This is a genomic window from Micromonospora sp. RP3T (genome assembly GCF_003027925.1).
Taxonomy (GTDB): domain Bacteria; phylum Actinomycetota; class Actinomycetes; order Mycobacteriales; family Micromonosporaceae; genus Micromonospora.
The window spans coordinates 1-87,350 of record NZ_PYPS01000034.1 but is presented as its reverse complement, the minus strand read 5'-3'; the positions used below and the strand labels follow the sequence as shown (position 1 = coordinate 87,350).

Annotated in this window: 88 protein-coding genes and 2 pseudogenes; 45 read left to right on the top strand and 45 right to left on the bottom strand. The window is 74.3% G+C overall.

The features are described from left to right. Positions 1 to 126: pseudogene (locus tag C8054_RS32870) on the top strand (phosphoglycerate dehydrogenase); the annotation flags it as partial. A 517-nt stretch (positions 127 to 643) separates the two neighbouring features. On the opposite strand, the gene C8054_RS24735 reads toward C8054_RS32870, so the two are convergent. Further along, positions 644 to 1,573, bottom strand: a complete 930-nt coding sequence (locus tag C8054_RS24735; RefSeq protein WP_107160750.1) for an ADP-ribosylglycohydrolase family protein — start codon at positions 1,571 to 1,573, stop codon at positions 644 to 646. A gap of 73 nt (positions 1,574 to 1,646) precedes the next feature. Here C8054_RS24735 and C8054_RS24730 point away from each other — a divergent pair, with 73 nt between their 5' ends. After that, positions 1,647 to 2,336, top strand: a complete 690-nt coding sequence (locus tag C8054_RS24730; protein ID WP_107160748.1) for a response regulator transcription factor — start codon at positions 1,647 to 1,649, stop codon at positions 2,334 to 2,336. 29 nt (positions 2,337 to 2,365) lie between these two features. Beyond that, positions 2,366 to 3,754 (top strand): HAMP domain-containing sensor histidine kinase, encoded by a 1,389-nt coding sequence (locus C8054_RS24725; protein WP_199199906.1) that lies wholly within the window; start codon positions 2,366 to 2,368, stop codon positions 3,752 to 3,754. 211 nt (positions 3,755 to 3,965) lie between these two features. Here C8054_RS24725 and C8054_RS24720 read toward each other — a convergent pair whose 3' ends face one another. Beyond that, the gene (locus tag C8054_RS24720) at positions 3,966 to 4,991 is read right to left on the bottom strand and encodes an adenosine deaminase (protein ID WP_107160746.1); all 1,026 of its coding nucleotides are present in this window, start codon (positions 4,989 to 4,991) and stop codon (positions 3,966 to 3,968) included. Continuing rightward, a complete protein-coding gene (locus C8054_RS24715; protein WP_107160744.1) occupies positions 4,988 to 5,779 on the bottom strand; it encodes a trans-aconitate 2-methyltransferase in 792 nt (263 codons plus the stop codon). Before C8054_RS24715 ends, C8054_RS24720 begins: the two co-directional genes overlap by 4 nt. Positions 5,780 to 5,866: 87 nt before the next feature. Between C8054_RS24715 and C8054_RS24710 the strand changes: the two genes are divergently transcribed. Together C8054_RS24710 and C8054_RS24705 are read left to right on the top strand one after the other, a co-directional pair. Continuing rightward, positions 5,867 to 6,850, top strand: coding sequence for an aldo/keto reductase (locus tag C8054_RS24710; protein ID WP_107160742.1), 984 nt, complete (start codon positions 5,867 to 5,869; stop codon positions 6,848 to 6,850). A 91-nt stretch (positions 6,851 to 6,941) separates the two neighbouring features. Then, entirely contained in the window at positions 6,942 to 7,133 is a 192-nt protein-coding gene (locus C8054_RS24705; RefSeq protein ID WP_107160740.1) for a hypothetical protein, read from the top strand. Positions 7,134 to 7,235: 102 nt separating this feature from the next. Here the strand turns inward: C8054_RS24705 and C8054_RS24700 are convergent, their stop codons facing one another. The 7 genes from C8054_RS24700 to C8054_RS24670 form a co-directional block, all read right to left on the bottom strand. Continuing rightward, positions 7,236 to 7,439 (bottom strand): cold-shock protein, encoded by a 204-nt coding sequence (locus C8054_RS24700; RefSeq protein WP_088962828.1) that lies wholly within the window; start codon positions 7,437 to 7,439, stop codon positions 7,236 to 7,238. 289 nt (positions 7,440 to 7,728) lie between these two features. Further along, complete coding sequence (locus tag C8054_RS24695) at positions 7,729 to 8,001, bottom strand: DUF4235 domain-containing protein (protein ID WP_107160738.1); 273 nt, start codon at positions 7,999 to 8,001, stop codon at positions 7,729 to 7,731. Next, positions 7,998 to 8,363, bottom strand: coding sequence for a DUF3618 domain-containing protein (locus C8054_RS24690; RefSeq protein WP_107160735.1), 366 nt, complete (start codon positions 8,361 to 8,363; stop codon positions 7,998 to 8,000). The genes C8054_RS24695 and C8054_RS24690 overlap by 4 nt, the downstream gene beginning before the upstream one ends. Continuing rightward, entirely contained in the window at positions 8,360 to 8,794 is a 435-nt protein-coding gene (locus tag C8054_RS24685) for a phage holin family protein (RefSeq protein ID WP_107160733.1), read from the bottom strand. The genes C8054_RS24690 and C8054_RS24685 overlap by 4 nt, the downstream gene beginning before the upstream one ends. A gap of 277 nt (positions 8,795 to 9,071) precedes the next feature. Beyond that, a complete protein-coding gene (locus tag C8054_RS24680) occupies positions 9,072 to 10,268 on the bottom strand; it encodes a mechanosensitive ion channel family protein (RefSeq protein ID WP_107160731.1) in 1,197 nt (398 codons plus the stop codon). Positions 10,269 to 10,344: 76 nt separating this feature from the next. Continuing rightward, positions 10,345 to 11,166 carry a DUF1206 domain-containing protein gene (locus C8054_RS24675; protein WP_107160728.1) on the bottom strand — a complete coding sequence of 274 codons (822 nt, stop codon included), beginning with the start codon at positions 11,164 to 11,166 and terminating at the stop codon, positions 10,345 to 10,347. A gap of 77 nt (positions 11,167 to 11,243) precedes the next feature. Continuing rightward, entirely contained in the window at positions 11,244 to 11,609 is a 366-nt protein-coding gene (locus C8054_RS24670) for a hypothetical protein (protein ID WP_107160726.1), read from the bottom strand. Between the two features lie 59 nt (positions 11,610 to 11,668). Here C8054_RS24670 and C8054_RS24665 point away from each other — a divergent pair, with 59 nt between their 5' ends. Both C8054_RS24665 and C8054_RS24660 read left to right on the top strand, forming a co-directional pair. Beyond that, the gene (locus tag C8054_RS24665; protein ID WP_107160724.1) at positions 11,669 to 12,895 is read left to right on the top strand and encodes a cysteine desulfurase-like protein; all 1,227 of its coding nucleotides are present in this window, start codon (positions 11,669 to 11,671) and stop codon (positions 12,893 to 12,895) included. After that, positions 12,892 to 13,179, top strand: a complete 288-nt coding sequence (locus tag C8054_RS24660) for a GNAT family N-acetyltransferase (protein WP_107160722.1) — start codon at positions 12,892 to 12,894, stop codon at positions 13,177 to 13,179. The genes C8054_RS24665 and C8054_RS24660 overlap by 4 nt, the downstream gene beginning before the upstream one ends. 46 nt (positions 13,180 to 13,225) lie before the next feature. On the opposite strand, the gene C8054_RS24655 is transcribed toward C8054_RS24660, so the two are convergent. Then, positions 13,226 to 14,725, bottom strand: a complete 1,500-nt coding sequence (locus C8054_RS24655) for a glycoside hydrolase family 3 protein (RefSeq protein ID WP_107160719.1) — start codon at positions 14,723 to 14,725, stop codon at positions 13,226 to 13,228. Between the two features lie 197 nt (positions 14,726 to 14,922). Between C8054_RS24655 and C8054_RS33135 the strand changes: the two genes are divergently transcribed. The 5 genes from C8054_RS33135 (at position 14,923) to C8054_RS24635 (ending at position 19,480) form a co-directional block, all read left to right on the top strand. After that, the gene (locus C8054_RS33135) at positions 14,923 to 15,045 is read left to right on the top strand and encodes a hypothetical protein (RefSeq protein WP_255563043.1); all 123 of its coding nucleotides are present in this window, start codon (positions 14,923 to 14,925) and stop codon (positions 15,043 to 15,045) included. A gap of 67 nt (positions 15,046 to 15,112) precedes the next feature. Beyond that, positions 15,113 to 16,063: a TIGR03557 family F420-dependent LLM class oxidoreductase gene (locus C8054_RS24650; protein WP_107160717.1), complete on the top strand. Its 951-nt coding sequence runs from the start codon at positions 15,113 to 15,115 to the stop codon at positions 16,061 to 16,063. A gap of 50 nt (positions 16,064 to 16,113) precedes the next feature. Next, on the top strand, positions 16,114 to 17,745 hold the full coding sequence (locus C8054_RS24645) for an ATP-dependent DNA helicase RecQ (protein ID WP_107160715.1): 1,632 nt from the start codon (positions 16,114 to 16,116) through the stop codon (positions 17,743 to 17,745). Between the two features lie 63 nt (positions 17,746 to 17,808). Next, a complete protein-coding gene (locus tag C8054_RS24640) occupies positions 17,809 to 18,312 on the top strand; it encodes a hypothetical protein (protein ID WP_107160769.1) in 504 nt (167 codons plus the stop codon). A gap of 136 nt (positions 18,313 to 18,448) precedes the next feature. Then, a complete protein-coding gene (locus C8054_RS24635) occupies positions 18,449 to 19,480 on the top strand; it encodes a helix-turn-helix domain-containing protein (RefSeq protein ID WP_233220166.1) in 1,032 nt (343 codons plus the stop codon). A 175-nt stretch (positions 19,481 to 19,655) separates the two neighbouring features. On the opposite strand, the gene C8054_RS24630 is transcribed toward C8054_RS24635, so the two are convergent. Genes C8054_RS24630 through C8054_RS24595 form a run of 8 tightly spaced genes read right to left on the bottom strand, consistent with a single transcriptional unit; the run spans position 19,656 to position 28,191 of the window. Then, positions 19,656 to 20,648, bottom strand: a complete 993-nt coding sequence (locus C8054_RS24630) for a DNA topoisomerase IB (protein ID WP_107160710.1) — start codon at positions 20,646 to 20,648, stop codon at positions 19,656 to 19,658. Continuing rightward, the gene (locus tag C8054_RS24625) at positions 20,632 to 21,591 is read right to left on the bottom strand and encodes a glycosyltransferase family 9 protein (RefSeq protein WP_107160708.1); all 960 of its coding nucleotides are present in this window, start codon (positions 21,589 to 21,591) and stop codon (positions 20,632 to 20,634) included. The genes C8054_RS24630 and C8054_RS24625 overlap by 17 nt, the downstream gene beginning before the upstream one ends. Then, entirely contained in the window at positions 21,588 to 22,295 is a 708-nt protein-coding gene (locus C8054_RS24620; RefSeq protein ID WP_107160706.1) for an SDR family oxidoreductase, read from the bottom strand. The genes C8054_RS24625 and C8054_RS24620 overlap by 4 nt, the downstream gene beginning before the upstream one ends. Then, positions 22,292 to 23,794, bottom strand: coding sequence for a PfkB family carbohydrate kinase (locus C8054_RS24615; protein WP_107160704.1), 1,503 nt, complete (start codon positions 23,792 to 23,794; stop codon positions 22,292 to 22,294). Before C8054_RS24615 ends, C8054_RS24620 begins: the two co-directional genes overlap by 4 nt. Further along, positions 23,791 to 24,465: an SIS domain-containing protein gene (locus tag C8054_RS24610; protein WP_107160702.1), complete on the bottom strand. Its 675-nt coding sequence runs from the start codon at positions 24,463 to 24,465 to the stop codon at positions 23,791 to 23,793. The genes C8054_RS24615 and C8054_RS24610 overlap by 4 nt, the downstream gene beginning before the upstream one ends. Beyond that, positions 24,465 to 25,682, bottom strand: a complete 1,218-nt coding sequence (locus C8054_RS24605) for a glycosyltransferase (protein ID WP_107160700.1) — start codon at positions 25,680 to 25,682, stop codon at positions 24,465 to 24,467. Before C8054_RS24605 ends, C8054_RS24610 begins: the two co-directional genes overlap by 1 nt. Continuing rightward, on the bottom strand, positions 25,667 to 26,641 hold the full coding sequence (locus C8054_RS24600; RefSeq protein WP_107160698.1) for a glycosyltransferase: 975 nt from the start codon (positions 26,639 to 26,641) through the stop codon (positions 25,667 to 25,669). Before C8054_RS24600 ends, C8054_RS24605 begins: the two co-directional genes overlap by 16 nt. Then, on the bottom strand, positions 26,638 to 28,191 hold the full coding sequence (locus C8054_RS24595) for an HAD-IIIA family hydrolase (protein WP_306766825.1): 1,554 nt from the start codon (positions 28,189 to 28,191) through the stop codon (positions 26,638 to 26,640). The genes C8054_RS24600 and C8054_RS24595 overlap by 4 nt, the downstream gene beginning before the upstream one ends. Before the next feature lie 201 nt (positions 28,192 to 28,392). Between C8054_RS24595 and C8054_RS24590 the strand changes: the two genes are divergently transcribed. Both C8054_RS24590 and C8054_RS24585 read left to right on the top strand, forming a co-directional pair. After that, positions 28,393 to 28,839, top strand: a complete 447-nt coding sequence (locus tag C8054_RS24590) for an SRPBCC family protein (protein ID WP_107160694.1) — start codon at positions 28,393 to 28,395, stop codon at positions 28,837 to 28,839. A 90-nt stretch (positions 28,840 to 28,929) separates the two neighbouring features. Next, positions 28,930 to 29,697 (top strand): polyprenol monophosphomannose synthase, encoded by a 768-nt coding sequence (locus C8054_RS24585; RefSeq protein ID WP_107160691.1) that lies wholly within the window; start codon positions 28,930 to 28,932, stop codon positions 29,695 to 29,697. Between the two features lie 376 nt (positions 29,698 to 30,073). On the opposite strand, the gene C8054_RS24580 is transcribed toward C8054_RS24585, so the two are convergent. After that, complete coding sequence (locus C8054_RS24580) at positions 30,074 to 31,666, bottom strand: NAD(P)/FAD-dependent oxidoreductase (protein ID WP_107160688.1); 1,593 nt, start codon at positions 31,664 to 31,666, stop codon at positions 30,074 to 30,076. Between the two features lie 70 nt (positions 31,667 to 31,736). On the opposite strand from C8054_RS24580, the gene C8054_RS24575 reads away from it, so the two are divergent. Continuing rightward, positions 31,737 to 33,170 carry an aldehyde dehydrogenase gene (locus C8054_RS24575; RefSeq protein ID WP_107160686.1) on the top strand — a complete coding sequence of 478 codons (1,434 nt, stop codon included), beginning with the start codon at positions 31,737 to 31,739 and terminating at the stop codon, positions 33,168 to 33,170. Between the two features lie 63 nt (positions 33,171 to 33,233). Here the strand turns inward: C8054_RS24575 and C8054_RS24570 are convergent, their stop codons facing one another. After that, complete coding sequence (locus C8054_RS24570; protein WP_107160767.1) at positions 33,234 to 33,638, bottom strand: ChaB family protein; 405 nt, start codon at positions 33,636 to 33,638, stop codon at positions 33,234 to 33,236. 142 nt (positions 33,639 to 33,780) lie between these two features. On the opposite strand from C8054_RS24570, the gene C8054_RS24565 reads away from it, so the two are divergent. From C8054_RS24565 to C8054_RS24545, 5 genes are all read left to right on the top strand, one after another. Next, positions 33,781 to 34,758, top strand: a complete 978-nt coding sequence (locus C8054_RS24565) for a YihY/virulence factor BrkB family protein (protein WP_107160764.1) — start codon at positions 33,781 to 33,783, stop codon at positions 34,756 to 34,758. Between the two features lie 86 nt (positions 34,759 to 34,844). After that, a complete protein-coding gene (locus C8054_RS24560; RefSeq protein WP_107160684.1) occupies positions 34,845 to 35,261 on the top strand; it encodes a DUF2795 domain-containing protein in 417 nt (138 codons plus the stop codon). A 55-nt stretch (positions 35,262 to 35,316) separates the two neighbouring features. After that, complete coding sequence (locus C8054_RS24555) at positions 35,317 to 35,778, top strand: SRPBCC family protein (protein ID WP_107160682.1); 462 nt, start codon at positions 35,317 to 35,319, stop codon at positions 35,776 to 35,778. Positions 35,779 to 35,878: 100 nt separating this feature from the next. Then, complete coding sequence (locus C8054_RS24550) at positions 35,879 to 36,139, top strand: hypothetical protein (protein ID WP_107160680.1); 261 nt, start codon at positions 35,879 to 35,881, stop codon at positions 36,137 to 36,139. Between the two features lie 159 nt (positions 36,140 to 36,298). After that, positions 36,299 to 36,514, top strand: a complete 216-nt coding sequence (locus C8054_RS24545; RefSeq protein ID WP_107160678.1) for a hypothetical protein — start codon at positions 36,299 to 36,301, stop codon at positions 36,512 to 36,514. Here C8054_RS24545 and C8054_RS24540 read toward each other — a convergent pair whose 3' ends face one another. Beyond that, the gene (locus C8054_RS24540; protein WP_107160676.1) at positions 36,515 to 36,961 is read right to left on the bottom strand and encodes a hypothetical protein; all 447 of its coding nucleotides are present in this window, start codon (positions 36,959 to 36,961) and stop codon (positions 36,515 to 36,517) included. Positions 36,962 to 37,126: 165 nt separating this feature from the next. On the opposite strand from C8054_RS24540, the gene C8054_RS24535 reads away from it, so the two are divergent. After that, complete coding sequence (locus C8054_RS24535) at positions 37,127 to 37,489, top strand: DUF6401 family natural product biosynthesis protein (RefSeq protein ID WP_107160674.1); 363 nt, start codon at positions 37,127 to 37,129, stop codon at positions 37,487 to 37,489. 57 nt (positions 37,490 to 37,546) lie between these two features. Here the strand turns inward: C8054_RS24535 and C8054_RS24530 are convergent, their stop codons facing one another. Continuing rightward, entirely contained in the window at positions 37,547 to 38,407 is an 861-nt protein-coding gene (locus C8054_RS24530; protein ID WP_107160672.1) for a hypothetical protein, read from the bottom strand. A 201-nt stretch (positions 38,408 to 38,608) separates the two neighbouring features. On the opposite strand from C8054_RS24530, the gene C8054_RS24525 reads away from it, so the two are divergent. The 3 genes from C8054_RS24525 (at position 38,609) to C8054_RS24515 (ending at position 42,813) form a co-directional block, all read left to right on the top strand. Next, on the top strand, positions 38,609 to 40,705 hold the full coding sequence (locus tag C8054_RS24525) for a SpoIIE family protein phosphatase (protein ID WP_107160670.1): 2,097 nt from the start codon (positions 38,609 to 38,611) through the stop codon (positions 40,703 to 40,705). Between the two features lie 41 nt (positions 40,706 to 40,746). Beyond that, complete coding sequence (locus tag C8054_RS24520; RefSeq protein WP_107160667.1) at positions 40,747 to 41,424, top strand: HAD family hydrolase; 678 nt, start codon at positions 40,747 to 40,749, stop codon at positions 41,422 to 41,424. Between the two features lie 102 nt (positions 41,425 to 41,526). Next, on the top strand, positions 41,527 to 42,813 hold the full coding sequence (locus C8054_RS24515; RefSeq protein ID WP_107160665.1) for a sodium:proton antiporter: 1,287 nt from the start codon (positions 41,527 to 41,529) through the stop codon (positions 42,811 to 42,813). Positions 42,814 to 42,841: 28 nt separating this feature from the next. On the opposite strand, the gene C8054_RS24510 is transcribed toward C8054_RS24515, so the two are convergent. Continuing rightward, positions 42,842 to 43,807, bottom strand: a complete 966-nt coding sequence (locus C8054_RS24510) for an NAD(P)/FAD-dependent oxidoreductase (protein WP_199199905.1) — start codon at positions 43,805 to 43,807, stop codon at positions 42,842 to 42,844. A gap of 80 nt (positions 43,808 to 43,887) precedes the next feature. Between C8054_RS24510 and C8054_RS24505 the strand changes: the two genes are divergently transcribed. Beyond that, entirely contained in the window at positions 43,888 to 44,115 is a 228-nt protein-coding gene (locus C8054_RS24505) for a DUF3072 domain-containing protein (protein ID WP_107160762.1), read from the top strand. 9 nt (positions 44,116 to 44,124) lie between these two features. On the opposite strand, the gene C8054_RS24500 is transcribed toward C8054_RS24505, so the two are convergent. The 3 genes from C8054_RS24500 to C8054_RS24490 are packed head-to-tail and all read right to left on the bottom strand — an operon-like array spanning position 44,125 to position 47,273. Continuing rightward, positions 44,125 to 44,625, bottom strand: coding sequence for a metallophosphoesterase (locus tag C8054_RS24500; protein ID WP_107160661.1), 501 nt, complete (start codon positions 44,623 to 44,625; stop codon positions 44,125 to 44,127). A gap of 36 nt (positions 44,626 to 44,661) precedes the next feature. Continuing rightward, complete coding sequence (locus C8054_RS24495) at positions 44,662 to 45,441, bottom strand: SDR family oxidoreductase (RefSeq protein WP_107160659.1); 780 nt, start codon at positions 45,439 to 45,441, stop codon at positions 44,662 to 44,664. Further along, the gene (locus C8054_RS24490) at positions 45,438 to 47,273 is read right to left on the bottom strand and encodes a glycoside hydrolase family 15 protein (protein WP_107160657.1); all 1,836 of its coding nucleotides are present in this window, start codon (positions 47,271 to 47,273) and stop codon (positions 45,438 to 45,440) included. The genes C8054_RS24495 and C8054_RS24490 overlap by 4 nt, the downstream gene beginning before the upstream one ends. Positions 47,274 to 47,385: 112 nt before the next feature. Here C8054_RS24490 and C8054_RS24485 point away from each other — a divergent pair, with 112 nt between their 5' ends. Next, a complete protein-coding gene (locus C8054_RS24485; RefSeq protein ID WP_107160760.1) occupies positions 47,386 to 47,973 on the top strand; it encodes a general stress protein in 588 nt (195 codons plus the stop codon). A 54-nt stretch (positions 47,974 to 48,027) separates the two neighbouring features. On the opposite strand, the gene C8054_RS24480 is transcribed toward C8054_RS24485, so the two are convergent. After that, positions 48,028 to 48,615 (bottom strand): DUF1684 domain-containing protein, encoded by a 588-nt coding sequence (locus C8054_RS24480; protein WP_107160655.1) that lies wholly within the window; start codon positions 48,613 to 48,615, stop codon positions 48,028 to 48,030. Between the two features lie 122 nt (positions 48,616 to 48,737). Between C8054_RS24480 and C8054_RS24475 the strand changes: the two genes are divergently transcribed. Together C8054_RS24475 and C8054_RS24470 are read left to right on the top strand one after the other, a co-directional pair. Beyond that, entirely contained in the window at positions 48,738 to 49,220 is a 483-nt protein-coding gene (locus C8054_RS24475) for a MarR family winged helix-turn-helix transcriptional regulator (protein WP_107160653.1), read from the top strand. Positions 49,221 to 49,231: 11 nt separating this feature from the next. Beyond that, positions 49,232 to 50,218 (top strand): pirin family protein, encoded by a 987-nt coding sequence (locus C8054_RS24470; RefSeq protein ID WP_107160650.1) that lies wholly within the window; start codon positions 49,232 to 49,234, stop codon positions 50,216 to 50,218. A 79-nt stretch (positions 50,219 to 50,297) separates the two neighbouring features. Here C8054_RS24470 and C8054_RS33130 read toward each other — a convergent pair whose 3' ends face one another. After that, positions 50,298 to 50,426 (bottom strand): hypothetical protein, encoded by a 129-nt coding sequence (locus C8054_RS33130; RefSeq protein WP_255563042.1) that lies wholly within the window; start codon positions 50,424 to 50,426, stop codon positions 50,298 to 50,300. A gap of 142 nt (positions 50,427 to 50,568) precedes the next feature. On the opposite strand from C8054_RS33130, the gene C8054_RS24465 reads away from it, so the two are divergent. Then, the gene (locus C8054_RS24465; RefSeq protein ID WP_107160648.1) at positions 50,569 to 52,158 is read left to right on the top strand and encodes a phospholipase D-like domain-containing protein; all 1,590 of its coding nucleotides are present in this window, start codon (positions 50,569 to 50,571) and stop codon (positions 52,156 to 52,158) included. Here C8054_RS24465 and C8054_RS24460 read toward each other — a convergent pair. Further along, complete coding sequence (locus tag C8054_RS24460; protein WP_107160646.1) at positions 52,107 to 52,850, bottom strand: hypothetical protein; 744 nt, start codon at positions 52,848 to 52,850, stop codon at positions 52,107 to 52,109. The two genes, C8054_RS24465 and C8054_RS24460, sit on opposite strands and share 52 nt — an antisense overlap. A gap of 266 nt (positions 52,851 to 53,116) precedes the next feature. Here C8054_RS24460 and C8054_RS24455 point away from each other — a divergent pair, with 266 nt between their 5' ends. Further along, positions 53,117 to 53,917 (top strand): SigB/SigF/SigG family RNA polymerase sigma factor, encoded by an 801-nt coding sequence (locus C8054_RS24455; RefSeq protein ID WP_107160644.1) that lies wholly within the window; start codon positions 53,117 to 53,119, stop codon positions 53,915 to 53,917. 230 nt (positions 53,918 to 54,147) lie between these two features. Continuing rightward, positions 54,148 to 56,787 (top strand): ATP-dependent RNA helicase, encoded by a 2,640-nt coding sequence (locus tag C8054_RS24450; RefSeq protein WP_107160642.1) that lies wholly within the window; start codon positions 54,148 to 54,150, stop codon positions 56,785 to 56,787. Between the two features lie 5 nt (positions 56,788 to 56,792). Here the strand turns inward: C8054_RS24450 and C8054_RS24445 are convergent, their stop codons facing one another. Further along, positions 56,793 to 57,518 carry a PP2C family serine/threonine-protein phosphatase gene (locus C8054_RS24445; RefSeq protein WP_107160640.1) on the bottom strand — a complete coding sequence of 242 codons (726 nt, stop codon included), beginning with the start codon at positions 57,516 to 57,518 and terminating at the stop codon, positions 56,793 to 56,795. A gap of 219 nt (positions 57,519 to 57,737) precedes the next feature. Here C8054_RS24445 and C8054_RS24440 point away from each other — a divergent pair, with 219 nt between their 5' ends. Both C8054_RS24440 and C8054_RS24435 read left to right on the top strand, forming a co-directional pair. Then, the gene (locus tag C8054_RS24440) at positions 57,738 to 60,347 is read left to right on the top strand and encodes a glycoside hydrolase family 9 protein (protein ID WP_107160638.1); all 2,610 of its coding nucleotides are present in this window, start codon (positions 57,738 to 57,740) and stop codon (positions 60,345 to 60,347) included. A gap of 89 nt (positions 60,348 to 60,436) precedes the next feature. Further along, positions 60,437 to 60,757: a multidrug efflux SMR transporter gene (locus tag C8054_RS24435; protein WP_091067592.1), complete on the top strand. Its 321-nt coding sequence runs from the start codon at positions 60,437 to 60,439 to the stop codon at positions 60,755 to 60,757. A gap of 11 nt (positions 60,758 to 60,768) precedes the next feature. On the opposite strand, the gene C8054_RS24430 is transcribed toward C8054_RS24435, so the two are convergent. Together C8054_RS24430 and C8054_RS24425 are read right to left on the bottom strand one after the other, a co-directional pair. Continuing rightward, positions 60,769 to 61,299, bottom strand: a complete 531-nt coding sequence (locus C8054_RS24430; protein ID WP_107160636.1) for a DinB family protein — start codon at positions 61,297 to 61,299, stop codon at positions 60,769 to 60,771. 56 nt (positions 61,300 to 61,355) lie between these two features. Further along, entirely contained in the window at positions 61,356 to 61,868 is a 513-nt protein-coding gene (locus tag C8054_RS24425; RefSeq protein WP_233220165.1) for a GNAT family N-acetyltransferase, read from the bottom strand. Positions 61,869 to 61,929: 61 nt separating this feature from the next. Between C8054_RS24425 and C8054_RS24420 the strand changes: the two genes are divergently transcribed. The 3 genes from C8054_RS24420 to C8054_RS24410 all read left to right on the top strand — a co-directional run bounded on the left by C8054_RS24420 (position 61,930) and on the right by C8054_RS24410 (position 64,640). Beyond that, the gene (locus C8054_RS24420; protein ID WP_107160634.1) at positions 61,930 to 62,532 is read left to right on the top strand and encodes an HAD family phosphatase; all 603 of its coding nucleotides are present in this window, start codon (positions 61,930 to 61,932) and stop codon (positions 62,530 to 62,532) included. Positions 62,533 to 62,831: 299 nt separating this feature from the next. Further along, complete coding sequence (locus tag C8054_RS24415; RefSeq protein ID WP_107160632.1) at positions 62,832 to 64,094, top strand: MFS transporter; 1,263 nt, start codon at positions 62,832 to 62,834, stop codon at positions 64,092 to 64,094. A 12-nt stretch (positions 64,095 to 64,106) separates the two neighbouring features. Further along, positions 64,107 to 64,640 carry a GNAT family N-acetyltransferase gene (locus C8054_RS24410; RefSeq protein WP_107160630.1) on the top strand — a complete coding sequence of 178 codons (534 nt, stop codon included), beginning with the start codon at positions 64,107 to 64,109 and terminating at the stop codon, positions 64,638 to 64,640. A gap of 12 nt (positions 64,641 to 64,652) precedes the next feature. Here C8054_RS24410 and C8054_RS24405 read toward each other — a convergent pair whose 3' ends face one another. Genes C8054_RS24405 through C8054_RS24385 form a run of 5 tightly spaced genes read right to left on the bottom strand, consistent with a single transcriptional unit; the run spans position 64,653 to position 69,220 of the window. Then, complete coding sequence (locus C8054_RS24405; protein WP_107160628.1) at positions 64,653 to 64,910, bottom strand: UBP-type zinc finger domain-containing protein; 258 nt, start codon at positions 64,908 to 64,910, stop codon at positions 64,653 to 64,655. Next, the gene (locus tag C8054_RS24400; RefSeq protein ID WP_107160626.1) at positions 64,907 to 66,487 is read right to left on the bottom strand and encodes a Na+/H+ antiporter; all 1,581 of its coding nucleotides are present in this window, start codon (positions 66,485 to 66,487) and stop codon (positions 64,907 to 64,909) included. Before C8054_RS24400 ends, C8054_RS24405 begins: the two co-directional genes overlap by 4 nt. Positions 66,488 to 66,524: 37 nt before the next feature. After that, positions 66,525 to 67,490, bottom strand: coding sequence for a TIGR03885 family FMN-dependent LLM class oxidoreductase (locus tag C8054_RS24395; protein ID WP_107160756.1), 966 nt, complete (start codon positions 67,488 to 67,490; stop codon positions 66,525 to 66,527). A gap of 42 nt (positions 67,491 to 67,532) precedes the next feature. After that, entirely contained in the window at positions 67,533 to 68,945 is a 1,413-nt protein-coding gene (locus C8054_RS24390) for an NADP-dependent succinic semialdehyde dehydrogenase (protein WP_107160624.1), read from the bottom strand. A gap of 11 nt (positions 68,946 to 68,956) precedes the next feature. Then, positions 68,957 to 69,220: a DUF6343 family protein gene (locus C8054_RS24385; RefSeq protein ID WP_107160622.1), complete on the bottom strand. Its 264-nt coding sequence runs from the start codon at positions 69,218 to 69,220 to the stop codon at positions 68,957 to 68,959. A gap of 161 nt (positions 69,221 to 69,381) precedes the next feature. Here C8054_RS24385 and C8054_RS24380 point away from each other — a divergent pair, with 161 nt between their 5' ends. Next, entirely contained in the window at positions 69,382 to 69,981 is a 600-nt protein-coding gene (locus C8054_RS24380; protein WP_107160620.1) for an antibiotic biosynthesis monooxygenase, read from the top strand. A gap of 116 nt (positions 69,982 to 70,097) precedes the next feature. Next, positions 70,098 to 70,943, top strand: coding sequence for a GDSL-type esterase/lipase family protein (locus tag C8054_RS24375; RefSeq protein WP_107160618.1), 846 nt, complete (start codon positions 70,098 to 70,100; stop codon positions 70,941 to 70,943). 15 nt (positions 70,944 to 70,958) lie between these two features. On the opposite strand, the gene C8054_RS24370 is transcribed toward C8054_RS24375, so the two are convergent. The 3 genes from C8054_RS24370 to C8054_RS24365 form a co-directional block, all read right to left on the bottom strand. Then, positions 70,959 to 71,702, bottom strand: coding sequence for an EcsC family protein (locus C8054_RS24370; protein WP_107160615.1), 744 nt, complete (start codon positions 71,700 to 71,702; stop codon positions 70,959 to 70,961). A gap of 39 nt (positions 71,703 to 71,741) precedes the next feature. Next, positions 71,742 to 71,891 carry a hypothetical protein gene (locus C8054_RS32360; RefSeq protein WP_199199904.1) on the bottom strand — a complete coding sequence of 50 codons (150 nt, stop codon included), beginning with the start codon at positions 71,889 to 71,891 and terminating at the stop codon, positions 71,742 to 71,744. Between the two features lie 92 nt (positions 71,892 to 71,983). After that, positions 71,984 to 72,847: a peptidase M23 gene (locus tag C8054_RS24365; RefSeq protein WP_107160613.1), complete on the bottom strand. Its 864-nt coding sequence runs from the start codon at positions 72,845 to 72,847 to the stop codon at positions 71,984 to 71,986. A 390-nt stretch (positions 72,848 to 73,237) separates the two neighbouring features. Between C8054_RS24365 and C8054_RS24360 the strand changes: the two genes are divergently transcribed. The 4 genes from C8054_RS24360 to C8054_RS24345 all read left to right on the top strand — a co-directional run bounded on the left by C8054_RS24360 (position 73,238) and on the right by C8054_RS24345 (position 75,970). Continuing rightward, positions 73,238 to 74,161, top strand: coding sequence for a proteasome assembly chaperone family protein (locus tag C8054_RS24360; RefSeq protein WP_107160611.1), 924 nt, complete (start codon positions 73,238 to 73,240; stop codon positions 74,159 to 74,161). 37 nt (positions 74,162 to 74,198) lie between these two features. After that, positions 74,199 to 74,996 (top strand): exodeoxyribonuclease III, encoded by a 798-nt coding sequence (locus C8054_RS24355; protein ID WP_107160609.1) that lies wholly within the window; start codon positions 74,199 to 74,201, stop codon positions 74,994 to 74,996. 20 nt (positions 74,997 to 75,016) lie between these two features. Beyond that, complete coding sequence (locus C8054_RS24350) at positions 75,017 to 75,337, top strand: antibiotic biosynthesis monooxygenase (RefSeq protein WP_107160607.1); 321 nt, start codon at positions 75,017 to 75,019, stop codon at positions 75,335 to 75,337. Positions 75,338 to 75,745: 408 nt separating this feature from the next. Beyond that, positions 75,746 to 75,970: a GntR family transcriptional regulator gene (locus C8054_RS24345; protein ID WP_107160605.1), complete on the top strand. Its 225-nt coding sequence runs from the start codon at positions 75,746 to 75,748 to the stop codon at positions 75,968 to 75,970. Between the two features lie 135 nt (positions 75,971 to 76,105). Here C8054_RS24345 and C8054_RS24340 read toward each other — a convergent pair. Both C8054_RS24340 and C8054_RS24335 read right to left on the bottom strand, forming a co-directional pair. After that, positions 76,106 to 76,720: pseudogene (locus C8054_RS24340) on the bottom strand (class F sortase); the annotation flags it as partial. A gap of 308 nt (positions 76,721 to 77,028) precedes the next feature. Continuing rightward, on the bottom strand, positions 77,029 to 77,622 hold the full coding sequence (locus C8054_RS24335; RefSeq protein WP_107160600.1) for a hypothetical protein: 594 nt from the start codon (positions 77,620 to 77,622) through the stop codon (positions 77,029 to 77,031). Between the two features lie 151 nt (positions 77,623 to 77,773). On the opposite strand from C8054_RS24335, the gene trmB reads away from it, so the two are divergent. Both trmB and C8054_RS24325 read left to right on the top strand, forming a co-directional pair. After that, positions 77,774 to 78,400 (top strand): tRNA (guanosine(46)-N7)-methyltransferase TrmB, encoded by a 627-nt coding sequence (gene trmB / locus C8054_RS24330; protein ID WP_233220167.1) that lies wholly within the window; start codon positions 77,774 to 77,776, stop codon positions 78,398 to 78,400. 87 nt (positions 78,401 to 78,487) lie between these two features. Next, positions 78,488 to 80,992 carry an RNA helicase gene (locus C8054_RS24325; protein ID WP_107160596.1) on the top strand — a complete coding sequence of 835 codons (2,505 nt, stop codon included), beginning with the start codon at positions 78,488 to 78,490 and terminating at the stop codon, positions 80,990 to 80,992. A 112-nt stretch (positions 80,993 to 81,104) separates the two neighbouring features. Here C8054_RS24325 and C8054_RS24320 read toward each other — a convergent pair whose 3' ends face one another. Together C8054_RS24320 and C8054_RS24315 are read right to left on the bottom strand one after the other, a co-directional pair. Beyond that, positions 81,105 to 86,018 (bottom strand): VCBS repeat-containing protein, encoded by a 4,914-nt coding sequence (locus tag C8054_RS24320; RefSeq protein WP_107160594.1) that lies wholly within the window; start codon positions 86,016 to 86,018, stop codon positions 81,105 to 81,107. Positions 86,019 to 86,025: 7 nt separating this feature from the next. Continuing rightward, entirely contained in the window at positions 86,026 to 86,268 is a 243-nt protein-coding gene (locus C8054_RS24315) for an ABC transporter permease (protein ID WP_107160754.1), read from the bottom strand. Between the two features lie 311 nt (positions 86,269 to 86,579). Here C8054_RS24315 and C8054_RS24310 point away from each other — a divergent pair, with 311 nt between their 5' ends. Continuing rightward, positions 86,580 to 87,227 carry a hypothetical protein gene (locus C8054_RS24310; protein WP_107160752.1) on the top strand — a complete coding sequence of 216 codons (648 nt, stop codon included), beginning with the start codon at positions 86,580 to 86,582 and terminating at the stop codon, positions 87,225 to 87,227. The last annotated feature ends 123 nt before the right edge of the window (positions 87,228 to 87,350 follow it).

The window sequence follows — 87,350 nt, the reverse complement described above, 5'->3', positions numbered from 1 at the left end:
GGCGTGACGCTCTGCGACGCCCGCGGCGTGCACGACTCGGCCACCGCCGAGTGGGTGGTCGCCGCGATCCTGTCCGCGCTGCGCGGGTTCGCGCCGCTGGCCCGCGCCCAGGCCCGCCGGGAATGGGGGGCCTGCTCGCCGGCCTGGCCGGTGGCGGGGCGATCGGCTGGCTGCTCAGCCGCCGCCGACGCGGCACCCTGGCCCTCTCGTCCGGGCCCGACTCCCCCACCGCCGACGGCCCCCCGGTCGACCCCGCGCACCGGAGCGCGACGGGCGACGGCGACGGCGACGGCGTGACCAGGGTCGAGCCCGTCCCGGTCGGCGGCGCACGCCCGCGCGCGTGAGCGCGTGGACGTGTCGGGACGGCAATTCGCCGGCGTGTCGCGCCGCGGGGATGGTGAGTCCGCAAAGCGATATACCTCAGCGTCATAATTATGACGCTGAGGTATATCGCTTTGCCGCACCATGCCACCCCGGCCCGTTACTGACGGTCATGGTGGGGCTGGCGGCAGCCGCCGCGGGCGGCACCACGCGCGGGCGGCACAGCGGGCGTTACGGGCGCGGGCGGCACAGCGGGTCCGAGGAGCGTGCCGGGCGCGGCGGGGCGCCGGTCGAGCCTCGCCGGAGCGCCGACCGGGCGGGGTCAGGCCGGGGCGGTGAGCCAGCCGGGCAGCGGCTCGCGCGCCGTCAGCCAACCCTCCGGGACGCCGCCGGGCGTGCCGACCCCGGCGTACGCGGCGACGACGCCGCCGACGATGGCGGCCGTGGTGTCCACGTCGCCGCCCGCCTCCACGCAGGCGCGGATCGCGGCCGGGTAGTCGGACAGCATCGTGGCGGCGACCCAGAGCGTGAACGGGACGGTGTCCTGCGCCGTGACCCGCGAGCCGTTGCCCACCGCGTCGACCACCTCGACGGCCGGGCGACCGAGCAGCGCGGCGGCCCGGCGGACGCCCCGGTGCACCTCGCCGGCCGGGTCGAGCGCGCCGGCCACGGCGGTGAGCAGGCGGGCCGGTTCGGGCCGGTCGCCGTCGAGGCGGGCCCGGGCGGCCAGCGAGGCGGCCACCGCCACCGCCACCGCGCCGGCGATCCCCTCCGGGTGCGCGTGGGTCACCTCGGCGCAGGCCCGGGCCTGGTCCGCGGCGCGCCGGGTGGAGTCGGCGTGCCAGGCGCCGAGCGGGGCCACCCGCATGGCCGCGCCGTTGCCGCAGGAGCCCTGCCCGTCGAACGCCGACGCGGCGGCCACCGGCCACGGCGTGCCGGTGCGGATCAGCCGCAGGACGGTCACCGCGCCCGGGCCGTAACCCCGGTAGGGCTCGCAGCGCTCGGCGAACGCCAGCGCCAGCCGGTCCCGGTCGATCCGCCCGGCGGAGGCCAGCTCGGCCACCACGGAACAGGCCATCTCGGTGTCGTCGGTCCACTCCCACGGCGGCGCGGGCAGCCGGCCCTCGGCGAGGTCGGCCGGGCGCCGGCCGGGCACGAAGAACTGGGAGCCGAGCGCGTCGCCCACCGACAGGCCGGCCAGCGCGTCGCGGGCGAGCGTGAGGCGGGTGTCGGGGAAGAGGGTGAACGTCATCGCCGTTCCAGCTTGCCCGGTTCCCCGGCCTGCCGCAACGCGACCGACTTGCCACGCCGAGTACGGTGCTGACGTGGCAACCGTCCTGCTGGTCGAAGACGACCACGTCGTCCGCGGCGCGATGCTGCGGTCGCTGACCGACCGGGGCCACGCGGTGCACGCGGTCGGCACGGCGCTGGACGCGTTGCGCCGGGTCGCCGCGGAGACGCCCGACCTGGTGGTGCTCGACCTGGGCCTGCCGGACCTGGACGGCTCGGACGCGCTGCGGATGCTGCGCGGCATCACGGACGTGCCGATCATCATCGCCACCGCCCGCGACGACGAGCAGTCGGTGGTCCGGTTGCTGCGGGCCGGCGCGGACGACTACATGGTCAAGCCGTTCACCGGCGCGCACCTGGACGCCCGGATCACCACCGTGCTGCGCCGGGCCGGCCGGGCCAGCCGTACCGTGCAACCGGCCGTGCACACGGTCGGCGGCCTGCGGGTGGACGTGGGCGAGCGCAGCGCGGTGCTGGACGGGGAGGCACTGGCGCTGACCCGCAAGGAATTCGACCTGCTGGCGTATCTCGCCGCGCGTCCCGGCCGGGTAGTGTCCCGGCGGGAACTCTTGGAGGAGGTATGGCGGCAGCCATCGGTCGGCGAGGACCAGACCATCGACGTTCACCTGTACTGGCTCCGCCGCAAAATGGGCGAGTCCGCGGCGAAGCCGCGCTACCTGCGCACCGTGCGGGGGGTCGGCTTCCGGCTGGTGGCACCGGACTGAGGACGGCGCTGGCCTGGCTCACCGCCGGCATGTGCAGCCTGGTCGCGCTCGCCTTCCTCGTCCCGCTCGGGATCACCCTGTCGGACCAGTCCCGCGAGGAGAAGCTGGCCGACGCCGCCCGACGCGGCGCGCTGGTCACCGGCGCGCTGGCGGTCAGCACCGACCCGGAGGTGGTCCGACGGGCGGTGGCGGCCAGCGGCGACGACCCGGCGCTGCGGCCGGTCGTGCACGGCGTCGGCGCCGACGAGTCCGCCGGCCGTGCCGACTCCGCCGCGCTGGCCGACGCCGCCGCGCAGCGGCGCTCGGTGGTGACCGAGGTGGACGGTGGCGTGCTGCGGCTGGACCCGGTGGTGCTCGGTGACCGGGTGGCAGTGGTGGAGGTCTTCGTCCCCGACGAGGTGCTCGACGCGGGCAGCGGTGGGCGGTGGCTGCTGCTGCTCGCGGTGGCGTTGGCGCTGGTCGGCGCTGCGGTGATCGTGGTCGACCGGGTGGCGGCCCGGGCCGTGGACGCCACCGGCGACCTGGTCAAGGCGGCGCTCGCGGTGGGCGACGGCGAGCTGGGCGTACGGGTCGAGCCGGCCGGTCCCCGGGAGCTGGCCGAGGCGGGGCACGCGTTCAACCGGATGGCGGAACGGCTGGTGGCGCTCCGCGCCGACGAGCACGAACTCGTCGCCGACCTGTCGCACCGGCTGCGAACCCCGCTGACCGCGCTGCGGCTGGACGCGGAGGCCCTGGAGTCCGACGACACCAGCATCGGCACGTTCAGCGAGGCGGAGCTGGACCGGCGACGCGGCATCCGGCGGATCCGGCAGGCCATCGTCACGCTGGAGGGCGAGGTCGACCAGCTCATCAAGACGACCCGCAAGGCGGTGAGCCAGGAGACCGCCCCGGCGTCCTGCGACGTCAGCGAGGTGGTGCGGGACCGGATGGTCTTCTGGTCGGCGCTGGCCGGCGACCAGAACCGGCCGCACCGGGTGGTCGGGGCGCAACTGCGCATCCCCGCGCCGGTGCCCCGGGCCGAGCTGGCCGCCGCACTCGACGCGGTGATCGGCAACGTGTTCCGCTACACGCCGCAGGGCACCGCGTTCGAGGTGGCGGTGAGCCGCCGGGACGGCTGGGTGGCGATCCGGATCGACGACGCCGGGCCGGGCATCGCCAACCCGGACCGGGCACTGCGCCGGGGCGAGAGCGACAAGGGCTCCACCGGGCTCGGGCTGGACATCGCCAAGCGGGTCGCGTTGCAGGCCAACGGCTCGGTGAGCATCGACCGGGCCCGGCTCGGCGGGGCCAGCGTGGTGATGTTGCTGGCCGATCCGGACGCGGCGCCCCGGCAGGTCAACCGGTTCGGGCTGGTGGGTCGGATGACCCGGGAGGCCCGGGAGCCGCGCGCCGGACGGCGCTGGCCGCGCCCGCGCTGACACTGTTTGTGGGCCGGCGCAAGTTCTCCTTAGGAGTGGTTTAACGACCGCCCCGACACCGCCGCGAAATGCCAGGATCTCTGACAGAACCCATCAGTTCCGTCGGCCGGGACGCCCCGTAACACCTTCCGGCCGGCGGATCCGTGCGCGCGGCGGGAGTCCGGTCCCCCCACACCTCGCTCCCGTCGCGCGCCGCTCTCCGTCCGGTCGGTCAGCGCGCCGCGCCCGCCGCGTACGCGTCGATCTCGGCGTTGATCCGGGTCGCCTCGGCCGGCGCCAGGAACGCGGCGTCCACCGCGGCGCGGGCCAGCGCGGCCACCCCGTGCGGGTCGAGTTTCAGCAGCCGGGCGGCGACCGCGTACTCCTCGTCGAGCGTGGTGCCGAACATCGGCGGGTCGTCGGAGTTGATGCTGACCGGCACGCCGGCCTCGACGAGCTGCGGCAGCGGGTGCTCGTCCAGGCTGGCCACCGCTCGGGTGCGGACGTTCGAGGTGGGGCAGACCTCCAGCGGGATCCGGCGCTCCGCCAGGTGGGCCAGTAGCGCCGGGTCGAGCACGGCGGAGATGCCGTGGCCGATCCGCTCGGCGCCCAGCTCGCGCAGCGCGTCCCAGATGGTCTCCGGCCCGGTGGTCTCACCGGCGTGCGGCACCGACCGGAGCCCGGCCGCGCGGGCCTGGTCGAACCAGGGCTTGAACTGGGGCCGGGGCACGCCGATCTCGGGGCCGCCGAGACCGAAGCTGATCAGCCCGTCCGGCCGCTCGTCCAGCGCGATGCGCAGCGTCTGCTCGGCGGCCGGCAGCCCGGCCTCGCCGGGGATGTCGAAGCACCAGCGCAGCGCGATGCCGAAGTCGGCCTCGGCGCGCTTGCGGGCGTCCTCGATCGCCTCGCAGAACGCCGACGCGGGGATGCCCCGGTGCACGTGCGAGTACGGGGTGACGGTCAGTTCGGCGTAGCGGACCTGCTGGCGGGCCAGTTCGCGGGCCACCTCGTGGGTGAGCAGCCAGACGTCGTCGGCGTCCCGGATCAGGTCCACCACGCTCAGGTAGATGTCGATGAAGTGGGCGAAGTCGCGGAACGCGAAGTAGTCGGCGAGCGCCTCCGGGTCGGCCGGGACGGGGCTGCGCCCCTCGTGCCGGGCGGCCAGTTCGGCGACGATCCGGGGCGAGGCGGAGCCGACGTGGTGCACGTGCAGCTCCACCTTGGGCAGGCCGGCGATGAAGGTGGACAGGTCGGTCACGAGTTCTCCTCTGCGCGGGCGCCGGTGCGGGCCACCACGAAGATCCGGCGGAACGGGAAGCACACCTGACCCTGCCGCACCGGGTACGCCTCGGCGAGGCGGGCCCCCAGCTCGGCCCGGAAGTCGGCCCAGCCGGCGGCGTCCAACGCGGCCCGGACGGGGCGCAGCGCGGTGCCCTCCATCCAGGTCAGCACCGGGTGGTCCGGGCCGGCGGCCGGTAGCAGGTGCACGTAGGTAGTCTCCCAGGCGTCCACGGCGCAGCCCGCCCCGGTCAGCAGCGTGGCGTAGTCGACGGGTTCACCGACCGGGGCCTCGCGCAGCAGCCCGGCGAGCGGCTGGCGCCACCGGTCCCGGCCGGCGACCTCGCGCAGCGCGCGGTGCGACGGCGCGGCGAAGTTGCCGGGGACCTGGACTGCCAGCCAGGCGTCCGGCGGCAGCTCGACGGCCCAGCGGGTGAGCAGCTCGCGGTGGCCGGGCACCCACTGGAGCACCGCGTTGGCGACCAGCACGTCGACGTCCGGCGCCGGCCGCCAGTCACGCACGTCGCCGACGGCGAACGTGACCGGGGCGGCCAGGGCGGCGGCCCGGGTGATCATCTCGGGCGAGGAGTCGAGGCCGGTGGTCCGGCTGCCGGGCCAGCGCTCGGCGAGCCCGGCGGTGAGCGTGCCGGGCCCGCAGCCGAGGTCGACCACCGCGCGCGGGCGCTCGGCGCCGACGCGGGCCAGCAGGTCGTGGAAGGGCCGGGAGCGTTCGTCGGAGTAGCGCAGGTAGGTGCTCGGATCCCACATGACCAGCCTCCAAACCGTACGTACGTCTTGCTAACGACCGTACGGCCCGACGAGCGCCGCGGCAAGTCGCTCACTAGGCTCGACCGGATGGAACAGCGCAACTTCGACCGGCTCGGCCGGCACGTCGGCATCATCGGCCTGGGCGCCTGGCAGCTCGGCGCGGACTGGGGCGAGGTCAGCGAGGACGCGGCGCTCGACGTGCTGACCGCCGCCGTCGACGCCGGCGTCACCTTCCTGGACACCGCCGACGTGTACGGCGACGGCCGCAGCGAACAGCTCATCGGGCGGTTCCTGCGGGCCCACCCGGGCCACGGGCTGACCGTGGCCACCAAGATGGGCCGGCGGGTGCCGCAGACGCCGGAGGCGTACACGCTCGACAACTTCCGGGCCTGGACCGACCGGTCCCGGGCCAACCTCGGCGTCGACACGCTCGACCTGGTGCAGCTGCACTGCCCGCCCACCGCGGTCTTCGCCGACGACCGCGTCTTCGACGCCCTGGACACGCTGGTCGCCGAGAAGCGCATCGCCGGATACGGCGTCAGCGTGGAGACCTGCGACCAGGCGCTCACCGCCATCGCCCGGCCCGGTGTGGCCAGCGTCCAGATCATCCTCAACGCGGTCCGGCACAAGCCGCTGGAGCGGGTGCTGCCGGCCGCCGCCGCGGCCGGAGTGGGCGTCATCGCCCGGGTCCCGCTCGCCAGCGGCCTGCTCTCCGGCCGCTACGACGAGCACACCACGTTCCCGGCGGACGACCACCGCACCTTCAACCGGCACGGCGAGTCGTTCGACGTCGGCGAGACGTTCTCGGGTGTCGACTACGACCTCGGCCTGGCCGCGGTACGCCGACTCGCGCCACTGGTCGGCGACGACCGCACCATGGCGCAGTTCGCGCTGCGCTGGATCCTCGACCAGCCCGGCGTGACCGTGGTGATCCCCGGCGCCCGCTCCGCCGAGCAGGCCCGGCGCAACGCCGAGGCGGCCGGCCAGCCACCGCTGACCGAGGTGGAGCTGGCCTCCGTGCGGGCCACCTACGACGAGCTGATCCGGCCGCAGGTGCACGACCGGTGGTGACCGCACCGATTCGGCCCGTCGGCGCGGCGTCGTCCACGACCGGCGTCGGCGGGCATGCTGGGGTGGGGCGCACGTCGTCGGAGGGGGCGCGATGAGGGGTTGGTTCCGGCTCACCATGGGCCTGCTGGCGGTGGTGATCGGCACGCTCTGGACCGTGCTGGGGCTCGGCTACGTCGAGGGCAGCGTGCTGACCGACCGGCGGATCTGGGCACTGGTCGGCCCGGTGGTCGTCGTGGTCGGGTTCGTGGCGCTCTGGCTCGGCATGCGGGCCCGGCGCCGCTGAGGCGCACCGGCGCGCCGGCCGGGCGGGGCACGGAGAAGCCCCGCCTCCCGTGCGGGATGCGGGGCTTCGCGCACCGGCCGGCGGGGCCGGCACGGTGTCAGCTCAGATGGGGCGGACCTGCTCGGCCTGCGGACCCTTCTGACCCTGGGCGATCTCGAACTCCACCCGCTGGTTCTCCTCCAGCGAGCGGTAGCCGCTGGACTGGATGGCCGAGAAGTGGACGAACACGTCAGCACCCCCGCCGTCGACGGTGATGAAGCCGAAGCCCTTGTCAGCGTTGAACCACTTCACGGTTCCCTGCGCCATGTGCAACTCCTTCTAAAACTGGCGGCCGAGCACGCCGTGCGGCCGATTGGCCGTTTTCGAGCAGCGGCGCCTGAGGCGGCCCCCGTGCAGGGGAACGTCCCTCAACCCACGCGTCTCGCAACAGCGTGAGACAGCAAACCACGTACGCAAAAACTTCGCACAGCCTACCGGACGAAGTTCTCCGACATGTGACCTGAAAGTTGTCCGGAGATCGACGGATCGCCGGGGTCCGGAAACGCGAAGGGCCCCTCTCCCACGTCATGGGAAAGGGGCCTTCGATCGAGCTGGTTCAGTCCGGCCAGTGCCCGGTCAGCCGGCGTACGCCGACCGCGCCGCCCCGGTCCACGGCGGCGCGCACCGCCGAGAAGATCGCGCCCTGGAGCGCCGCGGCGGCCAGGACCTCGCCCCACCCGCGGTCCTCGTCGGTGGCGCTCGGCGCGTCGCCGTCGCCCGCCGTCAGCTTCCAGACCTGCCGGAAGATCATCCCGGCGACCGTGCCGGCGGCCAGGCCGAGCAGCACCCCCACCGGCTTGTAGGCCGCCTTGCCGATCCTGCCGCTCACCTGCGCCTCCCTCGGACCACCAACAGCACCACCACTGTCACCACCGCGCCGGCCGCGATGGCCGCCCACGGCAACGGGTTGCGCCCGACCGCCTCACCCGACTCGTACGCCTGCGCCCGGACCTGCCGGGCCCGCTCGGTGGCCCGCGTGCGCACCCGGGCGACGGTCAGCGACGCCTCCTGGCGCACCTTCGCCTTGGCCTGCTCGGCGGAGTGCCGCACCAGCGCCTTCGGGTCGGCCCGGGCCGCCAACAGCTCCACCGTCTCACCGAGTTCCACCCGGGTCCGGCGGATCTCCTCCCGGAGCGCCGCCACGTCCGGGGTCCCGTTCCCGTTCTGTTTCTCGTTCCCGTTGCCGGTCACGCCCGCCTCCCGTCCTTCACCGCGGCGGTGACCGTGTCGACGTCCGCCCGCACACTGCGGACCGTCGCCTCCGGCACCGGCGGGACGGCACGGCTGACCTGCTTCTTGCCCACCAGCGCCAGGATCCCGGCGAGCAGGAACAACACCACCGCCACGATCAGGGCGGCCAGCCACGCCGGCATGACCAGTGCCAGCAGCAGGATCACGGTGGCGACCAGCGCGCCGGCGCCGTAGAGGGCCATCACCCCGCCGCCGCCGAACAGACCGATCCCGATCCCGGCGTGCTTGCCCTTCTGGGTCAGCTCCGCCCGGGCCAGCGTCAACTCGTCCCGTACCAGACGGGTGACCTGTTCGGTGGCCCGCTGCACCAGTTCCGCGGTGGACGGCTCGTGCCCGGTCCGGGACGTACTGTGACTCGCGACGTCAGCCATGCTGTCCTCCTTTCTTCATCACCGCGCTGTATGCCCGGAGTCGCCGCCCGTCAATCCTGCGCGGGGCGGCCGGTCGGCCCGGCCGCGCGCCACCGGCGCCCGGCGTCGATCAGCCGGAATCCGGGGCGTGCGCAGCAGGTCCCCGGAACTTGGCCGGGCAAACCCGTCCGGCCCGGCCCGCTACGAACCCCGGACGTCCGACCCCCGGGCTCGGCACGCACGGAGAGCCCCCGGCGCCGCGCGGGCGGCCGGGGGCTCCGATCAGGGGTACGAGCGCTCAGCGGCGGGCCTCGGTGTGGTCCTCGCGGCCCACGAACACCTCGCTGCGGGCGTCCCCGTCGTCGCTGCCGCCGAAGACCCGGGCGTCGTCGTGCGCCTCGGTGTCGGCCGGCCGGCGGACCGCCCGGCGCGGCTGCACCACCTGCCAGGGCAGCGGGCCGGTCGCGTCGCCCACCTCGGCACGCAGCCGGGGCAGGGCGGTCGGGCGGTGGTCGCGTACCCAGGTCACCAGGTGCTCGCGGACCAGGCAGCGCAGGTCCCAGAGGCTGCCGGCGTCGGCGGCGCTGACCAGCGCCCGGACCTTGACCATCCCACCGGTCGCGTCGGTCACCTGGAGCACGCAGACCCGGCCGTCCCACAGCTCGGTGCCCTCGCAGAGCCGACGCAGCTCCTCCCGCATGGCCTGCACCGGGATGGCCCAGTCGAGGTCGAACTCGGCGGTGCCGAGCACCGCCGCCTCGGTGCGGGTCCAGTTCTGGAACGGCTTGCTGGTGAAGTACGAGGTGGGCAGGATCAACCGGCGGTCGTCCCAGATCTGCACCACCACGTAGCTGAGCGTCAGCTCCTCGATCCGGCCCCACTCCCCCTCGACCACCACCACGTCGTCGAGGCGTACCGCGTCGCTGAATGCGAGCTGGAGGCCGGCGAAGACGTTGCCGAGCAGGCTCTGCGCGGCGAGCGCGGCGACGACACCGACCACACCGGCGGAGGTGAGCACGCCGGCGCCGATGCCGCGTACGGCCGGGAACGTCATCAGCATCACGCCGACGGCGAGGATCACGATCACCGCGATGGTCAGCCGGCGCAGCAGCACCACCTGGGTCCGTACCCGGCGGGCGTGCCGGTTGTTCGGCACGTCCACCCGGAACCGGGCCAGCGCGGTGTCCTCCGCCACCACCAGCAGCGAGGCCACCAGCCAGGCGACCGCGGCGATCATGGCCAGTCCGAGCGTGTGCAGCACGAACTGGCGCCACGGGCTGCCCACCGCGTAGAGCGTGGTGAACCGGATCGCGAGCTGCACGCCGACCACTGTCGCGGCGACCTGGAACGCGCGGTGCGCGTGCTCGGTCAGCTCGGTCATCAGCAGCGAGCGGCGACCGAGCCGGCGGGTGACCCGGTGCACCACCTCGACCAGCACCAACGCGACCGCCGCCGCGGCGAGCGCGGCGGCGACCGTCACCAGATAGCTCTGCACGACATTCTCTCCCTCCGGCCCGGGCGGAATCGGGCAAAGGCCCAATGGTGCCCGGCGGTCCGGATATCGACCAGGATCAGACCTTGCGGTATCGGGACTGGAAGAAGCAGTAGACGCCGAACGCGGCGATGCCGAGCGCCATCAGCGCCAGCAGCCACGGCCCGTACGCCTGGTCGCGCAGCGTCCGCAGGGCGGCGTCCAGACCGCGCGCCTTCTCCGGGTCGTACTTGACGGCGGCGACCACGATCAGCAGGCCGGCGATGGCGAAGACGGTGCCCCGGGCGGCGTACCCGGCCATGCCGAGCCGGCGGGTGAGCTGGCGGGTCTTCGGGTTCATCTCACCGGTCTTCAGGTTGCGCTCGAACTTCTTCTTCAGGCCGTAGATCACCATGCCGATGCCGACCGCGGCGAGCACCAGACCGGCGAGGCCGACCAGCCACCGGCCGCCGTCGGAGGCCATCAGCTTCTCGGTGAGCTGCTGCTGCTGGTCCGAGGAGTTGGAGCTGGCGTCCTGGACGACCTTGATCGCCGTCCAGCCCAGCCAGACGAAGATGATCACCCGGACGACCGAGGCGATCCGCTCGAAGGTGCGCTCCTTGCCGGTCTTGGACTGGTGACCGACAAGCGCCTCGCTGGCCTGCCAGATGGCCATGGCGAAGAGGCCGACGGCGATCACCACCAGCACGAACTTGCCGAGCGGCTGCTCGCCGAGCGTGCGCAGCGCGCCGTTCTGGTTGCCCTCCTCCCCGGAATTGCCGAAGGCGATCTGCAGCGCCAGCCAGGCGAAGAGGAGGTGGACGATTCCGTAGCCGATGAAACCGGCGCGAGTCAGCAGTTCGAGCCACCGGCTGTTCTTGGCCTGGGCGGCGGTGGCTCCGGCGTTCCGGGTGAGAGACATGGGCCCTCAATCTCCCGACGTGCAGTTTTCCAAACGTCACCGCCCGCCGCCGCCGACCGCCGCCCGGCCGAATCCGATCAGTTGTTGGGGTTGCGGGCCACCCGCAGCGTGACGTTCTGGTCGGTGACGCTGTCCAGGCTGACCTGGAAGCCGCCGACCTCGGTGGCCTGCTGGCCGGTGGTGAGTGAGAGCTGCTCCCCGGCCACCTCGACGGTGACCTGGTCGTCCTGGGCGCCGATGAGCTTGGCCTCGACGCCGAGGATGGTGGCGCTGGCGTCCACGCCACGGTCGAAGGTGATGGTGCAGGCGTCCAGGCCGCAGTCGGTGTCGGCGCCGTTGGAGCTGCACCCGGCGAGCAACGCGGCGCCGAGGGCGAGACCGGCGAGCAGCCCGGCGGCACGACGGGTGGGGGTCGGGGGGAAGGTGGCGCGTCGGTTCGTCACCTCCCCAACGGTACGTGCTCCCCACCACCGCTCCCGAGGCCGCGAGCTAGGGTGCGGGAATGGCTTTTGACGTTGCCCGGGTGCGGGGGTCGTATCCCGCGCTGGGCGAGGGCTTCGCCCACTTCGACGGCGCCGGTGGCACCCAGACCCCGACCGGGGTGATCGAGGCGGTGACCGACGCCATGCGCGTCGCCATGGGCAACCGCAGCACCGCCTTCCGGCCCGGCCGACGCGCCCTGGAGCTGGTCGCCGACGCCCGGGCCGCGGTCGCCGACCTGCTCGGCGCGGACCCGTCGGGCGTGGTGCTCGGGCCCAGCGCCACCGCGCTGACCTACACGCTGGCCCGGACGCTGGGCGCCGGCTGGCGACCGGGCGACGAGGTGGTGGTCTCCCGGCTGGACCACGACGCCAACGTCCGGCCCTGGGTGCAGGCCGCCGAGGCGGCCGGCGCGACGGTGCGCTGGGCCGAGTTCGACCGGGCCACCGGTGAGCTGCCCGCCGGCCAGTACGCCGACCTGGTCGGCGAGCGCACCCGGTTGGTCGCGGTGACCGCCGGCAGCAACGCGATCGGCACCGCGCCGGACGTGTCGGCGATCGCCAAGACCGCGCACGCGGTCGGCGCGCTGGTCTGCGTGGACGGGGTGCACTCGGTGCCGCACAGCCCCACCGACCTGGCCGCACTGGGCGCGGACGTGCTGGTCACCAGCGCGTACAAGTGGTCCGGCCCGCACCTGGCGGCGATGGTCGCCGACCCGGCGCGGTGGGCGGAGCTGCGCCCGGCGAAGCTGCTGCCCTCCGCCGACACGGTCCCGGACCGCTTCGAGTACGGCACGCCCAGTTTCCCGCTGCTGGCCGGCGTGACCGCCGCGGTGGACCACCTGGCGTCGCTCGACCCGGCCGCGACCGGCGACCGCCGGGCCCGGGTCCACGCCGGCCTGGCCGCCGCCCAGGCGCACGAGGAGGCGGTCTTCGACCGGCTGCTCGCCGGGCTGGCGGCCCGACCCTTCGTCACGGTGTACGGCGCGCCCGCCCGGCGCTGCCCCACGGTGTCGTTCCGGGTGGCCGGGCGGACCCCGGCGGAGACCGCCGCGGCGCTCGGCGAGGCGGATCTCTGCCTCTCCTCCGGCGACTACTACGCCTACGAGTACTTCCAGGCCATGGGCCTGCACGACGGCGGCGGCGCGGTGCGGGCCAGCGTCTACCACTACAACACCGTCGACGAGGTGGACCGGCTGCTGGCCGAACTCGACCGGCTGGCCGACGACGAGGGGACAATGGTCCGGTGAGCTTCCTGGTCGAGGAGAACCCCGCCAAGCACCGCTTCGAGATCCTGGTCGACGACGCGCTGGCCGGCTTCACCGCGTACCTGCCGCGCGGTGAGGTGCTGGTCTTCACGCACACCGAGGTCGAGGACCGCTACCAGGGGCAGGGCGTGGGCGCCGCGCTGATCCGGGGCACGCTGGACCGGGTGCGCGCCAACGGTGGCCGGGTGGTGCCCCGCTGCCCGTTCATGGCCGCGTTCATCGAACGGCACCCGGACTACGCCGACCTGGTGGTCGACGCGCCCTGAGGCCCGGCCCGACCGGGGGACCTCCCCACCCGGCCGGGCCGGGAGTTCAGCGGACGCCGGCCAGCAGCTCGGCGGCGGCCCGGGCCGCCGCCGCGGTGGCGCCGTGGGTGGCCAGGTGCACCCGACCGGCGGCCAGCTCGGGCACGCCCAGCTCGACCACCACCGCGTCCGGGCGGGCCGCCAGCGCCCGGGTCACCGCGTCCCGCATCCAGCCGTGCCGGTGCAGGTCGCGGACCACGAGCACCAGCGGCCGGTCGGCCGGGCCGATGGCCGGGTCGGCCGGGACGGCGTCGGCGGCGTACCGGGCGGTGGTGGTGCCGGGCGTCAGGTGGGCCAGCGGCGCGGCGATCCCCCACGGGGTCTCCTCACCGATGGCGATGTTGCGGGGCGGCGCGAACTCCACCACGTGCGCCGGCCCTGCCAGCGGCAGCAGCCCGGCGTCACCGGTGACCCGGACGGCCCGGCGGGCGGCGGCCAGCCCGATCGGCGACCCGTCGGCGGCCGGCCGGCCACCGCTGCGGTGGGCGCGGGCGGCGACGCTCCACGCGGCGAGCTGACCGACCCGCTTCGCCGCCTCGGCCAGCCGCTCCTCCGGCAGTTCGCCGCGCACCACCGCGGCCACGATCGCGTCGCGCAGTTCCCGGGCGTCGGCCTCGGTGGCCCGTTCCCCGCCCACGCAGATCGCGTCCGCGCCGGCGGCGAGCGCCCGCACCGCCGCCCCGGCGAAGCCGTACCGGTCGGACACCGCGCGCATCTCCACCGCGTCGGTCACCACCACGCCGTTGAAGCCCAGCTCCTCGCGGAGCAGCCCGCCCAGGATGCGCGCGCTGAGCGTGGCCGGCAGTTCCTCGTCGAGCGCCGGCACCAGCAGGTGGCCGGTCATCACCGCCTGGACCCCGGCCGCCACCGCGGCGCGGAACGGGGCCAGCTCGACCGCGTCCAGCCGGGCCCGGTCGCCGCCGATGCGGGGCAGGTCGAGGTGGGAGTCGACCCGGGTGTCGCCGTGCCCGGGGAAGTGCTTGGCGCAGGCGGCGACGCCGCCGGCCTGGAGACCGCGGACCCAGGCGGCGGTGTGCCGGGCGACCAGCTCGGGGTCGGCGCCGAACGAGCGCACCCCGATGACCGGGTTGGCCGGGTTGGAGTTGACGTCGGCGTCCGGGGCGTAGTCGAGCGTGATGCCGACCGCGGCCAACTCGGCGCCCAGGTCGCGGGCGACGTCCTCGGTCAGCGCCGCGTCGTCCACCGCGCCGAGCGCGAAGTTGCCGGGCCGCGAGCTGCCCCGGGCCGACTCGATCCGGGTGACGTCGCCGGCCTCCTCGTCGATCGCCACGATCACGTCCGGCCGCTCCGCCCGCAGGTTCGCCGTCAGCGTCGCGACCTGCTCGTGGTCGACGACGTTGCGGGCGAACAGGACCACCCCGCCGAGCCCCTCGCCGAGCCAGCGGCAGACCCAGGGCGGCGGGGTGGTGCCGACGAACCCGGGTTGCAGGACGGCGGCGGCGAGCGCCGCCAGGTCTGCGCTGGCGCCCACGATCCGTTCCCTCATCGGGCCACCCTCATTCGCGACTGCGGGGCTCGCAAACCCGGCTCACTCCTCGCGCTCACGCTGTGCTACCCCCGTATCCCCACGGAACCCGCCGGGGATCGACGGGTGCTGACATGGTCACACCGCGCAGCTAAATAGTCAACAATCCTTACTGTTAGCTGCTGGCGTCCCGCCGCGCCCCGTGGGAGAGTTCGTCCATGCCCGCCCTGCCGCTCGCGGACGCCACCGGCGCCGCCGACATCCCCGGCGTACGCCTGCTCGGCCTGGTGGTCGGCGCGCTCTTCCTGCTGATCGCGATCCGGGCCATGTTCCGCCGCTGACGCCCGGTTCGACAGGGACCGCCGGGGTAGGGGTGTCGGTGTCCCGACACGGCGGAGGGTGAGGCGCATGAAGATCGGTTACTTCCTGTCCAGCGAGGAGTACACGCCGGCGGAGCTGCTCGCCCAGGCGCGCGGTGCCGAGCAGGCCGGCTTCGAGGCACTGTGGATCTCCGACCACTACCACCCGTGGGTCGACGCGCAGGGCCAGAGCCCGTTCGTCTGGTCGACCATCGGCGCGCTCAGCCAGGTCTGCCGGCTGCCGGTGACCACTGCCGTCACCTGCCCCACCATGCGCATCCACCCGGCGGTCGTCGCGCAGGCGGCGGCCACCAGCGCGGTGCTGCACGAGGGGCGCTTCGTGCTCGGGGTGGGCACCGGCGAGGCGCTGAACGAGCACATCCTCGGCGACGCCTGGCCGCAGACCGACGTGCGGCTGGAGATGCTGGCGGAGGCGGTCGAGGTGATCCGCGAGCTGTGGCGCGGCGACTTCGTCAACCACCACGGCAAGCACTACACCGTGGAGCACGCCCGGATCTACACCCGCCCGGAGACGCCGCCGTCGATCTACGTCTCCGGCTTCGGCCCGAAGGCGATCGAGCTGGCCGCCCGGATCGGCGACGGGTACGTCAGCATGATGCCCGACGCCGAGATGGTGCGCCGGTTCCGCGACGCCGGCGGCGGCGACAAGCCGTGCCAGGGCGGCTTCAAGGCCGCGTACGCCGACACCGCCGACGAGGGCGCCCGGATCGCGTACGAGCGCTGGCCCAACGCGGGCGTGCCCGGCGAGCTGTCCCAGGTGCTCCCCTCGCCGCGTCACTTCGAGCAGGCCGCCGAGCTGGTCCGCCCGGAGCAGGTGCGGGAGGCGTTCGTCTGCGGCCCGGACGCCGACGCCCACCTGGAGATGATCGACAAATACGCCAAGGCCGGGTTCGACGAGGTCTACGTGGCCAACACCGGCCCGCACTGGCAGGGCCTGTTCGACCTCTACCAGCGCGACGTGCTGCCCCGACTGCGGTGATCAGGACAGCCGGTTTCGGGGTCGAACTCCGAGGGTAGCTGAGGCGCTTGATGAAACTGACCAGGCACGCCACCACTCTGCGCCGCGCGGCGAAGAACCTGTTCGGCTGGACCGCGTTGCGGCCCAACCAGCTGGCCGCCATGCGCGCCGTCATGCAGCGCCACGACGCCCTGGTGGTGCTCCCCACCGGCGCCGGCAAGTCGGCGATCTACCAGATCCCGGCCAGCCTGATCCCCGGCCCGACCGTGGTCATCTCCCCGCTGCTCGCGCTCCAGCAGGACCAGATCGCCGCGCTCAACGAGCGGCAGCGGCCCGAGCTGCGCGCGGTCCGGATCAGCTCGGACGAGAGCGCCGCACAGCAGGCCGAGGCGATCGAGGACATCCGGGCCGGCCGGGCCGAGTTCCTGTTCATCACGCCCGAGGCGCTGAGCAACCCGGACCGGCTGGCCGAGGTCCGCTCGCTGTCGCCGGCGCTGGTGGCGATCGACGAGGCGCACTGCATCTCGTCCTGGGGTCACGACTTCCGGCCGGACTACCTCGCGCTCGGTCACCTGATCGACGGGCTCGGCCGGCCGCCGGTGGTGGCGCTGACCGCCACCGCCTCGCCCCCGGTACGCGACGACATCATCGCCCGGCTGCGGCTGCGCGAGCCCGAGGTGGTGGTCTCCGGGCTGGACCGGCCGAACCTGTTCCTCGAGGTGGCCCACTGCCCGACCGAGGACTACCGGTGGCGGCGGCTGGTCGCGCTGCTGCGCGACGACGAGCGGCCCGGCATCATCTACGTGCCGACCCGGCGCGCGGCCGAGGAACTGGCCGAGCGACTCACCAAGGCGGGCTTCCCGTCCGAGTTCTACCACGGCGGCATGCCCACCGCGGCGCGGCACGAGCTGCACGAGGCGTTCCTCGCCGACCGGGTGCCCATCATGGTGGCCACCTCGGCGTTCGGCATGGGCATCGACAAGCCGAACATCGCCTGGGTGGTGCACATGGCGCTGCCCGACTCGCCGGACAGCTACTTCCAGGAGATCGGCCGCGCCGGCCGGGACGGCTCCCCGTCCCGGGTGCTGCTGCTGTGGCGCTCCGAGGACGTCGGCCTCCAGCGCTACTTCAGCGGCGGACTGCCGGACGAGAAGGAACTGTCCGACCTGGCCGCGGTGCTGCGGAGCAAGGCTCGCACCCGCAAGGAGCTGCGTGAGCTGACCGGGCTGGGCCCGCGCAAGCTCGGCCAGTACCTCTCCCTGCTGGAGCAGATCGGCGCCGCCGAACCGCGGGCGAAGCAGCGCATCGGGGTGCCCCGCTACGCGCCGGGCGCCGCCGAGGCCGGCTCGGCCGCGCGCGCCGAGGCCGAACGGCAGCAGACCGTGACCCGGTCGCGGACCGACATGATGCGCGCGTTCGCCGAGACCACCGGCTGCCGCGGGCAGGCGCTGCTGGCCTACTTCGGTGAGCAGATGAGCGAGGTCTGCGGCCACTGCGACAACTGTCACGCCGGCACCAGCGTGGCAAACGACGGCGCGGTCGGGCCGTTCCCGGTGCACAGTCAGGTCCGCCATGCCGAGTGGGGGTCGGGCCTGGTGCTCAGCTACGAGGAGGGCCGGATGACGGTGCTCTTCGACGAGGTGGGCTACAAGACGCTGTCCGTGCGCGTGGTGTCCGAACAGGGCCTGCTGGAGCTGGACTAGCCTGATCCGGGCACCGCGACGGTGCCCGTCGACAACGACGACCGCGGCGAAAGGAACCTGATCGTGATCGAGCAGCCGGCGTACACCCGGTTCGGCGTCTCGGACGAGGAGTGGGGGCTGCTGGTGGGGCTGCCGCAGTCGGTGCTCACCGCGGCGGCGGCCGCCGAGTCCGACGGCACCCGGCGCACCATGGCCGAGAACGCCGCCGGGCTGGAGACCATCGCCGCCGGCCGGGAGTCGGCCAGCCCGCTGGTGGCCGCCGTGGCCGGCGAGATCGTCTCCCGGGTCGGCGACCCGGAGACCGGCGCGGAGCTGCCGGTCATCACGCCGGACGACCCGACCGCGATGATCGAGGACGTGCTCACCCGGGCCGGCCAGGCCTCCGCCCTACTCACCGGCAGGGTGGACGAGGGGCAGGCCGGAGCGTACCGGCACTGGCTGGTGGAGATCGCCGAGCAGGTGGTGGGCGCCGCCTCCACCGGCGGCATCCTGGGCATCGGCGGGGACGTGGTGAGCGACTCCGAGCGCCGGTTCCGGGACCGGCTGTCCCAGGTGCTCAACGACTGAACGCAGAGTTAACAGAGGCTTCCACGTTCGTCAATGACGGACGTCACGCCCCACGGGTGCCGCGTTTCGGCCCCGTGGGGCGTCGTGTTTGTGGAGGGATGTCGACAGACCACGGGGGTCGTTCATGGACACACCGATGCAACCGCAGATCTTCGACACGGCGCGGATACCCGCCGCCGACCGCTTCGGGCTCTGGCTGGAGATGCTCGCCCGGACGCCCATGCTGACGCGGATCCGCACCGAGCACGCCGACAACTTCGAGGCGCGGGCCGAATTCCTCGAACTGGGGCCGATCCAGCTCATCCGGCACCGCTACCCGCCGCTGCAGGGGAGCCGGACCCGCAAGCTGATCAGCCGCTCCGACGCCGACTGCTACCTGCTGGCGCTGACGCTCAACGGCACCGGCATCGCCGACCAGGACGGGCAGCGGGGCATCTGCCCGCCGGGCGACCTCACCTTCTACGACTGCGCCCGGCCCCAGGAACTCACCCACCACGTCGACGACGCCGACGACCGGTCCGCCGCGTCGATCGTGGCGCTCATCCCGTACGACGCGCTGCCGCTGCCGCACCGCCGGCTCACCCCGCTGTTCGCCAGCCGGATGTCCGGCGCCGAGGGGATCGGCGCCCTGCTGGCCGACTACCTCATCCGGATCACCAGCCATCCGGACCAGTACCACGCGGTCGACGCGGACCGGTTGGGCGGCGTCGCGCTCGACCTGGTCGCCACGCTGCTCGGTCGCCACCTGGTCTCCGAGGAGGCGGTACCGACCGAGGTCCGGCGCCGCGCGCTGCTCGCCCAGGTGCACGCGTACGTCCGGCAGCACCTCGGCGACGTGACGCTGGGCCCCGGCGCGATCGCCGAAGCCCACCACCTGTCGGTGCGGTCCCTGCACCGGCTCTTCGAGGACGAGGAGACCACCGTCGCCGCGTACATCCGGGACGAGCGGCTGGCCCGGTGCCGGCGCGACCTCGCCGACCCGGCGCTGGCCGACCGGTCGATCCAGGCCGTCGCCGGCCGCTGGGGGTTCCGGGACAAGGCCCACTTCAGTCGCGCCTTCCGGGCCACCCAGGCGGAGACGCCGCAGGCGTTCCGGGCGCGTCACCTGGAACAGGCACGGATCGTCAACAGCACGGCATCCGAAGTCAACTCGACCCGGACACAATGAACCCGGGCCGGCACCGGCGACGGTGACGACCCGCTGGTAACGGGGGGCCGTGGCGTGGCGCCCGCGGCGGTCCAGCCGCGGGCGGCCGCCCGGTCGCCCCCTCGCGCCGCATCGGACGGCACCCGGGTTCCGGCCCCGTCGTTTTCCCCCCAGGACCGACGGGGCCGGTCGGGGGTCAGTCGGCAGCCTCCTCCTCCAGCAGCGCCAGCACCGACTTCTCCACCGCCTCGCGCGGCATCTCCGGCTGCACCGGCGCCAGCACCCCGTCGTGGTACAGGTCGACCACGCGCGGGTCCACATAGGACGTGCGGGCCACCGTCGGCGTGTTGCCGAGCAGCTCGGCGACCGAGCGCATCACCGCCGCCACCGCCCGGCGGCGCGCGGTGACGGACCGCTGCGGGCCCACCGAGGCCAGCTCGGCGGCGGCCAGCACGGTGGCGTGCCAGGTGCGGAAGTCCTTCGCGGTCATCTCTCCACCGCTGGCGTCGCGCAGGTAGTCGTTCACCTCGTCGCTGCGCACGTCGCGCCACGCGCGACCGTCCCAGTAGCCGAACAGCCGTTCCTGGGCGCGACGTCGCCGGCGCAGGTTGAGCAGCACCTGGCACAGCTCCGCGTCCTCGACGCGGCGAACCTGGTCGATGCCGCCCTTGGCCGGGAACTCGAACACCACGCACCCGCCGCGGGAGCGGGCGTGCTCCGGTCGCAGCGTCGCCACGCCGAACGTGGGGTCGTCGCCGGTCGCGTACTGGTCGCTGCCCACCCGGAACGCGCCCATGTCGAGCAGCCGGGCCACGGTGGCCAGCACCCGCTCCCGCCGCAGCCCGCGCAGCGCCAGGTCGTGCGCGACCCGGTCCCGCAGCGCCGGCAGCCGGTGGGCCACCTCCAGCACGTGGTCGAACTTCGCCTCGTCCCGCTTGCGCCGCCACTGCGGGTGGTAGAGGTACTGCTTGCGGCCGGCCGCGTCGATGCCGGTGGCCTGGATGTGCCCGTTCGGGTGCGGCGAGAGCCACACGTCCCGCCAGGCGGGCGGGACCACCAGCTCGCGCAGGCGGGCCAGCTCGTCGGCGTCGCGCACCGGTTCGCCGGTCGCGTCCAGGAAGAGCCAGCCCGTGCCGCGCCGCCGCCGGGCGTACCCCGGCCGGCCCGGGTCGCTACGCCGCAACCGCACCGGAGACCCGTTCCACCTCGGCCACCGCCGCCACCACCTCGTCGATCCCGATGGCATCCAATGTCGGATGCGTTCCTACCCCGCCGGAACCGGTCGAATCCGGGTCGGATCCGGCGGCCTCGACGCGACCGAGCACCAGGTGCCGGCGCCGGTCCGGCGGTGGACCCCAGCGGGCCGCCGGCACCGGGCCGAACAGCACCACCGAGGCGGTCCGGTACCCGGTGGCGAGGTGCGCCACGCCGGTGTCGCCGCTCACCACCACGCGGGCGTCGGCCACCAGCGCGGCCAGCTCGGTCAGGCCGGTCCGCCCGGCCAGCACCGCCGTCGGCGGCAGGCCGGCGTCCCGGGCCACCCGGGCGGCCAGCACCCGCTCGTCGGCCGAACCGGTCACCACCACCCGGTGGCCGTGTGCGGTGAGCGCCCGCGCCAGCCCCGCGAAGCGGTCCGCCGGCCAGCGCTTCGCCGGCACCTTGCTGCCCGGATGCAGCACCGTCACCCCGGCCGGTACGCCGACCGTGGCCGGCCGCCGCAGCGCCAGGTCCCCGGCGTCCGCCGGCAGGCCGTACGCGTGCAGCAGCCGGCACCAGCGACGCACCTCGTGCTCGTCGGCGTCCCAGGCCGGACCGTCGAGGTGGCCGGCCGACGGATTCCGGAAGGCGAGCAGCCGGCCCGGCCGGACGGCGGCCAACGCCCGGTGCGACTCCGGTCCCCGGCCGTGCAGGTTCACCGCCACCTCCGGCGGCGGCCCGGTCCACCGGATCCGGTCCGGTCCCGTGGTGGGCAGCACCCGGTCGACCGCCCCGGTCAGCGCCGCCAGCGGCGCCAGCCAGGCCGGGGCCGCCAGCACCAACTCCCGGTCGGGCAGCCCGGCGCGCAGGCCACGCAGCGCCGGGACCGCGGTGGCCAGGTCACCGACCCCGAGCGCGCGCAGCACCAGGATCACGGGTACGACGACTCCCGCTCGGCGCAGACCACCAGCTCGCGGACCGCGCAGCCGGCGGGCTGGGAGAGTGCGAACAGCACCGCGGCGGCGGTGTCGGCCGGCTCGTTGAGCACGGCGTCCGGCCCGGGCCGGTACTGCTCGTCGCGCTCGTCGAAGAACGCGGTGCGCATGCCGCCGGGGATCAGCAGCGTCACCCCGACCGCGCCGGCCAGTTCGGCGGCGAGCGCCCGGGTGAACCCGACCACCCCGAACTTCGCCGCGCAGTACGCGGTCGCGTCGCCGACCGCCTTGACGCCGAGCGTGGAGGCGACCGTGACGATGGTGCCCCGGGACTCCTCCAGGAAGGGCAGCGCGGCGCGGATCACCGCCGCGGTGGCGAGCAGATCCACCGTGACGATCCGTTCCCAGGTCTCCGCCGGCACGTCGGCCAGTTTTCCGGGCACGTCCAGGCCGGCGGCGGTGACCACCGCGTCCAGGCCGCCGGCACGCTCCGCGAGGTCCCGGGTGGCGACCTCGGCGGCCCGGGTGTCGGCCAGGTCGCACTCGGCCCACGGCACCCCGTCGGCGGGGCGCTGCCGGTCCAGCACGAGCGGCCGGCCGCCGGCGCCGGCCACGGCCGCGACCACCGCCGCGCCGAGGCCGCTGGACCCGCCGGTGACCAGCACGGTCGGCCCGGCGCCGGGCCCGTTGCGTGGCGCGTTCATCGTGCTCCCTTCGCCGTGGACCGGACGACCGGCTCGGGACCGGTCTCCGCGACCGGGTCGGCCGGCCAGCCGGCGCTGCCGCGGCCGGCGCGGGCCGCGGCGATCATGTCGGTGGTGGACCGCCCGGCCAGGTACGGCACCACCACCGTGTGGCCGCCCCAGCGGGCCAGGATCGCCGACTCCGGCAGCGTCTCCGCGCCGCCGCCGCTGGCGTAGTCACCGCCCTTGACCCAGATGTCCGGGCGCACCCAGGACAGCGCCGCGTGCGGGGTCGGCTCGTCGAAGATCAGCACCGCGTCGACGCAGCCGAGCGCCGCGAGCAGCCGGCTGCGGTCGCCCTGCGGCACCACCGGACGCTCCGGCCCCTTGAGCCCGGCCACGCTCGCGTCGGAGTTGAGGCAGACCACCAGGCAGTCGCCGAGCTGCCGGGCCGCCTGGAGCGTCGCCACGTGCCCGGCGTGCAGCAGGTCGAAGCAGCCGCCGGTGGCCACCACGGTGCCGCCGGCGGCGCGTACCCGGGCCAGCACCTCACCGGCGGCGACCGCGCCGATCCGGTCCCCGCCGGCGGCGACCACCGTCGGGGCGACCGCCCGGACCGGCGCCGGCAACGCCGTGGTCACGCCCCCGCCGGCCACGTACGCGGACGCCTCGGCGACCGCCTCCTGCACCGCCTCGGACACCAGCGCGCCCCGGGCCAGCGCCAGCGTGGCCGCGGCGGCGAACCGGTCCCCCGCGCCGCAGGTGTCCCCCTCGGCGGGCGGCGCCGGGACCACCAGCGGGGTGGAGCCGGCGTGGCAGAGCAACGCGCCGTCGCCGCCCAACGTGACCGCTACCGCGCCGGCCTGCCAGCGCCGGCGCAACGCCTGCGCGCTCCGGGACGCGTTCGCCAGGCGGGATCCGCCCGGCGGCGTCTTGGCCAGGTCCCGGGCCTCCGGCTCGTTCGGGGTGGCCAGGTGCACCCCGGGCACGGCCGCCGGGCCGCGCGGGTGCGGGTCCCACACCACCGGCGCCCGGGTGGCGGCCAGCGCGGCCCGCAACGCGGGCTGCCCGGCGACGCCCCGACCGTAGTCGCTGACCAGCACCGCGGACGCGCCGGCGAGCAGCCGCCGCACGGCCTCGCCCGGCTCCCCCGGCACCCCGGTCGGCCCGCCCCGGTCGTGGCGCAGCAGCACCCGCCCGCGCGCCCGCAGCCGGACCTTCTCCGGCGTGGCCCCGGCCAGCCCGAGCGCGTAGAGCTGCACTCCGGCGGCGGCGAGCAGGGTGCCGAGCCGGGCCCCGCCGGCGTCGTCGGCGACGGCGGTGACCAGCGCGACCTCGGCGCCCAGCGCGGCCGCGAAAACGGCGGCCAGGCCGGCCCCGCCGGGGCGGTCGACGGACGCGGTCTCGTCGAGCACCGGCACCGGGGAGTCCGGGCAGAGCCGGTTCACCGCTCCCTCGACGTCCCGGTCCAGCAGCGTGTCACCGAGCACCACCACAGGTCCCATGCTCGACCTCCTCATCGGGCCTGCACCTCCGGAGCCGGGTCGCCGAGCACCACCTCGACGCCGGTGCGCACCGGACCGGCCGGGGTCCGGGCGGCCAGCGCCGCCGGCAACGCCCGGTCGACGTACTCGCAGAGCACGTGCACGGCCACCAGGTGCAGCTCCTGCACCACCTGGGCGTCCGGTGAGTCGACCGCCAGCCGCTCGTGGCAGAGGTCGGCGAGGGGGTTGGGGGCGGGTCCGGTGAAGGCCCAGCAGCGCAGGCCGGTGTCGTGGGCGGCGCGGGCGGCGGTCAGGAGGTTGGTGCTGGTGCCGCTGGTGGAGAGCAGGAGGAGGTGGTCGTCGGGTCGGCCGTGGGCGCGGACCTGGCGGGCGAAGGCCTCGTCGTAGCCGTAGTCGTTGGCGATGGCGGTGAGGGCGCTGGTCTCGGCGTGCAGGGCGATCGCGGACAGGGGTTGGCGGTCGTGGCGGAGTTTGCCGACGAGTTCGGCGGTGAGGTGCTGAGCCTCGGCGGCACTGCCGCCGTTGCCGGCCACCAGCAACCGGCCGCCCGCGGCGAGGCGGTGCGCCAGCTCCCCGCCCCAGCGGGCGAGCAGCTGTTCCGCCTCGCGCAGCGGCGGCAACGCGCCGGCCAGCCGGGTCAGGTGGTCCGCCAGCACCGTCCCGCCGGCCGTCGGGGCGGCCGTCATCAGGCGACCACCCGGGTGGGTCGACGCACGCCGGCCACCTCGCCGTACAGCGCGCCGAGGCGCTCGGCCGCGGTGGCCCACGAGTAGCGGGTCCGGGCCCGTTCCAGCGCCGCCGTGGCGTAGGCGAAGCGGCGGATCCGGTCGGCCAGCAGGCCCCGGATCGCCGCGCCGAGCGCCGCCGGGTCGCGGGCCGGCACCAGGTCGCCGGTGCGGCCGGGCACCACCGTGTCGATCAGCCCGCCGACCGCGGTGCCGATCACCGGTATGCCGCAGGCCATCGCCTCCAGCGGGGTGAGCCCGAACGGCTCGTACCAGGGGGCGGCCACCAGCACGTCGGCGGAGCGGTACCAGCGGCCCATCTCCTCGCGCGGCACGGCGCCGACCAGGCGTACCCGGTCGGCGATGCCGAGCGACCGGGCCAGCGCCCGCAACCGCATCGCGTACGGGTCGGTCTCCAGCAGCCCGGCGGGCGGCCCGCCGACCACCACGCACTCGGCGTCCGGCACCAGCGCGGTGGCCCGGATGACGTCCTGGAAGCCCTTGCGCTCGACCAGCCGTCCGACGGTGAGGATGCGGGCCCGGCCGCCGTCGGCGTCGGCGACCGGGCCCAGCGGGTCGAAGGTGGACAGGTTCACCCCCGACGGCACGACGGTCACCCGGGACCGCGGCACCCCGAGCCGGACCAGTTCGGCGACCTCGTCCTGGCACTGGGCGACCACCCGGTCCACCGCGCGGCCCAACTCCCGTTCGTGGTCCACGCGGCCCGGCGGGCTGGTGTCCTGGGCGCCCTGGTGGCGGCGTTTGACGGTGCCGAGCGCGTGGTACGTCTGCACGATCGGCACGCCGGTGCGCCGGGCCGCCGCGAGCCCGGCCAGCCCGCTCATCCAGAAGTGCGCGTGCACCACCTCGGGCTGCCAGTCCTCGGTGCGCCACCGGTCCGTCAGCCAGTCGGAGAACGCCGGCATGTACGGCAGCAGGTCGTCCTTGGCCACCGGCTCGGCCGGGCCGGCGGGCACGTGCACCACCTCGTACCCGTCCGGGGCGCGTACGGTCACCGGCAGGTCCACCGCGTCGCGGCGGGTGTGGACGCGGACGTCGTGTCCGGCGGCGGCGAGCGCGGCGGAGAGTTCGGCGACGTGCGTGTTCTGGCCGCCGGCGTCCTCCCCGCCGAGGACGGCGAGCGGGCTGGCGTGTTCGGAGATCATCGCGATGCGCATACTTCCTCCTCCAGCAGCCGGTCCCAGTCGGCGAGGAAACGCTCCAGGCCGTAGCGGCCGCGGGCGGCGGCCCGGGCCGCGGCGCCCGCCCGGACGGCGGCCGCCGGATCGTCCAGCAGGCCCCGGGCGGCGTCGAGCAGCACGTCGACCCGGGTGGAGAGCACTCCGGCCTCGGGCGGTACCGCCTCGACGGCCTCGGTGGTGGCCAGCGCGACCACCGGCATGCCGATGGTCATGGCCTCGATCAGGCTGAGGCCGAGCGAGGTCCAGCGGCACAGGTGCAGGTAGGCGCGACGCTTGGCCAGCTCGGTGTGCATGGCGTGCTGCGGCACGTCGTCGTGGCTGGTCAGGCGGTCCTCGGGCAGCCCGAGGTGGGCGGCGAGCCCGGCCACCTTCATGCCGTAGACGTCCAGCGGAGCGACCGCGGCGAACCGGGCGAGCAGGTCGGTCCCGGTGACCCGCCAGCGGCGTACCGGTTCGTTGATCACCACGGCGAGGCGGTCCAGTTCGCCGGTCCATTCGACGGCGGGCGCGACGACGCCGTGCTCCACCACCGCGGTGCGGGTGGCGCCGTTGTCCCAGAACAGTTCGTTGAATCCGGTGACGTGGGTGAGCAGCAGGTCGTCGCGGTCGGCCATCGGGTGGCGGGTGTTCGGGACGTCGCCCTTGGGGGTGTTGTGTTCGACGTAGACGGCCGGGAGGTCGCGGCCGGGGCGGCGGCCGAGCCAACTGGCGGCCAGGTCGAGTTCCTCGGGGCGTTGCAGGACGACCACGTCGACGTCGGTGGTGCGGAGCTGCTCCGGGGTGACCTCGACGGCGTTGTCGGGCCAGGGGTAGGTGCGCGCCCGGCCGAGTCCGTAGGCGTCGCGTGCCGGGTTGACCGGGATGAGGTAGCGGTGCTTGCCGTGCACGAACGAGGTGGTCCAGGACCCGTGCACGTGCCAGAGCAGGATGTTCATCCGGCCACCCCGAGCAGCCGCAGCGCCTCCAGCACCCGGCCCGGCTCGACCGCGGAGAGGCAGGGGTGGCCGGGGACCGGGCAGGTGGTGGCGCGGGTGTCCCGGCAGGCCGCGCCCGCGTCGCCGAGGCGGACGGTCGGCACCCGGTACGGTCCCCACTGGCCGAACGGGACGGTGGGGGCGAACAGGCTGACCACCGGCACGCCCAGCGCGGCGGCCAGGTGCGCCGGACCGGTGTTGCCGACCACCAGCGCGCCGGCCCGGGCGATCACGGCGGCCAGCTCGGCCAACCCGGTCCGGCCACCCAGGTCGACGCCGCCCGCGGCGGCCACCCGCGCGGTCAGCTCCCGCTCGTCCGGCCCGCCGGTGACCACCACCCGGTGGCCGGCGGCGCCGAGCACCCGGGCCACCCGGGTGGCCAGCTCGACCGGGCAGGCCCGGGTCTCCACCGAGGAGCCCGGGTGCAGCACCACGTAGCCGGGCGCTCCGGCCGCCGCCGGGACCGGCGGCAACCGGTCGGTGCGCAGGCGCAGCGCGGGTTCGTCGTCCGCGGGCAGCGGGTAGCCGGCGGCGGCGGCGAGGGAGAGCGCGCGTTCCGGTTCGGGCACGCCGACCGGGACCCGGTGGCGCACGTCGAGCAGGGCGCCGGGGTAGTCGTCGCTGACGGCGCTGATCCGGGGCACACCGGCCAGGCGCAGCAGCAGGGCCAGGGGCAGCGGGGACTGGTGGAAGCTGGTGAAGACGACCGCCTCGTCGGCGTGCACGGCGGCGAGCCGGTCGGTGAGCGCGCTGATGGCGGTGGGGTCGACCGGCGGGGCGGGGGCGTCGATCCAGGGCAACGGCCATTCGACGATCTCGTCGACGCCGGGCAGGAGTTCGGCGGCGGCCCGGCCGCGAGGGCCGCAGAGCAGCACCACCCGGCGTGCACCGGCGGCGACCGCCCGGATGCCGGGACCGGTGACCAGCACGTCCCCGGCCGCGTCGCTACGGACCACCAGCACGGTGCCGGCGCGACGCCGACGGTCGGGCGTTGGCGCGGCCACCAGCCGCATCCGGGTCAGCACGATGTCCACCGCGTCCGGCAGGTCGGCGGCGACGGTCGGGGCGGCGGCCACCTCGGCGGCCCGGGTGGCGGGCGTCGGGACCAGGACGCCGGCGGCGCCGGCGGCCGCGGCGGCGGCCATGTCGGCGCCGATGTCCCCGATCAGCACGCACCGGCTCGCCGTGGTGCCGAGCGCACGCGCGGCGGCGTGCACCAGCCCCGGCGCCGGCTTGCGGCAGCCGCACCGGTCCGGCTCCGCGTGTGGGCAGATCTGCCAGCTGTCGAACGGGCCGAGCAGCTCCTCGACCCGGGCGTTGACCCGGTGCAGGTCGTGCGCCGTGAAACAGCCCCGGGCCAGACCGGACTGGTTGGTGACCACGGCCAGCCGCAACCCGGCCGCGCGCAGCCGGTCCAGCGCCTCCCGGGCGCCCGGCACCGGCCGGACCTTCTCCGGGTCACCGTTGTACGGCACGTCCTCCACCAGCGTGCCGTCGCGGTCCAGCAGCACCGCCTCGTACAGGCCGGACGGGAGCCGGTCAGCACCCGGGTAAACCCGGGCTGACCTGCACTGATCCCGCTCGTGGTCCCGTCGCACGGGCGGCGGGTTCCCGACCCCCCGAGGAGTAAACGTCAGCGCCGGTTACCCGCCGCCTCCGAGAAGCTAACCCGGCCGCCGTTAGCGACGGCCGCCCCGGGGTACCGGACACTCGTGGCGGTTGTGGAAAAAGTGATCGATGCGTCCCCGGACCGGGTCTTCGAGGTGCTGGCCGACGGCTGGACGTACAGCGACTGGGTGGTGGGCACCGCCCACGTGCGGGACGTGGACGACACCTGGCCCCGGGTGGGCAGCCGGCTGCACCACCGGGCCGGCCCGTGGCCGTTCTCGCTCCAGGACAAGTCCACCGTGCTGGAGTGTCAGGCGCCGCATCGGCTGGTGCTGCGCGCCGGGCTCTGGCCGGCCGGCGAGGCGGTCGTGGCGTTCGTCCTGGAGCCGTTGGACGACGGCCGGACCCGGGTCGCCCTCGGCGAGGACTTCGCGGCCGGACCACTGCGGTGGGTCCGGACCAAGCTGAACGACCTCGTGCTGCATCTACGGAACCGGGAGACGCTGGCCCGGCTCTCCGACATCGCGACGCGACAGAAGCCGGAGCGGTGAGCGGTCGATCGCGGGGCGTCTGTGCGGACGCCGGAAAGCGGACTGGCTACCCTCTGGGGTGAACCTGTCGGCCGACCGAGGAAGTCCGTGATGATCGAACCCGTGCAGTTGCCCTCCCCGTGGGCGGACGCGCGCCTGACCGTCGTCGTTCCGACCTACAACGAGGCGGGCAACCTCCCGGTGCTGGTCGAGCGCCTCCTCGCGCTGCCGCTGCCCGGGTTGAAGGTGCTCGTCGCGGACGACAACTCCCCCGACGGCACCGGCGAGGTCGCCGACAAGCTGGCCATCGAGCACCCGGACCGGGTGCTGGTGGTGCACCGCCCCGGCAAGGAGGGCCTCGGCCGGGCGTACGTGGACGGCATCGGCCGGGCGATCGACGACGGCGCGGAGTACGTCGCCCAGATGGACGCGGACATGTCGCACCCGCCGGAGGCGCTGCCCGGCATGCTCGGCGCGCTGCTCTCCACCCAGGCGTCAGTGGTCATCGGCTCCCGCTACGTGCCCGGCGGCGAGCTGGACGAGAACTGGCCGCTCTACCGCCGCGCGCTCAGCGGCTGGGCCAACCTCTACGTGCACACGCTGCTGCGGGTGCGGATCCGCGACCTGACCGCCGGCTTCAAGATCTGGCGGGCCGACGCGTTGCGCGCCATCGGGCTGGACCGGGTGCAGTCCAACGGATACAGCTTCCAGGTGGAGATGCACTACCTCGCCACGAAGCTGGGCCACACCATCCTGGAGGTGCCGATCCGCTTCGAGGAGCGCCGCGAGGGCGACTCGAAGATGACCACGGCCACCAAGATCGAGAGCGCGCTGATGCCGTTCAAGCTGCGCACCCGCCACCGCAACATCGACTCCTGACCGACCCGCCGCGCGCCAAGCCATCACGCTGCGTCAAAATGACGCAGCGTGATTTCTTTGCCGTCGGTGCGGTGACACGCTCGCTGCCTTTGCTCTGCAGCCTTCGGCGCAGCACCGCGCTGACCTGCGACCGGGCGTTTCCGCTCGGCCGGCGCGCGACCCGCCGTCGAAACCGTGCGTCACCGATGCGTCCATGGCTGCAGAGCAAAGGCGGCGGTCGGACACGCACCGGCCCCCGACAACGATTACCTTCCGTGACGGCGTCATCCCGCCAGGGAGACGCCCGGTCGGGCATCGGGCGCGCCGGGCACCGGGCCTGGACCGCAGGCAGGGCAGAGGCAGCACGGGCAGCACGGGCAGCAGGGGCAACGCGGCGTCAGGGGTAGACGGTGCGGTGGGCGGCGGCGATCGCGCGGGCGTACACCTGGCCGGTGAACGCGCGGTCACGGGCCAGCGCGGCGCGGGCGGCGTTCGCGCCAGGCGCGCCGTGCACCCCACCGCCCGGGTGGGCCGAGGCGCTGGCCAGGTAGAGCCGGTCCACCGGGGTGTCCGCCCGGCCGAGTCCCGGGATCGGCCGCAGGAAGAGCTGCTGGTACGCGGCCGCGGTGCCGCCGCCCAACGCGCCGCCCACCAGGCTCGGCTCGGCCGCCTCCAGATCCGCCGGACCGGCCACGTGCCGCCCGACGATTGACGCGCGGAAGCCCGGCGCGGCGGTCTCCAGCACCTCCTCCATCCGCGCCACGTGCCCGGCCATCTCCTCGGCCCGCCAGTTCCGGCGGAACGGGAGGTGGGTGTAGGACCACAGCGACTCGGTGCCCGGCGGCGAGTGGCTCGGGTCGGCCACCGTCATCTGGCCGACCAGCAGGAACGGATCCTTCGGGACCTCGCCCCGGGCCAGTTCCGCGGCGTACGTGGTGAGGCCGTTCAGGTCGGCGCCGAGGTGCACGGTGCCGGCGCCGGCGACGTCCCGGTTCCGCCACGGCACCGGCGCCGACAGCGCCCAGTCGACCTTGAGCGTGGAGCCGTCCCACTTGAAGTGCGCCAGATCCTCGACCAGCCGGGGCGGCAGCGCCGCCGCGCCGACCAGGTCGAGATAGAGCGCCGGGGCGGGGACGTCGGCGAGCACGGCGCGACGCGCCCGCCAGTCCGCCCCGTCCGCGGTCCGTACCCCCATGGCGCGGCCCCGGGCGGTGAGCACCCGCTCGACCCGGGCGTCGTACTCGATCCGGCCGCCGCGCTCGACCAGCCGGGCCACCAACGCGTCGGTGATCCGCTGCGCGCCGCCCACCGGCACCGGCCAGCCGACCTGCTGGCCGAGCATGGCGAGCAGCCAGCCGTACACGCCGGAGCCGGCCTCCTCGGGGGACAGGTCGGTGTGCAGCGCACACCCGGCCAGCAGCGCCGGCCCGCCCTCGCCCTCGAAGAGTTCCGCGCCGAGCTTGCGCACCGGCAGCACGAGCCGGCGGGCCAGCCGCAGCGCGCCGGCGACCCGCAGCCGGCGCAGCAGGCCCACCCCGCCGCGGACCGGCGGGAACGGGCTGGTGATGGCGTCCAGCATCGGCTCCGCCACCTGGAGCCAGTCGGCGTACGCGTGCCGCCAGCGCTCCCCGTCGCCGGGGGCGAACGCCTCCAGCGACGCGGCGGTGGTGTCCAGGTCGCGGTTGACCACCGCGGCCCGCCCGTCGGGGAGCAGGTGCGCCAGCACGTCGGGGGCGTTGGTCCAGGACAGGCCGTGGCGGTCCAGGTTCAGCCCGCGCAGCACCGGGGAGGCGAAGCCGAGCGGGTAGAAGGAGCTGTAGAGGTCGCTGAGGTAGCCCGGCGCGGTCACGTGCGCGGAACGCACCGCGCCGCCGGGCGCCTCGGTGGCCTCCAGGACCAGCACGTCCCAGCCCGCGTCGGCCAGCAGGTTCGCCGCCACCAACCCGTTGTGCCCGGCCCCGATGACGACGGCGTCGGCGGTGGAAGTCATCCGGTCCGCCTACCCGGCCGTTGACCGGGCGAAACGCGTTTGCCGGGCCCGGACCGGGGCAAGCACGGGCATGTACACGGTTGCGCAGCTCATAGGCGGGGTGTGGGGCGCCGGGGGCGAGGGCGGCGAGCTGGTCGTCCACGACCCGGCCGACGGGACGCCGGTGACCCGGGCGCCGGTGGCCGGCGCGGACGAGGTGGCCAAGGCGGTGGAGGCGGCCCGGGGCGCGGCGGCGGAGTGGGCGGCGACCGCCCCGGCCGAGCGGGCCGCCGCGCTGCACCGGGCTGCGGACGCGGTCGAGGCGGCGGCCGACGAGCTGGCCGAGGCGACCACCGCGGAGATGGGCAAACCGCTCGACGACGCCCGCGGCGGCGTGGCGGCGGGCGTCGGCACGCTCCGGCAGTACGCCGAGCTGGCCCCGCTGCGGGGCGGCCGGACGCTGCACGGCGGCCCCGCCGCGGTGGACTTCATGGCCCCGGAGCCGCGGGGCGTGGTCGCCGCGATCACGCCGTGGAACGATCCGGTGGCGGTCTCCTGCGGCCTGCTCGGCGCGGCGCTGGTGACCGGCAACGTGGTGGTGTTCAAGCCGAGCGAACGCACCCCGGGCACCGGCTGGCTGCTGGCCCGGGCGCTGGACTCGGCGCTGCCGGCCGGCGTGCTGTCGTTGCTGACCGGCGGCGGCGAGGTGGGCGCGACGCTGGCCGGGCAGGAGCTGGACGTGGTCGCGCACGTGGGCTCGACCGCCACCGGCCGGGCGATCGCCGCCGCGGGCGCGCGGACCGGCGCGAAGGTGCTGCTGGAGAACGGTGGCAGCGACCCGCTGCTGGTGGACGCCGACGTCGACCCGGTCTGGGCGGCCGAGCAGGCGGCGCTGGGCTGCTTCGCCAACGCCGGGCAGATCTGCGTCGCGGTGGAACGCGTCTACGTGCACCGCGACGTCGCCGAGGAGTTCGTCGACGCGTTGGTGGCCCGCGCCGAGGCGCTCGTCGTGGGCCCCGGCCGCGACCCGGGGACCCGACTCGGCCCGCTCGTCGACCGGCGGCACCGGGACCACGTGCACGGGCAGGTCACCGCCGCGGTGGCGCAGGGCGCCCGGATCCGCACCGGGGGCGCGGCGCCGGACGGGCCGGGCGCGTTCTACCCGGCCACCGTGGTCGACGGCTGCCGGCACGAGATGGCGCTGGTGCGCGAGGAGACGTTCGGCCCGGTCGCGCCGGTGGTGACGGTCGACTCGTTCGACGAGGGGCTGCGGTGCGCCGCCGACTCGCCGTACGGGCTGGCCGCCACCGTGCTGACCGGCTCGATGAGCCACGCGCAGCGGGCCTGGCGCGAGCTGCCGGTGGGCACCGTCAAGGTCAACGCCGTGTTCGGTGGCGCGCCGGGCGGGGCCGCCCAGCCGCGCCGGGGCAGCGGCCAGGGCTTCGGGTACGGCCCGGAACTGCTCGACGAGTTCAGCACCGTGAAGGTGGTCCACCTGGAGGCGCCGGGCGGCGGCCACTGGTGAGCACCCGCACGGCGGGGCCCGGGACCACACGGTCCCGGGCTCCCTCGTCGTACCCCTGGCGGGTCAGCGACCGCCGCGGGCCTTGCGGGTGGCGTTGTTGTTCGCCTTCTCGATCGCCTTCACCAGCTCCGGCTTGGTCATCCGGGAGCGGCCCCGCACGTCGAGCTTCTTCGCCACCGACATGAGGTGGTCCTTGGTGGCGTTGGCGTCCACGCCGCCGGCCGTGGGCGCGCGCCGGGTCGGGCCGCCGCCGGCGGCCTGTCGGTCGCTCGGCCCCTTGCGGCCCTTGGCCTCCCAGTGGTCGCCCACCTTCTCGTACTCGTGTTTGACGGCGGCGAAGGCGACGCGGTGCGCGCGTTCCCCCTCGCCGTACGTCTCGACCGCCGAGTCGTGCGTCTTCTCCCAGGTCCGCTGCGCCTTGGCCGGAGAGCGTTTCAACGTGCTGGGCAACACCTCGCGCCCGGGCATCTCGTCCACCTCCGTCTCGATCGGGTATCAGCTGTCGTTCCCCCCGGTCCGGGGGACAAACCGGCGCACGGTTTGTCGATTTCCACCGGGGGGTACCGCCCGGCCACCCCCGGTGGCGCACCGGCGCGTGGAGGAGGCGGTCATGACGGCGACGACACCACCCACTGTCGACGGCGCGGCCCGCGCCCGCTTCCCCCGCCGGATGCGCCAGCTCGACTGGCGCACCTGGCGGGGCGTGCTGCTGCGCAGCGGCCAGGGCTTCGTCAAGGACAACTGCGCCGACTGGGCCGCCGCGCTCACCTACTACGGGGTGCTGGCGCTCTTTCCGTCCACGATCGTGGTGGTGGCCCTGGTCGGGCTGGTCTCCGACGGTCCGCGCACGGTGGACACCGTGATCGACCTGGCCCGGGAGATCGGCGCCGGCTCGGTCGTCGGCAACGACGCGTTCGTCGGGGTGGTGCGCACCGTGGTCGAGCAGCAGGGCCCGGCGAAGGCGCTGCTGAGCTTCGGTCTGCTCGGCGCGCTCTGGTCCGCGTCCGGGTTCATCGGCGCGTTCACCCGGGCCTCCAACGCGATCTACGGGGTCCAGGAGGGCCGGCCGTTCTACCGGCTCCGCCCGCTCCAGATCGGCATGGCGGCGGTGACCATGCTCCTGCTGGCGGTGGTGGCCACCGGGCTGATCGTCAGCGGCCCGGTCACCGACGCGGTGGGCGACCGGCTGCACGCCGGCGGCCTGGCCCGGACCACCTGGTCGGTGACGAAGTGGCCGCTGCTCGCGCTGGTCGCGATGACGTTGCTGTCGCTGCTGTTCTGGATCGCGCCGAACGTGCGGCAGCCGCGCTTCCGCTGGCTCACCCCGGGCGGCGGGCTGGCGCTGCTGGCCTGGGTGCTGGCGTCCTTCGGTTTCGGCCTCTACGTGGCGAACTTCGGCTCGTACGACGTCACCTACGGCAGTCTCGGCGCGGTGATCGCGTTCCTGGTCTGGCTCTACCTGTCGAACTGCGCGCTGATGCTCGGCGTGCAGGTCAACGCGGAGTTGCAGCGGGGCCGGGCGATACAGGCCGGCGTCGAGGACCCGGCGGAGCCGGTGCTGCCGCCCCGCGCGCCGGCCGACTCCTGACCCCGCCCGCCCGGTTGCGGGCCGGATGACCGGCTCGCCGGACCGGCTCCGGTTTACCCGCGGTCCCCCGGGGCATCACTGAGGGCATGGAACGTGGCAGCAGCAAGCACTCGCCCAGGGTCGACGACCAGATGAGCAGCGAGGTCAGCGGTCTGGTCCAGGGTCCGGGCACGGGTGGTGCCCGGGTCGACGAGTTCCGTCAGGCCGAGCCGTCCGGCGAGGACCAGCCGGAGGCCACCACGGCGCCGGCCGGCGACCTGCGCACCGGCTCCCCGCAGGGGATGAGTTCGACGGACGTGGAGGCGCGCAGCCGGCTCGGTCGGTTCATCGGCATGGCGGCGCTGCCCGGCGACCGCGACGCGCTGGTGGCCAACGCCCGGGAGAACGAGGCGCCGGCGGACATCGTCGCCGCCCTCGAGGGCCTGCCGGGCGACACGCGTTACCAGACGGTTTCCGAGGTGTGGGCAGCACTCGGGCACAGGAACGAGACGACGCGCTGGTGAGCGGATCGGCCCACGGTTCGCGACAGCACACCGGCGGAACAGGAGGAACCCCGACATGAGCGGCGTAATGGAACACGTGGATGTGGACGTCCCGATCCGGACCGCGTACGACCAGTGGACCCAGTTCGAGGAGTTCCCGCACTTCATGGAGGGCGTGCAGGAGGTCCGGCAGCTCTCCGACACGATGACCCACTGGACCGTGGAGATCGCCGGCGTGAAGCGTGAGTTCGACGCCGAGATCACCGAGCAACTCCCGGACGAGCGGGTGGCCTGGAAGTCCACCGGCGGCACCCAGCAGGCCGGCGTGGTGACCTTCCACCGCCTCGACGAGGGGCACACCCGGGTCACGTTGCAGATGGACTTCGAGCCGCACGGTGTGGTCGAGCAGGCCGCCGACAAGCTGGGCGTGGTGGACCGCCGCGCCAAGGGCGACCTGGAGCGGTTCAAGCAGTTCATCGAGCGGCGCGGTCAGGAGACCGGCGCCTGGCGCGGCGCGGTCGACCGGCCGACCCCCTGAGCGTCTCCCCCGCACGAACCCCGATGGCCGCCGGTCCGCCGGCGGCCATCGCCGTGTCCGTGGTCCGTTTGCGATCATCCGGCCCGGGTACCGCAGGGGAATGACCGACAACGACCGCCAGTGGCGCGACGAGGACCGCACTCCCCTGCACGAGCTGGACCAGGCGATCGCCCGGTCGACGCTGGACGGGCAGGCCGACGACGCCACCGGGAACGACGCCGGTGAGGAGGCCGCGTTCGGGCACGGTCCGGAGGCGGTGGACCGGGGCGCCGGCGCGGAGGCCGAGCGTCGGGAGATGACCGACGCGGATCGGGCGTACCGGCCGTCCACCACCGGCCGGACCGGCCCGGACAGCATCTGAGCACCCCGGTTCCGGGCACCGCCGAGTGCCCGGAACCGGGAACGCACATCGACCGAAACGACAAAATCTGCCGTACGGACGGTCGGGGAAACGGACAGCCCATCCAGAATCGGCCGAACGGCTGGCAGTTCCCCGGGTCCGGCGCGTAAGAATTTCGGAATGGATCAGGGCTCCGCTTTCCTCTCCACTCGTCAGCGCCGCCTCGCCTGGTTGGGCTTCCTGCTCGCCGCCGTCCAGGCTCCCGTTGCGGCGAAGTTCAGCGACGACAGCTCCTGGCTGTTCAGCGTGGTGGTCGCGTTGATGGTCGCGACCGTGATCATCGCCGACGACGGCGCCCGGCGCCGTCGCCCGGCGCAGGCCCGCTCCTCCGACTGATCACCGTTCGGCCGGGCGCGCCTCGTGCCCCGGCCGTCCCCGGCTGCGGCGCCGCTCCTTCAGCTCCGCCTCGTAGAGGTGCCGCCGGCCCCCGACCAGTTCGTCCCGGGCTTGCCGGTCCACCTCCCGGAAGAGCGCGTGGTAGCCGTCGTCGAAGTCCTCGACGATCTGGAACGTCCACCGACCGGCGATCACGTTGCGGCCGAGCAGGTCCCGGTCGATCCGTTCGGCGATGCTCGGGTGGCCGGCGGAGCGGAACCGCGCCACCGCCTCGTCCAGCATCAGGTCGGCGTGACCGATGAGCTGGTGCAGCTCGTAGAGGTGGCCACGGGCCCGCTCGACGCACTCCAGCGCCTCGCCGAGCTTGCCCAGCGCCTCGACCGTGGCGTCGCTCACCCCGTCCGGCCGGCGGTGCGCCCGGTCCGGTCCGTCGACCTGCTGTCCCATCGTGTGCCTCCGCCGACTCGGCTGCGTCGTCTGCGTGGTTCCCTTCTGCCCCGCGGCGGGCGGCTCAATCCCCGGGGGCGAGGCGGGCCGGGTCGCCCGGACGAGCCGGGCATCGGCCGGTCGGCCGAGGCCGCCCCGGTCCGCGCGGGGCTAGCCTCGGTCCCCATGCGCGTGCCGAACAACCGGGTCGCGACCCCGTCCGCGACGGTGGCCGCACGGTCGACCCTCACCACGCTCACCGTCGCCGTCGGCACCGCCGGCCTGGCCGCGGCCCGCCTGAACCCCGGGCTGCTCGCCGAGGTCGACCAGCACGCCGCCGGGGTACGCGACAGCCTGCACGGTGACCGCCGGCCGCTGACCGTGGCTGCGCTCGCCGGCTACGCCGAGGGGCTGCGGGAGGCGGCGTCCGAGCACGGCTGGACGCCACCGGTCGGGCCGGTCGACTGGTCCGCGCCGGGCTGGCTGCTCACCCGGCTGCTCGCGGTCTGCCTGCTGGCCCGCGCGCTGGACCCGCGCCACCTGGCCTGAGACACGGCGCGGGGCGCCCGCGATCGCCCCGCGGACCCCCCGTCACCCGTGCTGCCGTCAGCCGCCCGGCCGACGGAACTGCTGCGTCTCGTCGCCCCGCTCGCCGGAGCGGTACGTGCCCGCGCCCGACATGGACGACTGCGGTCCGGTCGGGGCCGGCTGTCCGCCCCGGTCGGCCATCCGCCGTTCGTAGTCGCCGCGACCGACCTGCTGCGCCTGCCGCTGCTGCTGGAACGCCCGGGACTCCTCCGCGACCCGGTCCAGCCAGCCGTCCCAGCGGGTCTGCATCGGCTTGATCAGACCACCGCCGACACCGACGACCAGGATTCCCGCCACCGTGGCGAGGAACGCGATGAGCACCGGCGTGGTCACCGTGGTGGCGATGCCCACCTGGTTCAGCGCCGCGATGACACCGAGCGCCAGGATGAAGAAGGCCGTCACGTCGGCCAGCACCCGCCCGTACGAGAGCCCGCCGAGCGCGCCGGACACCAACTGCCGGACGGCGTTGGCGATGGCGGCCGCGATCACCACGATGACGATCGCCACGAAGGCCCGTGGCAGCCAGGACACCACCCCGCGGATCAGGTCGCTGATCGCGTTGGGTCCCCACACCCCGAAGGCGAACTGCAGGGTGAACAGCAGGACCGCGTAGTAGGCCAGTCTGGCCAGGATGTCGCTGGCGTCGTACTTGGTGCGTTCCAGGGCGCGCTTGATCCCGCCGCGTTCCACGGCGCGGTCGAACCCGACCCGTTCCAGTGCCGCGTCCACGATTTTGAGGACGGCTCGGGCGATGAGCCAACCCACCACGAGGATCGCGATGAACGCGATGGCCCTCGGTACGAAGAGCAGCACCGACCTCCAGAAGTCGGTCCAGGCCGCACTGATGTCGACCTGGCCGACCGCGAGGGTTTTCGGCATGATGTCCCTCCTGTCGCGTGAACTGCGCCGCCCGCATACCCGTCGCTCTGGGCAGCACGCCGGGCCGGACCGGGGCAATTTCCCGACATGACCCGCCGAAGCGGCCCTGACCTGCTCTTAACGTTCACGCCGCCGGTGACCGACGGCGACGGTGGCCGCATGATCGGAACCCGTCGGCCACCCGCCGGTTAGGCTGCGGTCATGCCAGGCACCGTCGGTCGGATTCCCACGCCGTCCGCCCCCACTCCGGGAGCGGCCGCCCACCCGTGGGCCGGTACGCCGTTGGGCGCCCCGGAGCGCTGGGACTCGGCGGTCCGCGCGGTGGCGGACGTGGTGCTGTCCTCCCCCGTACCGATGGCCCTGCTCCTCGGTGACGACCTGGTCCTGCTCTACAACGACGGCTACGCCGAGTTGATCGGCGACCGGCACCCGGAGGCGCTGGGCCGGCCGGCGGCGGAGGTGTTCGCCGAGGTGTGGCGGGAGGCCGGCGCCGGCGAGGCGCTGGCGCGGGTCTACCGGCAGGGCGAGCCGTTCCTGGAGCGGGAGGCGGTGCTGCCGGCCGACCGGCAGGGCGGCGGCCCGGCCGAGCCGGCGGTGTTCACCCGCGGCCACTCCCCGGTCCGGGACTCCACCGGCCGTATCGTCGGCGTGCTCACCGTCTCGGCGCAGACCACCCAGCTCACCCGGCAGTTGCAGAGCCTCAGCGACTTCGCGGCGGCGCTCTCCGGCACGCTCACGCTCGACGACGTGGCCCGGGTGACGTTGCGCTACTGCCTGCACTCGTTCGACGCCGACCGGGTCTCCTTCGTGGTCGACGAGGGCGCCACCTGGCGGCTGGTCCGCCGGATCCGGGGCGAACTGCTCGACGAGGCCGACGAGCGGCTGCCGCCGTTGTGGCGCCGGACGGGCGCCGACGCGACGCTGCCGGCGGTGGTCACCGCGCGCAGCGGCGTGCCCTCGTTCACCGCCGACGGGCAGCCGTTGCGCGACGTCGCGGCGGACCGGCACGACGAGAAGATCCGGGCGCTCGCCGCGCTGCCGCTGCGCTCGACCGTGGTCCGGGGCGCGCTCACCGTGGGCTACCAGGCGCCACGCCCCTGGTCGCCGGCGGAACGGGCGCTGCTCGCCGCGTCCGCGGAGCTGATCGGCCAGGCCGCCGAGCGGGCCCGCCGCTTCGAGACCCAGCACGGCACCGCCCAGTTGCTGCAACGCAGCATGCTGCCGGAGCAACTGCCCGACCTGCCCCGGTTGCGCATCGCGGCCCGCTACGAGCCGGGCGTCGACGGCAACGCCGCCGGCGGCGACTTCTACGACGCGTTCCTGCTGCCCACCGGCGCGCTCGGCGTGGTGCTGGGCGACGTGGCCGGGCACGACGTGCAGGCCGCCGCCCGGATGGGTCAGGTCCGCGCCGCGCTGCGCGCGCTCGCCCTGTCCGATCCCCGGCCGGACGCGGTGCTCGGCGGTCTGGACCGGCTGGTGGCGAGCCTGGGCGTCGAGGGCGGCACGCACGAGCTGTTCGTCACCGTCGTGTTCGGTGTGGTCGACGCCGACCGGGAGCTGGTCACGCTGGCCAGCGCCGGCCATCCCGCGCCGCTGATCCGGCGGGGCCGGACGGACGCCGGCCCGGCCGCGGAGTTCGTCGAGGTGCCGCCCGGCCCACCGCTGGGCCTCGGTGGCGTCCCGCGCCCGGTCACCGTGCCGTTCCGCCCCGGCGACACGCTGCTGCTCTACAGCGACGGCGTGGTGGAGCGACGCTGGCAGGACCTGGCTTCCGGGCTGGCCGGGCTGGGCGCGGCGGTGAGCGCCGCGAGCGGCAGCGACCCCCGGGCGCTGTGCGCGGTCGCGACCGCCGCCGTGCCGGGCGCCACCGAGGACGACGTGGCCGTGCTGGCGGTGGAGCACGCGGTCCGGCCCAGCCGGTCGGCCGGCATGGAGGTGCCGGCCGAGCCGACCGCGCCGAGCCGGGTCCGGCACTGGCTGACCGCCCAGCTCACCGAGTGGCAGGTGCCCGAGGCAGTGGTCGGCGCGGCGGTGCTCTGCACCAGCGAGCTGACCACCAACGCGCTGCTGCACGCCGGCACCGCCGCCCGGGTCGAGATCGACCTGAGCGCGGAGCGGCTGCTGGTGTCGGTCGCCGACTCGGGCACCCGGGGGCAGGTCACCCGCGCCCAGACCGACACGCTGAGCAGCCGTGGCCGCGGGCTCGGTCTGATCGAGGAGCTGAGCGACGCGTGGGGCACCGACCCGACCGTCCGCGGCTCGACGGTCTGGTTCGAGATCCTCATTCCGGCCGGGTGAGCCGCGCGTCGCCCGCGTCCGTCCCGGGTAGGAGGCACGCCATGACCGACGACACGCGCCACGGCGTCCTCTTCGACGTCGACGGGACCCTGATCGACTCCACCTACCTGCACGCGGTGAGCTGGTGGGAGGCGCTGCGCCAGGCCGACCACCGGGTGCCGATGGCGCGGATCCACCGGTCCATCGGCATGGGCTCGGACAAGCTCCTCGACCACCTGCTCGGCGCGGAACGGGACACCGACTCCGACGGGCGCCTGCGCGACGCGCACGACGCGCTCTACGCGGAATACTGGGAGCGGCTCGCGCCGCTGCCCCGGGCCCGGGAGCTGCTGCACGCCTGCGCGGACCGGGGCCTGCGGGTGGTGCTCGCCACTTCGGCAGCCGAGCACGAGGTGGCCGTGCTGCGCGCCGCGCTGGACGCCGACGACGTGATCGACACGGTCACCTCCTCGGCCGACGCGAAGGAGAGCAAGCCCGCCCCCGACATCCTGGCCGCCGCGCTGGAACAGTCGGGGTTGGCCGCCGAGCGGGTGGTGTTCGTCGGCGACTCGGTCTGGGACGTCGCCGCCGCCGGCAAGCTGGACATCCCCTGCATCGGCCTGACCTGCGGCGGCACCGGCCGGGCGGAGCTGGCGGGCGCCGGCGCGGTGGCGGTGTACGAGGACCCGGCCGAGCTGCTCGACGGGCTGCCGGACAGCGCGATCGGTTCCCTCGGCTGAGCCACCGGTCACCACGGCTGCGTCGAAAGGCTTAGCCGGCACCGGTTCGGGGCACCTGCTGACCACCTCCGCCCGGCCGCCGGGCGGCCGAAGGGTGGGGTCGTGGAACCGGTCGATGTCGCGTTCGCTCTGTTGGGCGTCGGTGCGCTGCTGGCGGGCATCCTGCCCCGGGTGCTGGAGAAGCGGCCACTGTCGATGCCGATCGCGTTCCTCGGGCTCGGCATGCTGGTCTTCGCGCTGCCGACCGGGTTGCCGACACCGGATCCGCTGCGCTCGCCGGAGCTGACCACCCACCTCACCGAGGTGGGGGTGATCGTCGCCCTGATGGGCGCCGGCCTGAAGATCGACCGGCCGCTGAGCTGGGCCCGCTGGTCGTCCACCTGGCGGCTGCTGGCCATCGCCATGCCGCTGTGCATCGCCGCGGTGGCGCTGCTCGGCTGGTGGTGGGCCGGCCTGGTGCCGGCGGCGGCGCTGCTGCTCGGGGCGGCGCTCGCGCCGACCGACCCGGTGCTCGCCTCCGACGTGCAGGTGGGTGAGCCGACCGACGTGGAGGACTCGGAGGACGAGGTGCGCTTCGCGCTCACCTCGGAGGCCGGCCTGAACGACGGTCTGGCCTTCCCGTTCGTCTACGCCGCCATCGCTATCGCCAGCGTCGGCCTCGCCCCGTCGGCCTGGTTGGCCGAGTGGGTGGCCGTGGACGTGGTCTACAAGCTCGCCGCCGGCGTGGGCGGGGGCCTGCTGGTCGGTTGGCTGCTCGGCAAGCTGTTCTTCCGCGCGCCGAGCACGCTGCGGCTGGCCAAGCACTCCGAGGGGTTCCTCGCACTGGCCGCCACGTTCCTCGCGTACGGGCTGGTCGAGGTGATCGGCGGGTACGGCTTCCTGGCGGTCTTCGTGGCCGCCCGGGCGATCCGGGCCGCCGAGCGCACCAGCGAGTTCCACTCCGTGCTGCACGACTTCGCGGAGCAGGTGGAGCGGCTGCTCACCGTGTTGTTGCTGCTGCTGTTCGGGGGCGCGGTGATCGGTGGGCTGCTGGCCCCGCTCACCTGGCCGGCGGCGCTGGTCGGGCTGGGCCTGGTGCTGGTGATCCGGCCGCTGGTCGGCTGGTTGTCGCTGCGCGGCGCGCCGGGCCGGCCGGCCGAGCACTGGGTGATCTCGGCGTTCGGCATCCGCGGCGTCGGCTCGTTCTACTACCTGGCGTACGCCACCAGCAAGACGGACTTCCCGCAGGCGGAGCTGCTCTGGGCGACCGTCGGCCTGGTGGTGGTGGTCTCGGTGGTGGCCCACGGGGTCGCCGCGACGCCGGTCATGCAGCTGTTGGACCGGGCGGGCGACCGCACCCGGGAGAGCACCGAGACCGGTGCGGGCAAGGAGCCGGTGCCGGCCGGCTGAGCGGTCCCCGGCGGCCGGCGGGGGTGGGTCAGTCCCCGCGCAGCCGGGCGGCCAACGCCCGACCGAGGTCGTGGCCGGACCGCCAGGCGCTCTGCACCCGGGGCCGGCCGAACGCGTCGCCGGCCAGGCCGATCCCGTCGTCGTCCAGGTGGAACGTGCCGTCCGCGCCGGTCGCCACCGGCCGGGCGTACGTCCAGCGGTGCACGTGGGTCGACAGGGCCGGCTCGGGCAGCCCGAGCAGGTCCCGGACGGCCTGTTCGATCTCCGGCCGGGCGGCTGTCGGTTGCAGCAGGTGCCCGGCGGCGAACGCCGGCGTGGTGTGCGCGACCAGTACCGGGGCGCCGTCGCCACGCCGGTCGCCGTCGTCGCAGACCAGGCTCAGCACCGGGTGGTCGTTGACGAACGCGCCCCGGAAGTCGGACCAGCGGCGGGACGGGAAGTGCAGCACCGCGGAGAGCGTGGACGACCAGCGTTGGGTCGCCACCGCGCGGGTGGCCGTCTCCAGCGCCGGGTCGAGCAGCAGGGCGGCCTGCGGGCCCGGCATGGCGAGCACCACCGCCTCGGCGGCCCGGCCGTCCACCCGGGGTCCCGGCTCGACCGTCATGATCAGCCGGTCGTGCGTGACCGGCAGCTCGGCGGCCAGGTGTTCGACGAGCGAGCGCAGCCCACGCGGGGCGGCCCAGCGCATCGGGCCGGTCACCTGCTCCCGCCCGCGCGGCCCGTACGCGACGAGCGTGTCGGTCCACTCCCGGACCAGGCCGGCGGCCTGCCAGCCGGCGACCACTGCGGCGAAGTCCGGGTCGTCGACGGTGAAGTAGGCGGCGCCCAGGTCGGCGGGACGCCCGTCGAAGCGCTTGCTGGCCATTCGCCCACCGGTCACCCGGGCGCGTTCGCGCACCTCGACCGGGATGCCGGCCCGAGCCATCTCGGTCGCGCACGCCACCCCGGCGATGCCCGCGCCGACCACCACCACACCCGCCCGGTCCGCTGTCATCGGTTGATCGTAGGTGCCGGCCGGCATGAACCTGCCGGCACGGGGGTAATGGCACATCCGTTCGAGAAAGGGTGATCATCATGGCCGACCGCGCCAACGACCGCACCACCGTGAACGCGAACCCGGACGCCGCCGTCAAGGATCCGGACGACTGGGTGACCGGCGACGAGCCGCCCACCGCGGCCCAGGAGTCCTACCTGCACACCCTGGCCCAGGAGGCGGGCGAGACGGTGCCGGAGGGGCTGACCAAGGCGGAGGCGTCCCGACGGATCGACGAGCTCCAGGCGGAGACCGGCCGGGGGCGCTGAGCCCGGCGATCAGCGCGGGGGGAGGCGGTGCAGCTCGACGTGGTCGAGCCGCCCCGCCGCCACCCGGGCGGTCAGGTACGTCGCGTCCGGCTGGGCCCGCCGGTCGGTGGGCGAGCCGGGGTTGAGCAGCCGCAGCCCGCCCGGCGCGACGGTGTCCCACGGGATGTGCGAGTGGCCGAAGACCAGCAGGTCACAGTCGCGGTACGCGGCGGCGCACCGCTCCTCCCGCCGGGTCTTCGGCCCGGTCTCGTGCACCACCGCGACCGTGAGCCCGGCCAGCTCGACGCGGGCCACCTCGGGCAGCCGGGCCCGCAACGCCGGCCCGTCGTTGTTGCCGTACACGCCGACCAGCCGGCGCGACCGGGCCTCGAGCGCGTCCAGCAGTGACTCGTCCACCCAGTCCCCCGCGTGCAGCACCACGTCGGCGGCGTCCACCGCCGCCCAGAGTGGTGCCGGCAGGTCCCGCGCCCGCTTCGGCACGTGCGTGTCCGCCATGATGACCAGCTTCACCGCGCCATCCTCCCGCACCCGGCGCGGCGGCGCTGCTCAGGCGCCCTGGCCCTGGTTCTGCATCAGGCCGCCATCCATGAAGTACGTCGACCCGGTCACGTAGTCGGCGTCGGCGCTGGCCAGGAACACCGCCAGCTTCGCGATCTCGGCCGGCTCGGCGGCCCGTTTCCACGGAATGCTCTGCACCTGCTCGTGCAGGTACTTCGGGTCGTCGATGGCCTCCTGGTTGAACGGGGTGAGCACCATCCCGGGCCCGATGTTGTTGACGTTCATGCGCATCGGGGCGACCTCCAGCGCCAGGCTCTTGGCCAGCTCCAGCATGCCGCCCTTGCTGGCGTCGTAGTCCGCGCCGCCGGCCCGGGCCACCTCCTGGTGGATCGAGGTGATGTTGATGATCTTTCCGCCGCCACCGGCGTCCCGACGGTGCCGCACGAACCGCCGGCAGCAGAAGAACATGCCGTAGAGGTTGGTACGGATGCACCGGTCCCAGGTCTCGGTGTCCAGGTCGGCCACCGGAATGCCGGAGGCGTCCACTCCGGCGTCGTTCATCAGCACGTCCAGCCGGTCGAACTCGGCCAGCGCCTCGTCGAACATCGCGTCGACCTGGTGCTCGACGCTGATGTCGCCCTGGACCACCACGGCCCGCCGACCCGCCTTCTCGATCTCGGCCCGGGTGTGGTTCGCCCCGGCGTGGTCGTGCAGGTAGTGCACCACCACGTCGGCGCCCTCCCGGCCGAACTCGATGGCGGTGGCCTGGCCGATGCCCGAGTCCGAGCCGGTGATCAGGGCGGTCCTGCCCGCCAGCCGTCCGGTCATCCGCGTGCTCCCTCCGTGCGGGCCGCGCCGGTCGGCACGGCCGGTCGGTCGTGCGCGAACCGCGCGGCGGCCTCGGTGATCCGGCCGGCGGCGTTGATCAGGCCGATGTGCGAGAACGCCTGCGGGAAGTTCCCGAGCTGCTCGCCGGTGACCTGGTCGATCTGCTCGGCGTACAGGCCGAGGTCGTTCGTGCGCGCGGCGAGCTGCTCGAACAACCGCCGGGCCCGGTCCAGTTCGCCCGCCTCGGCCAGGCAACCGGCCAGCCAGAACGAGCAGATCACGAAGCCGGCCGGGTCACCGTCCCAACGCCGCAGCAGCCCGTTGTGGGACAGCCGCCGCTCGATCACGTCCATCGTGGCGCGCATCCGCGGGTCGTCCGCCGGCAGGAACCCGACAAGCGGCATGATCAGCACCGAGGCGTCCAGGTCGTCGGAGTCGAACGCCCCGGTGTACGCGCCGACCCGCTCGTTCCAGCCCCGGGTGAGCACCGCCGCCCGGACCTCGTCCCGGGCCGCCGCCCAGCGGGCCACGTCGGCCGGGTCGCCGAGCCGCGGCCCGAACCGCACCGCCCGGTCCAGCGCGGTCCAGCACTGCACCTTGGACGAGACGTAGTGCCGCTCGGCGTCGCGCGCCTCCCACATCCCGGCGTCCGGCCGGTGCCAGTCGCGTACCGCCTGGTCGGCGAGCGTGCGCAGCAGGTGGCGCACGTCGGGTGACATCGGGTCGAGGTAGTGCCGCATCAGCCACGCCGCGTCGAGCACCTCGCCCAGCACGTCGTTCTGCCGCTGCCGCCAGGCGTCGTTGCCGACCAGCACCGGCCGGCTGCCGGCGTACCCGGCGAGGTGGTCGAGGTCGTGCTCGGTCAGGTCCCGCTCCCCCTCGACCCCGTACATGATCGGGGCGGGCGCGTCGCCGAGCCGGCCCATCGCCCGGGCCACCCAGGTGAACTGCCGGTCCGCCTCGTCCGGGCAGGCGGCCCGCCAGAGCGCCTGGAGCGTCAGGCTGAAGTCGCGGAGCCAGACGAAACGGTAGTCGTAGTTGCGGTCCCCGCCGAGCTGTTCCGGCAGCGCGGTGGTGGCCGCCGCGACGACCGCGCCGCTCGGCCCGTAGGTCATCCCCTGCACCACGAGCGCGCTACGTCGGACCAGGTCGCGGTACTCCCCCCGGTAGTCGTGCAGCTCGGCCCAGGACCGCCAGCCGGCGACCGTCCCGGCCACCACCTCGGCGGCGTCGGGCAGCGTCGGCGTCCCACCGGCGTACGTCGGGGCGTACCCGAGGGTGAAGTGGTGGGCGCTGCCGGCGCGGGCGGTGAATTCACCGACGGCGGTGCCGTCGGCGAACGTCAGGTCCACGTCGGCGCGCAGCTCCAGCCGGCACGCGCCGGCGGTGGCCACCACCACCCCGTCCCGCTCGGTGAGGTAGGCGCCGACCCGGCCGTACTCGAACCGCGGCGCGTAGTCCACCCGCATCGGCACCTCGCCGCCGATGCCCTCGACCAGCCGCGCGAGCACCCGCGGCGACCGCAGGCCGACGTCGTGCCCGCGCGCGCCGGGTTCCAGCGCCAACGCGTCGGTGACCGCCACCGTCCCGGTCGGCGTGGTGAAGACGGTACGCAGCACCAGCGCGTCGTCCAGATAGGACCGGGTGCTGGTGAACTCGCCCTCCGGACGGATGGCCCAGTGCCCGGCGTCGTCGTCCAGCAGCCGCCCGAAGACCGACGGCCCGTCGAACCGGGCCGGACACCACCAGTTGACCGCGCCGGCGGTGTCCACCAGGGCGGCGCTGCGCCCGTCGGCGAGGAAGCCGTGCTCACTGATCCGTCCGGTCCGCACGGTGCTGGCTACCCGGCCTCGCCGTCACCATGCCTCGCCGGGATCGGCGCGGGCCGGCGCGTTACCGCTCGCCGGTGCCGGGAACGCGGCTGGTTGACGAAGGAGGATGCTCATGACCAGACCCTCGACTCCGACCGCGGCCTGGCGACCCGGAATGCCGGGCGGCGACAACCTCCCGTCCGGCCCGGGCGGTCGCCCGATGCCGCCGAGCGGGGACGGGCACGGGCCGCAGGCCGGCCCGCCGACCGTCACGATCGGCTCGTACCCGGACTATCCGTCCGCCCAACGCGTGGTGGACTATCTGGCCGACAACCGGTTCCCGGTGGAACGGACGTCGATCGTCGGCACCAACCTGACGCTTGTGGAGACCGTGATGGGGCGACTCACCACGGGCCGGGCGGCCCTGTTGGGCGCCGGCACCGGCGCCTGGTTCGGCCTGTTCATCGGGTTGCTCTTCGGCATCTTCACGGCCGGCAACTGGTTGGCGGTGATCCTGGTCGGGCTGGTGATCGGTGCGATCTGGGGGGCCGTGTTCGGCGCGGTCGCGCACGCCATGAGCGGCGGGCAGCGCGACTTCACCTCGGCCAGCTCGCTGCGGGCCAGCCAGTACGCGGTCACCGTGGACGCGGAGCTGGCGGAGCAGGCCCGGCAGATGCTCGGCCGGATGCACCTGACGCCCACCGGGGCCACCGCCCGCTGAGGCGGCCGGCGGTCACGCGCGGGAGGGTCCCGGTCGGGGCCCTCCCGTTCCGCGTCACTCGTGGTACGCCCGCTCCCCGGCGCGCAGCGGCACGTCGAGGCGGTTCTCCGGCGGGGCGAGCGGGCAGGCCCACCGGTCGTCGTAGGCGCAACTCGGGTTGTAGAGGTAGTTGGCGTCCAGCCGGACCCGGTCGCCGGGCAGCACGGTCAGGCCCCGCCCGAACGTGCCCTTCACCGTGTCGGTCAGGTAGCGCCCGCCGCCGTACGACCCGTCGCCGCAGCTGGCGTCGCGCAGCGGCACGAACAACCCGCCTCCGTACGCGTCGATCCACCACAGGGTGAGCGGCCCCCAGGGTGTCTCGGCGACCGCCACCCGGCGGTAGTCGACCACCCCGTCGGGGCCGCCGGTGTCGATGCTGAGCGTGCCGGTGGCGGGCCGTAACGGCGCCTCCACCACGGCGGCCGGGTCCGGCGGATACCAGCGCAGTCCGGTGAAGCCGGCCCGGTCGGCGGGTGGCACCGGGCTGCTCGGGTGGCTGCCGAACAGCTCGTCCCGGGCGGCCCGGAACCCGCCGAGGTCGAGGTCGGACAGGTAGAGCCCGGCCACCCGCTCCCGCCAGTCGAGCACGTCGAGGTCATCCATCCTCCGACCCTAGCCGGGCGGTCGCTTCAAATTTCGACCGATCGACTTCCTGTGGAGAGGACTGTGCTGACGGCCACGTCGAAGGCACTTGTTTAAATTTTAAATAGTGCTACCTTTGCGGCATGACGGAGAGCCTGGACGCGGAGCGGATGGCCTGCTGGCGGGCCTACATCGAGTCGAGCCAGCGGCTGTTCACCCAGCTGGAGGACGACCTGCGCGCGGCCAGCGAGCTGAGCTTCGCCGACTACCACGTGCTGGTGCTGCTCTCCGAGGCGCCCGGGCAGCGGCTGCGCATGGGCGAGCTGGCCGACCGGCTGGTGTTCTCCCCGAGCCGGCTGACCTACCAGGTCACCTCGATGCAGAAGCGCGGCCTGGTGGCCAAGGAGTCCTGTCCGGCCGACCGGCGCGGCAGCGAGGCCGTGCTCACCGCGGCCGGCCTGCTGGCCCTGCGCGAGGCCGCGCCGCACCATCTGCGCTCCGTGCGCACCCACCTGATCGACGACCTCGACGACGCCGAGGTCGCCTGCCTCACCCGGGTCTTCGAGCGGCTCGGCCGGCGCCTACGCGCCGACCGCCTCGCGTCGTCCACCCCGGCCGACAAGTAAAGGAGCCCGTGATGCCCGCGATCACCGTCGACGACGTCCTCGTCCTGCCCCGCCTGCCGAAGCTCGACGAGTCCACCAGCTACCGCCCGGTCCGCCGGGTCACCACCGCGCCCAGCGGCTACGAGGGCGAGGGCTTCCCGGTCCGCCGCGCCTTCGCCGGGGTCGCCATGACCGATCTCGACCCGTTCATCCACCTCGACCAGATGGGCGAGGTGGACTACGCGCCGGGTGAGCCGAAGGGCACCTCGTGGCATCCGCACCGGGGCTTCGAGACGGTGACCTACATGATCGACGGGATCATGGACCACCAGGACTCGACGGGTGGCGGCGGCACCATCACCGACGGCGACACCCAGTGGATGACGGCCGGCAGCGGTCTGCTCCACATCGAGGCGCCGCCGGAGCAGCTGGTGATGAGCGGCGGCCTGTTCCACGGTCTCCAGCTCTGGGTCAACCTGCCCCGCGTGGCCAAGATGAGCGCGCCGCGCTACCAGGACATCCGCGGCCGGGAGTCGGCGCTGCTCACCACGCCCGACGGCGGCGGCCTGATCCGGGTGATCGCTGGCGAGATCGCCGGGCACCGGGGGCCGGGCTCGACCCACACGCCGATCACCATCGCGCACGTGACGTTGCAGCCCGGGGCCGAGCTGAGCCTGCCCTGGCGGCCGGACTTCAACGCGCTCGTCTACGTGCTGGCCGGCCGGGGCACGGTCGGCACCGACCGGCAGCCGATCCACCTGGGTCAGCTCGCCGTGCACGGGCCCGGCGACGCGCTGCGGATCGCCGCCGACCGGACGCAGGACGGCAACACCCCGGCGCTGGAGCTCTACCTGATGGGCGGCCAGCCGATCCGCGAGCCGGTGGCGCACTACGGCCCGTTCGTGATGAACACCCGGGCCGAGCTGATCCAGGCGGTCGAGGACTTCCAGGCCGGCCGGCTCGGGGTGATCCCGACCGGGCGGTTGCCGCACAGCGACGGTCAGGGCGACCGCCCCTGACCGGGCGGTCAGGGCCATGGCCGAGGTCGGGCACCGACCGAGATCGGGCGCTCCGGTTCGCCGGGGCGCCCGGCGCGGCTCAGGAGACGGCGAAGATCCCGGCCACCCCGAGGATCACCATCAACAGGACCGCCACCAGCGCACCCCGCTCCCCCTCCACCGCCTGGTCGCGGCCGTCGGTCACGGTGTTCGTCGTCTCGGCGGGCATGTCTGTGCCTCCTTGGGTTTCGCGATCCAGGGGTCCGGGGTACCCCAGGCGCGTACCGCCGCCGACCTGCTGCGTCGTGGTGCGGGGCCCGTCCGGGGGTCCTACCGTGTGAGGACTGTCGTCGACCTCGGGAGGCTGGAACGTGACCCTGCGGGACTGGTTCCTCACCGCACAGGAACGCGCCAACCCGACGTCAGAGTTACCCGTCTGGACGGATGGAAACCTCGCCGAGCCGCTGATTCACGGCTCCGCGTACTTTGACCGGCTGGTCAGCGAGGTGGAGGCGCTGGGCGACGGCGACCACCTGTTCTTCACCGACTGGCGGGGCGACCCGGACGAACGGATGCGCCCCGACGGGCCGACAGTGGCCCAACTGTTCGCGCGGGCCGCCCAGCGCGGGGTGATCGTCAAGGGGCTGCTCTGGCGCTCCCACCTCGACACGCTCTCCTACAGCGAGGCGGAGAACCGCGACCTCAGCGAGACGATCCGCGCCGCCGGCGGCGAAGTGCTGCTCGACCAGCGGGTCCGCCGCGGCGGATCGCACCACCAGAAGCTGGTCGTGCTGCGCCACCCCGACGAGCCGGAACGCGACATCGCGTTCGCCGGCGGCATCGACCTGTGCCACAGCCGGCGCGACGACGCCACGCACGCCGGCGACCCGCAGCCGGTGGCCATGTCCCCCCGGTACGGCCCCACCCCGCCCTGGCACGACGTGCAGCTCGCGGTGCGCGGCCCGGTGGTCGGCGCGCTGGACACCACGTTCCGCGAGCGGTGGACCGACCCGATGCCGTTGGACTCGGAGAACCCGCTGGCCTACCTGCGGGACCGGCTGCGCGGCTCGGACCTCACCCCGGATCCGCTGCCCGAGCAGCCCGCCGACCCGCCGCCCCGCGGCCCGCACCACATCCAGGTGCTGCGCACCTACCCGGCGGTCCGCCCGCGCTACTCCTTCGCCCCGGACGGCGAGCGCACCGTGGCCCGCGGCTACACCAAGGCGATCCGCCGGGCCCGCCGACTGATCTACCTGGAGGACCAGTACCTCTGGTCCACCGAGGTGGCCGAACTGTTCGCCGAGGCGTTGCGCGAGTACCCGGAGCTGCACCTGGTGGCCGTGGTGCCCCGGCACCCGGACGTGGACGGCAGGTGGGCGCTGCCGCCGAACATGGTGGGCCGGGAGCAGGCGCTCTCGCTCTGCCAACGCGCCGCCCCGGAGCGGGTGCACGTCTTCGACGTGGAGAACCACCAGGGCACCCCGGTCTACGTGCACGCCAAGGTGTGCGTGGTGGACGACGTCTGGGTCAGCGTGGGCAGCGACAACTTCAACCGCCGCTCCTGGACCCACGACAGCGAGCTGTCCTGCGCGGTGCTCGACGACACCCGCGACGAGCGGGCGCCCGCCGACCCGGCCGGCCTCGGCGACGGCGCCCGGGCCTTCGCCCGGGACCTGCGGCTGCGGCTGTGGCGCGAACACCTGGACCGGGACCCGGACGGGACGCAGGACGACGACCTGCTGGACCCGGCGGACGCGGTGGCGGCGATCACCGCGGCGGCGGACGAGTTGGACCGCTGGCACGACGGCGGCCGCGTCGGTCCCCGCCCGCCCGGCCGGTTGCGGCCGCACCGCCCCGAGCGGCTGCCCTGGCGTACGCGGATCTGGGCGCTGCCCGCGTACCGGCTGGTCTACGATCCGGACGGCAGACCGCTGCGGGCCCGACGCGCCGGCACCTGGTGACGTGCCGCCGGCTCGTCCGGCTCCCCCGGCGGACCCGGCCGGGCCGGGTAGGCGAAGGACACCCGGGGCGAGTAGAACCCCCAGCAGACGTCCAGCGGGTTGGCCGGGCGTAGCGCGTGGACCGGATGGTCGGGCGCCAGGAACTCCACCGACTCGACCTCGAACGGCGACACCGGCTCGGCCACGTACGGGTAGTCGGTGACGATCAGCTCCCCGTGGTGGCGGGTGAGGTAGCGGTGGTGGCCGCTGCGCGCGTCGGTGCCGGTGTGCCCGACGCGGGCCGTGACCCGGATCAGCGGGCGGTCGTCGGCCCAGGTCTCGGCCGTGAGCCACCCGCCCCGCAGGTCGATCCGGGTGGTCCCGTCGGCGACCGGGGCGCCGCGCGCGGCGGCGTACTGCCGGACGCGGTCGCTGGAGGCCAGGTAGTGCGTCCACCAGCCACCGGGGGTCTCCCGGTCCGGCGGTTCCATGTCCGCCAGGGAGACGCCCAGGTAGGTCAGTGAGTAGGCCCCGAAGCCGGAGGTCTGCGTGTCGTCGTCGACCACGTACTGGTTGAGGAAGACCTGCCGCTGCGGGTGCGGGCGGAGCCCGGTCGGCACCAGCGCCTCGGCCGCGCCCGGGTCCGCCGGGAGCCAGCTGAACAGCAGCGTCCGAGCGTTGATGACGAGTTGCGGCGCGGCGGGATCGAGCACTGTGCCTCCGTAGACGTGTCACCACGGACGCTACGGGCGGTCCCGTTGGCGGGACAACGACAGAAAGTCGACACCCGGTGCCAGCGATTCGGGCGGGCTATGGCCCGATAAGGACCCTTCCTACCCCGATGCACCGTAAGTGCATCGTACTTTCGGCTGGATTTTTGTTAGCTGATCAGGCTAGTGTTGCTCCCGAACGGACTACTTAAACCTAAACCAAAGCGTCTCTTCTTTTTCTCCGCGGACGAGGTGCAGGGAGGACCACCATGACCGCCCCGACGACCAAGGCACCCGCGAAGATCGACCCCCGCTCACTCACCGACAGCGCCGCCAATCTGCTCGACGCGATGGTCGCGCTGCCCCCGAACCACCCCTCGCGGGCCGCCCTGCGTGACCGCGCCATCGAGGCCTGGCTCCCGCTGGCCAACCACCTCGCCCACCGGTACAGCGGCCGGGGCGAGCCCAACGACGACCTGGCCCAGACCGCCGCGATCGGGCTGATCAAGGCGATCGACAAGTTCGACCCGTCCCGCGGCGTCGACTTCGCCGGCTACGCCATCCCGACCATCATCGGTGAACTCAAGCGCCACTTCCGCGACCGCACCTGGGACATCCGGGTGCCGCGCCGGCTCCAGGAGCTGCGCCTGGCGATCTCCGACGCCAACAGCACCCTGCTCCAGACGCTCGGCCGGTCGCCGACGGTCGCCGACATCGCCGCCCACCTCAAGGTCACCGAGGAAGAGGTGCTGGAGGGCCTGGAGGGCGCCCGCGCCTACAACGCGGTGTCGCTGTCCACCCCCACCGGTGACGGCGAGCGCGCCACCGAGCTGGGCGACCTGCTCGGCGGCGAGGACGGCGAGTTCGAGCTGGCCGAGATGCGGGTCGCGCTGGGCCCGGCGCTGGCCACGCTCGACCAGCGCGAGCAGCGGATCCTCACGCTGCGCTTCTACGGCAACCTGACCCAGTCGCAGATCGCCGAGCAGATCGGCGTCTCGCAGATGCACGTGTCCCGACTGCTGGCGCGGGCGCTGACCAAGCTGCGCGGCCAGCTCGACGGCACGTACTAGCGGCTACCGGCCCGTTGGTGTAAGGCGGGGCCCCCGCTTAACGGATTCGGTAGAGGCGGGGCCCCCGCTTAACACCCGCGGTCCGGCAGGACCCCGACATCGGCGCCACCAACGAGGGCCGCGGCACGCGGCGACGTTAAGCGGGGCCCCCGCCTCTACCGGAAGCGTTAAGCGGGGGCCCCGCCTTACTCGCGTGCGGCGAGGAGGGGGGCGGGTGCGAGAGTGGGGGCGTGCTCGCCGACGTTGCTCTCGACCTGCCGGTCCGGCCGGTGCTGCCGGCGCTCGTCGAGGCGCTGCGCGCGGCGGGCGCCGGGGTGCTGGTGGCGCCGCCGGGCACCGGCAAGACCACCACCGCGCCGCTGGCGGTCGCCGACGCGGTCCCCGGGCGGGTGGTGATCGCCCAGCCCCGGCGGGTGGCCGCCCGCGCCGCCGCGCACCGGATGGCCGCCCTGCTCGGCGAACGGGTCGGCGACCGGATCGGGTACGCGGTCCGGGGCGAGCGCCGCAGCGGGCCCCGGACCCGGGTCGAGGTGGTCACCACCGGCCTGCTGGTACGCCGGCTGCACCACGACCCGGAGTTGCCCGGGGTGGACGCGGTCCTGCTGGACGAGTGCCACGAGCGGCAACTCGACGCCGACCTGGCGTTGGCGTTCAGCGTGGAGGCCCGGGCCGCCCTGCGGCCGGACCTCTGGCTGCTGGCGATGTCGGCGACCCCGCAGGCGGACCGGTTCGCCGCGCTGCTCGGCGGCGGCGCGCCCGCCCCGGTCGTCCGTGCCGAGGCCGCGTTGCACCCGGTCGACCGGGTGTGGGCGCCACCGGCGCGCCCGATCGCCCCGCCCGGCGCGGGCCGGGTGGACCCGGCGCTGCTGGACCACGTGGCCGCCACGGTGCGCCGGGCGCTGCGCGAGCGGGCCGGCGACGTGCTGGTCTTCCTGCCCGGGGCCGGCGAGATCGCGGCCGTCGCCGGGCGGCTGGCCGACCTGCGCGACACGGTCGCCGTGCTGCCGCTGCACGGCCGGCTCTCCGGCGCCGCCCAGGACGCCGCGCTGGCCCCACCGTCCGGCCGCGGAACCGCCCACCCGGGAACCGTCCGGCGGCGGGTCGTGCTGGCCACCGCGGTGGCGGAGAGCAGCCTGACCGTGCCGGGGGTGCGGGTGGTGGTGGACGCCGGGCTGAGCCGGGTACCGCGCACCGACCTGGCCCGCGGGCTGGGCGCGCTGGTCACCGTGCCGGTGTCCCGGGCGGCGGCCACCCAGCGGGCCGGCCGGGCCGGGCGGGAGGCCCCGGGTGCGGTGTACCGCTGCTGGTCGGAGGCGACGCACGCCCGGCTCGCCCCGCAGCCCGAACCGGAGATCGCCACCGCCGACCTGACCGGGTTCGCGCTGGAACTGGCCGCCTGGGGCGCGCCGGACGGCAGCGGCCTGGCACTGCCCGATCCGCCGCCGCCGGCCGCGCTGACCGTGGCCCGGGAGACCCTGGGCACGCTCGGCGCGGTCGACGCCGACGGCCGGATCACGTCCCGGGGGCGGGCGATCGCGTCGGTCGGCGCCCATCCCCGGCTGGCCCGGGCGTTGCTCGACGGCGCGCGGCGGGTCGGCGCCGACCGGTCGGCCGAGGTGGTGGCGGTGCTCGCCGACGAGTCGTCGGGCGGCGCGGGGGACGATCTGCCGGCCCGGTGGCGCCGGCTGCGCGCCGGCACCGACCCGGCCGCCACCGCCCGGTGGCGGGCCGAGGTACGCCGGCTGCGCGCCGCCCTGCCCGCCCGCACCACGGACCGCCGGCCGGAGCCCGGAGCGACGACCGGTCCACCCCCGCGCCGGCCCGCCGGAGACATCGGCGGCCCACCGGAACAGCCCGGACAGAAAGCCGGCGGGTGGCCTGAGCGCCTGCCGGACGATCTGGCCGCCGGGCTGCTGGCCGGGTTGGCGTACCCGGAACGGCTGGCCCGGGTGCGGCGGCCCGGCGGGTCCGCGTACCTGATGGCCGGTGGGACCGCCGCGGAGCTGGCGGCGGGGTCGGGGCTGGCCGGGTCGACGTGGCTGGCCGTCGCGGTCGCCGACCGCTCCCCCGGCGCGCCGGCCGCCCGGGTCCGGCTGGCCGCGCCGGTCGACGAGGCGACCGCGCGCGAGGCCGGCGCGGCGCTGCTGCGCGACGCTCGGGAGGTGGCCTGGTCCGGCGGTGAGGTGGTGGCCCGGGAGGTGGTCCGGCTCGGCGCGATCGAGCTGGTCGACCGGCCGCTCGCCGCGCCCGAGCCGGAACTGGTCGCGGCGGCGGTGCTGGACGGGCTGCGGCAGGAGGGCCCGGGGCTGCTGCGCTGGACGCCGGAGGCGACCGCGCTGCGCCACCGGCTGGCCTTCTGCCGACAGGCGCTCGGCGACGACTGGCCGGACGTGTCGGACGCCGCGTTGCTCGCCGCCGCGCCCGGCTGGCTCGGGCCGGAGCTGGGCCGGGCGCGCCGCCGGGCCGACCTGGCCCGCGTCGACGTGACCACGGCGCTGCGCCGGCTGCTCGACTGGCGGCAGGCAGCCCGGTTGGACGAGCTGGCGCCGGAGCGTCTGCCGGTGCCGAGCGGCTCGCGGATCCGGGTGGACTACGCCGATGCGGCGGCGCCGGTGCTCGCGGTCAAGCTCCAGGAGACGTTCGGCTGGCGGGACGTGCCCCGGATCGCCGACGGGCGGGTGCCGGTGCTGCTGCACCTGCTCTCCCCGGCCGGACGGCCGGTGGCGGTCACCGCGGACCTGGCCTCGTTCTGGCGGAACGGCTATCCGCAGGTGCGGGCGGAGCTGCGCGGGCGCTACCCGCGACACCCGTGGCCGGAGGACCCGACGACGGCCGAGCCGACCCGCCGGGCCAGCCCGCGCCGGCGCTGACGGGCTCACTCCTCGACGACGTCGGCGATCACCACGGTGATGTTGTCCGGCCCGCCGGCGCGCAGCGCGAGGTCGATCAGCCGGGCCGCGCAGGCGTCCCGGTCCAGGCCCTCGCCGAGCACCTCGGTGAGCGTGTCGGCGCGGACCACGTTGGAAAGGCCGTCGCTGCACAGCAGCCAGCGGTCACCGGCCCGGGGCACCATGGTGGCGTACGCCGGGGAGACCTGGTCGCCCTGCAACGCCTGGGTCACCACGGCGCGCCGGGGGTGGCTGCTCGCCTGGTCGGGGGTGATCAGGCCCTGGTCGACCAGCATCTGCACGAACGTGTCGTCGCGGGTGACCTGCTTGAGCACGCCGTCGCGGAACAGGTAGGCCCGGGAGTCGCCGACGTGTGCCAGCGCCAGGCAGCTCCCGGTGCGGGCGAACAGCAGCGCGGTCAGCGTGGTGCCCATGCCCTGGCGTTCCGGGTCCTCCTCGACCGCTCCGCGGATGCCCGCGGTGGCCCGCTCGATGGCGCCCTGGAGCGCGGCGACCAGCGCGTCCTCCGGGGTCTCCACGTCCAGCGGGGCGATCGCGTCGATCGCGATGCGGCTGGCCAGGTCGCCGGCCGCCATGCCGCCCATGCCGTCGGCGACCGCGACCAGCCAGGGGCCCGCGTGCTGGGCGTCCTGGTTGCCGCTGCGGATCAGCCCACGGTCGCTCGCTCCGACGGAACGAAGCTTCAGGGTCATGGGACGCAGCCTGCCAGGTCGAGGGCTCGGTTGTCTCTAGGAGATCACCACCATCGTACGTGGCGCGGTGAATCTCACTGCGCGTGGGCACGCGCCCGCCATCGGACCGGATCGATTGACAGCGACGGAACGCGATGGAAACATCGGCCTGATATTGGGAGCGCTCCCAGCTCCCGTCGCTCCCCCACCGTCACCCCAGAAGCACGGAAGGAACCCTCCGTGACCCGTTCCCGTCGTCGGCTGGTCGCGTTCGCCGCGACCGCCACCCTGGCGCTCACCGGCCTCACCGCCGGCCCGGCCCTCGCCGAGGTGCCACCGGACGCCCCCGAACAACTCCGCAACGGCGACTTCAGCGCCGGCGTCTCCCCCTGGTTCTCCTACGGCACCGGTGAGCTGGCGGTCACCGACGGCCGGCTCTGCACCACGGTCGCCGCCGGCACGGCCAACCCCTGGGACGCCGGCATCGGCCAGGACGCGGTGCCACTGATCTCCGGCGCCGAGTACGAACTCTCCTTCGACGTCTCCGCCACCCCCGGGGCGGCGCTCAAGGCGGTGCTCCAGCTCGGCAGCGCCCCGTACACCACGTACGCCAGCGTGGACGCCACCGCCACCGGCACCGCGAAGCACGTCACCACCACGTTCACCGCGCCGGCCGACAACGCCGGCGCGCAGCTCATCTTCCAGGTCGGCGGCAGCGCGCAGGCGCAGACGTTCTGCCTCGACAACGTGTCGCTGCGCGGCGGCGAGGCGGCCCCGCCGTACGAGCCGGACACCGGTCCCCGGGTCCGGGTCAACCAGGTCGGCTACCTGCCCGGCGGCCCGAAGCACGCCACCGTGGTCACCGAGGCCACCGGGGCGCTGCCCTGGCAGCTGAAGTCCGCCGCCGGGGCCGTGGTGGCCAGCGGCGAGAGCACGCCGCGCGGTGTGGACGAGGCGTCGGCGCAGAACGTGCAGACCGTCGACTTCTCCGCGTACCGCACGCCCGGCACCGGCTACACGCTGACCGTCGACGGGGAGACCAGCCACCCGTTCGACATCTCCGGCACGCTCTACGACCGGCTGCGCGCCGACTCGCTCCAGTTCTTCTACGCCCAGCGCAGCGGCATCGCGATCGACGGCGACCTGATCGGCGACGAGTACGCCCGCCCCGCCGGCCACCTCGACGTCGCTCCCAACAAGGGCGACACGGACGTGCCCTGCCAGCCCGGCGTCTGCGACTACAAGCTCGACGTGCGCGGCGGCTGGTACGACGCCGGCGACCACGGCAAGTACGTGGTCAACGGCGGCATCGCCACCTACCAGCTGCTCAACACGTTTGAGCGCACCAAGACCGCGGAGACCGCCGACGGCGGCGCGGCGCTCGGCGACGCCACGCTGCGGGTGCCCGAGCGCGGCAACGACGTGCCGGACGTGCTCGACGAGGCCCGCTGGGAGCTGGACTTCCTGCTGCGCATGCAGGTGCCGGCCGGCAAGCCGCTGGCGGGGATGGTCCACCACAAGATCCACGACCAGAACTGGACCGGCCTCCCGCTCGCCCCGCAGGACGACCCGCAGGTGCGCGAGCTGCACCCGCCGTCCACCGCGGCCACGCTCAACCTGGCCGCCGTCGCCGCCCAGTGCGCGCGGCTGTTCGCCCCGTACGACGACGCGTACGCGACCCGCTGCGGCACGGCCGCGAAGACCGCGTACGCGGCGGCCAAGGCGCACCCGGCGATCTACGCCTCGGCCAGCGACGGCACCGGCGGTGGCGCGTACGAGGACAACAACGTCACCGACGAGTTCTACTGGGCCGCGGTCGAGCTGTGGCTGACCACCGGCGACAAGGCGTACCTCGCCGACGTCACCGGCTCGCCGCTGCACACCGCCGACGTGTTCACCCCCAACGGTGCGTTCGGCTGGCAGAGCGTGGCCGCGCTGGGCCGGCTCGACCTGGCCACCGTGCCGAACACGCTGCCGGCGGCGGAGAAGACCCGGATCCGCGCGTCGATCACCGCCGCCGCGGACCGCTACCTGGCCACGATCGCCGACCAGGCGTACGGGCTGCCGATGCCCGGCACCGCCGACGCGTACGTCTGGGGCAGCAACAGCAACATCGTGAACAACACGATCGTGCTGGCCACCGCGTTCGACCTGAGCCGGAACGCGAAGTACCGGGACGGCGCGGTGCAGGCCGCCGACTACCTGTTCGGCCGCAACGCGCTGAACATGTCCTACGTGACCGGTTGGGGCGAGCAGAACGCCCACAACCAGCACAGCCGGATCTTCGGCCACCAGCTCAACCCGGACCTGCCGACCCCGCCGGCCGGTTCGCTCGCCGGCGGCCCGAACGCCGGGCTCCAGGACCCGTACGCGGCGAACCTGCTCGCCGGCTGCGCGCCGATGTTGTGCTACGTCGACGACATCAACTCGTACTCGACCAACGAGGTGGCGATCAACTGGAACTCGGCGCTGGCCTGGCTCGCGTCGTTCCTGGCCGACCAGGGTGACGCGGCGGCGGTGCCGGCGCCCACCTGCGCGGTCACCTACTCCACGCACGGGAGCTGGCCGGTCGGCTTCACCACCCAGGTGACGGTGCGCAACACCGGCACGTCGGCGGTGAACGGATGGAGCCTGCGCTGGGCCTTCACCGGCGACCAGAAGGTGACCCACGCCTGGTCGGCGCAGGTCGCCCAGAGCGGCGCCACGGTGACCGCGAAGAACCTGGCGTGGAACGCCAAGCTGGCACCGGGCGCGTCCACCACGTTCGGCCTGAACGGCACCTCCGCCGGCGCCCCCAACCCCGATCCCACCCTGATCACCCTGAACGGGAAGGCCTGCACCGTCTCCTGACCCGTTCCCGTCCCCGCGACCGGGCGGTGGCGGCGCCCGTCCGGCGTCGTCACCGCCCGGTCGGCGACGTCGGCGGGTACGGTCCTCCGATGGCGTACCTGCTCCTGGCCCTCGCGATCACCGCCGAGGTGATCGGCACCAGCCTGCTCAAGGCGAGCGACGGCTTCACCCGGCTCTGGCCCACGGTCGGGCTGGTGGCGTGCTACCTGGCGGCGTTCGGGCTGCTCGCCCTCGTGGTGCGGGACGTCCCGGTCGGCGTGGCGTACGCGATCTGGTCCGGGCTCGGCACCGCCGCCATCATGGCGGTCGGCGCGGCGTTCCTGGGCGAGCCGCTGAGCGTGACCAAGGTCGTCGGGGCCGGGCTGGTCATCGCCGGCGTGGTGGTGCTCAATCTCGGCGGCGCCCACTGAGTCACCATCGGTCAGGGTCGCCCGGAGGCCGCGCGCAGCAACCGGAGTTGGCCGATCTCGGCCACGTTCTTCATGAGTTCGGCGTTGACCCAGCCGACGAGGTGCGCCACCGTGAGCCCGGCGTCCGCCGGCCACGGGAAGGCGGCGGGACGCGCCAAGTCGGCGGCGGTCAGACAGCCGAGCCCGTCCGTCCACTCCGTCCGTAGGCGACGCAGCCAGGAGATGGTCTCCTCCCCCGGCCCGGGCCACACCACGTCGTCACGCTGCCGGGCCGGCCGCCGGCCGAGGTGGTCCCCGGCGACCGACCACCACCACCCGAGATGCCACGTGAGCCACGCGATCGTGGGCACCGGGACCGGGTCCGGCTCGACGTCGGCCCAGTCGGGACGCCAGGCGTCGTCCGCGTCGCGGTGCATCGTCCAGCAGAGCGCGGCCGGCTCCCAGAGGAAGTCCGCCGCGTCCAGCCTGTCGAGATGGTGCTCACCCAACGACCAGGTCAGCTCGAACTGCCAGCGCAGCAGGGCGGGGGTGGTGAGGGTCACCGGCCGATCGTGGCACGGCGGCGCGGTCCGGGCGATCGATTACCCACCCTGGCGGTTCAGTCGACCGGCCGGCGCATCGCGACCCGGTCGGTCGCGTCGAAGCCGAGCGCCGCCTCGGCCGCCAGGAACCCGGCCAGCCCCGGGGTCAGCTCCGCCTCGGTCAGCTCACGGAACCCGCAGCGCGCGTAGTACGGCGCGTTCCACGGCACCGACCGGAACGTGGTCAGCGTCAACGCCGGCCACCCCTCGGCCGCCGCCCACCCGGCCACCTCGTCGAGCAGGCCCCGTCCGATGCCGCGCCGCGCGTACGCCGGGTCGACACTGAGCTGCTGCACGTGGGCCGCTCCGTCGACGAGGTCGACGAGCGCGAACGCGATCGGCCGGTCGGCCGCGTCGACCGCCACCCGCAGCCGGCCGGCGCGCTGCCCGGCGGCCAGCGCCGCCAGCGGCAACGGTGGCATGTCGGCCACCGCGTGCATGCCGAGGTCGCGGAACGGGGTCCCGGAGGCCACCTCGACGCGCTGGATCCGGGTCAGTTCGTCGGCGCGGGCGGTTCTGGTCTTCGGCACGGCGCCGACCCTGGCAGAGCGGAGGGAAAGAGGCGAGCGGATTTCGGCGTACCCTGCACCGGTGACCCTTCCGCTGCCGGCCGGCGACTTCCGCGCGTACCTGTTCGACTGCGACGGCACGATCGTCGACTCGATGCCGGTGCACCACCGGGCCTGGTGCGCGGCGCTGGCCGAGTGGGGCTGCGAGTTCCCGGAGGATCTCTTCTACGCCTGGGGCGGCCGGCCGGTCGTCGACATCGTCGTCGACCTGAACCGGCGGCACGGGCTGGCCATGCCGGTCGAGGTGGTGGCCCGCCGCCGGGAGGAGCTGTTCCAGCGGCTGCTGCCCGGGGTGAGCGCCGTGCCCGAGGTGCTGGCACACATCGAGGACGCGCACGGGCGGGTGCCGTTCGCGGTCGTCTCCGGCAGCACCCGGGAGTCGGTGACCGCGTCGTTGACCACGCTGGGCCTGCTCGACCGGTTCGACACGCTGATCTGCGCCGAGGACTGCGCGCGGCCCAAGCCGGACCCGGAGGGCTACCTGCTGGCCGCGCGACGGCTCGGCGTCGAGCCGTCCGGCTGTCTCGTCTTCGAGGACACCGATCTCGGCGTGGCGGCCGCGACGGCGGCGGGGATGGCGTCGGTCCGGGTGCCGCACCCCCGGGAGCGGGCGGCCACTCGGTGACCGGCCGAAAGGGCCCACCCGTTGTCACGGTGCGTGACGCGTCAGCGAGACCATGCGGCTGGACGCGATATACCGCTCGGTCATATTTATGACCTGCTGTCATATCGCTCGCGACGCCACCATCCGGCCAGCGACGACACGCCCGAGCGTTCGAGCCCTCGACCGTGCCGTCCGATGTGATCGGTGTCGCCCCGGTCGGGGCATCCGTCAGGCATGCCCGGCCCTAGCGTCGCTGTCATGACCGTCAAGGAGGGCGTCGTGCGCATCGAGGTCGCCGCGACCGCGCCCGTCCGGCGCGGATGAGGTTCGCCCCGCCGCCCGGCCCGCTGCGCACGCTCGCGTCCGCCACCCTGGCCAACACCGTCGGCACCGGGCTCTGGCTGGCCGGCGGCGCGTTGTACCTGACCCGGGACGTCGGCCTCTCCGCCACCTCGGTGGGCGCCGGGTTGACCGTCGCCGGCCTGGTCGGGCTGACCGCCAGCGTGCCGTTGGGCGGCCTGGCGGACCGGTGGGACCCGCGTACGCTGCGCGCCGCGCTCCAGGTGGGTCAGGCGCTCGTCGCGGCGGCGTACCTGCTCGTCGACTCGCTGCCGGCGTTCCTGGCGGTGGCGGTGCCGGAGGCGCTGCTGGCGGCCGGCAACCTGGCGGTCCGGGCGGCGCTGGTCGCCGCGGTCGGCGGCCCGACCGGCCGGGTGCACGCGTTCGCCACCCTGCGTGCGGTGGCCAACCTGGGCATCAGCGTCGGCACCGCGCTGGCCGGGATCGCGCTGGCGGCGGACACCCACCGGGCGTACCAGGTGCTGGTGGTCGGCAACGCGGTCACCTATCTGCTCTCGGCGGCGCTGTTGTTACGGTTGCCGCCGCACCCGCCGACCGCCGCACGACAGCCGACCGACGCACGACAGCCGGCCGACGTGTCGCGGCGCGGTGGGCCGCTGCGGGACGGCTGGTTCCTGGCGGTGAGCGGCGCGTCCGCGTTGCTCGGCACGCACATGACCGTGCTGGTGCTGGTCGTGCCGCTGTGGACGGTCGGCCCCGCCGGGGCGCCACCGCCGGTGGTGTCGGCGGTGCTGCTCACCAACACGGCGCTCACCGTGCTGCTGGCGGTGCGGCTGAGCCGGGGCGCGGACTCCGCCGTCCCGGCCGCCCGCACACTGCGCCGGGCCGGGCTGGTGCTGGCCGCCGCCACCCCGGTCTACGCGGTGACCGCCGGCCGGCCGGTGTTCCCGGCGGTGGCGCTGCTGCTGGCGGCGACCGCGGTGTGGACGGTGGGCGACCTGTGGCACGGTGCGGCCGGCGCCGGGCTCGCCTACGACCTGGCCCCGCCCGGGTCGATCGGCGCCTACCAGGGGGCGGACGGGCTGCTCGCCGGGCTGGCCCAGGCGCTCGGCCGGGGCCTGCTGACGCTGCTGGTGCTGGGTGGCGGCGGGGTCGGCTGGCTGGTGCTCGGCGCGCTGTACGCCGTCGTCGGGCTGGCCGCCCCGGCGCTGGTCCGCCGCGCGGTGGCGAGCCGGCCGGCGCCCACCGGAGGACCGACCGGGCAGCCGGCCACCGCCGGATAGCAGGATGACGGGATGACCGAACGGGGAGGCATCACCATCCGGCCCGGCGGCCCGGCGGACGCCCCGACCGTGCTGCGGCTGTTCGACAGCGCCATCGCGTGGCTGGTCGAACGCGGCCGGCCCGAGCAGTGGGGCGTCGACCCGGTCTCGACCGACACGCGCCACATCGCCCGGGCCGACGCCTACGCCCGCGGCGGCGGCCTGCACCTCGCGGAGATCGACGGCACGGTCGTCGGCGCGCTGGTGGTCGGCGACGCGACCGAGCACGTGCCGCCGGCGACCGAGCCGGAACTGTACGTCAACCTGCTGGTCACCGACCGGGCGTACGCGGGTCGGGGGATCGGCGCGCGGCTGCTGGCGTTCGCGGCGGAACTGGCCCGCGACCGCGGGCTCGGCCTGCTGCGGGTGGACTGCTTCCGGAGCGCCGACCGGGCGTTGGTGCGCTTCTACGAGGGCTGCGGTTTCACCGCCACCGAGCCGTTCACGGTGACCCGACCGGGTCGGCCGCCGTGGCCGGGGCAGGTGCTGGCCCGCCGGCTCGACTGAGCGCCGCCGACGTCAGCCGATCTCCTCGTCGGCGAAGCACCAGCGCCACGACTCCCCCGGCTCGATCGAGCGCATCACCGGGTGCCCGGTGGACCGGAAGTGCTGGCTCGCGTGCTGGTACGGCGACGAGTCGCAGCAGCCCACGTGCCCGCAGCTCAGGCAGGCGCGCAGGTGCACCCAGTCCCGGTTGCCGACCGCCACGCAGTCGGGGCACTCGGTGGTGGTGACCGGCTCGGCGTCGCCCGCCCCGGTCAGGTGCTGGCAGCTCATTCGAGAACCTCCTGTCGTAGCAGCGACTCCTCCAGGTCCAGGTCCCGGTAGGCGCGGGTGAGCACCTCCTCCGGGATCTGGCCGGAGTCGCGGGCGGCCCGGAACACCTCCCGCTCGGCGTCGATCATCTCCTGCCGCAGCCGCGCGTACGCCTGGGAGGGGGTCTCCCGGTCGGTGCCACCGAGCCGTTCCCAGGCCATGTTGGACCGGGACGTGGTCAGCCCGCGCAGCCGCTCCACCACGGCCGGCGGCGCGTCGTCGGCCATCGCGTCGAGCCGTTCCAGGGCGGCCCGGCTGGCGCGCTGCTGCACGCCGGCAGCGGAGAGCGCGTCCTGCACCGGGTCGTCGGGGGGCAGCCGCAGCCGCCGGGCCAGCCACGGCAGGGTGGCGCCCTGCCCGACCAGGGTGGCCACGATCACCGCGAAGGCCAGCCAGATCAGCAGCGCACGCGGGTACGGCCGGTCGTCGGCGAGCGTGAGCGGCAGACCCAGCGCGGCGGCCAACGTCACCACGCCGCGCATGCCGGCCCAGCCGATGACGATGGGGAACTGCACCGGCGGCGCGGGGTCGCGCTGCCGGATCCGGGGCACCAGCCGGGCCAGGTAGGTGGCCGGGAACATCCAGACGAACCGGGACAGGAAGACGGCGGCGAGCACCGCGGCGGTGATCCCGACCAGCGAGCCGACCGGCTCGTCGAGGTCGCGCACCACCTCGGGCAGTTGCAGGCCGACCAGGAGGAACACCAGCCCTTCCAGCAGGAACTGGATCAGTCGCCAGAACGCGGTCACCTGGAGGCGGGAGCCGGCCGACATGAGCATCGGCAGCTTGTGGCCGATGCCGAGCCCGGTCACCACCACCGCGACCACGCCGGACGCGTGGATCTCCTCGGCGGCGTACACCACCGCGAACGGCACGATCAGCGACAGCGCGTTGTCCAGCACCGGGTCGGTGATGCGCTTGTGCAGGTAGCCGAAGACCACCACGCCCAGCACCCCGACCACGATGCCGCCGCCGGCGGCGATCAGCACCTCCCGGGCCACGTAACCGACGCCGACGCCCCCGGTGGTGGCGGTGGCCGCGACGATCGCCACCCGCAGCAGCACCAGCGCGGTGGCGTCGTTGACCAGGCTCTCGCCCTCCAGGATGGTGACGACCCGCCGGGGCAGGCCGACCCGACGGGCCACCGCGGTGGCGGCGACCGCGTCGGGCGGCGCCACCACCGCGCCGAGCGCCACGCAGATGGCGTACGGCAGGTCGGGCAGGAACAGGTGCACCACGGTGCCCACCACGAACGCGGTGAAGATCACCAGCCCGACCGCGAGCAGCAGGATCGGCCGCAGGTTGAGCCGGAACGCCGGCACCGAGGTGTTCACCGCCGCCACGTAGAGCAGCGGCGGCAGGATGCCGACGAGCACCAGGTCCGGTTCCAGCCGCACGTGCGGGAAGAACGGCAGGAAGGACAGCGCGAGGCCGAGCACCACCAGCAGGATCGGCGCGAGCAACCCGAGCCGGCGGGCCAGCGCCGCCCCGAACGTGGCGATCGCCAGGAACACCACGACCTCGAACAGAGCTTCCATGGGGTACGAGCCTAGGCGTCCCCGGGCCGGCCCGTGATCACGCGGTCGGGCGTACCTTCGGCAGCACCTCGGCACCGAACGCGTCGAGGAACGCGCGCTGTTCCTGGCCCACGTGGTGCAGGGCGATCTGGTCGAAGCCCAGCTCGACGTACTCCTGGAGCCAGCCGACGTGCCGGCCCAGGTCGGCGGAGACGTTGACGGTGTCGGTGACCTTCGACATCGGCACGTCGGCGCTGACCACGTCGAAGTGCTCGGCGGTCTCCAGGTCCCAGCAGACCGGCGGCGCGAACACGTTGCTGCGCCACTGCTCGTACGCGATGGCCTCGGCCTCGGCCTGCTCGGGCGCCCAGCTCACGTGCACCTGGAGGTGCAGCGGCCCGCGCCCGCCGGCGTCCCGGTAGGCGTCGATCATCTGCCGGAGGTGGTCGACCGGCGCGTTGACCGTGATCAGCCCGTCCGCCCACTCGGCGCACCAGCGGGCGGTGGCCACGCTGACCGCGGCGCCGACCAGCGCGGGCGGCTCCTCGGGGCGGGTCCACAGCTTGGCCCGGTCCACGGTGACCAGCCCGTCGTGGCTGACCTCCTCGCCGGCCAGCAGCGCCCGGATCACGTCGACGCACTCGCGCAGCCGGGCGTTGCGCAGCTCCTTGCGGGGCCAGACGTCGCCGGTGATGTGCTCGTTGCTGGCCTCGCCGGTGCCCAGCGCCGCCCAGAAGCGCCCGGGGTACATGGCGCCGAGCGTGCCGATGGCCTGCGCGATGATCGCCGGGTGGTAGCGCTGGCCGGGCGCGTTGACCACGCCGAAGGAGAGGTTGGTGGCCTGGAGCGCGGCGCCGAGCCAGGACCAGGCGAACCCGGACTGGCCCTGCCGCTCGCTCCACGGGGAGAAGTGGTCGGAGCACATGGCCGCGTCGAAGCCGGCCCGCTCGGCGTGGATCACCGCCTCCAGCAGCTTCGCCGGGTGGATCTGCTCATGGGATGCGTGGAAGCCGAACGCCGTCATGGGCAGCACTCCTACCCATGACGGCAGCCGGCCAATCGCACCTCACTCGGCGTGCGCGCCGGCGCCCGCGCCGGCCTCACCCTCGCCGATCCACACCGTCTTGGTGTTGCAGAACTCGCGCATGCCCAGCGCGGACAGCTCGCGGCCGTACCCGGAGTTCTTCACGCCGCCGAACGGCAGTTGCGGATAGGACGTGGTCATGCCGTTGACGAACACGTTGCCGGCGTCCAGGTCGGTGGCGAAACGCTCCTGCTCGGCCGGGTCGGTGGTCCAGGCGTTCGAGCCGAGGCCGAAGCTGGTGCCGTTGGCCACCTCGATCGCCTCGTCGTACGAGCCGACCCGGTAGAGGCCGGCGACCGGGCCGAACACCTCCTCACCCCACATCCGCATCTCCGGCCGCAGGTCGGTGACCACTGTCGGCGGGTAGAACCAGCCGTCCCCGGTCGGCTTCTCGCCGCCGCAGAGCACGGTGGCGCCCTGCCGCACCGCGTCGGTCACCTGCTCGTGCACCTCGTCCCGGCCGCGTTCGCTGGCCAGCGGGCCGACGTCGGTGCCGTCGTCCATCGGGTCGCCGACCCGCAGCGCCGCCATCCGGGCGGCGAACTTCTCGGCGAACGCGTCGAAGACGTCGGTGTGCACGATGAACCGCTTGGCGGCGATGCAGGACTGGCCGTTGTTCTGGCAGCGGGCGGTGGTGGCCACCTCGGCGGCCTGGTCCAGGTCGGCCGAGGGCATCACCACGAACGGGTCGCTGCCGCCCAGTTCCAGCACGGTCTTCTTGAGTTCCCGGCCGGCGATCTGCGCGATGGAGCGGCCGGCCGGCTCGCTGCCGGTGAGCGTGGCGGCGCGGACGCGGGGGTCGCTGAGAATGCGGTCCACCGCGTCGGAGCCGACCAGCAGCGTGGTGAAAGCGCCCTCGGGAAAACCGGCGCGGCGGAACAGGTCCTCCAGGTAGAGCGCGGTCTGCGGCACGTTCGAGGCGTGCTTGAGCAGGCCGGTGTTGCCGGCCATCAGGGCCGGGGCGGCGAAGCGCATCACCTGCCACAGCGGGAAGTTCCACGGCATCACCGCCAGCACCGCGCCGATCGGCTGGTAGCGGACGTACGCCCGCTTCGCCTTGACCGCGGCGGCGTCGGCCGGCTCGTCGGCGAGCATCGTCGGCGCCTGCTCGGCGTAGAAGCGGCAGGCGGCGGCGCACTTGGTGACCTCCGCCTTCGCGGCGGCGTACGTCTTGCCCATCTCGGTGGTCATCAGCCGGGCGGTGGCGTCCCGCTCGGCGTCGAGCAGGTCGGCGGCGGCGGTGAGCCACCGGGCGCGCTGCGCGATCGTGGTGTCCCGCAACTGCCGGTACGCGAGGTCGGCCCGCTCGATCGCGGCGTCGACCTGCTCGTCCGACATCGCGTCGTACGTCTTGAGCACCTGTCCGGTGGCGGGATTGGTGGTGGCGATGGGCATGGCGACTCCTGTCACTCGAACAGCGAGTGCCGCACGCCCGGCTCCTCCCGGCGGCGGGCGGCGCGACGGCGCTGGATGACGACCAGATCGACCACGGCCACCACGGCGAGGATCGCGCAGACGACGCCCAGCCAGGCCAGGTCGGCGGCGAACGCGAACACCGCGAGGACGGTCATCACGACCACACCGAACAGGGCCAGCACGAGGCGCAGGTTCAGCGCGCTGTTCGCGTGTCCGACCGTGCCACGGGCGCGGCGGGGCTGTGATCGGGTCATTCTTCCCGGCTACCCCGGCTCGGCCGGGGTTAACCGGTGCGGCGGGCGCGACCGGTGATCCCGGCCACGGAGCGGGCACGCGCCGGATGCGACCGCGGGGTGGACGCGTTGGATCGGTCTGCCGGTTCCGGCGGAGATCCCGCGGCGGTGGAGAGGATGGCATGACCACGATGCAGGCGGTGCCCGTGACCGTCGCCGTCTCGCGGCGCGCCGACCCGGCGCGTACCGGGGAGATGGTGGCGTGGATGCGGGCCGGCACGGCGCTCGCGGAGAGCTTCCCAGGGTTCCTGGGCGCCGGCTTCGTCCGCAGCGCCCCGGGTTCCGCCGAGTGGCACGTGATGTACCGCTTCGCCGACGCGGACACGCTGCGCGGCTGGGAGGACTCCCCGCAGCGGCACTGGTGGCTCAGTTCGGCGCAGGGCATCGTCGAGCACACCCGGGTGGAACGCCGTACCGGCATCGAGGGCTGGTTCGACCGGCCGGTGGACCACGTGGTGGAGACCGTCGGGGTGGCCGAGCCGGCGACCCCGACCGCCCCGCCACGCTGGAAGCAGGCGGTCACCATCTGGCTGGCGTTCTTCCCGCTCAGCCTCACCGCCACGCTGCTGACCGCCCGGTTCGTCGCCGACGTGCCGCTGGCGGGCCGGACGCTGCTGATGACGCTCGTGCTGACCCCGCTGATGACCTACCTGGTGCTGCCGCGGATCACCCGGGCGCTGCACTGGTGGCTGCACGGCCAGCCGGCGCCCTGGCGGCGCTGAGGCCGCGAATGTGAACGACCGGTGTCAATGAAAGATGGGCGACAGACCTTCCGTACGGACGGCCGAGGCGCATAGGGTCGACGCGCCGCTTGGTGCCACCGGACGGGGGAACCCGCATGCCTCGACGCTGGATCGCCGCGCTCGCCTGCGTCGCGGCGCTGGTGGCGCTGGCCTGCGACGGCTCCGGCTCGGCGTCGCCCCGCCCGTCCGACACGCCCCGGCCCGGTGACCCCCGGGTGCTGACCGCGCTCGGCGACTCGGTCACCACCGGCTTCGGCTCCTGCCTGGTGCTGGTGAGTTGTGAACGCAACTCCTGGTCGAGCGGGGACAGCCTGCGGGTGGAGAGCGTCTACCGGCGGCTGCGCGCGGACGCGCCGGCGCTGCGGGCGTACAACCGGGCCGAGCCCGGCGCCCGCGCGGCCGGGCTCGCCGACCAGGCCCGGTCCGCGGTCCGCGACAAGGCGGACCTGGTCACCGTGCTGATCGGCGCGAACGACGTGTGCCGGGCCGGGGTCGACGCGATGACCCCGGTCGACACGTTCCGGGACCAGGTCGACGCGGCGCTGACGGTGGTGCGCAAGGGCCGGCCGAAGGCGCGGGTGCTGGTGGTCAGCATCCCCGACCTCTACCGCCTCTGGCAGCTCGGGCACACCGAGTCGCGGGCCGTCCGGGCCTGGTCGCGCGGCGTCTGCCCGGCGCTGCTGGCCGACGCCACGTCGACCGCGCCGGCCGCGACGGCCCGCCGGGCCAAGGTCAAGGCCCGGATCGAGGCGTACGACGACGAACTGCGCGCCGCCTGCCGCGCGTACGGCTCACGCTGCCGCTGGGACGGCGGCGCGGTGCACCGCCACCGGTTCGACCTGGACCAGGTCAACGCGCTGGACTGGTTCCACCCGAACGCGGCCGGCCAGGGCCGGCTGGCCGAGGTGGCCTGGAACGCCTCCGGCTGGGCCCGCGACTGAGACCGACCGACCCGGTCAGGGTTGGCGCGGGCCCGGGAGCTGCCGTGGTCCCGCCGCGCGGTAGAGCGCGCGGGCCCGGTCGGCGAGTTCCTTGGTGGCCGACGAGTTGGCCCAGGTGCCGAGGATGATCGCGGCGCCGGGGACGACCTTGGCGAACATCCGCTTGGCGGCGCGGACCCCGGCCATCCGGGCCAGCCGCACGCCGAGCTGGAGCATCACCCGACCCAGCGCCCGGTTGCCGGCGGAGCCGAACAACGCACCGGCGCGTTCCCGGCCGGCGGCCACGCCCAACGCCAGCCGGGCGGTCTCGGCGGCCTTGTGCACCCGCTGGAGCACCAGCAGGTCGGTGGCCCGGTCGGGGTGTGTCGGGTCGACGCCGTAGGCGGCGGCCACGTGCAGCACCAGCCGGGCCTGGGTCCAGGCCAGCACGCCCACGTCGATCACCGCGCCGGGCAGCCCGGCCGCGCCGGAGACCGCACCGGAGAGCCGGGCGTGGTTGACGAACTTGCGCACCGCCTGGTCGGCCACCTGCTCGGGGGGTGCGTCCGGCCGCTCCGCCCGCGCCCGGGCGGCCCACTGCGCGGCCTCGGGGCCGAGCCGGCGCACCGCCTCCAGCGCCAGGTGCTCCGGCGCGTACTGCGGGTCCTCCCGCATCCGGTCCCAGAGCGTGGCCGGCGGCGCTTCGGGCGCCTCCACCGGCGGGACCGGGACGGCGGGGACGGCGGTGGGCTCCCCGTCGACGGGGGCGGGGTCGGTCACGGGACGCTCCGGGGGTTCGTACGGCGGGGGGTGGGCCGGTCAGCGACGGCGGGTCGACGACAGCCGGCTGGCGAGCTGCCGCAGCCGGGCCTGGTTCTCCGGCTTGGCGATCTCGCGCCGGCCCCGGTCGACCAACTGCTGACCACGCGGCGACCGCAGGAAGGTGGTGATCCGTTGCATCAGCGACATGGCGTCCTCCTGTTCGCGGTCCCCCTCATGTGTACCTGGAACCGGCAACCTCCTGGTACCCGGACCGGCCGTCCGGCAACCGTCCAGTTCGGTCAGCCGAGGACCTCGGCCACCACCTCGCCGGCCAGCCACTCGTGCTGCGCGTACGCGTCGGGGAACGCCGAGATCTGCACCGCCTGGGCGGCGACCGACAACGGCAGGTCCTGCCAGCCGGGGATCTCCTCCAGCGCGGCCAGGAACGCCTGGGTCGCGTACTCCGGGTCCATCAGCTGGGCCACCGTGCCCCAGCCGCTGCTCGGCCGCTGCTGGAACAGCCCGACCGAGTCGTGGTCCCAGCCGACGGCCTGGTGCGGGTAGCTCTGCGACTCGGGCAGCACGCCGCTGGCGTAGTTGAGCAGCGTGCTCTCCTGCATCGCGGTGGCCACCGCGATGACCAGCCCACGGCGCGGCACGCCCATCTCCCGGCCGGCCCGCACGATCTTCGTGGCGTTGTCCATCTGGGTGCGGTTCAGGCCGGCGACCGGGACGATCCGGCGTGGCTTCGGCTTCGCCTTCGGCGTGGCCTTGACCTTCGGCTTCGGTGTCGCGGACAGGGACGGGGACGGGGACGGGCTGGCGCTCGGGGTGGTCGGGGTGGTCGGGGCGGTGCTCGGCCGGGCCAGGCCGCGGGAGGCCGCGTCCAGCGCCGCGCGCTCGGCCAGCTCCACGGCGGGGGCGGGCTTCGTGGCGCGGTCCGGGGCGCCGAGATCGAGCTGGCTGACGCCGACCAGGCCGAGGCAGCAGGCCGTGCCGGCGGCGACCGCCAGTCGGGCGCGGGGGTTCAGCAGGGCCCGCAGGCGGGTACGCCGGGTACCCGGCGAGGCAGTGGTTGTCCATTCGGTTGACGGGGTATCGTCCAAACGGTCAGCCGGGCGGCCGGGGCTGTTCGGGTCGTCGGGGGTGCCGTTGTCACGCATCCGACGAGGCTAGACAGGGCAAATAGGGATCACCCAGGCTCAACGGGTGGCCCTCGCCACACTTCGGGGGGACGCCGCGGGACATTCGCGTGCGGGCCAGCCCAGGACGGTGCCGACCTCGCGGAACGGGCCAACCGCCGGTCCGCCGCGCAGCCGGTCGGCCCGGGCAGGAAGCACGCGGCCGGCGGCGGAGCGGCCGATGATCGACTAACTCGTCCGTTCGGGCCACCCACCCATGGGCCGCCGGACGGACCCGTGGCCGAATCGTGATCACGCTCCGAGCGGTCGACGGGTCCGTAACGGAATGGACCACTCCCCCCGGTACGTTTGCCGAATCGGGGACGCGTTCGCGCGACGCCCCCCGTACGCGTCGACAGGGAGGACCCACCGGTGCTCGACCCACACGAGCTCTACGAACTCACCGACGAGCTGCCCGACGACCTCGGCCAGCCGGTGCTGATCCAGGCGCTCACCGGCTTCGTCGACGCCGGCAGCGCCACCCGGCTGGCCCGGGAACAGCTGCTCGCCTCCCTGGACGCCCGCACCATCGCCCGCTTCGACATCGACCAGATGTTCGACTACCGGTCCCGCCGACCGGTGATGACCTTCGTCGAGGACCACTGGGCCGACTACGACGCCCCGGAGGTCGAGCTGCACCTGCTGCACGACGACGACGAGACGCCGTTCCTCCTGCTCACCGGCCCCGAGCCGGACCTCCAGTGGGAGCGGTTCGTGGCCGCCGTCGCCGGGCTGTCGGCCCGCCTCGACGTCCGGCTCACCGTCGGGCTCAACTCGATCCCGATGGCGGTGCCGCACACCCGACCCAGCGGCGTCACCGCGCACGCCACCCGGCCGGAGCTGATCGCCGGGCACGAGCCCTGGCTCCAGAAGGTGCAGGTGCCGGCCAGCGTCGGGCACCTGCTGGAGTACCGGCTCGGCGAGCAGGGACGCGACGCGCTGGGCTTCGCCGCGCACGTGCCGCACTACGTCGCCCAGACCGAGTACCCGGCCGCCGCCGAGGCGCTGCTCGCCGCCGTGTCCAAGGGCACCGGCCTGCTGCTGCCGCGCGACGGCCTGCGCACCGCGGCCGAGGCGATCCGGGTGGAGATCGACCGCCAGGTGGCCCAGACCGACGAGGCGGCCACGCTGGTCCAGGCGCTGGAGGAGCAGTACGACGCGTTCGCCCGGGGTCGCGGCGAGAAGAGCCTGCTCGCCACCGAGACCGGCCCGCTGCCCAGCGCCGACGAACTCGGCGCCGAGCTGGAACGCTTCCTCGCCGAGCAGACCCGCCCGGGCGACACCCCGGAACGCTGACCGGGCGGAGCGGGCCGGGATGCGGCAGGCTGGAGCCATGCGCCTGGCGACCTGGAACGTCAACTCGGTGAAGGCCCGCCTGCCCCGGCTGCTCGACTGGCTGGGCACCACGAAGCCCGACGTGGTCTGTCTCCAGGAGACGAAGTGCCCGGACGGGGCGTTCCCGGTCGCCGAGGTGGGCGCGCTGGGTTACGAGGTGGCCAGCCACAGCGACGGACGGTGGAACGGCGTGGCCGTGCTGTCCCGGGTCGGGCTGGCCGACGTTGCGGTCGGCTTCCCCGGCGAGCCCGGGTTCCCCGAGCCGGAGGCGAGGGCCATCGCCGCCACCTGCGACGGGGTACGGGTCTGGTCGGTGTACGTGCCGAACGGCCGCGCCCCGGACGACCCGCACTACGCGTACAAACTGGCCTGGTTCGCGGCGCTGCGCGACGCGCTGGAGCCGGAGGTGGCCGTGGCCCGGCCGCTCGCCGTCTGCGGTGACTTCAACGTCGCGCCGACCGACGCCGACGTCTGGGACCCGGCGCTCTTCGCCACCTCCACCCACGTCACGCCGGCCGAGCGGGCCGCGCTGGCCGCGCTGCGCGACCTGGGGCTCAGCGACGTGGTGCCCACCCCGATGAAGGGCCCGCACCCCTACACCTACTGGGACTACCGGGCCGGCATGTTCCACCAGAACAAGGGCATGCGGATCGACCTGGTGTACGCCACCGCGCCGTTCGCCCGCGCGGTCCGCTCCGCGTACGTGGACCGGGAGGCCCGCAAGGGCAAGGGCCCCTCCGACCACGCCCCGATCGTGGTCGACGCCGACCTGACGCCCACCGTCGAGGCGTTCTGAGTCGCCGTAGGCTGGACGGCATGGCAGTCGTGAAGATCAACGCGATCGACGTCCCGCCCGGTGCCGGCGAGGAACTGGAGAAGCGGTTCGCCGCCCGGGCCGGCGCGGTGGAGAACTCCCCCGGGTTCCTCGGCTTCGAGCTGCTCCGCCCGGTCGCCGGCGAGACCCGTTACTTCGTCTACACGAGGTGGGAGACGGAGGAGGCGTACCAGGCGTGGGCGCAGGGCTCGTCCCGGGCCGCGCACGCCGCCGGAGAGGGCGCCGAACCGCGCAAGCCGGTCGCCACCGGCGCCACCCTCCTGGAGTTCGAGGTGGCCCTCCAGGTCCCCCACACCCCCTGACACCCGCCCCGCGCCGTTCGCCCAGGCTTCCGCTCGGCCAAGGATCGACGTGGTCGACGGATGTCAGCGCTTGGACTCCATCCTCTGAAGACGCCGACGAACTCCGTGATCGCCCAGTCCAGTTGAGCGCAGGTGTGGAAGTCGACGCAGCTCAGGCATCCTTGTCGTCGCGGCGTCGTGCTGGCCGCCAGGAAGTAGCCGTCAAGCGTCCGCTTGACTTCGAACAGCCTGCGGACCCTTGAGTCTTCGTTGCGGTCATCCATCGGCATCGCGAAACCACCCTCCCGACGCATGTATGAGCAGGCCCCACCTGGGGGGCAGAGTCCATGCGTCGTGCTCCCCCAGGTGGGCTCGCGAGGCAGGAACCCAGGAGTTTGCCGAAACCAGGGAACCAACGGAGATCAACTCATGCCGACGGAGAGAGTCGACTACCGGCGCATAGCGAACGAGATCACGGAAAAGATCAAATCCGGGGTGCTTGCTCCTGGCACCAAACTGCCCTCGACTCGTGAACTGGCCGATTCCTACGGCGTTCACATTTCCACGATCAACCGAGTTACCACCATTCTGAAAGATCGTGGCGTTGTGGTGGGACACCCCGGGAAAGGTGTCCACGTCGCTGAGTCCGAGTAAGCACGTCGTCCGACTCGTATGCCTCCTCTCACCATCCGGAAGATCCCGACCACTGCTCAGGAACGCCAGAGATCTTGGTAGGAACTGGCCCTCAGCGGGGCCGTTTCGTTCCAAGATCTCGTGAGGGTAGCCCGGTCAGGGGGTGCGGGTGGCGAAGACGATCACGTTGTCCTCGTAGCCGGTGCGTCCGCCCAGCCACGTGCCGCCGCAGGTGATCAGGCGCAGCTCGGCCGGGCCGGAGTCGCCGTAGACCCGGGCGGCGGGCAGGTTCGCCTTGTCGAAGTACTCCACACTGTCGACGGTGAACGACACCACGCTGCGGTCCGTGCGGGTCACCCGGATCACCCCGCCCGGCTTCAGCTCGCGAAGCCGGTAGAACACCGCCGGCCCGCTCTTGCTGTCGACGTGGCCGACGATGATCGCCCGCCCCGGCTCCCCCGGCACCGCGCCCCGGTTGTACCAGCCGGTCTGGTCGGTCTCGGTCAGCGGCGGCACGTCGATCGACCCGTCCCGCGCCTGACCGACCGGGGTGACCGGCGCGTCGACCTTGATGGCCGGCACGGACAGGCGGACCGGACGGCCCACCGGTTTCCGGGCCGCAGTGGTGGCCGGTGCGGGTGCCGCCGCGCTCGACCCGGCGGACGCCTCGGTGAAGTCGAACGGCCCGGCGGTGCGGCCGAGCCCGGCCCCGACGGCGAACACGCCGACCAGCACCAGCACCACGGCCAGCGGCTTCGACCAGGGACTTCGGCCCCGGTCCCGCCGCTGCGGAGCGTGCGGCGGCGTACCGGACGTCGACGCACCGTCGGGAGGCGGCCCGGCCGACCGGGAACGCACGGGGGGCGGCCCGGCCGGGGGCGGACTCCACGGCCCCGAGCCGCCGGGGGGCGCGGTGGCCGACCGGGAGCCGGTGACCGGCGCGGCAGAAGGGAGGCCACCGGCGTACGACGCCGCACCGGGACCCGGCGGGGCGGCGGGCGGGGGCAGGGCGAGGAACGGCCAGCCGGAGCGCCGGGAACCGGCGGGCGGCGGGGCGGCGTGGTCGGCCATGGCGGGCCTCAGCGCCCGGCGGCGTGCCGACGGGAGGCGGCCACGCCGAGACCGGCGCCGACCATGGTCAGCGCCAACCCGATCGGCACCAGCAGGCCGCCGAGGCCGGGGCCGGCGGTGCCGCCGAAGCCGGTCGCCGGGCCGCGGCTGGGGAAGTGGCTGGGCGGGTGACTCGGCGGCCGGGTGGGCTGGGCCCGCTTGACGACCTGGAGCATGGTGGACGCGGTCTCCCCGCTCGGGCACTCCAGTTTGACCCGGTAGTTGCCGGGTCGGGTGCGCTCGTTGACCATCGGCGAGGCGGTGAGCAGGCCGCGCTGCGGCTGCACCTGGATCTTGCCGAAGGCGTCGGAGGCCACGATCGCGGGCACCGAATTGTCCCGGCAACTGGCCCGGATGCCGACCAGGAAACCCGGCTCGACCGTGCCCGGGGTGACCTCCACGAAGATCACGTCACCGGCGGGCTGCTCGGGACCCGGTTCGGCGGCACCGGGCACCGGCTCGGCGGCGAGCGGCGCGGCCCGGGCGGGCACGGCGCCGAGCAGCGGGAAGGCGCACGCGCCGACCGCGACCAGCAGCGCCGCGCGTCCCCTGACTGACCCCATGACCCCTCCCGGCGTACGGGAATGAATCCTCTCACCCCTGGCCGCACCTCACATCCGAACGGCGGCGTCGGTCGCGTAGGCTCGGGTCGCTGTGACCACCACCGACGTCTCCACCGCCCGCATCCGCACCTTCCATCCGCGTCGCGGCCGGATGAGTGACCGGCAGCGCGACGCGTTGACCCGGCTCTGGCCCGCGTACGGCTTGGAGATCGCCGCCCTCGACGGGCCGTGCGATCCGGCGACGCTGTTCGGACGGCGGGCGCCGCTGGTGCTGGAGATCGGCTCCGGCATGGGCGACGCCACCGCCGCGATGGCGGCGGCCGACCCGAGCCGACACTATCTGGCGGTCGAGGTGCACACGCCGGGAATCGCCAACCTGCTGGACCTGGTGGAACGGCACCGGCTGGAGAACGTGCGGGTCGCCGAGGGCGACGCGTTGGACCTGGTCCGGGCCATGCCCGAGGGGTGCCTGGACGCGGTGCACGTCTACTTCCCGGACCCGTGGCCGAAGACCCGGCACCACAAGCGCCGGATCATCGCACCGGCGCACGTGGCGCTGCTGCGGTCCCGGCTGACGCCGGGCGGCACGCTGCACTGCGCCACCGACTGGGCCGAGTACGCCGAGTCGATGCGGGCGACGCTGACCGCCGACCCGGAGCTGGTCGACGTGCACGGTGGCTACGCTCCCCGACCGGCGCACCGACCGGTGACCAAGTTCGAGCGGCGCGCGCTGACCGCCGGCCGGGACGTCTTCGACCTGATCCACCGGCGGCGCTGACGCCGGGGTTCTGGAGCCGGCCGGGAACCCCGGGCGCTGAACCCGGTTGGCGCGGCAGGGCACCGCCCAGGCACGATGGGAGCCGCCATGACTCTCACCGCCGCGCTGCCGAAGACCGCCGACCCCGACACGCTCTACGACGCGTTCGCCTCCTGGGCGTCCGAGCGCGGTCTCGACCTCTACCCCCACCAGGAGGAGGCGGTCATCGAGATCGTCTCCGGCGCGAACCTGATCATGAATACGCCGACCGGCTCGGGCAAGAGCCTGGTGGCGATCGCGGCGCACTTCGCGGCCCTCGCCGACGAGCGGACGACGTTCTACACCGCGCCGATCAAGGCGCTGGTGTCGGAGAAGTTCTTCGCGCTCTGTGAGGTCTTCGGCGCGGAGAACGTCGGCATGCTCACCGGCGACGCCAGCGTCAACGCCGACGCGCCGATCATCTGCTGCACCGCGGAGATCCTGGCCAACCTGGCGCTGCGGGAGGGTCGCCGGGCCGACGTCGGCCAGGTGATCATGGACGAGTTCCACTTCTACGCCGAGCCGGACCGGGGCTGGGCCTGGCAGGTGCCGATCATCGAGCTGCCGCAGGCCCAGTTCGTGCTGATGTCGGCCACGCTCGGCGACACCACCCGCTTCGTCGACGACCTGACCCGGCGCACCGGCCGGCCGACCGCCGTCGTCCGCTCGGCCGAGCGACCGGTCCCGCTCCTCTTCTCGTACGCGACCACGCCGCTGCACGAGACGCTCGAAGAGCTGCTGGAGACCAAGCAGGCCCCGGTGTACGTGGTGCACTTCACCCAGGTCGCCGCGCTGGAACGCGCCCAGGCGTTGATGAGCGTGAACGTCTGCACCCGCGCCGAGAAGGACCTGATCGCCACCGCGATCGGCAACTTCCGGTTCACCTCGGGCTTCGGCAAGACGCTGTCCCGGCTGGTCCGGCACGGCATCGGCGTGCACCACGCCGGCATGCTCCCGAAGTACCGCCGCCTGGTGGAGACGCTCGCCCAGGCCGGCCTGCTCAAGGTCATCTGCGGTACGGACACGCTCGGCGTCGGCATCAACGTGCCGATCCGCACCGTGCTCTTCACCGGCCTTTCGAAGTACGACGGGGTGCGGACGCGCCTGCTGAAGGCGCGCGAGTTCCACCAGATCGCCGGCCGGGCCGGACGGGCCGGCTTCGACACCATCGGCCGGGTGGTGGTGCAGGCGCCCGAGCACGTGATCGAGAACGAGAAGGCGCTCGCCAAGGCCGGCGACGATCCGAAGAAGCGCCGCAAGGTGGTGAAGAAGAAGCCGCCGGAGGGCTCCATCGGCTGGGGTGAGCCGACGTTCCAGCGCCTGGTCGAGGCCGAGCCGGAACCGCTCACCTCCAGCTTCCAGGTCAGCCACTCGATGCTGCTCAACGTGATCGGCCGCCCCGGCGACGCGTTCGCCTCGATGCGGCACCTGCTCACCGACAACCACGAGGACCCGGCCGCCCAGCGGCGGCACATCCGCCGGGCCATCGCCATCTACCGGGCGCTGCGCGCCGGCGGCGTGGTCGAGGAGCTGCCCGAGCCGGACGAGCAGGGCCGCCGGGTACGCCTCACCGTCGACCTCCAGCTCGACTTCGCGCTCAACCAGCCGCTGTCGCCGCTCGCGCTGGCCACCATCGAGCTGCTCGACCGGGAGTCCCCGGCGTACGCGCTGGACGTGCTCAGCGTGATCGAGGCGATCCTGGACAACCCGCGGCAGATCCTCTCCGCGCAGCAGTTCAAGGCCCGTGGCGAGGCGGTCGCCGCGATGAAGGCCGACGGCATCGAGTACGAGGCGCGCCTGGAACTGCTCGACGAGGTGACCTGGCCCAAGCCGCTCGCCGAGCTGCTGGCGGGCGCGTACGAGATGTACCGGCAGGGCCACCCGTGGGTCGCCGACCACGAACTGGCCCCGAAGTCCGTGGTCCGGGACATGTACGAGCGGGCCATGACGTTCCCGGAGTACGTCCAGTTCTACGGGCTGTCCCGCTCCGAGGGGCTGGTGCTGCGCTACCTCGCGGACGCGTACAAGACGCTGCGGCAGACCGTGCCGGAGGACGCCAAGACCGAGGAGCTGGTCGACCTCATCGAGTGGCTGGGCGAGCTGGTCCGCCAGGTCGACTCCAGCCTGATCGACGAGTGGGAGCGGCTGCGCAACCCGTCCGACGTGGCCGAGGTGGCCGCCTCGCTGGACGACCGGCCGCCGGCGGTGACCCGTAACGCGCGGGCGTTCCGGGTGCTGGTGCGCAACGCGCTGTTCCGTCGCGTCGAGCTGGCCGCGTTGCGCCGCTGGGACCTGCTCGCCGAACTGGACGCCGGGGACGGCTGGCACGCGGACGCGTGGGCGGACGCGCTGGAGCCGTACTTCGAGGCGTACGACTCGATCGGGGTGGGGCCCGACGCGCGCGGGCCGGTGCTGCTGATGATCGAGCAGGGTCGGGAGCGGTGGACCGTACGCCAGATCCTGGACGACCCCGACGGCGACCACGACTGGGGCATCAGCGCGGAGGTCGACCTGGCCGCCTCGGACGAGGTGGGCGCGGCGGTGGTCCGCGTCACCGACGTCGGCCAGCTCTGACCCGACTCGGCCGGGCCGGCCAGCTCTGACCCGACTCGGCCGGGCCGGCCGTCTCTGGCCGGGCCGGCCGCGGCCGGTGCCGGGCCGAGCCGACCAGGGCCGGGTCGACGGGTCAGCCGACGCCGTCGGGCGGGGTGAGGTCGGCGGCGTCGACGACGGCGGTCCGGCCGTCGTCGAAGGTGACCGCCGCGCGGCCGTCCGGCCGGGCCTGCGCGGTGCCGACCCGCCCGTCCGGGGTACGGACCGGGGACCGGGACGGCTCGGGCGGCGCGTCGTCGAACCGGGCCGGAGTGGTGCCGGTCGCGGCGGCGGCGGTGGCCGCGAACCCGCTGATCCGCACGAGGCTGCGCCCGGCGAAGGCCACGTAGAGCGTCGGGTCGGCCGGGTTCGAGATCGGGTCGTAGTAGCAGTTCGCCGGCCGGCCGCGGAGCGCGCCGGTGTCGAGCAGCCGCGTCCAGTGCTGCCCGTCCGCGGTGGTGAACGCACCGGCCAGGCCGACCGCGAAGCGCCGCCCCGGATCGGTGGGGTCGAACTGCATGTCGCTGAGGATGCCGCCGTAGTGGTCGCCCTGGCCGTCGGCGTCCTCGTCGCGGTCGACCTCGATCCGGCCGCCGCAGGTGAGCATCCGCTCCAGGGCGGTGTCGACCTGCCAGGTGACGCCGCCGTCGTCGGAGCGTCGCACGTGGTCGGAGTCCAGCAGGTACAGCAGGCGGGGCCGGTACGGGTCGACGAAGAACCGGCGGGCCGCGCCGGCGCCCCCGCCGGGGACGAGCTGCTGCCAGGTGGCCATGCCCTCGGTCCACGTCCAGAGCCGGCGCGCGGAGTCGCCGCCGACGTAGAACACCGTGCCGCGGTGCCCGCCGGACGCCTGCACGAGGCCGACGTTCGGGTCCGGCAGGAACGGCCCCTGCTGGGTGACCGGCCCGTTCGGGCCGGCGCCGAAGCCCGGGATGACGAAGAGGGGACGCGGCGCGAACGTGCCGTCGCCCTTGTTCACGGCGACGAGCACACCGGCCTCACCGAAGCCGACCAGGTCGGCGTGGCCGGTGGTGGCCACGTCCGCCACCAGCCGGGGGTGGCGCTCGACCCGCCAACCGCCGGCCTGGTAGCCGAGGTCGGCGAGGACCGGCGTGGGCGTGAACGCGAACGACCCGTCGCCCTGACCGCGGGCGACGTAGACGCCGGCGTCCCCGAATCCGACGATGTCGGCCGTCCCGTCGCCGGTGAGATCGGCGAGGAGGCGGGGATGCCTGTCCACCCGCCACCCGGCGTTGAAGCCCAGGTCCGCGAGCACGAACCGCGGCTCGGCGAACGTGCCGTCGCCGTGGTTCAACGCCACCCACACCCCGTCGTCCCCGAACCCGACGATGTCCGCCCGACCGTCACCCGTCACGTCCACCGCGAACCGCGGATGCCGCTCCACCCGCCAGCCACCCGCCGCGTACCCGAACCCCGCCACCGCCGGCACCGGGGAGAACGCGAACGACCCGTCGCCCTGACTGAGCGCCACGTACACCCCGGCGTCCCCGAACGCCACGATGTCCGCCTTGCCGTCACCGGTCAGATCGGCGAGCACCCGGACGTGCCTGTCCACCCGCCACCCGGCGTTGAAGCCCAGGTCCGCGAGCACGAACCGCGGCTCGGCGAACGTGCCGTCGCCGTGGTTCAACGCCACCCACACCCCGTCGTCCCCGAACCCGACGACGTCGGCCCGACCGTCACCCGTCACGTCCACCGCGAAGCGCGGATGCCGCTCCACCCGCCAGCCACCCGCCGCGTACCCGAACCCCGCCACCGCCGGCACCGGGGAGAACGCGAAGCTGCCGTCCCCGTTGCTCAGCGCGGTGTAGACACCCGCGTCGCCGAACGCCACGATGTCGGCCCGCCCGTCACCGGTCAGATCCGCGAGCACCCTCACGTGCCGGTCCACCCGCCACCCGGAGTCGTAGCCCAGGTCGGCCAACACGAACCGGGGGTCGGCGAACGAGCCGCCGGACGTGCGCAACGCCGTCCACACGCCCGCGTCGCCGAACCCGACGATGTCGGCGTGCCCGTCCGCTGTCAGGTCGGCGAGCAGGCGGGGGTGCCGGTCCACCCGCCAGCCGCCGGGCGTGTCCCAGTCCGTGCGCTTCCGCACGTCGCGGAGGTTCCGGACGCGCAGCAGCACGGCCAGGTTGTTGGGGAAGCTCGGCCGGCCCGGGGAGGAGAAGTTGCCGAAGAAGCGGATGAAGACGTGGTCGTCGGGCTGCGGGGCGTCGCCGGGCAGGTCGAGCACGATCGGGCGGTGGCCGCGGATGGCGAAATCGCTGACCGCGTTCCAGAGCGTCGAACCCGGGCGCAACGGCGGACCCGGGATGATCTGCCGCCGCGCGGTGCCGGTCACGTCCGGAAGCTCACCGTCGGCAGCCCCGTACAGGGCCAGGGTGTTCCCCGTGCCGCCGACCGCGACGCCGCCCTCGGTGTTCCACCGTGGCGTGAAGACCAGCATCTGCGACGGCCGCAGCGGGTCGGCGAACGAGCAGTCGTTGTCGCCGCCGCCGTAGTCCTGCGGCCGCCACGTCCGCCCGCCGTCGGGGGACGCGAAGCCGTCGTTGTCTCCGGTGTTCAGCGAGATGACCGGGCCCCGGCCGGGCAGCGCCAGGCCGGCGACGTTCACCACGGAGAGCGTGCTGATGCTGCCGGCGGCGTCGAAGTGCCGGCCGCCGTCGGTGCTGCGGAAGATGCCGCCGTCACTCGCCATCCAGACGGTGCCGGCGGTCGGCGCGTACGCACCGTCGGAGAAGGTGGCCGCGAAGTCGCCGGAGAGGAAGACGCCGTGCAGGTCGACGTGGGCGTGCTGCCCGTCGTCGAGTTCCTGCCAGTCGGCGGCGGAGGCCGGGTCGAGCGGTGCCGCGAACACCTTCGCGCGTTGCGGCCCGTAGAACAGCACCTCGCCGTGGCCGGGCCGGGTGGCGGCGACGAACACGTTGCCGCTGTACTGCTTGCCCAGCGTCGGCAGCGGCACCGGCGTCCACTGTGCCGCGCCGGTCTGCGCGAACTGCGCGTAGTCGCCGCGCCAGAGCTGGGGCGGGTCCAGGTTGGCGTCGCCGGTGGCGAACACCTCAAGCGGTGAGCGCGGGGACACCACCATGACGCGCTCGTTGGGGCCGTTCCACAGGCCGGTCGCGCCGCCGATGCTCGGGGGGACCTGGCCGGCGTCGCGGACCCAGGTCGTGCCGGCGTCGACGGAGACGAAGACCTGCCTGCTGGCGAGCGCGTACACCGTCGGGGGTTGGAGGCCGCCGACGGGCGTCTCGGCGACCGCCACGTGGTTCACCGGTTGGAGGCGTCCGCCGGGCTGGCGCAGCACGTCGGTGAACGTGGCGCCGCCGTCGGTGCTGACCGCCAGCGAGCTGCCGCCGGCGGCGTACACCAGGTTGGCGGTGCCCGGCGCCCAGACGAGCTGGCCGGCCCCGGGCAGCCGCGCCTCGCCGGCGGCCCGGGGGAACGTGTGCACGCGGGCCCAGCTCGCCCCCCGGTCGCTGGATCGCCAGACGCCGGCGTCCTGTGTCTCCCGGTCGCTCTGCGTCAGGGCGAGGACTGTCGCCTCCGCGCCGAAGTTGGGCAGCACGAAGCGCGGCGGGTCGAACCCGGTCCCGTTGGCGAGGCTGACGTGGACGCCGGCGTCGCCGAACCCGACCACGTCGGCGCGGCCGTCGCCGGTCACGTCGACCAGGAACCGGGGATGCTTCTCCACCCGCCAGCCCTGGTCGTAGCCGAAGTCGGCGACCGCCAGTCGGCGTGGCGCGAAGGTGCCGTCGCCATTGTTGGGGGCGAGGTGGACACCGGCGTTGCCGAAGCCGACCAGGTCGGCGTGCCCGACGCTGGTCACGTCCGCGACCAGGCGGGGATGCCGCTCGACCCGCCAGCCGCCGGCGGCGTAGCCGAAGTCGGCAAGCGTGGGCGTGGGGATGAACGCGAAGCTGCCGTCGCCGTTGCTGTGGGCGGTGTAGACCCCGGCGTCGCCGAAGGCGACGATGTCGGCCCGCCCGTCGCCGGTCAGGTCCGCCAGGAACCGGGGGTGCCGCTCCACCCGCCAGCCCGCCTGATAGCCCAGGTCGGCCAGCACGAACTGCGGCGGTGCGAACGTGCCGTCGCCGTGGTTCAACGCCACCCACACCCCGTCGTCGCCGAACCCGACGATGTCCGCCTTCCCGTCCCCGGTCACGTCCACCGCGAAGCGGGGGTGCCGGTCGACGCGCCAGCCACCGGCCTGCGCCCCGAAGGCCGCCACCGCCGGCACCGGCGTGAACGCGAACGAGCCGTCCCCCTGGCTGAGCGCCACGTACACCCCGGCGTCGCCGAACGCCACGATGTCGGCCGTCCCGTCCCCGGTCAGGTCCGCCAGCACCCGGACGTGCTTCTCCACCCGCCAACCGGAGTGGTAGCCCAGATCGGCCAGCACGAACCGGGGCGGCGCGAACGTGCCGTCGCCGTGGTTCAACGCCACCCACACCCCGTCGTCGCCGAACCCCACGATGTCGGCCCGACCGTCACCTGTCACGTCCGCCAGGAACCGGGGGTGCCGGTCCACCCGCCAGCCTCCGGCCTGCGTGCCGAAGTCCGCCGACAACAGCCGGGGCGCGGCGAACGTGCCGTCGGATCCGCTCGTCGCCGTCCACACGCCGGTGTCGCCGAAGCCGACGATGCCCGCGCCGGAGGCCGCCGAGATGACACCCGGCAGGCGGGGGGTGCGCTCCACCGACCAGCGCGCCACGTCCGGCGCGACGGCGATCGAGGTGACGCAGTAGCCGCCGATCGCGCCCGGCACGCCGAACTGGTCGGCGGCCGGCTCCGGTCGGGCGAGCTGCGTCCACGACTCGCCACCGTCCTCGGATCGCCAGAGGCCGCTGGAGAAGGACCCGGCGAAGACCAGCCGGCCGTCGTCGGAGCTGTCGAGCGAGAGCATCCGCCCGGTGGTGAACTGCCCCGACCTGCGGTGCGGCATGGTGGCGCGGGTCGGGCTGACGTCGTCGATCGTGGTCATGACGACGTCACCGGGCCGGAGCCGTCCGGCGCCACTCCAGCCGGGCCGAGACGGCGCACCCGGCGGAGAGCACGAACAGGCCGGCGACCAGCAGCCACTCGACGGTGCCGTCGTGGTTGTCGGGCTCGATGCCGAACGCCTCCAGCCAGTCCCGCCAGAACAGCGTCAGCAGGAAGAGCGCGCCGAAGAGCGACGCCGAGACGACCTCGGCCCAGAACCGGGCCCGGAACCTGCGGTGCGGAGTCTTCATGGGGTGCTCCTCGACGTCGTCCGGCCAGGTCAACCGGGGAGTGACGGCGCTCAGCGTAGGCCCGTGCCGCGCCCGGTGCCGTCGGCTGAGCGACAGCACCGCGGAACGCGGGCGTCGGGTTGGGGTCGTCGGTGGTCCTCGACCGGGCTCAGCGCACCGGCGTGAGGAGCCGGCCGGCCGCGACGGGGCGTGCCGCCACCGCGGGCGTTCTGCGCCATCCGCGTACGCGGGCGTCGCCAAACCCTGGGCGATGTCACACCCGTCGATTAGAATGTATGTACTAAACGAGCTTTTGACCTGGGAGGATGCTCGTGACTGCGCCCACCTCAGCCGCCCCTCTCACCCCCTACGCCACCCTTCTCGGCTTCACCCGCTACGTCGACCGGACCGGCCCCACCAAGGCGACGTTCGTCGGCGGCCTGCGCCGGCAGCGGGCGAGCCGGCACGGCTTCAACCCGCACGGGCAGTTCGTCAAGGCGCTCAAGGCCGACGTCGCGTTCCACACCGGCGGCACCCACCTGGCCCAGGTCGCCGACGTGGTCAAGCCGCGCTGGCGCCCGCTCTACGAGGCGCTCGTGCCGGGCGCGACGCGCTGGCTGCACTCGCTCGGCGAGCCGACCGGCGTCGACCTGGCCCAGACCCGGGATGCGCTGGCGATGCTGGGCGACCTGCCCGTGAAGATCAACCCACAGTTCGGCGTGCGTTTCGCCGACGGCCGGGCCGAGGCGATCCGGCTGCACTTCGACGAGGCGCCGCCGAGCGAGGAGGCGACGCTCGCCACGCTGCACCTGATGGCCCGACACATGGACGCGGTGCTGCCGCACGCCGAGCCGGTGCTGGTCGACGTGCGGCGAGGCGAGGCGCACCGCATGCCGGCCGACGCCAAGCCCGAGCGGATCGAGCAGTGGCTGGCCGGCGAGGCCGCCGCGTTCCGCGCCATCTGGTCCACCGCCGCCTAACTCGAAAATCGACCGTGACTTGACGTGCGGCAGCATCCCGCGTCGCGAAGCGGCGCGGGATGGGTCTTGTGGGGTGGTGCGTTAGGCGGCGAGGTCGAGGGTGACGCGGTAGCCGAGGGCTTC

Bases quoted from the DNA above. Each gene is read 5' to 3' on its own strand.
- C8054_RS24710 (WP_107160742.1), top strand. From the start codon at position 5,867: ATGGAACAGCGCAACTTCGACCGGCTCGGCCGGCACGTCGGCATCATC.
- C8054_RS24675 (WP_107160728.1), bottom strand. From the start codon at position 11,166: ATGTCTCTCACCCGGAACGCCGGAGCCACCGCCGCCCAGGCCAAGAAC.
- C8054_RS32360 (WP_199199904.1), bottom strand. From the start codon at position 71,891: ATGTCGCTGATGCAACGGATCACCACCTTCCTGCGGTCGCCGCGTGGT.
- C8054_RS24400 (WP_107160626.1), bottom strand. From the start codon at position 66,487: ATGGAAGCTCTGTTCGAGGTCGTGGTGTTCCTGGCGATCGCCACGTTC.
- C8054_RS24735 (WP_107160750.1), bottom strand. From the start codon at position 1,573: ATGACGTTCACCCTCTTCCCCGACACCCGCCTCACGCTCGCCCGCGAC.
- C8054_RS24470 (WP_107160650.1), top strand. From the start codon at position 49,232: ATGCCCGCGATCACCGTCGACGACGTCCTCGTCCTGCCCCGCCTGCCG.
- C8054_RS24535 (WP_107160674.1), top strand. From the start codon at position 37,127: ATGCGCGTGCCGAACAACCGGGTCGCGACCCCGTCCGCGACGGTGGCC.
- C8054_RS24345 (WP_107160605.1), top strand. From the start codon at position 75,746: ATGCCGACGGAGAGAGTCGACTACCGGCGCATAGCGAACGAGATCACG.
- C8054_RS33135 (WP_255563043.1), top strand. From the start codon at position 14,923: ATGCCCGCCCTGCCGCTCGCGGACGCCACCGGCGCCGCCGACATCCCC.
- C8054_RS24715 (WP_107160744.1), bottom strand. From the start codon at position 5,779: ATGTGGGATCCGAGCACCTACCTGCGCTACTCCGACGAACGCTCCCGG.
- C8054_RS24415 (WP_107160632.1), top strand. From the start codon at position 62,832: ATGAGGTTCGCCCCGCCGCCCGGCCCGCTGCGCACGCTCGCGTCCGCC.
- C8054_RS24685 (WP_107160733.1), bottom strand. From the start codon at position 8,794: ATGGCTGACGTCGCGAGTCACAGTACGTCCCGGACCGGGCACGAGCCG.
- C8054_RS24375 (WP_107160618.1), top strand. From the start codon at position 70,098: ATGCCTCGACGCTGGATCGCCGCGCTCGCCTGCGTCGCGGCGCTGGTG.
- C8054_RS24390 (WP_107160624.1), bottom strand. From the start codon at position 68,945: ATGCCCATCGCCACCACCAATCCCGCCACCGGACAGGTGCTCAAGACG.
- C8054_RS24525 (WP_107160670.1), top strand. From the start codon at position 38,609: ATGCCAGGCACCGTCGGTCGGATTCCCACGCCGTCCGCCCCCACTCCG.
- C8054_RS24650 (WP_107160717.1), top strand. From the start codon at position 15,113: ATGAAGATCGGTTACTTCCTGTCCAGCGAGGAGTACACGCCGGCGGAG.
- C8054_RS24605 (WP_107160700.1), bottom strand. From the start codon at position 25,682: ATGCGCATCGCGATGATCTCCGAACACGCCAGCCCGCTCGCCGTCCTC.
- C8054_RS24355 (WP_107160609.1), top strand. From the start codon at position 74,199: ATGCGCCTGGCGACCTGGAACGTCAACTCGGTGAAGGCCCGCCTGCCC.
- C8054_RS24455 (WP_107160644.1), top strand. From the start codon at position 53,117: ATGACCGCCCCGACGACCAAGGCACCCGCGAAGATCGACCCCCGCTCA.
- C8054_RS24665 (WP_107160724.1), top strand. From the start codon at position 11,669: ATGGCTTTTGACGTTGCCCGGGTGCGGGGGTCGTATCCCGCGCTGGGC.
- C8054_RS24475 (WP_107160653.1), top strand. From the start codon at position 48,738: ATGACGGAGAGCCTGGACGCGGAGCGGATGGCCTGCTGGCGGGCCTAC.
- C8054_RS24445 (WP_107160640.1), bottom strand. From the start codon at position 57,518: ATGACCCTGAAGCTTCGTTCCGTCGGAGCGAGCGACCGTGGGCTGATC.
- C8054_RS24335 (WP_107160600.1), bottom strand. From the start codon at position 77,622: ATGGGGTCAGTCAGGGGACGCGCGGCGCTGCTGGTCGCGGTCGGCGCG.
- C8054_RS24315 (WP_107160754.1), bottom strand. From the start codon at position 86,268: ATGAAGACTCCGCACCGCAGGTTCCGGGCCCGGTTCTGGGCCGAGGTC.
- C8054_RS24705 (WP_107160740.1), top strand. From the start codon at position 6,942: ATGAGGGGTTGGTTCCGGCTCACCATGGGCCTGCTGGCGGTGGTGATC.
- C8054_RS24380 (WP_107160620.1), top strand. From the start codon at position 69,382: ATGACCACGATGCAGGCGGTGCCCGTGACCGTCGCCGTCTCGCGGCGC.
- C8054_RS24575 (WP_107160686.1), top strand. From the start codon at position 31,737: ATGTACACGGTTGCGCAGCTCATAGGCGGGGTGTGGGGCGCCGGGGGC.
- C8054_RS33130 (WP_255563042.1), bottom strand. From the start codon at position 50,426: ATGCCCGCCGAGACGACGAACACCGTGACCGACGGCCGCGACCAGGCG.
- C8054_RS24600 (WP_107160698.1), bottom strand. From the start codon at position 26,641: ATGAACATCCTGCTCTGGCACGTGCACGGGTCCTGGACCACCTCGTTC.
- C8054_RS24495 (WP_107160659.1), bottom strand. From the start codon at position 45,441: ATGACCGGACGGCTGGCGGGCAGGACCGCCCTGATCACCGGCTCGGAC.
- C8054_RS24610 (WP_107160702.1), bottom strand. From the start codon at position 24,465: ATGACGGCCGCCCCGACGGCCGGCGGGACGGTGCTGGCGGACCACCTG.
- C8054_RS24405 (WP_107160628.1), bottom strand. From the start codon at position 64,910: ATGAGCTGCCAGCACCTGACCGGGGCGGGCGACGCCGAGCCGGTCACC.
- C8054_RS24580 (WP_107160688.1), bottom strand. From the start codon at position 31,666: ATGACTTCCACCGCCGACGCCGTCGTCATCGGGGCCGGGCACAACGGG.
- C8054_RS24725 (WP_199199906.1), top strand. From the start codon at position 2,366: ATGTGCAGCCTGGTCGCGCTCGCCTTCCTCGTCCCGCTCGGGATCACC.
- C8054_RS24645 (WP_107160715.1), top strand. From the start codon at position 16,114: ATGAAACTGACCAGGCACGCCACCACTCTGCGCCGCGCGGCGAAGAAC.
- C8054_RS24350 (WP_107160607.1), top strand. From the start codon at position 75,017: ATGGCAGTCGTGAAGATCAACGCGATCGACGTCCCGCCCGGTGCCGGC.
- C8054_RS24505 (WP_107160762.1), top strand. From the start codon at position 43,888: ATGGCCGACCGCGCCAACGACCGCACCACCGTGAACGCGAACCCGGAC.
- C8054_RS24565 (WP_107160764.1), top strand. From the start codon at position 33,781: ATGACGGCGACGACACCACCCACTGTCGACGGCGCGGCCCGCGCCCGC.
- C8054_RS24545 (WP_107160678.1), top strand. From the start codon at position 36,299: ATGGATCAGGGCTCCGCTTTCCTCTCCACTCGTCAGCGCCGCCTCGCC.
- C8054_RS24550 (WP_107160680.1), top strand. From the start codon at position 35,879: ATGACCGACAACGACCGCCAGTGGCGCGACGAGGACCGCACTCCCCTG.
- C8054_RS24585 (WP_107160691.1), top strand. From the start codon at position 28,930: ATGATCGAACCCGTGCAGTTGCCCTCCCCGTGGGCGGACGCGCGCCTG.
- C8054_RS24485 (WP_107160760.1), top strand. From the start codon at position 47,386: ATGACCAGACCCTCGACTCCGACCGCGGCCTGGCGACCCGGAATGCCG.
- C8054_RS24410 (WP_107160630.1), top strand. From the start codon at position 64,107: ATGACCGAACGGGGAGGCATCACCATCCGGCCCGGCGGCCCGGCGGAC.
- C8054_RS24635 (WP_233220166.1), top strand. From the start codon at position 18,449: ATGCAACCGCAGATCTTCGACACGGCGCGGATACCCGCCGCCGACCGC.
- C8054_RS24510 (WP_199199905.1), bottom strand. From the start codon at position 43,807: ATGACAGCGGACCGGGCGGGTGTGGTGGTGGTCGGCGCGGGCATCGCC.
- C8054_RS24570 (WP_107160767.1), bottom strand. From the start codon at position 33,638: ATGCCCGGGCGCGAGGTGTTGCCCAGCACGTTGAAACGCTCTCCGGCC.
- C8054_RS24320 (WP_107160594.1), bottom strand. From the start codon at position 86,018: ATGACCACGATCGACGACGTCAGCCCGACCCGCGCCACCATGCCGCAC.
- C8054_RS24480 (WP_107160655.1), bottom strand. From the start codon at position 48,615: ATGGATGACCTCGACGTGCTCGACTGGCGGGAGCGGGTGGCCGGGCTC.
- C8054_RS24560 (WP_107160684.1), top strand. From the start codon at position 34,845: ATGGAACGTGGCAGCAGCAAGCACTCGCCCAGGGTCGACGACCAGATG.
- C8054_RS24700 (WP_088962828.1), bottom strand. From the start codon at position 7,439: ATGGCGCAGGGAACCGTGAAGTGGTTCAACGCTGACAAGGGCTTCGGC.
- C8054_RS24395 (WP_107160756.1), bottom strand. From the start codon at position 67,490: ATGACGGCGTTCGGCTTCCACGCATCCCATGAGCAGATCCACCCGGCG.
- C8054_RS24655 (WP_107160719.1), bottom strand. From the start codon at position 14,725: ATGAGGGAACGGATCGTGGGCGCCAGCGCAGACCTGGCGGCGCTCGCC.
- C8054_RS24555 (WP_107160682.1), top strand. From the start codon at position 35,317: ATGAGCGGCGTAATGGAACACGTGGATGTGGACGTCCCGATCCGGACC.
- trmB (WP_233220167.1), top strand. From the start codon at position 77,774: ATGAGTGACCGGCAGCGCGACGCGTTGACCCGGCTCTGGCCCGCGTAC.
- C8054_RS24620 (WP_107160706.1), bottom strand. From the start codon at position 22,295: ATGAACGCGCCACGCAACGGGCCCGGCGCCGGGCCGACCGTGCTGGTC.
- C8054_RS24325 (WP_107160596.1), top strand. From the start codon at position 78,488: ATGACTCTCACCGCCGCGCTGCCGAAGACCGCCGACCCCGACACGCTC.
- C8054_RS24530 (WP_107160672.1), bottom strand. From the start codon at position 38,407: ATGCCGAAAACCCTCGCGGTCGGCCAGGTCGACATCAGTGCGGCCTGG.
- C8054_RS24615 (WP_107160704.1), bottom strand. From the start codon at position 23,794: ATGAGGAGGTCGAGCATGGGACCTGTGGTGGTGCTCGGTGACACGCTG.
- C8054_RS24365 (WP_107160613.1), bottom strand. From the start codon at position 72,847: ATGCGTGACAACGGCACCCCCGACGACCCGAACAGCCCCGGCCGCCCG.
- C8054_RS24520 (WP_107160667.1), top strand. From the start codon at position 40,747: ATGACCGACGACACGCGCCACGGCGTCCTCTTCGACGTCGACGGGACC.
- C8054_RS24385 (WP_107160622.1), bottom strand. From the start codon at position 69,220: ATGACCCGATCACAGCCCCGCCGCGCCCGTGGCACGGTCGGACACGCG.
- C8054_RS24435 (WP_091067592.1), top strand. From the start codon at position 60,437: ATGGCGTACCTGCTCCTGGCCCTCGCGATCACCGCCGAGGTGATCGGC.
- C8054_RS24540 (WP_107160676.1), bottom strand. From the start codon at position 36,961: ATGGGACAGCAGGTCGACGGACCGGACCGGGCGCACCGCCGGCCGGAC.